86 protein-coding genes, 3 pseudogenes and 1 riboswitch are annotated in these 115,343 nt (G+C 70.2%); of the genes and pseudogenes, 55 read left to right on the top strand and 34 right to left on the bottom strand.

The window, feature by feature from the left end:
- Positions 1 to 231 carry a DUF7455 domain-containing protein gene (locus tag DCW30_RS27905; protein WP_062780115.1) on the bottom strand — a complete coding sequence of 77 codons (231 nt, stop codon included), beginning with the start codon at positions 229 to 231 and terminating at the stop codon, positions 1 to 3.
- 440 nt (positions 232 to 671) lie between these two features.
- On the opposite strand from DCW30_RS27905, the gene DCW30_RS27900 reads away from it, so the two are divergent.
- The 3 genes from DCW30_RS27900 to DCW30_RS27890 all read left to right on the top strand — a co-directional run bounded on the left by DCW30_RS27900 (position 672) and on the right by DCW30_RS27890 (position 5,196).
- A complete protein-coding gene (locus tag DCW30_RS27900) occupies positions 672 to 2,795 on the top strand; it encodes a DNA gyrase/topoisomerase IV subunit B (protein ID WP_076684178.1) in 2,124 nt (707 codons plus the stop codon).
- Between the two features lie 176 nt (positions 2,796 to 2,971).
- Positions 2,972 to 3,607, top strand: coding sequence for a DUF485 domain-containing protein (locus DCW30_RS27895; RefSeq protein WP_079249969.1), 636 nt, complete (start codon positions 2,972 to 2,974; stop codon positions 3,605 to 3,607).
- On the top strand, positions 3,604 to 5,196 hold the full coding sequence (locus DCW30_RS27890; RefSeq protein ID WP_076684177.1) for a solute symporter family protein: 1,593 nt from the start codon (positions 3,604 to 3,606) through the stop codon (positions 5,194 to 5,196). The genes DCW30_RS27895 and DCW30_RS27890 overlap by 4 nt, the downstream gene beginning before the upstream one ends.
- 22 nt (positions 5,197 to 5,218) lie before the next feature.
- Here the strand turns inward: DCW30_RS27890 and DCW30_RS27885 are convergent, their stop codons facing one another.
- The 4 genes from DCW30_RS27885 to DCW30_RS27870 all read right to left on the bottom strand — a co-directional run bounded on the left by DCW30_RS27885 (position 5,219) and on the right by DCW30_RS27870 (position 9,907).
- Positions 5,219 to 5,896 (bottom strand): response regulator, encoded by a 678-nt coding sequence (locus tag DCW30_RS27885; protein ID WP_076684176.1) that lies wholly within the window; start codon positions 5,894 to 5,896, stop codon positions 5,219 to 5,221.
- Entirely contained in the window at positions 5,893 to 7,533 is a 1,641-nt protein-coding gene (locus DCW30_RS27880) for an ATP-binding protein (RefSeq protein ID WP_076684175.1), read from the bottom strand. The genes DCW30_RS27885 and DCW30_RS27880 overlap by 4 nt, the downstream gene beginning before the upstream one ends.
- Positions 7,534 to 7,657: 124 nt before the next feature.
- A complete protein-coding gene (locus tag DCW30_RS27875) occupies positions 7,658 to 8,611 on the bottom strand; it encodes a sucrase ferredoxin (protein WP_076684174.1) in 954 nt (317 codons plus the stop codon).
- Positions 8,612 to 8,638: 27 nt separating this feature from the next.
- Positions 8,639 to 9,907, bottom strand: a complete 1,269-nt coding sequence (locus DCW30_RS27870) for a citrate synthase family protein (protein WP_076684173.1) — start codon at positions 9,905 to 9,907, stop codon at positions 8,639 to 8,641.
- 121 nt (positions 9,908 to 10,028) lie between these two features.
- Between DCW30_RS27870 and DCW30_RS27865 the strand changes: the two genes are divergently transcribed.
- Positions 10,029 to 11,210 carry a citrate synthase/methylcitrate synthase gene (locus DCW30_RS27865; RefSeq protein ID WP_076684172.1) on the top strand — a complete coding sequence of 394 codons (1,182 nt, stop codon included), beginning with the start codon at positions 10,029 to 10,031 and terminating at the stop codon, positions 11,208 to 11,210.
- A 43-nt stretch (positions 11,211 to 11,253) separates the two neighbouring features.
- Here the strand turns inward: DCW30_RS27865 and DCW30_RS27860 are convergent, their stop codons facing one another.
- Both DCW30_RS27860 and DCW30_RS27855 read right to left on the bottom strand, forming a co-directional pair.
- Positions 11,254 to 11,493, bottom strand: a complete 240-nt coding sequence (locus DCW30_RS27860) for a hypothetical protein (RefSeq protein WP_232626857.1) — start codon at positions 11,491 to 11,493, stop codon at positions 11,254 to 11,256.
- Positions 11,494 to 11,802: 309 nt separating this feature from the next.
- Positions 11,803 to 12,366 (bottom strand): DUF6082 family protein, encoded by a 564-nt coding sequence (locus tag DCW30_RS27855; RefSeq protein WP_076684171.1) that lies wholly within the window; start codon positions 12,364 to 12,366, stop codon positions 11,803 to 11,805.
- A gap of 365 nt (positions 12,367 to 12,731) precedes the next feature.
- Between DCW30_RS27855 and DCW30_RS27850 the strand changes: the two genes are divergently transcribed.
- Complete coding sequence (locus DCW30_RS27850; RefSeq protein ID WP_076684170.1) at positions 12,732 to 13,874, top strand: CobW family GTP-binding protein; 1,143 nt, start codon at positions 12,732 to 12,734, stop codon at positions 13,872 to 13,874.
- A 34-nt stretch (positions 13,875 to 13,908) separates the two neighbouring features.
- On the opposite strand, the gene DCW30_RS27845 is transcribed toward DCW30_RS27850, so the two are convergent.
- The gene (locus DCW30_RS27845) at positions 13,909 to 16,362 is read right to left on the bottom strand and encodes a DNA gyrase/topoisomerase IV subunit A (RefSeq protein WP_076684169.1); all 2,454 of its coding nucleotides are present in this window, start codon (positions 16,360 to 16,362) and stop codon (positions 13,909 to 13,911) included.
- Positions 16,363 to 16,581: 219 nt separating this feature from the next.
- On the opposite strand from DCW30_RS27845, the gene DCW30_RS27840 reads away from it, so the two are divergent.
- The 3 genes from DCW30_RS27840 to DCW30_RS27830 all read left to right on the top strand — a co-directional run bounded on the left by DCW30_RS27840 (position 16,582) and on the right by DCW30_RS27830 (position 20,520).
- A complete protein-coding gene (locus tag DCW30_RS27840) occupies positions 16,582 to 17,964 on the top strand; it encodes a M16 family metallopeptidase (protein WP_076684168.1) in 1,383 nt (460 codons plus the stop codon).
- Positions 17,961 to 19,346, top strand: a complete 1,386-nt coding sequence (locus tag DCW30_RS27835; RefSeq protein ID WP_076684167.1) for a M16 family metallopeptidase — start codon at positions 17,961 to 17,963, stop codon at positions 19,344 to 19,346. Before DCW30_RS27840 ends, DCW30_RS27835 begins: the two co-directional genes overlap by 4 nt.
- A 195-nt stretch (positions 19,347 to 19,541) precedes the next feature.
- Positions 19,542 to 19,704, top strand: a riboswitch (cyclic di-AMP (ydaO/yuaA leader).
- 12 nt (positions 19,705 to 19,716) lie between these two features.
- Complete coding sequence (locus tag DCW30_RS27830) at positions 19,717 to 20,520, top strand: M23 family metallopeptidase (protein ID WP_076684166.1); 804 nt, start codon at positions 19,717 to 19,719, stop codon at positions 20,518 to 20,520.
- Between the two features lie 205 nt (positions 20,521 to 20,725).
- Here DCW30_RS27830 and DCW30_RS27825 read toward each other — a convergent pair whose 3' ends face one another.
- Positions 20,726 to 21,007: an HPr family phosphocarrier protein gene (locus tag DCW30_RS27825; protein WP_062780101.1), complete on the bottom strand. Its 282-nt coding sequence runs from the start codon at positions 21,005 to 21,007 to the stop codon at positions 20,726 to 20,728.
- Positions 21,008 to 21,173: 166 nt separating this feature from the next.
- Here DCW30_RS27825 and DCW30_RS27820 point away from each other — a divergent pair, with 166 nt between their 5' ends.
- The 4 genes from DCW30_RS27820 (at position 21,174) to DCW30_RS27805 (ending at position 26,583) form a co-directional block, all read left to right on the top strand.
- Positions 21,174 to 24,035, top strand: a complete 2,862-nt coding sequence (locus DCW30_RS27820) for a bifunctional acetate--CoA ligase family protein/GNAT family N-acetyltransferase (RefSeq protein ID WP_076684165.1) — start codon at positions 21,174 to 21,176, stop codon at positions 24,033 to 24,035.
- 70 nt (positions 24,036 to 24,105) lie between these two features.
- Positions 24,106 to 24,693: a DUF5998 family protein gene (locus tag DCW30_RS27815; RefSeq protein ID WP_076684164.1), complete on the top strand. Its 588-nt coding sequence runs from the start codon at positions 24,106 to 24,108 to the stop codon at positions 24,691 to 24,693.
- Positions 24,693 to 25,880: an alkaline phosphatase family protein gene (locus DCW30_RS27810; RefSeq protein ID WP_076684163.1), complete on the top strand. Its 1,188-nt coding sequence runs from the start codon at positions 24,693 to 24,695 to the stop codon at positions 25,878 to 25,880. The genes DCW30_RS27815 and DCW30_RS27810 overlap by 1 nt, the downstream gene beginning before the upstream one ends.
- 40 nt (positions 25,881 to 25,920) lie before the next feature.
- A complete protein-coding gene (locus tag DCW30_RS27805; protein WP_076684162.1) occupies positions 25,921 to 26,583 on the top strand; it encodes a thymidine kinase in 663 nt (220 codons plus the stop codon).
- 28 nt (positions 26,584 to 26,611) lie between these two features.
- On the opposite strand, the gene DCW30_RS27800 is transcribed toward DCW30_RS27805, so the two are convergent.
- Positions 26,612 to 27,424, bottom strand: a complete 813-nt coding sequence (locus DCW30_RS27800) for a VOC family protein (protein ID WP_198505173.1) — start codon at positions 27,422 to 27,424, stop codon at positions 26,612 to 26,614.
- Between the two features lie 345 nt (positions 27,425 to 27,769).
- On the opposite strand from DCW30_RS27800, the gene DCW30_RS27795 reads away from it, so the two are divergent.
- Positions 27,770 to 28,597, top strand: coding sequence for a sulfurtransferase (locus tag DCW30_RS27795; protein ID WP_062780096.1), 828 nt, complete (start codon positions 27,770 to 27,772; stop codon positions 28,595 to 28,597).
- A 64-nt stretch (positions 28,598 to 28,661) separates the two neighbouring features.
- Here the strand turns inward: DCW30_RS27795 and sepH are convergent, their stop codons facing one another.
- Positions 28,662 to 29,762 (bottom strand): septation protein SepH, encoded by a 1,101-nt coding sequence (gene sepH / locus DCW30_RS27790; RefSeq protein WP_076684161.1) that lies wholly within the window; start codon positions 29,760 to 29,762, stop codon positions 28,662 to 28,664.
- A 472-nt stretch (positions 29,763 to 30,234) separates the two neighbouring features.
- Between sepH and DCW30_RS27785 the strand changes: the two genes are divergently transcribed.
- Positions 30,235 to 31,581, top strand: coding sequence for an ICP22 family protein (locus DCW30_RS27785; RefSeq protein ID WP_076684160.1), 1,347 nt, complete (start codon positions 30,235 to 30,237; stop codon positions 31,579 to 31,581).
- Between the two features lie 5 nt (positions 31,582 to 31,586).
- Here DCW30_RS27785 and DCW30_RS27780 read toward each other — a convergent pair whose 3' ends face one another.
- Both DCW30_RS27780 and DCW30_RS27775 read right to left on the bottom strand, forming a co-directional pair.
- Positions 31,587 to 32,912 (bottom strand): D-arabinono-1,4-lactone oxidase, encoded by a 1,326-nt coding sequence (locus DCW30_RS27780; RefSeq protein ID WP_076684159.1) that lies wholly within the window; start codon positions 32,910 to 32,912, stop codon positions 31,587 to 31,589.
- Complete coding sequence (locus DCW30_RS27775) at positions 32,866 to 34,110, bottom strand: MFS transporter (RefSeq protein ID WP_076684158.1); 1,245 nt, start codon at positions 34,108 to 34,110, stop codon at positions 32,866 to 32,868. The genes DCW30_RS27780 and DCW30_RS27775 overlap by 47 nt, the downstream gene beginning before the upstream one ends.
- A gap of 330 nt (positions 34,111 to 34,440) precedes the next feature.
- Between DCW30_RS27775 and DCW30_RS27770 the strand changes: the two genes are divergently transcribed.
- Positions 34,441 to 35,568 carry a ferrochelatase gene (locus tag DCW30_RS27770; RefSeq protein ID WP_076684157.1) on the top strand — a complete coding sequence of 376 codons (1,128 nt, stop codon included), beginning with the start codon at positions 34,441 to 34,443 and terminating at the stop codon, positions 35,566 to 35,568.
- Positions 35,569 to 35,597: 29 nt separating this feature from the next.
- A complete protein-coding gene (locus DCW30_RS27765; protein WP_076684156.1) occupies positions 35,598 to 36,407 on the top strand; it encodes an inositol monophosphatase family protein in 810 nt (269 codons plus the stop codon).
- A gap of 103 nt (positions 36,408 to 36,510) precedes the next feature.
- Here DCW30_RS27765 and DCW30_RS36900 read toward each other — a convergent pair whose 3' ends face one another.
- Positions 36,511 to 36,684 carry a hypothetical protein gene (locus DCW30_RS36900; RefSeq protein ID WP_164492989.1) on the bottom strand — a complete coding sequence of 58 codons (174 nt, stop codon included), beginning with the start codon at positions 36,682 to 36,684 and terminating at the stop codon, positions 36,511 to 36,513.
- Between the two features lie 302 nt (positions 36,685 to 36,986).
- Between DCW30_RS36900 and DCW30_RS27760 the strand changes: the two genes are divergently transcribed.
- From DCW30_RS27760 to DCW30_RS27745, 4 genes are all read left to right on the top strand, one after another.
- Positions 36,987 to 37,640 carry a response regulator transcription factor gene (locus tag DCW30_RS27760; protein WP_062780089.1) on the top strand — a complete coding sequence of 218 codons (654 nt, stop codon included), beginning with the start codon at positions 36,987 to 36,989 and terminating at the stop codon, positions 37,638 to 37,640.
- A gap of 6 nt (positions 37,641 to 37,646) precedes the next feature.
- Positions 37,647 to 38,888 carry a sensor histidine kinase gene (locus DCW30_RS27755; protein WP_062780088.1) on the top strand — a complete coding sequence of 414 codons (1,242 nt, stop codon included), beginning with the start codon at positions 37,647 to 37,649 and terminating at the stop codon, positions 38,886 to 38,888.
- A 393-nt stretch (positions 38,889 to 39,281) separates the two neighbouring features.
- Positions 39,282 to 39,578 carry a DUF4193 domain-containing protein gene (locus DCW30_RS27750; protein ID WP_055544889.1) on the top strand — a complete coding sequence of 99 codons (297 nt, stop codon included), beginning with the start codon at positions 39,282 to 39,284 and terminating at the stop codon, positions 39,576 to 39,578.
- A 14-nt stretch (positions 39,579 to 39,592) separates the two neighbouring features.
- Positions 39,593 to 40,522 (top strand): hypothetical protein, encoded by a 930-nt coding sequence (locus DCW30_RS27745; protein WP_076684155.1) that lies wholly within the window; start codon positions 39,593 to 39,595, stop codon positions 40,520 to 40,522.
- Between the two features lie 41 nt (positions 40,523 to 40,563).
- On the opposite strand, the gene DCW30_RS27740 is transcribed toward DCW30_RS27745, so the two are convergent.
- On the bottom strand, positions 40,564 to 41,016 hold the full coding sequence (locus DCW30_RS27740) for a DUF3093 domain-containing protein (RefSeq protein ID WP_062780087.1): 453 nt from the start codon (positions 41,014 to 41,016) through the stop codon (positions 40,564 to 40,566).
- A 57-nt stretch (positions 41,017 to 41,073) separates the two neighbouring features.
- Here DCW30_RS27740 and DCW30_RS27735 point away from each other — a divergent pair, with 57 nt between their 5' ends.
- The 11 genes from DCW30_RS27735 (at position 41,074) to DCW30_RS27685 (ending at position 55,605) form a co-directional block, all read left to right on the top strand.
- Complete coding sequence (locus tag DCW30_RS27735) at positions 41,074 to 41,658, top strand: PaaI family thioesterase (protein WP_062780086.1); 585 nt, start codon at positions 41,074 to 41,076, stop codon at positions 41,656 to 41,658.
- Positions 41,655 to 42,239 (top strand): dUTP diphosphatase, encoded by a 585-nt coding sequence (dut, locus tag DCW30_RS27730; protein ID WP_237283378.1) that lies wholly within the window; start codon positions 41,655 to 41,657, stop codon positions 42,237 to 42,239. The genes DCW30_RS27735 and dut overlap by 4 nt, the downstream gene beginning before the upstream one ends.
- Before the next feature lies 1 nt (position 42,240).
- Complete coding sequence (locus DCW30_RS27725) at positions 42,241 to 43,002, top strand: DUF3710 domain-containing protein (RefSeq protein WP_062780085.1); 762 nt, start codon at positions 42,241 to 42,243, stop codon at positions 43,000 to 43,002.
- Between the two features lie 146 nt (positions 43,003 to 43,148).
- Positions 43,149 to 46,430: an ABC transporter permease gene (locus DCW30_RS27720; RefSeq protein ID WP_123985594.1), complete on the top strand. Its 3,282-nt coding sequence runs from the start codon at positions 43,149 to 43,151 to the stop codon at positions 46,428 to 46,430.
- A 102-nt stretch (positions 46,431 to 46,532) separates the two neighbouring features.
- The gene (locus DCW30_RS36895) at positions 46,533 to 49,253 is read left to right on the top strand and encodes a hypothetical protein (RefSeq protein WP_079249968.1); all 2,721 of its coding nucleotides are present in this window, start codon (positions 46,533 to 46,535) and stop codon (positions 49,251 to 49,253) included.
- Positions 49,246 to 50,211, top strand: coding sequence for an ABC transporter ATP-binding protein (locus DCW30_RS27710; protein ID WP_076684153.1), 966 nt, complete (start codon positions 49,246 to 49,248; stop codon positions 50,209 to 50,211). Before DCW30_RS36895 ends, DCW30_RS27710 begins: the two co-directional genes overlap by 8 nt.
- Before the next feature lie 91 nt (positions 50,212 to 50,302).
- A complete protein-coding gene (locus tag DCW30_RS27705; protein ID WP_076684152.1) occupies positions 50,303 to 50,983 on the top strand; it encodes an ABC transporter ATP-binding protein in 681 nt (226 codons plus the stop codon).
- Positions 50,984 to 51,138: 155 nt separating this feature from the next.
- Positions 51,139 to 53,685: a sensor histidine kinase gene (locus tag DCW30_RS27700; RefSeq protein WP_076684151.1), complete on the top strand. Its 2,547-nt coding sequence runs from the start codon at positions 51,139 to 51,141 to the stop codon at positions 53,683 to 53,685.
- Between the two features lie 32 nt (positions 53,686 to 53,717).
- Complete coding sequence (locus tag DCW30_RS27695) at positions 53,718 to 54,401, top strand: response regulator (RefSeq protein ID WP_062770924.1); 684 nt, start codon at positions 53,718 to 53,720, stop codon at positions 54,399 to 54,401.
- 70 nt (positions 54,402 to 54,471) lie between these two features.
- Complete coding sequence (locus tag DCW30_RS27690) at positions 54,472 to 54,870, top strand: OB-fold nucleic acid binding domain-containing protein (protein ID WP_076684150.1); 399 nt, start codon at positions 54,472 to 54,474, stop codon at positions 54,868 to 54,870.
- A gap of 3 nt (positions 54,871 to 54,873) precedes the next feature.
- On the top strand, positions 54,874 to 55,605 hold the full coding sequence (locus DCW30_RS27685) for a DUF3159 domain-containing protein (protein ID WP_062770901.1): 732 nt from the start codon (positions 54,874 to 54,876) through the stop codon (positions 55,603 to 55,605).
- Positions 55,606 to 55,701: 96 nt separating this feature from the next.
- Here the strand turns inward: DCW30_RS27685 and DCW30_RS27680 are convergent, their stop codons facing one another.
- The 4 genes from DCW30_RS27680 to DCW30_RS27665 all read right to left on the bottom strand — a co-directional run bounded on the left by DCW30_RS27680 (position 55,702) and on the right by DCW30_RS27665 (position 57,783).
- Entirely contained in the window at positions 55,702 to 56,379 is a 678-nt protein-coding gene (locus DCW30_RS27680) for a potassium channel family protein (protein ID WP_062770899.1), read from the bottom strand.
- The gene (locus DCW30_RS27675; RefSeq protein ID WP_062770897.1) at positions 56,379 to 57,047 is read right to left on the bottom strand and encodes a potassium channel family protein; all 669 of its coding nucleotides are present in this window, start codon (positions 57,045 to 57,047) and stop codon (positions 56,379 to 56,381) included. Before DCW30_RS27675 ends, DCW30_RS27680 begins: the two co-directional genes overlap by 1 nt.
- 134 nt (positions 57,048 to 57,181) lie before the next feature.
- A complete protein-coding gene (locus tag DCW30_RS27670; RefSeq protein ID WP_076684149.1) occupies positions 57,182 to 57,421 on the bottom strand; it encodes a hypothetical protein in 240 nt (79 codons plus the stop codon).
- Positions 57,421 to 57,783, bottom strand: coding sequence for an ArsR/SmtB family transcription factor (locus DCW30_RS27665; protein WP_373569000.1), 363 nt, complete (start codon positions 57,781 to 57,783; stop codon positions 57,421 to 57,423). The genes DCW30_RS27670 and DCW30_RS27665 overlap by 1 nt, the downstream gene beginning before the upstream one ends.
- A 168-nt stretch (positions 57,784 to 57,951) precedes the next feature.
- On the opposite strand from DCW30_RS27665, the gene DCW30_RS27660 reads away from it, so the two are divergent.
- The 3 genes from DCW30_RS27660 (at position 57,952) to DCW30_RS27650 (ending at position 63,931) form a co-directional block, all read left to right on the top strand.
- A complete protein-coding gene (locus tag DCW30_RS27660) occupies positions 57,952 to 60,270 on the top strand; it encodes an MMPL family transporter (RefSeq protein WP_079249967.1) in 2,319 nt (772 codons plus the stop codon).
- A gap of 87 nt (positions 60,271 to 60,357) precedes the next feature.
- On the top strand, positions 60,358 to 62,415 hold the full coding sequence (locus DCW30_RS27655; RefSeq protein ID WP_076684148.1) for an APC family permease: 2,058 nt from the start codon (positions 60,358 to 60,360) through the stop codon (positions 62,413 to 62,415).
- A gap of 145 nt (positions 62,416 to 62,560) precedes the next feature.
- Positions 62,561 to 63,931 carry a class I SAM-dependent RNA methyltransferase gene (locus DCW30_RS27650; RefSeq protein WP_076684147.1) on the top strand — a complete coding sequence of 457 codons (1,371 nt, stop codon included), beginning with the start codon at positions 62,561 to 62,563 and terminating at the stop codon, positions 63,929 to 63,931.
- 443 nt (positions 63,932 to 64,374) lie between these two features.
- Here DCW30_RS27650 and DCW30_RS27645 read toward each other — a convergent pair whose 3' ends face one another.
- Positions 64,375 to 69,792 carry a sacsin N-terminal ATP-binding-like domain-containing protein gene (locus DCW30_RS27645; protein WP_076684146.1) on the bottom strand — a complete coding sequence of 1,806 codons (5,418 nt, stop codon included), beginning with the start codon at positions 69,790 to 69,792 and terminating at the stop codon, positions 64,375 to 64,377.
- 556 nt (positions 69,793 to 70,348) lie between these two features.
- Here DCW30_RS27645 and DCW30_RS27635 point away from each other — a divergent pair.
- From DCW30_RS27635 to DCW30_RS27625, 3 genes are all read left to right on the top strand, one after another.
- Positions 70,349 to 71,806 carry a restriction endonuclease gene (locus tag DCW30_RS27635; protein ID WP_162933558.1) on the top strand — a complete coding sequence of 486 codons (1,458 nt, stop codon included), beginning with the start codon at positions 70,349 to 70,351 and terminating at the stop codon, positions 71,804 to 71,806.
- Positions 71,807 to 71,912: 106 nt separating this feature from the next.
- On the top strand, positions 71,913 to 73,355 hold the full coding sequence (locus DCW30_RS27630) for a DNA phosphorothioation-associated putative methyltransferase (RefSeq protein ID WP_076684143.1): 1,443 nt from the start codon (positions 71,913 to 71,915) through the stop codon (positions 73,353 to 73,355).
- Positions 73,356 to 73,513: 158 nt separating this feature from the next.
- Positions 73,514 to 74,260: a hypothetical protein gene (locus DCW30_RS27625; RefSeq protein ID WP_237283377.1), complete on the top strand. Its 747-nt coding sequence runs from the start codon at positions 73,514 to 73,516 to the stop codon at positions 74,258 to 74,260.
- A gap of 113 nt (positions 74,261 to 74,373) precedes the next feature.
- Here DCW30_RS27625 and DCW30_RS27620 read toward each other — a convergent pair whose 3' ends face one another.
- The 5 genes from DCW30_RS27620 to DCW30_RS27600 all read right to left on the bottom strand — a co-directional run bounded on the left by DCW30_RS27620 (position 74,374) and on the right by DCW30_RS27600 (position 80,605).
- Positions 74,374 to 75,171, bottom strand: a complete 798-nt coding sequence (locus tag DCW30_RS27620; RefSeq protein ID WP_076684141.1) for an adenine nucleotide alpha hydrolase family protein — start codon at positions 75,169 to 75,171, stop codon at positions 74,374 to 74,376.
- 211 nt (positions 75,172 to 75,382) lie between these two features.
- The gene (locus DCW30_RS27615; protein ID WP_076688810.1) at positions 75,383 to 76,030 is read right to left on the bottom strand and encodes a hypothetical protein; all 648 of its coding nucleotides are present in this window, start codon (positions 76,028 to 76,030) and stop codon (positions 75,383 to 75,385) included.
- Between the two features lie 200 nt (positions 76,031 to 76,230).
- Entirely contained in the window at positions 76,231 to 77,133 is a 903-nt protein-coding gene (locus DCW30_RS27610) for a phospholipase D family protein (RefSeq protein WP_079249965.1), read from the bottom strand.
- Positions 77,130 to 79,013: an ATP-binding protein gene (locus DCW30_RS27605; protein WP_076684140.1), complete on the bottom strand. Its 1,884-nt coding sequence runs from the start codon at positions 79,011 to 79,013 to the stop codon at positions 77,130 to 77,132. The genes DCW30_RS27610 and DCW30_RS27605 overlap by 4 nt, the downstream gene beginning before the upstream one ends.
- The gene (locus DCW30_RS27600) at positions 78,998 to 80,605 is read right to left on the bottom strand and encodes a DEAD/DEAH box helicase (RefSeq protein WP_076684139.1); all 1,608 of its coding nucleotides are present in this window, start codon (positions 80,603 to 80,605) and stop codon (positions 78,998 to 79,000) included. The genes DCW30_RS27605 and DCW30_RS27600 overlap by 16 nt, the downstream gene beginning before the upstream one ends.
- 385 nt (positions 80,606 to 80,990) lie before the next feature.
- Here DCW30_RS27600 and DCW30_RS27595 point away from each other — a divergent pair, with 385 nt between their 5' ends.
- From DCW30_RS27595 to DCW30_RS27575, 5 genes are all read left to right on the top strand, one after another.
- Complete coding sequence (locus DCW30_RS27595) at positions 80,991 to 82,253, top strand: cysteine desulfurase family protein (protein WP_237283375.1); 1,263 nt, start codon at positions 80,991 to 80,993, stop codon at positions 82,251 to 82,253.
- A 58-nt stretch (positions 82,254 to 82,311) separates the two neighbouring features.
- The gene (locus tag DCW30_RS27590) at positions 82,312 to 83,424 is read left to right on the top strand and encodes a DUF4007 family protein (protein ID WP_076684138.1); all 1,113 of its coding nucleotides are present in this window, start codon (positions 82,312 to 82,314) and stop codon (positions 83,422 to 83,424) included.
- On the top strand, positions 83,421 to 86,999 hold the full coding sequence (locus DCW30_RS27585) for a hypothetical protein (protein ID WP_076684137.1): 3,579 nt from the start codon (positions 83,421 to 83,423) through the stop codon (positions 86,997 to 86,999). Before DCW30_RS27590 ends, DCW30_RS27585 begins: the two co-directional genes overlap by 4 nt.
- Positions 86,996 to 87,829 carry a phosphoadenosine phosphosulfate reductase family protein gene (locus tag DCW30_RS27580; protein ID WP_076684136.1) on the top strand — a complete coding sequence of 278 codons (834 nt, stop codon included), beginning with the start codon at positions 86,996 to 86,998 and terminating at the stop codon, positions 87,827 to 87,829. The genes DCW30_RS27585 and DCW30_RS27580 overlap by 4 nt, the downstream gene beginning before the upstream one ends.
- 625 nt (positions 87,830 to 88,454) lie before the next feature.
- On the top strand, positions 88,455 to 90,917 hold the full coding sequence (locus tag DCW30_RS27575) for a DUF262 domain-containing protein (RefSeq protein WP_076684135.1): 2,463 nt from the start codon (positions 88,455 to 88,457) through the stop codon (positions 90,915 to 90,917).
- 37 nt (positions 90,918 to 90,954) lie between these two features.
- On the opposite strand, the pseudogene DCW30_RS37670 reads toward DCW30_RS27575, so the two are convergent.
- Positions 90,955 to 91,138, bottom strand: a pseudogene (locus DCW30_RS37670) (IS5/IS1182 family transposase); the annotation flags it as partial.
- Positions 91,139 to 92,088: 950 nt separating this feature from the next.
- On the opposite strand from DCW30_RS37670, the gene DCW30_RS27570 reads away from it, so the two are divergent.
- The 3 genes from DCW30_RS27570 (at position 92,089) to DCW30_RS27560 (ending at position 94,308) form a co-directional block, all read left to right on the top strand.
- Entirely contained in the window at positions 92,089 to 92,718 is a 630-nt protein-coding gene (locus DCW30_RS27570; RefSeq protein ID WP_076684134.1) for a site-specific integrase, read from the top strand.
- Between the two features lie 238 nt (positions 92,719 to 92,956).
- A complete protein-coding gene (locus DCW30_RS27565) occupies positions 92,957 to 93,163 on the top strand; it encodes a helix-turn-helix domain-containing protein (protein ID WP_076684133.1) in 207 nt (68 codons plus the stop codon).
- 56 nt (positions 93,164 to 93,219) lie between these two features.
- Positions 93,220 to 94,308, top strand: a complete 1,089-nt coding sequence (locus tag DCW30_RS27560; RefSeq protein WP_076684132.1) for a tyrosine-type recombinase/integrase — start codon at positions 93,220 to 93,222, stop codon at positions 94,306 to 94,308.
- A 66-nt stretch (positions 94,309 to 94,374) separates the two neighbouring features.
- Here DCW30_RS27560 and DCW30_RS27555 read toward each other — a convergent pair whose 3' ends face one another.
- Positions 94,375 to 95,823, bottom strand: coding sequence for a hypothetical protein (locus tag DCW30_RS27555; RefSeq protein WP_237283373.1), 1,449 nt, complete (start codon positions 95,821 to 95,823; stop codon positions 94,375 to 94,377).
- Positions 95,824 to 96,177: 354 nt separating this feature from the next.
- Here DCW30_RS27555 and DCW30_RS27550 point away from each other — a divergent pair, with 354 nt between their 5' ends.
- Together DCW30_RS27550 and DCW30_RS27545 are read left to right on the top strand one after the other, a co-directional pair.
- Positions 96,178 to 96,894, top strand: coding sequence for a DUF4839 domain-containing protein (locus tag DCW30_RS27550; RefSeq protein ID WP_076684131.1), 717 nt, complete (start codon positions 96,178 to 96,180; stop codon positions 96,892 to 96,894).
- A 118-nt stretch (positions 96,895 to 97,012) separates the two neighbouring features.
- Entirely contained in the window at positions 97,013 to 97,621 is a 609-nt protein-coding gene (locus DCW30_RS27545) for an HhH-GDP family DNA glycosylase (protein WP_206269286.1), read from the top strand.
- Between the two features lie 351 nt (positions 97,622 to 97,972).
- On the opposite strand, the gene DCW30_RS27540 is transcribed toward DCW30_RS27545, so the two are convergent.
- Positions 97,973 to 98,956 (bottom strand): hypothetical protein, encoded by a 984-nt coding sequence (locus DCW30_RS27540; RefSeq protein WP_076684130.1) that lies wholly within the window; start codon positions 98,954 to 98,956, stop codon positions 97,973 to 97,975.
- A 238-nt stretch (positions 98,957 to 99,194) separates the two neighbouring features.
- Positions 99,195 to 99,720, bottom strand: a pseudogene (locus tag DCW30_RS27535) (transposase family protein); the annotation flags it as partial.
- Positions 99,721 to 99,848: 128 nt separating this feature from the next.
- Between DCW30_RS27535 and DCW30_RS27530 the strand changes: the two are divergent.
- Positions 99,849 to 100,787: a hypothetical protein gene (locus DCW30_RS27530; protein ID WP_076684129.1), complete on the top strand. Its 939-nt coding sequence runs from the start codon at positions 99,849 to 99,851 to the stop codon at positions 100,785 to 100,787.
- 46 nt (positions 100,788 to 100,833) lie between these two features.
- Here the strand turns inward: DCW30_RS27530 and DCW30_RS27525 are convergent, their stop codons facing one another.
- Together DCW30_RS27525 and DCW30_RS37665 are read right to left on the bottom strand one after the other, a co-directional pair.
- A complete protein-coding gene (locus DCW30_RS27525; RefSeq protein ID WP_237283372.1) occupies positions 100,834 to 101,535 on the bottom strand; it encodes a hypothetical protein in 702 nt (233 codons plus the stop codon).
- Between the two features lie 83 nt (positions 101,536 to 101,618).
- Positions 101,619 to 101,761: pseudogene (locus tag DCW30_RS37665) on the bottom strand (IS5/IS1182 family transposase); the annotation flags it as partial.
- A 326-nt stretch (positions 101,762 to 102,087) separates the two neighbouring features.
- Here DCW30_RS37665 and DCW30_RS27515 point away from each other — a divergent pair.
- The gene (locus tag DCW30_RS27515) at positions 102,088 to 102,645 is read left to right on the top strand and encodes a restriction endonuclease (protein ID WP_076684127.1); all 558 of its coding nucleotides are present in this window, start codon (positions 102,088 to 102,090) and stop codon (positions 102,643 to 102,645) included.
- A 925-nt stretch (positions 102,646 to 103,570) separates the two neighbouring features.
- On the opposite strand, the gene DCW30_RS27510 is transcribed toward DCW30_RS27515, so the two are convergent.
- The 3 genes from DCW30_RS27510 to DCW30_RS27505 all read right to left on the bottom strand — a co-directional run bounded on the left by DCW30_RS27510 (position 103,571) and on the right by DCW30_RS27505 (position 106,886).
- The gene (locus DCW30_RS27510; RefSeq protein WP_076684126.1) at positions 103,571 to 105,490 is read right to left on the bottom strand and encodes an acyl-CoA synthetase; all 1,920 of its coding nucleotides are present in this window, start codon (positions 105,488 to 105,490) and stop codon (positions 103,571 to 103,573) included.
- Positions 105,487 to 105,612, bottom strand: coding sequence for a hypothetical protein (locus DCW30_RS37965; protein ID WP_257788568.1), 126 nt, complete (start codon positions 105,610 to 105,612; stop codon positions 105,487 to 105,489). Before DCW30_RS37965 ends, DCW30_RS27510 begins: the two co-directional genes overlap by 4 nt.
- Positions 105,613 to 105,821: 209 nt before the next feature.
- The gene (locus tag DCW30_RS27505; RefSeq protein ID WP_076684125.1) at positions 105,822 to 106,886 is read right to left on the bottom strand and encodes an Lrp/AsnC family transcriptional regulator; all 1,065 of its coding nucleotides are present in this window, start codon (positions 106,884 to 106,886) and stop codon (positions 105,822 to 105,824) included.
- Between the two features lie 123 nt (positions 106,887 to 107,009).
- Here DCW30_RS27505 and DCW30_RS27500 point away from each other — a divergent pair, with 123 nt between their 5' ends.
- The 6 genes from DCW30_RS27500 to DCW30_RS27470 all read left to right on the top strand — a co-directional run bounded on the left by DCW30_RS27500 (position 107,010) and on the right by DCW30_RS27470 (position 115,218).
- Positions 107,010 to 108,578: an ABC transporter substrate-binding protein gene (locus DCW30_RS27500; RefSeq protein WP_076684124.1), complete on the top strand. Its 1,569-nt coding sequence runs from the start codon at positions 107,010 to 107,012 to the stop codon at positions 108,576 to 108,578.
- Positions 108,578 to 109,573 (top strand): ABC transporter permease, encoded by a 996-nt coding sequence (locus DCW30_RS27495; protein ID WP_076684123.1) that lies wholly within the window; start codon positions 108,578 to 108,580, stop codon positions 109,571 to 109,573. Before DCW30_RS27500 ends, DCW30_RS27495 begins: the two co-directional genes overlap by 1 nt.
- The gene (locus tag DCW30_RS27490; protein WP_076684122.1) at positions 109,573 to 111,408 is read left to right on the top strand and encodes a dipeptide/oligopeptide/nickel ABC transporter permease/ATP-binding protein; all 1,836 of its coding nucleotides are present in this window, start codon (positions 109,573 to 109,575) and stop codon (positions 111,406 to 111,408) included. Before DCW30_RS27495 ends, DCW30_RS27490 begins: the two co-directional genes overlap by 1 nt.
- Positions 111,405 to 112,196, top strand: a complete 792-nt coding sequence (locus DCW30_RS27485; RefSeq protein WP_076684121.1) for an ABC transporter ATP-binding protein — start codon at positions 111,405 to 111,407, stop codon at positions 112,194 to 112,196. Before DCW30_RS27490 ends, DCW30_RS27485 begins: the two co-directional genes overlap by 4 nt.
- Positions 112,193 to 113,434: an amidohydrolase gene (locus DCW30_RS27480; RefSeq protein ID WP_076684120.1), complete on the top strand. Its 1,242-nt coding sequence runs from the start codon at positions 112,193 to 112,195 to the stop codon at positions 113,432 to 113,434. Before DCW30_RS27485 ends, DCW30_RS27480 begins: the two co-directional genes overlap by 4 nt.
- Positions 113,435 to 113,982: 548 nt before the next feature.
- A complete protein-coding gene (locus DCW30_RS27470) occupies positions 113,983 to 115,218 on the top strand; it encodes a PP2C family protein-serine/threonine phosphatase (protein ID WP_076684118.1) in 1,236 nt (411 codons plus the stop codon).
- The last annotated feature ends 125 nt before the right edge of the window (positions 115,219 to 115,343 follow it).

The following is a 115,343-nucleotide window of genomic DNA, read 5'->3' as shown; positions in this document are numbered from 1 at the left end:
TCAGCGTTCCTCTTCGGATGTGGTCTCCGGAACGGCGGTCAGGCGCTCCGTCTCATCCTGTATCTCAGCGGCGATCTTCTTGAGTTCCGGCTCGAACTTGCGACCGTGGTGGGCGCAGAAGAGCAGTTCACCGCCGCTCAACAGGACAACGCGCAGGTATGCCTGGGCGCCGCAGCGGTCGCAGCGATCAGCGGCCGTCAGGGGGCTCGCGGGGGTCAGAACAGTAGTCACGTCGCCTCTTCTCTAGCTCGACGAGCTGTCGTACCAGGGTCAACATCCAACCAGGCCGAAAACGTTCCCGCTCGTGGCTTTTCCTCGAAAATTTCTTCCGAGAGGTTGTCCGTTGCCGGTTGGCGGCGAATGTGCCGTATTGCGTCTCTTACGAGTCTTACGGTTTCGCGCTGTCTGTCAGGTCGGGTCCTCCCGGCTGGCTTGCCGGTTGTTCATTGAGGACGTGCCCGGAGCCTAAATGGTTCATGCCTGGAAGGGAACGTGACGTGCGCTTCACTCCATCGAGCGATCGAACACGTATGCGAGGCTGGACTAGTCTGAGTCGAGCCGAGGGTGGCGTGACAACGGCTCTACCAGGCCTCGGTACCCTCTGACGGGCAACCGAAGCCGAGTCCTTACCCCAAAGGACCCCCTTTGAAATTCAGCGAGGAGCGAACCGCGTGACCGCCGAAACGTCCGTGCCGTCCACAGCGTTGCTGACCGGAGCAGACCGGGACGGTTCCAACTACACCGCGCGGCATCTCCTCGTCCTGGAGGGGCTCGAGGCCGTCCGCAAGCGCCCTGGCATGTACATCGGGTCCACGGACAGCCGTGGCCTGATGCACTGCCTGTGGGAGATCATCGACAACTCCGTCGACGAGGCCCTCGGCGGTTACTGCGACCACATCGAGGTCATCCTCCACGACGACGCCTCCGTGGAGGTGCGCGACAACGGCCGCGGCATCCCGGTGGATGTCGAGCCCAAAACCGGCCTCTCCGGCGTCGAGGTCGTCATGACCAAGCTGCACGCGGGCGGCAAGTTCGGCGGTGGCTCGTACGCGGCCTCCGGCGGCCTGCACGGCGTGGGCGCCTCCGTGGTGAACGCGCTCTCCGCGCGCCTCGACGTCGAGGTGGACCGCGCCGGGCACACGCACGCGATCAGCTTCCGGCGGGGCGTCCCCGGCGCCTTCGCGAAGTCGGGCCCCGAGGCCCCCTTCGACCCGTCGGCGAAGCTCACCAAGGTCAAGAAGATCCCCAAGGCGCGCACCGGCACGCGCGTGCGCTACTGGGCGGACCGGCAGATCTTCCTGAAGGACGCCAAGCTGTCGCTGGAGAACCTCCACCAGCGGGCCCGGCAGACCGCCTTCCTGGTGCCGGGGCTGACGATCGTCGTGCGCGACGAGTTCGGCCTGGGCGAGGGCGGCTCGAAGGGCGAGGAGTCCTTCCGCTTCGACGGCGGCATCAGCGAGTTCTGTGAGTACCTGGCCAAGGACAAGGCGGTCTGCGACGTCCTGCGGTTCTCCGGCCAGGGCGCCTTCAAGGAGACGGTGCCGGTCCTGGACGACCACGGCCAGATGACCCCCACCGAGGTCACCCGTGAACTGGGCGTGGACGTGGCGTTGCGCTGGGGCACCGGCTACGACTCGACGATCCGGTCGTTCGTGAACATCATCGCCACCCCCAAGGGCGGCACCCATGTGAGTGGCTTCGAGCGTTCACTGACCAAGACGCTGAACGAGGCGATGCGCAGCCAGAAGGTGCTGCGGGTGGCCGAGGACGACATCGTCAAGGACGATGCCCTGGAGGGCCTGACCGCCGTGGTCACGGTCCGCCTGGCCGAGCCGCAGTTCGAGGGGCAGACCAAGGAGGTCCTCGGCACCTCGGCCGCCAACCGCATCGTGGCGAACGTCATCGCCAAGGAGCTCAAGGCGTTCCTGACGTCCACCAAGCGGGACGCGAAGGCGCAGGCCAGGGCCGTGATGGACAAAGCCGTGGCCGCGGCGCGCACCCGTATCGCCGCCCGCCAGCACAAGGACGCCCAGCGCCGCAAGACGGCTCTGGAGTCCTCCTCGCTGCCGGCGAAGCTCGCGGACTGCCGCAGCGACGACGTGGAGCGCAGCGAGCTCTTCATCGTGGAGGGCGACTCCGCGCTCGGCACGGCCAAGCTGGCGCGGAACTCCGAGTTCCAGGCACTGCTGCCGATCCGCGGCAAGATCCTGAACGTGCAGAAGGCGTCCGTCACGGACATGCTCAAGAACGCCGAGTGCGGCGCGATCATCCAGGTCATAGGAGCAGGGTCGGGGCGTACCTTCGACATCGACGCGGCCCGCTACGGGAAGATCATCCTGCTGGTCGACGCCGACGTCGACGGCGCGCACATCCGGATCCTGCTGCTGACGCTCTTCCAGCGCTACATGCGGCCCATGGTAGAGGCGGGCCGTGTGTTCGCCGCGGTGCCGCCGCTGCACCGGATCGAGCTGAGCCAGCCCAAGAAGGGCCAGGACAAGTACGTGTACACGTACTCCGACCGGGAGCTGCGCGAGACGCTGCTGGAACTGCAGCGCAAGAACGTGCGCTACAAGGACTCCATCCAGCGCTACAAGGGCCTGGGCGAGATGGACGCCGACCAGCTCGCCGAGACCACGATGGACCCGCGCTTCCGCACCCTGCGCCGGATCAACATCTCCGACCTGGACTCCGCCGAGCAGGTCTTCGACCTGCTGATGGGCAACGACGTCGCGCCCCGCAAGGAGTTCATCACCAGCTCGGCGGCGACGCTGGACCGCTCGCGCATCGACGCCTAGCGGCATCTTTCCCGGCCGGAGCCGGGTGCCCCACCCACGGGTGGAGCACCCGGCTCCGGCCGCGTCCGGACACCAATCGGCGAACCTCCAGGTGATACGCACACAAGGTGACGTATCACCTGATGGGGTGAAGAGGTCGGAGAGAAGAGTCAGGGATCTTCCCGTTCTGTCCATTCTTGGGCACGCGGTCGAACCGGGCCGCGGGCAAGGAGAGTTCGGTGGAGAAGCACGACGTGCCCGACGCCGGGACGGGCCGGGGCAGTGGGGGCAGTGGCCGCGTCAGCGGCCCGAGAGACCCCTGGCATGACGCGCTCGCCTCCGGCTGGGCGGAACTGGAGGGCGCCGGCGCGGCGGCCGCCGGCGTCATGCCGCCGGGTTTCGCCCGGAAGCCGGGCACGGGCCCCGCGGACATCTACCTCGAAGTGCAGCGCAGTGCCGCCTTCCAGGAGGTGCGCAGGCGGTACCGCAGGTTCGTCATCCCAGGGGCCGCCGCCTTCTTCACCTGGTACGTGGCGTACGTCGTGACCGCGACGGCGGCTCCCGGGCTGATGGCACACCCCGTCGCCGGAGCCGTGAACGTGGCGATGCTGGCGGGACTCGGGCAGTTCCTCACCACGTTCCTGCTGACGTGGGCGTACGCCAGGCACGCGCGGCTGCGCAGGGACCGGGCCGCGCTCGACCTCCGGTGGACGGTGCTGGAGCAGAAGCGGGAGCGGGACAGGGGCCGGAGCAGGGATGGGGCCCCGGAGCGCGCCGCCGGCCGGGACGCGCCGAGCGGGTCGCGTAGCCGGGAACCGGAGGTCGAGCGATGACCGGTGACCACCAGACGCTCGCGCTGCTGCTGTTCGGCGCCTTCGTGGCCGTCACGCTCGCGATCACGACGTGGGTGAGCCGGGGCCGACGGGGTTCGGCCGAGGAGTTCTATGCGGGGGGACGCCTGTTCACCCCCATGGAGAACGGTTTCGCCATCGCCGGTGACTACATGTCGGCCGCGTCGTTCCTCGGCATCTCCGGTCTGATCGCCCTGTTCGGGTACGACGGAATGCTGTACTCCGTGGGATTTCTCGTCGCCTGGCTCGTCGTGCTGTTCCTGGTGGCCGAACTGGTCCGCAACTGCGGGCGGTTCACCCTGGCCGACGTCGTCGCCGCGCGGATGAGGGAGCGCCCGGTGCGGATCGCGGCGGGAACTTCCTCGGTGACCGTGTCCGTTCTCTATCTGGTGGCGCAGATGGTGGGAGCCGGTTCACTGGTGGCGCTGCTGCTCGGTGGGACGAGCGGGGCGGCCCAGGCCTGGACGGTGGTCGGCGTCGGCGCGCTCATGGTGATCTATGTGTCGTTCGGGGGGATGCGGGCCACCACCTGGATTCAGATCGTCAAGGCAGTACTGCTGATGGGCGGCGCCCTCGCGCTGACCGTGCTGGTGCTGATGCGCTTTCACGGGGACTTCGACCAACTGCTGCGGTCCGCCGCCGACCGCAGTGGGCAGGGGGAGCGGTTCCTCGCGCCCGGCCTGAAGTACGGCGGGGACTGGACGGCGCGGCTGGACTTCATCAGCCTCGGACTCGCGCTGGTGTTGGGCACGGCCGGGCTGCCGCACATCCTGTCCCGCTTCTTCACCGTGCCGACCGCGCGGGCCGCCCGCCGCTCGGTCGTCTGGTCCATCGGCCTCATCGGCAGCTTCTATCTGATGACGATCGTGCTCGGCCTCGGCGCGGCCGCGATCGTGGGCTCCGACACGGTCCGCGGGTCGAACGCCGCGGGCAACACGGCGGTTCCGCTGCTGGCGCTGGATCTGGGCGGCGGCGCGGATTCCACCGGGGGCACGGTGCTGTTCGCGATCGTCGCCGCCGTCGCCTTCGCCGCGATCCTCGCCGTGGTCGCCGGGGTCACCCTGGCCTCGTCGGCGTCGGTGGCCCATGACCTGTACGCGTCCTTGCGGCGGCGCGACCGCACGCCGCGCGGTGAGGTGGCGGTGGCGCGTACCGCCGCGGCCGGGATCGGCGTGGTCGCGATCGGGCTGGGGCTGCTGGCCCGCGATCTCAACGTCGCCTTCCTCGTCGGGCTGGCCTTCGCGGTGGCGGCCTCCGCCAACCTGCCCGCGCTGCTGTACGCGCTGTTCTGGCGTAACTTCACCACGCGGGGCGCGGTGTGGTCGGTGTACGGAGGGCTGCTGCCCGCGCTCGTGCTCGTCGTGCTCTCACCCGTGGTCTCCGGGGAGCCGGGATCGCTCTTCCCGGGCGTGGACTTCCAGTACTTCCCCTTGGAGAACCCCGGCCTGGTCTCCATCCCGCTGGGATTCCTCGCGGGCTGGTTCGGCACGGTGACCTCGCGCGAACCGGCGGACGAAGCCAAGCACGCGGAGACGGAGGTGCGCTCGCTGACGGGGGCCGGAGCGGCGTAACGATTCCCCCGTGAGCCGGGTGCTAGCCGCTCGCCGCCCACTCGTAGCGGTGCTCGGGGCGGCCCGTGTCACCGTACTTGAGACTCAGCCTGACCCGGCCCGTGCGCTCCAGGAGCTTCAGGTAGCGCTGTGCCGTCTGCCGGCTCAGCCGGGTGAGGTCCGCCAGCTCCGCGGCCGAGAGCGGGCCCTCAGCAGCCATCAGGGCCCGGCGCACGAGCTCCGCCGTGGTGGGGGAGTGGCCCTTGGGCAGCTCCGGCGCAGGCGTCGCCGACAGGGCGCCGAAGATCCTGTCGACCTCGGACTGCTCGGCCTCGCCCCCGCCGTCCAGCGTGCGGCGCAGCGTCGCGTACGCGTCGAGCTTGGCGCGCAGACCCGCGTAGGAGAACGGCTTGACCAGGTACTGGAGTGCGCCGTGCCGCATCGCCGCCTGGACCGTGGCCACGTCGCGCGCCGCCGTCACCATGATCACGTCGGTCTGGTGCCCGCGCTCACGCAGCCGTCGTACGACGGCCAGGCCCGTCTCGTCGGGCAGGTAGTGGTCGAGGAGCACCAGGTCCACGGGGACGTCCTCGATCAGGCGCAGCGCCTCGGCGGCGCTGTGGGCCTTCGCCGCGACGTGGAAACCGGGGATCTTCGCGACGTAGGCGGCGTTGACGTCCGCGACCCGGACGTCGTCGTCCACGACCAGGACCTCGATCATCGCGCCTCCTCGACGGCGGCGAACGCGGGCTCCGTGAGCGCTTCGGGCAGGACCACGGTGAACTCCGCACCGCCCTCGGGCCCCTCGCCGACCCGCGCGCTGCCGCCCTGCCGCTCCGCGAGCCTGCGCACCAGGGCGAGACCGATGCCGCGCTTGCCGTGCGCGGGCGGCTCCTTGGTGGTCCAGCCCTCGGTGAAGATCGTCTCGCGCCGCTCGGCGGGCACCCCGGGGCCGGTGTCACGCACTCTGAGGACGACGGCACGGTTCTCGGCGCGCAGAGCGACCTCCACGCGTGCGTGGCCGGCGCCCGCGGCGGCGTCGAGCGCGTTGTCGACGAGGTTGCCGACGATCGTGACGAGGCCGCCCGGGTCGACGAGCCGGTCCGGCAGCGCCGTGTCCGACGGTACGGACAGCGTGACGCCCCGCTCCGCCGCCACCGTGGCCTTGCCGACCAGGAGCGCCGCGAGCAGCGGATCGCGGATCTTCTCCGTAATCTGCTCGGCGGTCACCCGATGGGCGCCGGCCACCTCGCCCACGAACTCCGCGGCCTCCTCGTACATCTCCAGTTCGAGCAGCCCCAGCAGCGTGTGCATGCGGTTGGCGTGCTCGTGGTCCTGGGCGCGCAGGGCGTCGATGAGGCCTCGGGTGGAGTCGAGCTCACGGCCGAGCTGCTCCAGTTCCGTGCGGTCGCGCAGGGTGGCGACGGCGCCTCCGTCGTCGGTGGGCATCCGGTTGGCGACCAGGACGCGCTGGCCGCGGACGGTCAGCAGGTCGGTGCCGCTCACCCGGCCGGACAGCACGTCGGTGGTGCGCCCGGCGCCCAAGGCCTCGTCCAGCGGCCGCCCGATCGCCTCCGCCCCGAGGCCGAGGAGCCGCTGCGCCTCGTCGTTGAGCAGCCGGATACGGCCGCCGCGGTCCAGGGCCACGACCCCTTCGCGGATGCCGTGCAGCATGGCCTCGCGTTCCGCCAGCAGGGCGGAGATATCGGAGAAGGCCAGGTCGCGGGTCTGTCGCTGGACCCGTCGCGATATCAGGTACGCGGCGATGGCTCCGACGGCGAGGGCGCCGCCCGCGTAGGCGAGCAGTTCCGGGATGGAGTGGACCAGGATGGCCCGCACGCTGTCGTACTCGATGCCCACGGACACCGCGCCCACGATGTTCCCGGCGTCATCCCGCAGAGGTACCTTGCCGCGCGCCGAGCGGCCCAGGGTGCCGTCGTCGATCTCCATGACATCGCGGCCCGCCAGCGCGTCGCTGGGGTCCGTCGAGACGACCTTGCCGATCTGGCCGTGGTCGGTGTGCGACCAGCGCACGCCTTCCTTGTTCATGATGACGACGTACTCGGCGCCGCTGGCCGTGCGGATCCGGTCGGCCGCCGTCTGGACGGGACCGTCGGCAGAGGGGCGCGAGGACCGGAGGTCCTCGGCGATCCCCGGGTGCGCCGCTGTCGTCTGCGCGATGGCGAGCGCGCGGCGCATCGCCTGGTCGTCCAGCTGGTCGCCGAGCGGCGCGAGGAACAGCCCGGTGGCCAGCACCGCGACACCGGCGGCGATGGCCAGCTGCATCAGCAGCACCTGCGAGAACACGCGTCTCGGCAGACCGAGGCGGAGGCGTCGCGCGCGCGGGGTCGGGCTCATGTGTACGAACGGTACGGCCGTGAGCGGGCTCCTCCGAAGGGAGTGTGGCGGGGATCTCGTGTACGGGGCCGCGGCATCCGGCGGGGCGGTGGCCCGTGGTCCGTGGCCGCCGGTTCGGGAGGCGCTAGGGGCCCGCTGCCCCCGGGGGCCCGCCCGGCGCCTCGGAAACCCTGTCCGCGAGCGCTGTGACTGCCACCACGTCCATCCGCGCCGGTGTCTTGAGGGCTGCGCCGCAGCTTTCCGGGCGGGGCGGCTGTGAGGCGCCGCTCGCCACCGTGACCTGCCAGCGGCGGCCGTCGGTGTGCGCGACGGTCACCTCCCAGTGCCCGTCCGCCTCCTGGGTGCCGACGATGTCCAGGGCTCCGGCGGCGTCCTCACCCGTCGCCGCGCGCACCGCGAGCTCGGCCGCCTGTCCGGGCCGGTCCCAGGCGGAGCTGCCCCGGCAGCCCTGGAGGACCACGCGACCCGCGCGCGCCGCCGCGAGGATCTCCTTGACGGTGTGCGCCTCGGTCCTTCCGTAGGCGTAGCCGTAAGGGAGCACGAGCACCGTGGGCGCGAAGCGGTGGCCGCCCAGGTGAGTGGTCTCCCAGACACCCTCTTCACCCGCGGCGGCCAGCTGCCCGGCGAGCGGCCTGCCGAGCAGGGCGCAGCAGCGGTCCCGCTTGCCGTTGGTGCAGACGAGGGCCAGCGGGGAGCCCGTGTGCGGGGTGCCGAAGCCGCCGTGGTCGCCCGCGCCGAGGGCGGCGAAGTCGAGGTCGAGCAGCCGCCGCGGGTCGTTCGTCACGCAGGAGCGCAACCAGGTGCGGCCGGGGGCGGTGTGGGCCACGTACACCTGGTGCCGGGCCGCTGTCCGGGTGTCGGCGTGGTGGCCGGGGCGGCGGATGAGCGCGACGCGGACACCGGTGCCCTGCGCGGCCGTCTCCAGGGCCCGCCCGAGCCCGGGGTCGAGGTGGCTGCTCGTCAGCGCCTTGGCGCCCCAAGGGCCGGTCTGCTCGACCAGGAGCCATGTCCTGGCGGTGGCGGCGGTGCCCGCGAGAGGCTCGTCCAGTTCTCGGGAGGTGGTCGCGCAGGTACTCACGCGGGCGAGCCTAACGCGCGGGTCCCTTCAGACCTTTCGCGCCCCGTCCGAGGCGGGCATGGCCTGGGGCGGGCGCAGCCCCACGTACTGGCCGCTCGGGCGCATGCGCAGGGGGCGTTCGTCGTACTCCTCCATGGCGTGCGCGATCCAGCCCGCCGTACGGGCCACCGCGAAGATCGTCTCGCCCGCCTCGGCCGGCATCCCGGAGGAGGCGGTGAGGACGGCGAGGGCGAGGTCGATGTTGGCCCGCAGATCGGTGTGCCGGGCGGTGGTGGCCACGACGTCGTGTGCCGCGGCGAGCGCGGGCGCCGCCTCGGGCCTGTTCTCCAGGAGGGCGAACAACGCCTGCGCGCGCGGGTCCTCGCCGGTGTAGAGGCGGTGGCCGAGGCCGGGTACGCGGCGGCCCGCGCGGAGTTCGGCCGCCACGACGGGCGCCGCGCTGCCCCGGTCGAGCACGTCGAGGAGCATGCGGTGGACCATGCCGCTGGCCGCGCCGTGCAGGGGCCCCTCAAGGACGCCGAGCCCCGCCGACACGGCCGCGTACGGGTGGGCGCGTGCCGAGGCGGCGACGCGGACGGCGAGGGTCGACGCCGCGAGGTCGTGGTCGACGAGCAGGGCGAGGGCGGTGTCGAGGATGTGCAGCGAGACCTCGTCGGGCTTGATGCCGGTCAACCGTGCCCACAGGCGCCGGGCCAGCGGGCCGTCGTCGTGGTGGCTCGACGGGACCGGTGGGAGCGCGGCGACGAGGGTCGGGATCAATGTGCGTCCCGTGCCGATGACCGCCTCTTCGGCGAGGTCGAAGCGGAGCGGGTCGGCGGCTGCGGCGGAGATGGCCGCCACGCGCAGCCGGTCGGTCGGTCCGCTGTGCTCGGGCAGCGCGTCGACGGCCCTGCGCGCCGCCAAGACCGTCTCCGCGGGGGCGGTGAACCGGATGTCCGGGCGCAGGACGCCGGTCCACAGCCACTCGGCGACCTCTTCGTAGGAGTGGTCCAGCGCCAGCTGTACGGCGTCGACCCCGCGGTAGTAGTAGCGGTCGTCGTCGATGAGCGTGATGCGGGTGCGTACGGAGAGTTGGTCGCCCGTGGCCGGCGCCGCGGGCGACCGTCGGTTCCTGCGGGCCAGCGCCTCGACCTCTCCGGGGTCGAACGTGCTGCCTCGCGCTCCCGGGCCCCGGCGGCTGCTGAGCTGGCCCCGGCTCACGTACGCGTACACGGTCTCGGGCTTCACGCCGAGCAGCTCGGCGGCCTCTTTCGTACTGAGCCGCCGACCCTCGGGCGCGGTTCCTTGCTCCGTCATGGGCGTCACCGTATCCGTACCCACGATATATGGATTGACATATTGATTAAATCAATATTGACACGTATTGAGTCAAGCATGGACAGTCGAATCAAGTTCAGGGAGAGAGTCGAGGAAGAACATGCCGATCAATGGCTCCGCCGCTGTCCCCGCCGAGCCCGTCGAGGTCCCACGAGGGCTGGCGGGCGTCGTCGTCACCGAGACCGCACTCGGGGACGTGCGGGGATACGAGGGCTTCTACCACTACCGCCAGTACTCGGCCGTCGAACTCGCGCAGAAGCGCAGCTTCGAGGACGTGTGGCACCTGATGTTCCACGGCGAGCTGCCGGACGCCGAGCAGAGCGCGGCCTTCGCCGGGCGCACCGCGTCGCTGCGGCACCTCCCGGCCGAGGTGCGCGAGGCGTTGCCCGCCATCGCCCGCGCCGGCGTGCTCTCCGGACCGCTCTCCGGCTTGCGCACCGCCCTGTCGCTCTTCGGGGCGTCGAAGGGGCTCCGGCCGGTGTACGACATCGACGACGACCGCCGCCGCGCGGACGCCCTGGCCGCCGCGGCGGTCGTGCCGACCCTGCTCACCGCGCTGTACCGGCTCGGCCAGGGCCTTGAGCCCGTCGAACCGCACGAGGACCTGTCGTACGCGGCCAACTACCTCTACATGCTCACCGGTCGCGAGCCGGACGCGGCCCGTGCGCGGGCGATCGAGCAGTACTTGATCTCGACCATTGATCACGGCTTCAACGCGTCAACGTTCACGGCCCGCGTCATCACCTCTACCGGCGCGGACGTGGCGGCCTGCCTGGTGGGCGCGGTCGGCGCGCTGTCCGGGCCCTTGCACGGCGGTGCGCCGAGCCGTGCTCTCGACACCCTCGACGCGATCGGCACCGCCGACCGCATCGACGGCTGGATCCGCGAACGGGTCCTCGCGGGCGACCGCATCATGGGCTTCGGTCACCCCGTCTACCGCACGGAGGACCCGCGTTCGCGCATGCTGCGGGGGATCGCGCGACAGTTCGGCGGTGACCTGGTGGAGTTCGCCGTGGAGGTCGAGCGCCGGGTGGAGGCGATCCTCGCCGAACTGAAGCCCGGGCGGGAGTTGCACACGAACGTGGAGTTCTACGCGGGCGTGGTCATGGAGCTGTGCGGACTGCCCCGGGAGATGTTCACGCCGACGTTCGCTTGCGCGCGGGTGGTGGGATGGGGGGCCAACATCCTCGAGCAGGCGCGTGACCCGAAGATCATCCGCCCGGCGGCGCGGTACGCGGGGGTGGAGCCGCCGGTCGCGGTGCCGCCGGCGTCGGCGACCTAGGACTCATGTCGCCGCGCGCGTTCCGTTCCGTGGCGCCTCGGAGTCAGCTGTCGGGGATGTCGGCCTTGGCGCGCACGAGTGTCTCCCTCGTGACGATGACGATGCGCTCGTAGTTTCCCCGGGAGGCGTCCGGAGGGAGTTCGGCATCGAGTTTCGCGGTGGCGTCTGTTCCGATCACCGCGAAGCTTCCGTCGGACAGTTCGAAGATATCCGGGCAGTTCTGTCCGGACACGCTGCCTCGCGCGCGGGGAGAAGCGCCGATCCGACGGATGATGTGGCTCACTGTTTTCCCTCTGGTCTCAAGCTGACGCACTGACACTGAGACTGACCGGGCGTCCTTGTGGGCAAGCCTCGACCGGCGGCGTGGAGCGTCGGTTTGGGTGGGGCGATTTCCTGCGCGGTCCGCGCAGTCAGCGGCCCAAGTTGGCATTAAGTGAACGATCGATGCCACTCCTGGTTTCTCACCCGTCCGCGTGATGTCCCGGAAGGGTGTGACGAGGGCTGCGCGGAGAGGGAGGGGCGCCGGTGGCGGGACGGGGCGGGGGAGCGTGCCGCAGTCTCGCGGGACCACTGCGAACTGCGGCTTTCCCTCTCAGGTCTCTCTGCTCGGCGGCTCGCCGATGACCCACCACTCGTCGATGTCGGCCTCCTCCAGTTGCCTCAACAGGTCGTCCACCAGATGTCCGAGCTCGGCCTCGTCCGAACCGTTCGCGATGGTGGCCCGATGGTGCCTGCCCGCGTTCCAGTACTCCCGGACGATCGGGTTCTGGAAGATTCCGCGCACGAATCCGAAGAACTCATCGCGGTCGATATTGCCGACACGGTGGTAGAACAACAGATTCGTGTACAGGGCGTTGGCGAAGAGGTACTGGCGGTGTCGCTGCGGAGTGACGTCCTCTTCGTAGGTGTTCAGGACTTCGGCCAGGTCCTCGTCGTCCATGGCTTTGCTCAGGAGTTCCCAGTGGAGCCGCTGTTGCACGGCCAGGTTGGCGTCGTGCTGGTTGTGTGCGGCCTGTTCCAGTTGTTCGAGCCGAAGGCGCAGCGCGTCAATGATGTGGCGCTGCGCGGTCAGAGCGCCGATGGCTCCCGCCACGAGGCCGAACCCGGCCGCCACGGCGGGCCGGAGGCTTCCGGCGGCGATTCTTATAGTGAGCATGTCAACCCCCGATTTAGGCGACCGTCCGCCGGTCGTCGGGGTGCGGGTCGACAGGGAGCGGACCGGCGAGCGATGGGCGTGCGCTTGCCGCCTCCCAGGGTGCCGAGCGGCTCTGATCGACGGGGGAGGCGGAGAGGAGGCGCACGGAAGGAAGCGGTGGTCGCACATCCCGACGCCGTGCCCAATGTGTGCCCCGCGAGCGCCGCTAACAATCGTTCACTTCGAGGCATCTCCACGCGCACGTGACGCCGCTTTTCCACGCGCATCCATGTGACTCGCGCGCCGCGCATATCCTGGCTTCGTCTTATTCGTCGTACGGAATTCATTGACGTCCGTACGAGTGTCGGTGCGAGGGGCCCACGGTTGTGAACAAGCGGCAGATTCCCGTCGTCGTCCTCGCCGGGTTCCTCGGATCCGGCAAGACCACCCTGCTCAACCATCTGCTGCACCGCAGTGGCGGCACCCGTATCGGGGCGATCGTCAACGACTTCGGATCGATCGAGATCGACGCCATGTCGGTCGCCGGGCAGCTCGGTGACTCCACCGTCTCCCTCGGCAACGGGTGCTTGTGCTGTGCCGTGGACGCGAGCGAACTCGACGAGTATCTGGAGCGGCTGGCCGGGCCCGCCGCCGGGATCGACGTCATCGTCATCGAGGCCAGCGGGCTCGCCGAGCCGCAGGAGCTGGTCAAGATGGTGCTCGCCAGCGAGAACCCGCACATCGTCTACGGGGGGCTCGTCGAGGTCGTCGACGCCGCGGAGTTCGACGCGACGCGGGAGCGGCACCCCGAGGTGGACCGGCACCTGGGCATCGCCGATCTCGTCGTCGTCAACAAGACCGACCGGGTGCCGGGGGCCGAGCGCGAGCGCCTACTCGACGTCGTCCGTGGTCTCGCCGGGCGCGCGGCCGTCGTCGCCGCCTCGTACGGGCGCGTCGACGTGGAGCTGTTCTTCGACCGTGCGCCCGTGGGGGAGCGGGTCGGGCAGCTCTCCTTCGACGATCTGCGGGACGACGACGCGACCGCCGACCGGGCCGACGGCGCGAGCGTCGCCCAGGACGGCGACGCGGTCGTCCTCCCGGGCGAGCGCGCCGAAGGCGGGTGCTCCGGGCACGCCCCTCACCTGCACTCCGCCTACGAGAGCCTGTCCTTCGCCTCGGAGGCGCCTCTTGACCCGCGTCGCCTCATGGCCCTGCTCGACAGCAGGCCCGAGGGGCTCTACCGCATCAAGGGCCACGTGGACTTCGGCGCCTCCGACCCGCGGAACCGGTACGCCGTGCACGCCGTCGGGCGGTTCCTGCGGTTCTACCCGGAGCCCTGGGCCCCGGACGAGCCGCGGCTGACCCAGCTCGTGCTCATCGGGTCGGGAATCGACGTGGCAGGTCTGGAGAAGGGCCTCGACGCCTGTCGCGCGGACGCCCCGCACACCGCTGACGAGCAGGGCATGTGGGGCGTGCTGCGCTACGTGCAGGAGGACGAGGAGACGGCGGAGGCCGACCCGGAGGCGTAGCGCGGCCACACCGGTCGGCCACCGCCGCCACCGGCTATGCCGGCCCGGCGACCGCCGCCACCGGCTTCGCCAGCGAGACGCCCGAGCCGTCGCGGCGCGGGTCGATCTCCGGCAGCGTGGCCGGCGTGCCGTTGCGCTGTGCCGCCTGCGGGGGCGTCGGGCCCGCCCAGGCGAAGCTCAGGCAGTCCTCGCCCTTCAGGAACCGCTGGACGCGCACACCGCCCGTCGCGCGGCCCTTGCGCGGATACTGGTCGAACGGCGTCAGCTTGGCCGTGGTCTGGACGGAGTCGTCGAGCGTGCCGCGCGATCCCGCCACCGTGAAGACGACCGCGTCCACCGCCGGGTCGACCGCCGTGAAGGAGATGACCTTCGCCCCGGCGGCCAGCTTCACGCCCGTCATGCCGCCCGCGGGGCGGCCCTGGGGACGGACGTGGGAGGCCTGGTAGCGCAGGAGCTGGGCGTCGTCCGTGATGAAGACCAGGTCCTCCTCGCCCGTGCGCAGCTCGGCCGCGCCGACGATCCGGTCACCGTCCTTGAGGGTGATGACCTCGAGCTCCTCCTTGTTCGAGGGATAGTCGGGCACCACCCGCTTGACCACGCCCTGCTCGGTGCCGAGGGCCAGTCCCGGGGACGACTCGTCGAGGGTCATCAGGCAGATGAGCTTCTCGTCCTTCTCCAGGGGGAGCAGCTCGGAGACGGGCGCGCCGCCGGAGAGGTTGGGCGCGCTCATCGTCTCCGGGAGCTGCGGGAGGTCCACCACGGAGAGGCGCAGGAGACGTCCCGCGGACGTGACCGCGCCGACCTCGCCGCGCGCGGTGGCGGGCACCGCGGAGACGATCACGTCGTGCTTGACGCGCTTGGTGCCGTCCTCGCCGAAGGGGTCGCCGTTGGCCGTGCGGGCCAGCAGGCCCGTGGACGACAGGAGCACGCGGCAGGGGTCGTCGGCGACCTGGAGGGAGACCGTGGCGGCGGGGGAGCCCGCCGACTGCAGGAGCACCGTGCGCCGGTCGGTGCCGAACTTCTTGGCGACCGCAGCCAGTTCGGACGAGACCAGCTTGCGGAGCTCCGCGTCCGAGTCGAGGATTCCGGTCAGCTCGTCGATCTCGCCGTTCAGCTTGTCGCGCTCGGACTCCAGCTCGATGCGGTCGAACTTGGTCAGGCGGCGCAGCGGCGTGTCCAGGATGTACTGCGTCTGGATGTCGCTCAGCGAGAAGCGCTCGATCAGGCGCTCCTTGGCCTGCGCGGAGTTCTCGCTGGAGCGGATGAGACGGATGACCTCGTCGATGTCCAGGAGCGCGACGAGGAGGCCCTCGACCAGGTGCAGGCGGTCGCGCTTCTTGCCGCGGCGGAACTCGCTGCGCCGGCGCACCACGTTGAAGCGGTGGTCGAGATAGACCTCGAGGAGTTCCTTGAGGCCGAGGGTGAGGGGCTGGCCGTCGACCAGCGCCACGTTGTTGATGCCGAAGGACTCCTCCATCGGCGTCAGTTTGTACAGCTGCTCGAGGACGGCCTCCGGGACGAAGCCGTTCTTGATCTCGATGACCAGACGCAGGCCGTGCGAGCGGTCGGTGAGGTCCTTGACGTCGGCGATGCCCTGGAGCTTCTTCGAGCCGACCAGGTCCTTGATCTTGGAGATGACCTTCTCGGGCCCCACGCTGAAGGGCAGTTCGGTGACGACGAGGCCCTTGCGGCGCGCCGTCACGTTCTCCACGGTGGCCGTGGCGCGGATCTTGAAGCTGCCGCGGCCCTTCTCGTACGCGTCCCTGATGCCGGTCAGGCCGACGATCTTGCCGCCGGTGGGCAGGTCGGGGCCCGGCACGTACTTCATCAGGGTGTCGAGGTCGGCCCCCGGGTGCCTGATCAGGTGCCGTGCGGCGGCGATGACCTCGCCGAGGTTGTGCGGGGGCATGTTCGTCGCCATGCCGACCGCGATGCCCGAAGCGCCGTTGACCAGGAGGTTCGGATACGCCGCCGGGAGGGCGGACGGCTCCATCTCCTGACCGTCGTAGTTCGGCTCGAAGTCGACCGTGTCCTCGTCGATCGACTCCGTCATCAGGGACGTGGCGTCGGCCATCCGGCACTCGGTGTACCGCATGGCGGCCGGCGGGTCGTCGTTCCCCAGGGACCCGAAGTTGCCGTGGCCGTCCACCAAGGGCAGGCGCATCGAGAAGGGCTGGGCCATGCGCACCAGGGCGTCATAGATCGACGCGTCGCCATGGGGGTGCAATTTACCCATGACCTCGCCGACGACACGGGCACACTTCACATAGCCGCGGTCGGGGCGCAGGCCCATCTCGTTCATCTGATAGACGATCCTGCGGTGCACCGGCTTCATGCCGTCGCGGGCGTCCGGCAGGGCGCGGGAGTAGATGACCGAATACGCGTACTCGAGGAAGGAGCCCTGCATCTCGTCGACGACGTCGATGTCGAGGATCCGCTCCTCGAACGAGTCGTCGGGCGGCGGGGTCTTCGTGCTGCGGCGGGCCATCGCTGCTGCGGCTCCTTCACCAAGCAAGTGCGGGTTCTGACGCCGACCATTGTGGACCGTCCCACTGACAACGCCGACCACGACCCGTGCGCCGGTGGCGTCGAAAGGCGACTACGCCGTGAGCGGACCGGGAACTTCGTGAGGTGTCGGCACGCTGCATACAGTGGCGGGACTCGCAGCAATTCTGCAGATTCAGCGATCGAAGGGACGTACATGCCCATGGGTCACACGGCCACAGCCGAGCCCGGCTCCGGCGGCCTGACAGCGACCGAGCACCGGCTGGCCAACGGCCTGCGCGTGGTGCTCTCCGAGGACCACCTGACCCCGGTCGCCGCGGTGTGCCTCTGGTACGACGTCGGCTCGCGCCACGAGGTCAAGGGACGCACAGGCCTCGCTCACCTTTTTGAGCACCTCATGTTCCAGGGCTCGAAGCAGGTGTCGAACAACGGCCACTTCGAACTGGTCCAGGGCGCCGGCGGCTCGCTCAACGGCACGACGAGCTTCGAGCGCACGAACTACTTCGAGACGATGCCCGCCCACCAGCTGGAGCTGGCCCTGTGGCTCGAGGCCGACCGGATGGGCTCGCTGCTCTCCGCGCTCGACGAGGAGTCCATGGAGAACCAGCGGGACGTCGTCAAGAACGAGCGCCGCCAGCGCTACGACAACGTGCCCTACGGCACCGCCTTCGAGAAGCTGACCGCCCTCTCGTACCCGGAGGGCCACCCGTACCACCACACGCCGATCGGCTCCATGGCCGACCTGGACGCGGCCACCCTGGAGGACGCGCGCCAGTTCTTCCGCACGTACTACGCGCCGAACAACGCCGTGCTCTCGGTCGTCGGCGACATCGATCCGGAGCAGACGCTCGCCTGGGTCGAGAAGTACTTCGGCTCCATCCCCTCGCACGACGGCAAGCAGCCCCCGCGCGACGGCTCCCTTCCCGAGCGCATCGGCAAGGAGCTCCGCGAGGTCGTCGAGGAGGAGGTCCCCGCCCGCGCCCTGATGGCCGCCTACCGCCTCCCGGAGGACGGCACGCGCGCGTGCGACGCGGCCGACCTGGCGCTGACCGTCCTGGGCAGCGGCGAGTCGTCGCGGCTCTACAACCGGCTCGTGCGCCGTGACCGCACCGCCGTCGCCGCCGGGTTCGGCCTGCTGCGGCTCGCCGGCGCGCCCTCGCTCGGCTGGCTCGACGTGAAGACCTCCGGCGACGTCGAGGTCCCGGTGATCGAGGCCGCCGTCGACGAGGAGCTGGCCCGCTTCGCCGCGGAGGGCCCCACTCCGGAGGAGATGGAGCGCGCCCAGGCGCAGCTGGAGCGCGAGTGGCTCGACCGGCTCGGCACGGTCGCGGGACGCGCGGACGAACTGTGCAGGTACGCCGTCCTCTTCGGTGACCCGCAGCTCGCCCTCACCGCCGTCGGGCGCGTCCTCGACGTCACCGCCGAGGAGGTCCAGGAGGTCGCCAAGGCCCGCCTGCGGCCCGACAACCGCGCGGTGCTCGTGTACGAGCCCGTGGCCGCCGGAGGGGCCCGGGAGACGGCCGCCGACGGTACCGAAGAGACCGCCGCCGGCGAGACCGAACAGGACGAGGAGGCGGCGAAGTGACCGAGGCCGCGACCATGCAGTTCCACCCGCAGCCACAGCCCGGCACGGCCAAGCCGTGGGCCTTCCCCGCCCCCGAGCGCGGTGCCCTGCCCAACGGCCTCACCGTGCTGCGTTGCAACCGCCCCGGCCAGCAGGTCGTCGCGGTGGAGGTCCACCTGGAGGCTCCGCTTGAGGCCGAGCCGCAGGGCCTCGACGGCGTCGCCACGATCATGGCGAGGGCCTTCAACGAGGGCACGGACAAGCACTCCGCGGAGGAGTTCGCCGCCGAGCTCGACCGCTGCGGCGCCACCATGGACGCGCACGCCGACCACCCCGGTGTCCGCGTCTCCCTCGAAGTGCCCGTCTCGCGCCTGCCGAAGGCGCTCGGACTGCTCTCCGACGCCCTGCGCGCCCCCGCCTTCGCGGACAGCGAGATCGAGCGCCTCGTGCGCAACCGCCTCGACGAGATCCCGCACGAGGCGGCCAACCCGGCGCGCCGGGCCGCCAAGGAGCTCTCCAGGCAGCTCTTCCCGGCGAGCTCGCGCATGTCGCGCCCGCGCCAGGGCACCGAGGAGACGGTCACCGCCATCGACTCGGCGGCGGTGCGCGCCTTCTACGAGAAGCACGTCCGCCCGGCGACGGCCACCCTGGTGATCGTCGGCGACCTGCGGGGCGTCGATCTGGACGCGATGCTCGCGGACACCGTCGGCACCTGGACGGGCAGCACGGCGGAGCCGCGCCCCGTACCGGCCATCACCGCCGACGACACCGGCCGCGTGGTCATCGTCGACCGCCCCGGAGCCGTGCAGACGCAGCTCCTGATCGGCCGCATCGGCCCGGACCGGCACGACCGCGTCTGGCCGGCCCAGGTCCTCGGCACGTACTGCCTCGGCGGCACCCTCACCTCCCGTCTCGACCGCGTCCTGCGGGAGGAGAAGGGCTACACCTACGGAGTGCGCGCCTTCGGCCAGGTGCTGCGCTCCGCCCCGGACGGCTCGGGCGCCGCGATGCTCGCCATCAGCGGATCGGTCGACACGGAGTCCACGGGCCCCGCGCTCGAAGACCTCTGGAACGTGCTGCGCACGCTCGCCGCGGAAGGCCTGACCGACGCCGAGCGCGACGTGGCGGTGCAGAACCTGGTGGGCGTCGCCCCGCTCAAGTACGAGATGGCGGCCTCCGTGGCGGCCACGCTCGCCGACCAGGTCGAGCAGAACCTCCCGGACGACTACCAGGCCCGGCTCTACCGGCAGTTGGCCGCCACCGGCACCGTGGAGGCCACCGCGGCGGTCGTGAGCGCCTTCCCGGAGGACCACCTGGTGACGATCCTCGTGGGCGACGCCGCGCGCATCGAGGAGCCCGTCAGGGCCCTCGGCATCGGTGACGTGAGCGTCGTCTCCGGCTGAGCGGAGTCAGGACATATCAGGACCCCGGTGGCCGTTTCGGTCGCCGGGGTCCTCATATGTCCGAATTACTACGGAGGTTGCCTGTCTGCCGTGTGGCGTGCGCTACAAAAGAGGCGTTCTGTTTGTCGTTCGAAAGACGACACGTTTAGCGTCGGTCCGGCTGTCCGTCACGCAGTACGCCGCAGCCGCGGCACCGGGCAGTCATCGCCGAGTCCCCGTACGGCGCGAGCCAGGGGAGCCGGGGACCCACACGTCCCTTGGGGTGAATCGGGAACCTTGCCGCAGGGCGAGGGACTCGTAGGAGACCTTCCTGCTCCGAACCCGTCAGCTAACCCGGTAGGCGAGAGGGAAGGAAAGGATCAGCCGCTTCATGGCGTTCACCCGTGCCACCGGGAAGCACCGTCGTCCGAGCCGCCTCACGCGCACCACGGCGAATGCCGCGGGCGTCGCCGCGCTCACCACCACCGGTGTCATCGGAGGCCTGGCGGCCCCCGCGCTCGCCGCCGCTGACGACGCGCCCATCGAACACACCGGGCTCACCCAGGCCATCTCCGTCGGTGACTCGCTCGCCGCGAGCGTCGACGCGCAGGCCGCCGCCCAGCAGCAGGCCGCCGACGCCGCCGCCGCGGCCAAGAAGGCCGAAGAGGCCGCCAAGAAGAGGGCCGCCGAGGAGAAGCGCAAGGCCGAGGCCGAGGCCAAGGCGAAGGCCAAGAAGGAGCGCGAGCAGAAGGAGCGCGCCGCCCGCGAGGCCGAGCGCAAGCGCCTGAACACCTACGTCTCCCCGATCTCCGGCTCCTACGTCTCCACGGGCTACCAGACCGGCGGGGCCATGTGGTCCTCCGGCAGCCACACCGGCGTCGACTTCCACGCCGCTTCCGGCACCCCGGTCCACGCGGTCGGCTCCGGCACCGTCGTCGAGGCGGGCTGGGGCGGCGCCTACGGCAACAACGTCGTCATCAAGATGAACGACGGCACGTACACCCAGTACGGCCACCTGTCCTCCCTCGGCGTCACCGTCGGCCAGACGGTCACCCCGGGCCAGCAGATAGGCCTCGCAGGCTCCACGGGCAACTCCAGCGGCCCGCACCTGCACTTCGAGGCCCGCACGGGCGCGGAGTACGGCTCGGACATCGACCCCGTCGCCTACCTCCGCGCGCACGGCGTCAACGTCTGACCGACGCGACCCACGTCGTACCGAAAGCCCCGGCTCACGAAAGAGCCGGGGCTTTCGCCGTATGACCAACAGAGAGGGGCGTGGAGGGGCCGGAGAGGCAGGCGGTGCGCTGTGCGCGCGCCAAGGCGCCCCACGCGCCGCGTGAGCCCAACGCCGAAGGGCCCACCCCGTGTCAGGGTGGGCCCTCCGGTCGGTGCTGCTCGGGTCAGACCGTCTCCGGGAGCTCCTCAAGGCCCTCGGCGACGAGCTTGGCCAGACGGTCGAGGGCGGCGTCCGCGCCCTCGGCGTCGGAGGCGAGGGTGATCTCCTCGCCGCCCTGGGCGCCGAGGCCGAGCACCGCGAGCATCGAGCCGGCGTTGACCGGGTTGCCGTCGGCCTTGGCGATCGTCACGGGGACGCCGGCGGCCGTGGCCGCGCGGACGAAGATGGAGGCGGGTCGGGCGTGGAGGCCCTCGGCCCAGCCGACGTTGACGCGGCGCTCAGCCATGTGTTGCTGCCCTTCCAGGTGTTTCCAAGTTGTCTAGACCAGTGTCTCATGTCGACACGGGTGCTCTGCCGACCGTACGCCCTGGTCATCCGACGGGCTGTCCCGCGGTCGCCGGGCTCTCAGCCTGCCAAGGTCCGAGCGGCCCCGCGACCCGTACCCTGGCACCATGCAGACCCCGTCGGATCAGTCGGATCAGCAGGAGCGGCACGACTACCCCGCGCACTGGGAAGCCGATGTGGTGCTGCGCGACGGAGGCACCGCCCGGATCAGGCCCATCACGGCCGAGGACGCGGACCGCCTGGTCAGCTTCTACGAACAGGTCTCGGACGAGTCGAAGTACTACCGGTTCTTCGCGCCCTACCCCCGCCTCTCCGCCAAGGACGTGCACCGCTTCACCCACCACGACCAGGTCGACCGCGTGGGTCTGGCGGCGACGGTGGGCGGCGAGTTCATCGCCACCGTGCGGTACGACCGCATCGACGAGCGGGGCATGGCCGCCAGCGCCCCCGCCGACGAGGCCGAGGTCGCCTTCCTCGTGCAGGACGCCCACCAGGGCAGGGGTGTGGCCTCCACGCTCCTCGAACACATCGCGGCGGTCGCCAGGGAGCGCGGCATCCGGCGCTTCGCGGCCGAGGTCCTGCCCGCCAACACCAAGATGATCAAGGTCTTCACGGACGCGGGCTACCAGCAGAAGCGCAGCTTCGAGGACGGCGTCGTGCGCCTGGAGTTCGGCCTTGAGCCGACCGACCGCTCGCTCGCCGTGCAGCGCGCCCGCGAGCAGCGTGCCGAGGGCCGGTCCGTGCAGCGCCTGCTGACGCCGGGCTCGGTCGCGGTGATCGGCGTGGGGCGGACCCCCGGCGGCGTCGGACGCAGCGTCCTGAGCAACCTCCGCGACGCCGGGTTCGCCGGGCGCCTGTACGCGGTGAACAGCGCCTTCGACGAGGGCGCTCGCATCGAGGGCGTGCCCGCGCACCGCTCCGTGACCTCCGTGGCCGAGCCCGTCGACCTCGCCGTGGTCACCGTGCCCGCCGACCGTGTGCCGCAGGTCGTCGCCGACTGCGGCGAGCACGGGGTGCAGGGGCTCGTGGTGCTCTCCGCCGGGTACGCGGAGAGCGGCGCCGAGGGGCGCGAGCGGCAGCGCGAACTGGTGCGCCAGGCACGTTCGCACGGAATGCGCATCGTCGGCCCGAACGCCTTCGGCGTCATCAACACCTCCCCCCGGGCGCGGCTCAACGCCTCGCTCGCCCCGCAGTCGCCCGCGCGCGGTCGCATCGGTCTGTTCACCCAGTCGGGGGCGATCGGCATCGCGCTGCTCTCCGGACTGCACCGCAGGGGCGCGGGCCTGTCCACGTTCATCGGCTCCGGCAACCGGGCCGACGTCTCGGGGAACGACGTCCTCCAGTACTGGTACGAGGACCCGGACACCGACGTCGCGCTGATGTACCTGGAGACGATCGGCAACCCGCGCAAGTTCACCCGCCTCGCCCGCAGGGCCGCGACCGCCAAGCCGCTCGTCGTGGTCCAGGGCGCCCGGCACAGCGGAATCGCGCCCACCGGGCACGCGGTGCAGGCCACGCGGCTGCCGCACGCCACGGTGTCGGCCCTGCTCCGCCAGGCGGGCGTCATCCGCGTGGACACCGTCACGGAGATGGTCGACGCCGGGCTGCTGCTCGCCGGGCAGCCGCTGCCCTCGGGGCCGCGGGTGGGCATCCTCGGCAACTCCGAGTCGCTGGGGCTGCTCACGTACGACGCCTGCGTCGCCGACGGGCTGCGCCCGCTGCCGCCGCGCGACCTGACCACGGGGGCCACCCCCGCCGACTTCCGGGCCGCGCTCGCCGAGGCCCTGTCGGACGACGGGTGCGACGCGGTGATCGTCAACGCGATCCCCTGGGTGCGCGAGGACAAGGTCGCCGCCGACCCCGAGACGCTGGCCGGCGAGCTGCGTGCCGCCGCCGCGGGATGCCCGGCGAAGCCCGTGGCCGTGGTCCACGTGGAGCTCGGCGGCCTCGCCGAGGCCCTGGCCGCCGCGGCGAGGACCCGGCCCGACGCCCCTGCCGCGCCCGCCGCGGGCGGGACCGAGGACCCCGCGCCCGCCCCGGCGGCCGACGCCGCCCCGGACGCCGAGGGCGCCGAGGAGGCCGCAGACGAGGCGCGCTCCCACCGCATCCCCGCCTACCCCGCAGCCGAGCGCGCCGTCCGCGCCCTCGCCGAGGCCGTCAGGTACGCCCAGTGGCGCCGCGAGGCGGCCGAACCCGGCAAGGTGCACGAGTACGACGACATCGACGAGAGCGGGACCGCCGACCGCATCGCGGAGCTGCTGGCGCGCGGGGAGGACCGTCGCGGCCTGACCCTCGCCGCCGCCGACGCCCACGAACTGCTCGGGCGGTACGGCGTCCCCGTACGCGAGGCGCTGTCCGCTCCGGGCCCCGACGAGGCCGTGGAGGCCGCGCGCTGGCTCGGCTACCCCGTGGCCCTGAAGACCACCGCCCCGCATCTGCGCCACCGTGCCGACCTCGGCGGGGTGCGGCTCGACCTCGCCGACGAGGAGCAACTGCGACGGGCCTATCAAGAGTTGATCGACCTGTTCGGAAAGCCGGCCGAGCTGCGGCCCGTCGTCCAGAAGATGGTGCCGCGCGGCGTCGACACCGTCGTGCGCGCCGTCATCGATCCGGCGGCCGGAGCGGTGCTCTCCTTCGGCCTCGCGGGCGCCGCCTCCGAACTGCTCGGCGACACCGCGCACCGGCTGATCCCGGTCACCGACCGCGAGGCGGCCTCCTTGGTCAGGTCGATCAGGACCGCCCCGCTCCTCTTCGGCTGGCGCGGCTCGGCCCCCGTCGACACCCCCGCGCTGCAGGAACTGCTCCAGCGGGTCTCCCGCCTCGTCGACGACCACCCGGAAGTGGTCGGCGTCTCCCTGGAGCCCGTGGTCGTGGCCCCGCGCGGACTCTCCGTGCTCGGCGCGTCGGTCCGGCTCGCACCGCCGCCCGCCCGTGACGACCTGGGCCCGCGGACGCTCCCCGGCTACTGAGGGCGCTTCCCGGCGCCGGGCCGCCCCACGGGGGCTCATGGGCCCCTCGCCGGGCCGTAGGATGGACGGCATGGCAAAGACCGGTACGACGACCCAGGGGCTGCGCGCGGCGATCGAGCGCAGCGGCTACTACCCGGCCCTCGTGGCCGAGGCCGTGGAGGCCGCCATCGGCGGCGAGGCCATCGGGTCGTACCTGGTCCACCAGGAGACGACGTTCGACGCCAACGAAGTGCGCAGGCACGTCACGGTCCTCGTGCTGACCGGCACCCGCTTCATCGTGAGCCACACCGACGAGCAGGCGGCGGACGGCACGTCCCCGACGCCGTACGCGACGACCTCCACGGAGTCGGTCAAGATCGGCCGGATCTCCTCGGTCGTCCTCAGCCGCGTCGTCGCCAACCCCGAGAAGTACGTGCCCGGCACCCCGCCCCGCGAGGTCGTCCTGACCATCGGCTGGGGCGCGGTCTCCCGCATCGACCTGGAGCCCGCGGCCTGCGGCGACCCCAACTGCGAGGCCGACCACGGGTACACCGGCAGCTCCACCGCCGACGACCTCAGCCTGCGCGTCAGCGAGGCCGGTGACGGCCCCGACGCCGTGCGCCAGACGCTCGCCTTCGCCCAGGCCCTGTCCGAGGCCACCGCGGAGACCGCCCGCTGATGTCGCTGCCCGCCTGGGACGACGTGGAGCCGCTCGCCCTCGACACCGCCCCCGTGCCCGCGTACGGCTCGGGATCGCTCGCCGACCTGCTGCCCACGCTCGTCGCCCACCAGGGCGTGCCGGGCCACGCGCCGGCCATCGCCGAGATCGCCCCCGCCGACCGCAACTGCGTCTTCCTGATCGACGGCCTCGGCTGGGAGCAGCTCAAGGCGCACCCCGCGGAGGCCCCCTTCCTCAGCTCGCTGCTCGCCGGCTCGCGCGGCGGCACGGGACAGCCGATCACCGCCGGTTTCCCCGCCACCACGGCGACGTCGCTCGCCTCGGTCGGCACGGGGCTGCCGCCGGGCGTGCACGGCCTGCCCGGCTACACCGTCCGCGATCCCGCCACCGGCGAGCTGATGAACCAGCTCCGCTGGAACCCGTGGACCGACCCGCACGCGTGGCAGCCGTACCCCACCGTCTTCCAGCAGGCCCACGAGGCGGGGGTGCACACCGCCCAGGTCTCCGCCCCCGGCTTCGAGCACACCCCGCTCACGAAGATCGCCCTCAGCGGCGGCACCTTCCGCGGCAAGCTCTCCGGCGAGGACCGCATGGACCTCGCCGCCCAGCAGCTGGCGGCGGGGGACCGGTCCCTGGTCTACACGTACTACGCGGAGGTCGACGGCAAGGGCCACCGGTTCGGTGTGGACTCCGACGACTGGCGCGGCCAGCTCATGTACGTCGACCGGCTCGCCCAGCGCCTCGCGGAGCAGCTTCCGCCGCGCAGCGCCCTGTACGTCACCGCCGACCACGGCATGCTCGACATCCCCTTCGACGAGCGCTCCCGCATCGACTTCGACGAGGACTGGGAGCTGCGCGCGGGCGTCGCCCACCTCGGCGGCGAGGGCCGCGCCCGGCACGTCTACGCGGTGCCCGGGGCGCAGAACGACGTCCTGGCGGTGTGGCGCGAGGTCCTCGGCGAGCAGTTCTGGGTCGCCTCCCGTGACGAGGCGATCAACGCGGGCTGGTTTGGTCCACACATTGATCAACGTGTGTACGAGCGCATCGGTGACGTCGTCGCCGCCGCGTACGACGACGCCGCGATCATCGCCTCACGACGCGAGCCGAACGAGTCGGCACTGGTCGGCATGCACGGCTCCATGACCCCCGTCGAGCAGTTCGTCCCCCTCCTCGAAGTACGCTCCTGAAGCCCCCACTCCGCACACCTCGAAAGGTCCGCGACCTCCCATGCCCGAGCTGGTGTTCTTCTCCGGAACGATGGACTGCGGAAAGAGCACACTGGCTCTGCAGATCGAGCACAACCGCTCGGCCCGCGGACTCCAGGGAATGATCTTCACGCGGGACGACCGCGCGGGCGAGGGCAAGCTGTCCTCCCGGCTGGGCCTGGTCACCGACGCGATCGAGGCCGCGGACGACTTCGACTTCTACGCCCACCTCGTGGACCACCTCTCGCGCGGCGGACGCGCGGACTACGTGATCGCCGACGAGGCGCAGTTCCTCGCCCCGGACCAGATCGACCAGCTGGCCCGCGTCGTCGACGATCTCGGACTCGACGTCTTCGCCTTCGGCATCACCACGGACTTCCGCTCCAAGCTCTTCCCCGGCTCGCAGCGCCTGGTGGAGCTCGCCGACCGCGTCGAGGTGCTCCAGGTCGAGGCCCTGTGCTGGTGCGGAGCCCGCGCGACGCACAACGCCCGCACCATAGGCGGCGAAATGGTCGTCGAGGGCGCCCAGGTCGTCGTCGGCGACGTCAACCAGTCGCCCGACGAGGTCGGTTACGAGGTCCTGTGCCGCCGTCACCACCAGCGCAGGACGACGGCGGCGACCGCACGCGCGGGCGCCCTCTCGCCCGACGTCCTGCCGGTGGACACCGCCGCCCTCCGCATCTGAGAGAGCCTTTGCTCTCCGAGAGTCCGCGTCAGCCCTCGCGGTCGGAGCGTACGACGGTGAAGACCGCGCCCTCCGGGTCGGCCACCGTCACCATCCGCCCGTAGGCGTCGTCCCACGCGGGCCGGACCACGTGGCCGCCGAGCTCGACGACCCGGTCCGCCGCCTCGTCGGCGTCGGCGACCTCGAAGTACGTCATCCAGTGAGGGCCCGTGTCACGGGGCAGCGCGTCGCCCACGCCGTGCATGGACGCCACCGGACGGCCGTCGACGCACAGCCGCAGATAGTCGAAGTCGGCCGAGACGACGGCCTCCTCGGTGAAGCCGAAGACGTTGCGGTAGAACGGGAAGACGCCGGAGGTCTCCCGGGTCACCAGCTCGTACCAGGCGGGCGCCCCCGGTTCGCCGACCACCGCGGAGCCCAGGTGCCGGGCGGCCTGCCAGAGCCCGAACACCGCGCCCGTGGGATCGAGCGCCACGGCCATCCGCCCCGCCCTGCCCGCCGTGATGGGGCCGACGCCCACCGTGCCGCCGCAGTGGCGCACCGCCTCGGCCGTCGCGTCCGCGTCGTCCGTCGCCAGATACGGCGTCCAGGCGATGGGGAGCTGACGGCCGGGCGGAAGCTGGCCGATGCCGGCCACCTCGTGGCCGTCGAGCAGCGCCCGCACGTAGGGGCCGAGCTGTTCGGGCCCCGGCCGGAACTCCCAGCCGAAAAGCGCTCCGTAGAACTCCTGGGTCGCTTCCAGGCCGTGCGCCATCAGGCTCACCCAGCAGGGTGTGCCGGGTGTGCTCGGACCGGCTCCCGCGCCGTCACGCCGTCCGGCGGACGCCCGTGCCTCGGTCATCGTCACCTTCTCCTCGGCCTTCGTCATGGCCGCTTCGTCTTCGCTTCCGAGCGCGCGGGCCCTTCACACACGCCCGCGCACCGTGCAGATGCTCGCACCACCTGTAGCGCTTCGCGCTCCGGCCGCGCCGCGCCGACGGGTTCCCGCCCCGGCCCGCCGCTCCCGGCCTCCCGCCGAAGGATGCCGTTCCGCGGCCGTCGATCCGCTGCCGCGGCATGTCGGGTCAGTGTCCGCCTCCGGTACGGGGAGTACCAGGTTCCGTACGCCCCGTGTCCGGGCCGGGCCCGGCCGAGCAGGCTAGCCGGACCTTGGCCGCGCGGCCACCCCATGCGCAAGGATGGGCCCATGAACGTCATCATCTCCGCAACCGAACTCGCGAGCGACCTGGAAGGCGAGAATCCGCCGGTCCTCCTCGACGTCCGCTGGCAGCACCAGGGCTCGATGCGCTCCGCGTACGAGGAGGGGCACATCCCCTCGGCCGTCTTCGTCGACCTGGACGCCGACCTGGCGGGACCTCCCGGTCCGGGCGGCAGGCACCCGCTGCCGGACGTGGACCGTTTCGGCGCGGTGATGAGGGCGGCGGGGGTCTCCGCCGACCGGGACGTGGTGGTGTACGACGGTGGCCAGAACTGGGCGGCGGCACGTCTGTGGTGGATGCTGCGCTGGACGGGACACACCTCGGTCCGCGTCCTGGACGGCGGCATCGCCCTGTGGACAGGGCCCCTGGAGCAGGGCGCGGGCAAGGCGCCGGCCGAGGGCTCCTTCGAACCCGCCCCGAACAGCACGGACCACCTGGACGCGGATTCCGCGGCGGCCCTCGCCCGTTCGGGGCTGCTCCTCGACGCCCGCGCGGCCGAGCGCTACCGCGGCGAGGTCGAGCCGATCGACAAGGTGGCGGGCCACATCCCGGGCGCGGTCTCGGCGCCGACCACGGAGAACGTCGAGGCGGACGGCCGCTTCAAGCCGGCCGCCGAGCTGGCCGACCGCTTCAGGTCGCTCGGCGCGGACGGCGGCACGGAGGTCGGCGTCTACTGCGGCTCCGGCGTCTCCGGCGCCCACGAGGTGCTGGCCCTCGCGGTGGCCGGCATCCCGGCGGCCCTGTACGTCGGCTCGTGGTCGGAGTGGTCCGCGGACGGGTCGCGTCCCGTCGCCACGGGCGCGGACCCGCGGTAGCGGTTCGGGCGCACGCGCCGCTGCCCCGCGCCCTCACGGTGCGGGGCAGCCGGCGTACGACCTGCTACTCCTGCTTCTTGCGGCGCGTGCCGAAGACGATCTCGTCCCAGCTCGGCACCGCCGCGCGGCGACCGGGACGCACGCCGTCGGCCTCGGCCTGACGGTCCGTGGAGCCGACGAGACGGTCACGGTGGCTGGCCACCGCGCGCGGCATCAGCACGTCCGCGTAGGCCGCCCCGGCGCCGGCCGCCGCGGGGGGCTCCTCGGCGTCGGCCTCCTGCTCGGGCTCGTCCTGCACGGGTACGGGCGGCAGCTCCGCCGCGGAGGCGACCGAGGGGCGCTCGGGCACGACCATGTCACCGCGGAAGCTCGGCACCGCCTCCAGGAGGCTGGTCAGCGAGTCGCGCTCCTGCTCGGCCACCGCCGAGCCCGCGCCGAGGCCCTCCTCCGGCGGCTCGACGGGGGCCGGAGGCATGCCCGGGCGGTCGATCTGCCGGTCGAGGGCACGGTCGAGCGGCCTGTCGAGGGGACGGTCCCTGGGCAGCCGGGCGATACGCGGCACGAACGGGAAGCTGGGCTCGGGCGCCGCGATGTCGTCGGTCTCGCCGATCAGCGAGCGCGCCTCGTCGTCCACGGCCTGGACGAGCCGCCGGGGCGGGTCGTACGTCCAGCTCGCGGAGTGCGGTTCGGTCGCGACGCGGTAGACGAGCAGGACCTCCCAGGTGCCGTCGTCGCGGCGCCAGGAGTCCCACTGGACGGTGTCCTTGTCGGCGCCGCGCAGCAGCAGCCGCTCCTGGACGGCCTCGCCGAGCTGGGGTCCGGTGTTCTCGCCGGGGCGGCGGACGGGCGTCTTCCGGGCTCGCTCGGCCATGAAGGCGCGCTCCGCGAGGACGGGGCCCTCGAAGCGGCGGACGCGGTCGACGGGGATGCCGGCGAACTGGGCCACTTCCTCCGCGCTGGCGCCGGCACGTATACGCGCCTGGATGTCGCGGGGGCGGAGGTGGCTCTCCACCTCGATCTCGATCTGACCGAGTCGGGGCCGGTCACCGCGGACGGCCGCGCGCAACCGTTCGTCGATCGGAAGCGTGTACTCCGTGCTGTCCGCAGCTTTCAGCACCAGCCGTGTGCCGTCGTTGCTGACGGCCACGACACGCAGTTCGGGCATGGGAACCTCCCGGGTGGTGCCTGCCGACGTCACGTGCGTCGCTGCTTCCGCTAGTCGAGTGTGGCCTGCCCGGGTGCAGCCTGCCACAACCTTGCCGAGTTGCCCGGCGTGTCGGGCATGGGCCCTGGAGCGCCGTTATGTCACGGTTACCCTTTCGCAACGCTAAGTGACGACGTTCGTCACCCTGTGCAGCGAGTCCCCCACCCGGCGGTCCTTGGAGGCCCCGGGCACCCTGGCGGGAGACCGGACCCAGGGCTCGCAACAGTACTCCATTCGGGCCACGCGGGTGGACCGCCGCGCCGCCGAACTTCTCGCAGGGGAAGGGAGTTGAACGCCTTCCCCGTTCCCGCGTTCGTACACATGCGTGGCGCACTTCACGGAATCGCCCGAAACGGAACTAATCACTTCGCCCATACGTCCCTTTCTCGTGCAGTCGGTCGAGAAAAGCGAGGAAGGCAGGCAAGGGGCGGAGATGCGAGAAAAGCCGGATTCCGGCAAGGAGTCGAAGGACCAGGAGGAGCCGGAGGGCAAGCGGCGCCTCGATCTCAGCGTGCCGCAGGTGGCGGGCAGTGCCATAGCCGCGGTCGTGGCGGCGAAGCTCGCCTCGAACCTCGGTGTCTACGGGACGATCCTCGGCGCCGGCGTCGTGAGCGGCGTGGCGACCTGTGGCGGCACCATTTTCCAGCACTTCTTCAAGCGGACGGGTGAACAGATACGGGTCGTGGCCGTCCAGGCCAAGCCCAGGGCGCAGCAGGTTCCCGTGGCCCGGACCTCGTCGGTGCCCGACACTTTCAAGCCACCGGAGACGTCCAAGATCTCCGGTACGTCCGCGACAGCCGGTGCGGATGTGACGTCCGCTACTCCTGTGACGTTCCAGACAGCCGCGCGCCCCGCCGCCACCGGGCCCGTGACCACGACGTGGGGCAGGCCCCGGGACACCGAAGCCGGCACAGACGCCGGCACCGGCGCCGACGAGACCACGGCGCTGCCCGTCCCCGGGGCCGGCGCGACGACGGCCCTGCCCGTGCCCGGCGACGCGGACCCCACGACGGTCCTGCCGCTCCCCGGTGACGCGGACCCCACGACGGTCCTGCCCTCGATCGCCGCGGCGGACGCCGACGCCGAGCGGACCCGGCTCCTCGCCTCCGTCGACGCCACGCGCGCGTTGCCGGCGGACGACGCCACGCGCGTGCTGCGCGCCGGCGCGCAGCCGGGGGCCCCGGGGACGGCGGCTCCCGGGACGGCCGCCATGCCGCCGCTGCCGCCCGACGAGTTCACCGAGGGGACGACGCACCGCGCGCGGGTCCGCAGCTGGAAGCGGCCGCTGATCGCGGCGGCCGTGGTGTTCGGCGTCTCCATGGCCGGCATCACCACGTACGAGCTGGTCTCGGGCAAGGACTTCAGCGGCGGCGACGGCACCACCATCAGCAACCTCACGCGGAACAACCACACCTCTCCGAAGGAGCCGTCCGCGCCCGCCGACGAGCCGACGGGGCAGCCCTCGGACGGCGGCACCCCGGGGACGGGCGAGAGCTCCCCGCAGGAGGACGGCGCGACGCGGGACCCGGAGGAAGGCGGCGGCCAGACGCCCGCCACGGGCGACGGCGCCGACTCGGGCTCCGCCTCCAAGGACCCGGGCAAGGGCTCCGGCGACACCGGCGACTCCAGCGACTCCGGTGAGGACGAGGACACGGGCTCGGGCAGCGGCGACTCCGGTACGGACCCGACGCCGAGCACGGCCCCGACGCCCACCCCGTCCACCGGCACCGGCACGGGCGCCGGCGGCGACGCGCGGGAGGGCGCGACGCCGAGCCCGTAGACGGGTCAGTCGCCGAGGACCCGCCGCAGGTAGTCGTTGCCGAACATGCGGTCGGGGTCGAGGCGGTCGCGCAGGGCCGTGAACTCGCCGAAGCGGGGGTACACCCCGGCGAGGTACGCCGCGTCGCGGGTGTGCAGCTTGCCCCAGTGCGGCCGCCCCTCGTGGGCGGTGAGGATCCACTCGGCGGCCGTGAAGTAGGCCTGGTACGGCGTGCCCTTGTACATGTGGACGGCGATGTACGCGCTCTCCCGGCCCGCGGCCGTGGAGAGCGCGATGTCGTCCGCGGGCGCCGTGCGGACCTCCACGGGGAAGCTGATCCGCAGCCGTGAGCGGTCCACCATGGCCTTCAGCTCGCGCAGGGTCTCCACCAGGGCCTCGCGCGGCACGGCGTACTCCATCTCCGTGAAGCGCACCCGGCGCGGACTCGTGAACACCTTGTACGGGATGTCCGTGTACGTCCGCGCGGAGAGCGCCTTGCTGGAGACCTTGGCGATGCCGGGGATGGTCGCGGGCACGGCCCGGCCGATGGTGTTGACCACCTGGAAGAGGCCGTTGGAGAGGAGTTCGTCCTCCACGAAGGCGCTGATCCGGCCGGGCGGGGCGGCGGGGCCGGGGCCACGGTTGTTGCGCTTGGTGTTGCAGTTGCCGGTGTGCGGGAACCAGTAGAACTCGAAGTGCTCGTTCTCCGTGAAGAGCGCGTCGAAGTCGGCGGTGACCCGGTCGAAGGTCATCGGTTCCTCACGGGCGGTGAGGTAGAAGACGGGCTCCACGGCGAAGGTGATCGCGGTGATGACGCCGAGGGCGCCGAGCCCGACGCGGGCGGCGGCGAAGACGTCGGGGTTCTCCTCCGCGGAGCAGGTGAGGACCGTGCCGTCGGCGGTCACCAGTTCGAGGGCGGTGATCTGGGCGGCGATGGACGCCGAGTCCCGGCCCGTGCCGTGCGTGCCGGTGCTCACGGCCCCGGAGACCGTCTGCTCCATGATGTCGCCCATGTTGGTCAGGGACAGGCCCTCGCGCGCGAGGGCCGTGTTCAGCCGCTTCAGCGGGGTGCCCGCCTCCACGGTGACCGTGCCGCCCTCCCGGTCGATCCGGCGGATGCCGGTGAGCAGGTCCGGGCGTATGAGGAGGCCGTCGGTCGCGGCGACCGCGGTGAAGGAGTGCCCCGAGCCCACGGGCTTCGCCCGGAGACCGTCCTCCTTGGCCCTGCGCAGCGCGTCGGCCAGCTCGTCCACCGAGGCGGGCGTGGCCTCCCTGGCCGGCCGCGAGGTGACGGTGCCCGCCCAGTTACGCCACGTCGCTGTGCTCTTCGCGCTGCCCGTGCCCGTGCTCATGGGTCCCCCTCCGTTGCGGAACCGGCCGCTTCAGCCGGCGATACCCCAAGAACCCGACGACGACCGCGGCGGCTCCGGAGACGCCCGGGACCGCGTACCCGGCGTCCGGGCCCGCGGCGTCGATCACCCAGCCGGCCGCGGAGGAGCCGAGCGCGACGCCGACCGCGAGTCCGGTGCTCACCCAGGTCATGCCCTCGGTCAGTTTCGCGCGTGGTACGTGCTGCTCGACGAGGGCCATCGTCGTGATCATCGTCGGCGCGATGGAGAGGCCCGCCACGAACAGCGCCACGGCCAGGAACAGCAGGTTCCCGACCAGTTGAAGCGGGATCATACTCACGGCCATCGCGCAGACGCCCAGCAGCCACCTGGGGGCCGGGGCGCCCTTGAAGTGCAGCAGGCCGTAGACGGCGCCGGCGAGGCAGGAGCCGAGCGCGTAGACGGCGAGCACCAGGCTCGCCATGGACTTGTGCCCCTCGTCCTCCGCGAAGGCCACGGTGACCACGTCGATCGCCCCGAAGATCGCGCCGGTCGCGACGAACGTGGCCACGAGCACCTGGAGCCCGCCGGAGCGCAGCGCCGAGCCGCTGGTGTGGTGTTCGCGCGGGTGCGGGACGGGCTCGGTCTCCCGCTGGGCCGTCAGCCAGAAGACGCCCACGGCGAGGAAGGCCCCGGCGAGCAGCGGACCCGCCTCGGGGAACCACACCGTGGAGAGACCGATCGAGATGATCGGCCCGAAGATGAAGCAGACCTCGTCCACCACCGACTCGAAGGAGTACGCGGTGTGCAGCTGCGGGGTGTCGCGGTAGAGCACGGCCCAGCGCGCCCTGATCATCGAGCCGACGCTCGGCACGCAGCCGACCAGCGCGGCGAAGAGGAACAGCGTCCAGTCGGGGGCCTCGAACGTGGCGCAGAGCAGCAGCCCGCTGACCGCCGCCAGGGAGACCAGCGTCGCGGGGCGGAGCACCCGGCGCTGGCCGTGCCGGTCCACCAGGCGCGAGATCTGCGGGCCGATCGCGGCGGCGGACAGCGCGACGGTCGCCGAGAGCGCGCCCGCGAGGCCGTACCGCCCGGTCAGCTGCGACACCATGGTCACGATGCCGATGCCCATCATCGACAGCGGCATGCGGCCGAGGAACCCGGCGGTGGAGAAGGCCTTCGTGCCGGGGGCGGCGAAGATGGCGCGGTAGGGGCTGGGCACGTGGACTCCGCTGAGGCGCCGGAGCGGCTCCCCGCGGGGGAGGGGCTCCGGTAAGGCGTAAAGGTGGCCCATACAGCTTACGGCTCCCCGGGCGGGGGCCGCACCGGAATTCCCGGGCGGCCGGCGAGGCCGCCCGTGGTCGGAGCCGCACCGCGGCCCCGGGCGCGTGGCGGCGTCGCACCGGAATCCCCTCGCGTGGCGGCGTCGCACCGCAGCCCCGGGCGGTCGTGGCGGCGCCGCACCTGGAAATCCCGGGCGCGCGGCTCGGGTTCCGGCCGGTCGGCGAGCCCCTTTCCTCGGCTGTCAGTGGCGGGTGGCAGGATCGGCGGTATGTCCGATGCGCTTGACCCCACTCCCTACGACGCCCTGCTGCTGCTCTCGTTCGGCGGTCCAGAAGGCCCCGACGACGTGGTCCCGTTCCTGGAGAACGTGACGCGTGGTCGCGGCATCCCCAAGGAGCGGCTCAAGGAGGTGGGGCAGCACTACTTCCTGTTCGGCGGGGTCAGCCCGATCAACGAACAGAACCGCGCCCTGCTCGACGCCCTGCGCGAGGACTTCGCGGAGCACGGCCTCGACCTGCCGGTCTACTGGGGCAACCGCAACTGGGCGCCCTACCTCACCGACACCCTGCGCGAGATGATCCGGGACGGCCGCCGCCGCATCCTGGTCCTGGCCACCAGCGCGTACGCCTCGTACTCGGGCTGTCGCCAGTACCGCGAGAACCTCGCGGAGTCCCTGGCCGCCCTAAAGGCCGAGGGACTGGAGGCGCCGCGCGTCGACAAGCTGCGGCACTACTTCAACCACCCCGGCTTCGTGCGCCCCATGATCGACGGCGTCCTGAAGTCCCTCGCCGAGCTGCCCGATGACGTACGGGACGGCGCGCACCTGGCCTTCACGACGCACTCCATCCCCGACTCCGCGGCCGACACCTCCGGCCCGGTCGAGCAGCACGGGGACGGCGGGGCGTACGTCAAGGAGCACCTGGACGTGGCCCGGCTGATCGCCGACGCGGTCCGTGAGGAGACCGGCGTCGACCACCCCTGGCAGCTCGTCTACCAGTCGCGCAGCGGCGCCCCGCACATCCCGTGGCTGGAGCCCGACATCTGCGACCACCTGGAGGAGCGGCACCGCGCCGGGGCCCCCGCCGTCGTCATGGCCCCCATCGGCTTCGTCTCGGACCACATGGAGGTCCTGTACGACCTCGACACCGAGGCCGAGGCCAAGGCGGCGGAGCTCGGCCTCCCGGTGCGCCGCTCGGCGACGGTCGGCGCCGACCCGCGGTTCGCCGCGGCGGTCAGGGAGCTGGTCATGGAGCGCGCCGCGCGCGAGAGCGGCACGGCGGTCGCGCCCTGCGCCCTCGGGGCCCTCGGCGCGAGCCACGACGTGTGCCCGGTGGGCTGCTGCCCGGCCCGTGCCCCCAAGCCCGCGGCGGCCGGCGCCGACAGCCCGTACGCGTGAACCAGAGCCCGCAGAGCACGAGGAGCACCATGACGGACCCGCTGAAGGCGCTCAAGGCCGAACTGCTCGACGTCGCCCTGGAGGCCGCGCACCGGGCCGGGGCCTTCCTGCGCGACGGCCGCCCCGCCGACCTCGGAGTGGCCGCCACCAAGAGCAGCGCCGTCGACGTCGTCACCGAGATGGACCTCGCGTCCGAGAAGCTGATCACCGACTTCCTCGCCGAGCGCAGGCCCGACGACGGCGTGCTCGGCGAGGAGGGCGCCAGCTCCGAGGGCAGCAGCGGCGTGCAGTGGGTGATCGACCCGATCGACGGCACGGTCAACTACCTGTACGGCCGCCCCGATTGGTCGGTCTCCGTCGCCGCCCGCAAGGACGGCGAGACCCTCGTCGGCGTCGTGCACGCCCCGATGCGCGGGGAGACCGGCCGCGCGGTCCTCGGCGAGGGCGCCTTCCTCAACGACGAGCCCACGCGCGTGCGCCCCGCGCCGCCGTTCGAGCAGGCCCTGGTCGGCACCGGCTTCGGGTATGTGGCCGAGCGTCGTGCCCAGCAGGCCGAAGTGGCCCGGCAGCTCATCCCGCGGGTGCGGGACATCCGGCGCGGGGGTTCGGCCGCGATCGACCTGTGCGACGTCGCGGCGGGCCGCCTCGACGCGTACTACGAGCGGGGGCTCAACCCCTGGGACTTCGCCGCGGGCGACCTCATCGCCCGGGAAGCGGGCGCGCTGACCGGTGGCCGCCCCGGAGAGCGCCTCTCGGGCGAGCTGGCCGTCGCGGCCCCGCCGGGCCTCTTCCAGGCGCTCCAGGGCCTCTTGGAGGACCTCGGCGCCTGGCACGACTGACCCGGGCCCCATCGGCGGTCCCGGCCCCGCCGGTGGCCCGCGGGCGGGAACGCGAAAGCCCCGGCACCTCGTCCACAGGTGCCGGGGCCTCTCGCGCGGTGGGTCAGGCGTGCAGAGCGTTTACCTCGACGCCGTGCTCGGCGGCCAGGCGGTGGAGATCTTCCAGCTCCGCCTGCTCGACCTCGGCAAGGAAGTCGTCTCCCGTCTCACGGGCCATCGTGAGGTCGGACTCCGTGGCCTTTATGCGCTGCAGAAGACCTGCGGTGAATGCGTCCATGGTTGCGCCCCCTCGGCTGGGTCGTGGGTCGATGGCACGGGGGTGTGCCCTCAAGAAGGGGCGATCACGTCTCTCGCCGCCCTGGAGTAAGCGGTTGGTGGCACGCCACTGACAAAGCGTGATCGCGGGTGTAAGCCCGTCCTCCCCCCGCACGGCCCCGCAGAAACCTCGGCCGCCCGAGAAAATCCCGCCCCTACGGGGGCCCAGGCCGCCTTACAGCCGGTTTATGGCCGAAAGGGGCAGGATGGAGCCCTACCCCCCAGACAGACCTGCCCGCAGGGGCACAGAGGAAGGACAGCGACGTGCGCGTACTCGTCGTCGAGGACGAGCAACTGCTCGCCGATGCGGTGGCCACCGGACTGCGCCGGGAGGCCATGGCCGTCGACGTCGTGTACGACGGGGCGGCCGCCCTGGAGCGCATCGGCGTCAACGACTACGACGTCGTCGTGCTCGACCGGGACCTCCCGCTCGTGCACGGGGACGACGTCTGCCGCAAGATCGTCGAGCTCGGCATGCCGACCCGCGTCCTGATGCTCACCGCGTCGGGCGACGTCAGCGACCGCGTCGAGGGCCTGGAGATCGGCGCCGACGACTATCTGCCCAAGCCCTTCGCGTTCAGCGAGCTGACGGCACGCGTGCGTGCCCTCGGCCGGCGGACCAGCGTGCCGCTGCCGCCCGTCCTGGAGCGCGCCGGGATCAAGCTCGACCCCAACCGCCGCGAGGTGTTCCGCGAGGGCAGGGAGATCCAGCTCGCCCCGAAGGAGTTCGCCGTCCTTGAGGTGCTGCTGCGCAGCGAGGGGGCGGTCGTCTCCGCGGAACAGCTCCTGGAGAAGGCCTGGGACGAGAACACCGACCCGTTCACGAACGTCGTCCGGGTGACCGTCATGACCCTGCGCCGCAAGCTCGGTGAGCCCGCCGTCATCGTGACGGTCCCCGGCTCGGGTTACCGGATCTGACCCCCGGTGGCCTCGACCCCGGCGCCACCGACAGCGCCACCGAAGCCCACGTGGGACCCGAGGAAGGTCGAACCGCCCTTCCCGTGGTTGCGGCCCACGATCCGTATACGCCTCACATTGCTGTACGGCGGGATGTTCCTGATCGCGGGCATCCTGCTGCTCTCGATCATCTACCTGCTCGCCGCGCAGGCGCTGAACGTGGGCAGTGAGCTGCCGTTCAAGATCGTCGAGGGCCGGGTGGCCAGCACGGTCTGCAACCTGCCCCCGAACCCCAGCGCCGACGACCTCAACCGGGCCATGGGCGCGTGCGTGAACGAACAGCGCCAGCACGCGCTCGACAACCTCCTGAGCCGTTCGCTGCTCGCGCTCCTCGGCCTGGCCGTGATCGCCTTCGCGTTCGGGTACGCGATGGCGGGCCGCGTGCTCTCGCCGCTCGGCCGCATCACCCGTACCGCCCGCAGGGTGGCCGGCACGGACCTGTCGCGGCGCATCGAGCTCGACGGCCCGGACGACGAGCTGAAGGAGCTCTCGGACACCTTCGACGAGATGCTGGACCGCCTCGAGCGGGCCTTCACCGCCCAGCAGCGCTTCGTGGGCAACGCCTCGCACGAGTTGCGCACGCCCCTCGCGATCAACCGAACGCTGCTCGAGGTGCACCTCTCCGATCCCGGGGCGCCGCCCGAGCTCCACCAGCTCGGCAAGACGCTGCTCGCCACCAACGAGCGCAGCGAGCAGCTCGTGGAGGGCCTGCTGCTGCTCGCCCGCAGCGACAACCAGATCGTCGAGCGCAAGCCGGTGGACCTCGCCGAGGTCGCCGACCGCGCCGTCGACCAGGTGCTGGCCGAGGCGGACGCCAAGGGCGTGGAGATACGGGGTGAGCGCGGCGCGGCCGTGGTCCAGGGCAACGGCGTCCTCCTGGAGCGCATCGCCCTGAACCTCGTCCAGAACGCCGTCAGGTACAACGTGCCGGGCAACGAGGAGGGCGGCTGGGTCGAGGTCACCACGGAGGCCCAGCACGGCCAGGCGGTCCTGGTGGTCTCCAACACGGGACCCGTGGTGCCCGCGTACGAGATCGACAACCTCTTCGAGCCGTTCCGGCGGCTGCGGACCGAGCGCACGGGCAGCGACAAGGGCGTCGGGCTCGGCCTGTCGATCGCCCGGTCGGTCGCGCGGGCCCACGGGGGCCGTATCATCGCGGAGCCGCGCGAAGGGGGAGGGCTCGTGATGCGCGTCACCCTGCCCATCTGAGGAGGTGCCGCGGACGCGAGCGCTTGTTCGCTTTGCGCGGAATTTTCGGGACCCGTTCCCAGGGAATCCGTGTGTGATCGATCACAGGGACGATTTTTCCGTCATCTACTCTCCGTGATCACGAAAGTCCCCGGAAAGCCGGGAAAATCCGGGTTTTCGGGGGTCCTGATCACGGGAAGTACACGGGGTGGCACCCGTGAAGTGCGACATTCGGACCGTGTACGGTCCCCATCGCCATCCAACCCATCGCCCCTTCAGGGGTGCGGTTGGGTGTCGATTGAGTAACAGACCTTGATGTGAGGCAAAATCTCCGCCTCGGGTCGGGCACAAGTCCGGCTCCTCACGCGTTACGTGCGCTGAGACACCGCAGACACCCAGAGGGGGAGAGCGACAATGGCAACGGACTACGACACCCCACGCAAGACCGACGATGATGTCAACGAGGACAGCATCGAGGAACTGAAGGCGCGGCGGAACGACAAGTCGACCTCGGCCGTCGACGTCGACGAATTCGAGGCCGCCGAAGGCCTCGAACTGCCCGGCGCGGACCTTTCCAACGAGGAGCTCGCCGTGCGCGTGCTCCCGAAGCAGCAGGACGAGTTCACCTGCATGAGCTGCTTCCTGGTCCACCACCGCAGCCAGCTGGCCCGCGAGAAGAACGGCCAGCCGATCTGCCGCGACTGCGACTGAGGCGGGGTCGGCCAATGACTGGCTCGACCCCGTCCAGGAAGCGCCGCTTCCGCAGGCGTGGAGCGGACGAAGCCGGCGCCACGGGCGACGGCGTGCGTGACGACGGGCGAGGCTCTTCCCCCACAGGATCAGCCTCGCTCGAACCGGCGGACGCCCTCACCTCGGTGCCGGACCGGACGGCGGACGACAAGGGAACCGAGGTCGCCCGGAGAGCCGGGGCCAAGGGCCGTGTTGCCGCCGTCACGGGCGGGATGAGAGAAGGCGTGCGCAAGGGCGGTCGCGGCGCCAAGGCCGGCATCGGCTATCTCGCCGACCGCGTCATCGACATCGCCCCCCGGGTCCCGGTCCGCGACCTGGCGACCCTCCGCAAGCAGTTCCCGGGCCTCGGCCCCGAACAGCTCGCGGACAAACTGATCGCCGGTGCGGCCAACGCCTCGTCCACCGTGGGCGCGGGAGTCGGCGCGGCGGCGATGCTTCCCGTGCCGCCCGCGATGCCCGCCGAACTCGCGGCGGAGATCACCGGCGTCGCCGCCATCGAACTGAAGCTGATCGCCGAGCTGCACGAGGTCTACGGGCGACGCCCCGAGGGCACCCTCGCCCAGCGCAGCACGGCCTATCTGACCGCGTGGACGGAGGAGCGCGGTGTCGACGTGGGCAAGCCGTCGACGCTCAACGCGGCACTGGGCGGGCAGGTCAAGCGCGAGCTGCGCCAGCAGATCATGAAGCGGATGGTCCGGAACCTGCCGAACCTCATGCCCTTCATGGTGGGCGCCGCCGTCGGGGCGGTCATGAACCGCCGGGACACCAAGAAGCTGGCGGCGCGGGTCCGCGAGGACCTGCGGAAGACCCAGGTGCCATGGGACTCCCTGCGGGAGCTGCCCCCTCTCGAAGCCCCCGCGAACGCGTTGCCGCCCGGGGAGTTCCCCGGGCAACCCAGAGCCTGACGGCCGATCGCGTGGTTCCCCGCGCCCTCGCCGGGCGCTCCCTACGCGGCGTTGTTCCTCACCGAATCCAGCGCCTGTGCCAGGGCCTCCGGGTGCCTCGTGGAGATGTAGGCGTACGGCGTCGGGTCCTCCGGGTCGGTGATGTTCACGCGCAGGGCCGTCGGGATGTACGCGCGCAGCAGCATGAAGGCGCGCGGATCGGCCTTGTACGTGCGCCAGGCGCGTGTCTCCTCGCCCTTCAGCACCTCCGCGTCGCCCAGCGCCGACACCGGGATCTTCGCGTCCCCCGCGACCAGCGAGCCCGCCACCACGCGGACCCGCACCGAGCCGTACGCGCTGGTGACGACCGCTGCCACGGCCGTCCCGCCGACCAGGCCGCCGAGGAGCGGCAGCGTGCCGAACGGCAGCATGATCAGGGCCATCGCGACACCCACCAGGACCGAGGCGAGCCACCAGGAGCGGGGGGCGGTCAGGCGTTCTTCGTAAGGCTGCATGCGACCAAGCTTGGCACGGTGCGCCGACCGGCTGACGCGGAGGTAAGGTCTGCGCCTGTGAGTGGTACATCTGCAGCTCTGAAGCCCCCGGCCGAGGCCATAGCGCCCGTACGCCACCCTGACGCGCCCGCCCCCGGTGAGCTGATCGGGGCCCACTACGAACACTGTTTCGGCTGTGGGGGAGGGCAGGAGCACGGACTGCACCTGGCGGCGCGCGCCGGGGAGGGCGTGGCGATCACCGCCGAGTTCACCGTGCGCGAGGCGCACCAGGGCGCCCCGGGGCTCGCCCACGGCGGCATCCTCGCCACCGCGCTCGACGAGACGCTCGGCTCGCTGAACTGGCTGCTGCGGGTGATCGCCGTGACCGGCCGCCTGGAGACCGACTTCGTACGGCCCGTGCCGCTGGGCACCGTGCTGTTCCTGGAGGCCGAGGTCACCGCCGTCGCGGGCCGGAAGATCTACTCGACCGCCACCGGCCGGATCGGCGGCCCCGACGGGCCCGTGGCGGTCCGCGCCGACGCCCTCTTCATCGAGGTGAAGGTCGACCACTTCATCGACAACGGCCGCCAGGAGGAGATCCGGGCGGCCATGAACGACCCGGACCAGATCCGGCGCTCCCGTGCCTTCGAGGTGAACCCGTGACGTCCCCTGCCCCCCACGACGGCCCGAGCGAGCTGGACGTGCTCATCCGGCGCGTCGACCCCGAGGTCCCGCTGCCCGCGTACGCGCGGCCCGGTGACGCCGGCGCCGATCTGCGGACGACCGAGTCCTGCGAACTCGCGCCCGGCGAGCGGGCCGTCCTGCCCACCGGCGTGTCGATCGCGCTCCCGGAGGGGTACGCGGCCTTCGTGCACCCCCGTTCCGGGCTCGCCGCACGCTGTGGTGTCGCTCTGGTGAATGCCCCGGGGACGGTGGATGCCGGGTACCGTGGAGAGATCAAGGTGATCGTGGTGAATCTCGACCCGCGCGACAGCGTGCGGTTCGAGCGCTTCGACCGGATTGCCCAACTGGTGGTCCAGCGGGTCGAGAAGGTGCGCTTCCAGGAGGTGGCGGAGCTTCCCGTGTCGGCACGGGCCGAGGGGGGCTTCGGGTCCACCGGCGGCCATGCCGCCGTGGACGCCGGCCCGGGCGAGCGTACGGGCGTGGGTCCGCGCGGGAGCGCGGGCGAACCAACGGGTGGGAATCGATACGCATCGGTCGTATCCGACCGGGAAGGACAGTGACGTGTTCGGACGTCGCAAGAAGGACAGTGCCGCCGAGGACGCGGCGGGCGCGGACGAGCAGGTCGTCGACAGCGTGGCCGACGACTCGGCCGACGCCGCGCGCACGCGCGTGAGGCTCGAACCCGAGCCCCGCCCCGACGGTCCCTGGGACGTCTCCGAGGTCCGTGAGCCCGGCGAGGGCCGCGTGGACCTGGGCGGTCTCTTCGTGCCGGGGGTCGAGGGCATGGAGCTGCGGGTGGAGGTCGCGGGCGACGCGATCGTCGCGGCCACCGTCGTGCTCCAGGACAGCGCCATCCAGCTCCAGGGCTTCGCCGCCCCGAAGAAGGAGGGCATCTGGGGCGAGGTCCGCGAGGAGATCGCCACCGGCATCACGCAGCAGGGCGGTGTCATCGACGAGGTCGAGGGCCCCCTCGGCTGGGAGCTGCGCGCCCAGGTCCCGGTGCAGCTGCCGGACGGCACGGGCGGCGTGCAGGTCGTGCGCTTCATCGGTGTCGACGGCCCGCGCTGGTTCCTGCGCGGCGTGATCTCCGGGCAGGGCGCGGTGCAGCCGCAGGCCGCCGGGCTCCTCGAGCAGATCTTCCGGGACACCGTCGTCGTGCGCGGCGAGGGCCCGATGGCGCCGCGCGACCCGATCGTCCTGAAGCTGCCCGACGACGCGCAGATGGTCGCCGAGGGAGTCAAGGAGGAGCAGCAGGAGGGCTCCCGCTTCTCCGGCGGCATGGGCCAGCTCCAGCGCGGCCCCGAGATCACCGAGGTGCGCTGACCCCTCGCCTCGCGCTTCCGCCACGCGGAGGCCGAAGACCGGTCCACCTCCCTTGTGGCCCGTGACGATCCGGTGTGTCCGGACCGTTGCGGGCCGCACACGTATCCGCCCATACTGTGCCGGTCACCGGGGGGGAGACCGTGACGGTGAGGGGACGAGGGGCGCCCGCCGAAGTGCGGGGGAGCCGGCGTCACGGGCTTGTCCTGGGGGCCGCCGGGCTCGCGGTGCTGCTCGCGGCCACCGTGCTCGCCGCCCTCGCGGCCCTCGCCGAGAAGTCCGTCGAGGGCGCGGTGCAGCGGCGGCTCGCCGCCGACCGGGACGCCGTCGTGGAGATCGCGGGACCCTACCGCCGGGGCGCCGTCCGTGACCTCGACCGGGCCGCCCGCGCCGCCCTCGCCCGTACCTACGGCGACGTGCCCCAGCACACCTGGGCGGCCCTGCGCGCCCCCGCCGCCCGCAACGACGAACTCGCCGTCACCGAGGCCGCGGGCCGCCCGCGCCAGGACGCCACGCTCTCCGTCGTCGCCCCCGAAGGCGTACGGCGGCACGCCTCGCTCGTGGCGGGGCGGTGGCCGCGCCCGCGTGCGGGGGCCGTCGAGACCGCGCTGACCGAGATGGCCGCCGCCGAACTCGCCGTACGGCCGGGGGACGCGCTCACCGTGCGGGGAGCGGACGAGCGGCTCGTACGGCTGAGCGTCGTCGGTCTCTACGCGGCGAAGGAGCGGGCGCCCGCCGTGTGGTCCTCGCTGAGCAGCACGTTCGGCGTGCCCGGCACGATCGCCGTGGTGCCGCGCCGGGCGTTCGCCGGGCAGCCGGGCCTCGCCGGGGACGCGACGGCGCTGTGGCTCGGGGCGCCCGACGCGGACGGGCTGCGGCTCGGGGACATCGGGGCGCTGCGCGAGCGGGCCGGGCGGTTCGCGGGCAGCGACGCCGCGCTCTCGGTCCTCGCCGGACGCGACGCGGGCGGCGGGGCCGACCGCGTCGACGGCAAGGACCTCACCGTCTCCGCGGGGCTGCGCAGGGCACTCGACCGGCTCACCACGCCGATCGCCGTGGCCCGCGCCGGCCTCTACGTCCCCGCGACGCTCCTCGCCGCCCTCGCCGTGGCCGCGCTCGTCCTCACCGCGCGGCAGCTCGCCGAACACCGGCGCGCCGAACTGGCGTTGCTCGCCGCACGCGGGGCGGGCGTCCGGCGGCTCCTCCTCGCCACGGCGGCCCTGTGGGCCTGCGCCGCCGTGCCCGCCGCCGTGGCCGCGCCGTTCCTCGCGGGGCCGCTCCTGCGGGGGCTCGCGGCGGCCGGGCTCGTCGAGGGCGAGGTGCCGGGGACGGCGACCACCGGCCTCGGGTGGGCCGCGGCGACGGCCGCCCTCCTCGCGCACGGCGTCGCGGTGCTGCTGCCGACGGCCCGGACGGTGCGCGACCGGCGGGCGGTGGCGCGGCTGCGGCAGCGGGTCGCGCGGTTCGCGGGCGCGCAGCGGCTCGGGGCGGACCTGGCGCTCGCCGCGGTCGCCGTCCTCGGCTGGCTGCAACTGCGCCAGTACCGGTCGCCCGTGACCGGCGGCGACGGAGTCGACCCCGTCCTCGTGCTCACCCCCGTCGCGATGACCGTGGCGGCGGCGCTGCTCGCCCTGCGGTTCCTGCCGCTCCTCGCCCGTGTCGTCGACCCCCTCGCGCGGCGGAGCAGCGGCCTCGCCCTGCCGCTCGGCGGCTGGCAGATCGGACGGCGCGCGGCCCGGCACGCGGGTCCCGCGCTCGTCGTGACGCTCGCCCTCGCCGTCGCGGCGCTCAGCAGCACGGCGCTGACCATCCTCGACCGGGGCGACCGGGACCAAGCGGCCTTCCGGGCCGGCGCCGACCTGCGCGTCGAACCGGGCGAGGGGATACCGGCCGGGGAGCGGCGCGCGCGGTACGAGGCGCTGCCGGGGGCCGAGGCCGTCACGCCCGTGATCACCTCCGAGGGCTACGTCGGACAGGACGCGGTGGCCGTCACGGCCGTCAACACGCGGCGGGGTCCGGCGCCGTCGCTCCGCGGCGACCTCGCGGACGCGCCCGTGGCGGAGCTGATGCGGCGGCTGGGGCGGGGAGTTCCGGACCACGGGCTGCCGGTGCGGTTGCCGCAAGGCGGCGCCGAGCGGGAGGTGCCCCTGCGGGTGCGGATGTCCGCCACCGGCCGCGGGGACGTGGTGCCCGTACGGCTCACCGTCTTCTACGAGGACGCCGACGGGCTCGCGCGGTCGAGTTCCGTGCGGATCGAGGAGGGCGGGGCCAGGGTCGTGCCGCTGCGGGTCGCGGTGCGCGGGGCGTCGCTGCGGGTGCTCCAGGTCGAGCTGAGCATGGTCGGTGAGCGTGTCCGGCGCACCTACCGGGTCACCGTCGACCGGGTGCCGGGGCTGCGGACACCCGCGCGGTGGCGTGACCTGCGGGCCGACGCGCCCGACCGGGCCGTGGCCGGGTGCCCCGGGGTGGAGCGGCGGCCTGCGGGCAGGCGGGGCGCGGAAGGGGACGCGCCAGGACCCGTGCTCTGCCGGGACAGGGCCGCGGCCGGCACGCTCATCGACGCCGTGCTGCGGGGACCCGACGGGCGGCTCACCTACCCGACGTGGGGTGTGCGGCTCGGCACCGACCGCGCGAAGGGGCGGCCCGCCGCGCCCGTCCTCGCGGACGACCTGCTGCTGAGTTCGGGCGCCGTGCGGGTCGGTGACACGGTGACGGTGCGGCGCAGTACGGGCGGGAGCGCGCGGGTCCGCGTCGTCGGGCGGATCGCGGGGGTGCCGGGGGAGCCGCGCGACCGGCCGCGGTTGCTCGCGGACTCCCGGTGGATGGCGGCGCAGTGGGCGTTCGGCGGGGCGCTGCCCGGGGCCGACGGCGCCTGGTGGGTGGGGGTGCGGGGGGCCGACGCGCGCCCGGCGCTCGAAGCCGTGCGGGCGGAGCCGCGGCTCGGGCGGGCCGTCGACGTGCCGCGGGCGCGGGACGCCCTGGCCGCCGACCCGCTGCGGCGGGGGGCGCGGGGCGCGCTGACGCTGTGCCTCGTCCTCGCCCCGGCCTTCGCGGTCATCGCGTTCGCCCTGCACACGGTGGTCTCGGCGCGGGCCAGGGAGCGGGAGTTCGCCCTGCTGCGGGCGCTGGGGGTGCGGCGGCGGGAGCTGGCGGCCTGCCTGTGGGTGGAGCAGCTCGGGCTCGCCGGGGTCGCGGCGGCCCTGGGCACCCTGCTCGGAGCAGGCCTCGCGGCCCTGGTCATGCCGGTGGTGACGGTGGACGCCGGAGGGCGTCCGGTCTTTCCCTCGCTGGTGGTGGAGGTGCCGTGGGGCCGGGTGGGGATCACGGGGCTGATCACGGCGGGGGTGATCTGCGGGGTGGTGGCCGTGGCCGGACGGGTGCTGGCACGGGTGGACCTGGCGCGGGTGCTGCGGGCGGGGGAGGCGGGATGAGCCGCGTGGGCGGGCCCCCGGAATCCCGCACGGTGCGGGGCGCCGCGAGGCCGCGCGGCGTACGAGGTCCGGCGGACACGCACGGACGTCCGGGGCGTCGTCATGCGTGAGTGGGCGCGGGACGCGCCTCTCGCCGTGGGCCTCGCCCTGCTGGTCGCCGTGCTCGTGGCGATCGGCGCCGGCGGGGGCGGGGCTCTCGACCGGCTCGGGGGCGAGGCCCTGCGAGAGCGGTTCGAGCGGGTCCAGCGGGCCGCGCCGGGGATCGTGCACAGCGCGCGGTTCGATCCGGAGGACCCCCGGGCGGGAAGCGCGGACGAGGACTTCGGGGACGTCCTCGGACGGTATGGGACGGCCGTGGAGAACGCCTCCCCCAAGTCCCTGGACGGCGGGCTCGTGCACGACTCCACGCGGATCGTGCTGCCCACCGTGCGGGGCGGCATTGCCGCGGCGGGCACGGTCGATCTCTCCCTGGTGTACGCCTCCGACGCTCCGAGGCCCGCCGGATACGTCGCCGGGCGCGCGCCCCGGGGGCGGGGGAACGCGGTGGAGCTCGCGGTGTCCACCCGGACGCGTGACGCGCTCGGGCTGCGGGTCGGACAGCGGTTCCGGCTCGGGGACGGGGCCCTGAAGAACGTCGACGTGGAGGCGCGGGTCGTGGGGGTCTTCCGCGCCGACGGCGAGCGCCGGCTGTGGAAGGAACGGCCCCTGCTGGTGCGCCCCCTGCGCGCGAAGGACGCCGCGAACGCCGGGGCGTTGATCGCTCCCCGTGGTGTCGAGGTGCTGCAGCGGCAGGCGGGTGTCGAGCTGACCGTCGACTGGAACATGCGGCTGACGCCCGGCGGCGAGACCGCCGACCGGTTCGTGGGCGAGGAGGGGCGGCGGGAGTTCCAGCGGATCATGGCCCGCTACCCGCCGTCCGCGCGCCGGGCGTTCTGCGGCGCCGAGGGGGCGTACGGGGGCAAGGTGTGCGTTCTCGGGAACCATCCGGCCACCGAGCTGGAGACCGCCACCGCGCTGCCGGACACCATGGAGGAGTTCTCCCGGCGGTGGGACCAGGCCCGTGTCGTGATCTCGTTCGCCTGGGCCTCGCTGCTCGCGGTGGGGTTCACCGCCCTCGTCGTGACCTCCCTGTCGGTGGTGCGGCGGGCGCTCGCGGGGGACCGGCTGCGGCAGGCGCGCGGCGCGTCGGCCGGCGGCGTCGCCGCGCGGCGTGCCCTGTGGAGCGCGCCCGCCGTCCTGGCCGGGTTCGGCGGCGGCTGCGCCCTCGCCGGCGCGGTGACGGCGGTTCCCCCCTCGTACCAGGGCGGGCTCGCCGTCGCCCTGCTGTGTTCGGCGCCGCTGCCCCTGCTGACGTGGGCGGCCTTGCGGGACGGGGCCCTGCTGCGGGGGCGCGCGCGGAGCGCGGGGCGGCGGCTGGTCGGCGAGGCCGTGGTGCTGCTGCTCGCGGTGGGGGGCGTGTTCGCGTTGCGGGCGCGCGGGACCGAGGGGAGCGCGGGCCCCGATCCGCTGGTCGCCGCCGTCCCCGCGCTGCTCGGCGTCGCCACCGTGGTCCTGCTGGTGCGGTGTTATCCCTGGCCGGTGCGGGCCGCGGCGCGGTGGTCGGCCGCCGGGCGGGGCGTCGTGCCGCTCGTGGCGCTGTCCCGCGCGGCCAAGGAGGCTCCCGCGCGCGGGCTCGCGCTGCTCGTCCTCGTGGTGACGCTCGCCGGAGCCGTCTTCGGCGGGCTCGTGTCGGGGACCTTGCTGGAGGGGCGGCGGGCGGCCGCCGCCTGGCAGGTCGGCGCCGACGCGTCGTTCCTCGGGGCCGGGCGCGACCCCGCCATGGCCGAGCGGCTGGCACGCGCGCGTGGGGTGCGCGAGACGGTCGCGGTGCGGCAGCTGCGGGTCGACCCCCTGAGCGGGACCGACGGCGGGCGGTACGGCGTCTCCAGCCTGGTCGGGGTGGACGCGGGCGCGCTGCGGGACGCGGGCGCGGGTTCCGCCGCCGCCCGCGCGCTGGCCGACGCCGGACTCGACGGGGGCGGCGAGGGCGGCGACATCCGCGTGCTGGCCTCCGACGGGCGGGCCGGGGAGCTGCTGACCTTCACCCGGCACGGCAAGGAGCAGCGGATACGGATCGTGGGGGCGCTGCCCGACGACGTGGCCCGTGACCCCGCCCTCGGCCCCGTGCGCCGCGCCACCGGGGCCCGGCAGCATCTGCTGCTCGCCGACTCCGGTGACCTGGAGGGGTTCGCCGCCTCCGACTTCGAGGAGACCGCGCTGCTGCTCTTCGGGGACCGGCTCGACACCGCCGAGCTGCGGTCCCTCGTGCCGCGCGCGGCCCCGGGAGCGGCCACCGGGGAGCTGCGCGCCCTCGCCGAGGAGCGAGCCGAGGCGGCGGAGGACGGGCTCGTCGCCGCCGTGGCCGCCGCCCACACCGGCTGCACCGCCCTCGCCGTCGTCCTCGCGCTGCTCGCCCTGGTCATCGACCTGTCGCTGTCGGCTCCTTCGCGCGGCCGCGTCGCCTCGTACCTGCGGACGCTCGGGCTCGGCGGACGTGCCGCCTCCGCGCTGCATCTGCTGCAACTGCTGCCCCTGGTGTGCGCGGCCGTCGTGGGCGGTGTCGTGCTCGGGCTCGCCCTGCCCTCGCTGCTGGGGCCCGTGGTCGACCTGCGGGAGTTCACCGGCGGGCCCGTCGTGCCGGAGCGGCACGTCGATGTGTTCTTCGTCGCCGCCCTCGGTGCGGGGATCTGCGTCCTGGTCGCCGCGGCGGTCGCCGTGGAGAGCCGGATCGGGCGCCGGCGACGACTGGGCGCCGTCCTGCGGCTCGGGAGAAGTGATGACTGACGACGCCGTGAACGAGCTGGCCGGTCTGGAGGAGAGGGCGCGTGCCCGGAGCCGTCCCGCGGGTGAGGAGGGGCTCGTCGTCTGCGACAACCTCGTGCGGGTCTACCGGACCGACGGGGTCGAGGTGCAGGCGCTGCAAGGGCTCGACCTCGTGGTGGCGGAGGGTGAGTGCCTCGCCCTGGTCGGCGCCTCGGGGTCGGGGAAGTCCACGCTCCTGTCGATCCTCTCCGGGCTCGACCTGCCGACCGCCGGCCGTGCGAGGGTCGCCGGGCACGATCTGCTCGCCATGGGGCGCAGGGAGCGCCTGGCGTACCGGAGGCGGACCGTCGGCTTCGTGTGGCAGCAGACCGCGCGGAACCTGCTGCCCTATCTGACCGCCCTGGAGAACGTGGCGCTGCCCATGCGGTACGCGCGCGTGCCGCGTCGTGCCCGGCGCGAGAGGGCCGCCGAACTGCTCGGCGTGCTCGGCATCGCCCACTGCCGCGACCGGCGGCCCGGCGAGCTGTCCGGGGGCGAGCAGCAGCGCGTCGCCGTCGCGGTCGCCACCGCGAACTCCCCGCGCGTCCTGCTCGCCGACGAGCCGACCGGTGAACTCGACACCGCCGGCGGCGAGGAGGTCTTCGCGGCCCTCCGCCGCGCGAACGAGGAACTCGGCGCCACCGTCCTCGTCGTCACCCATGACCCCCTCGTCTCCGGGCAGGTGCGCCGCACGGTCCGTATGCGCGACGGGCGCACCTCCACGGAGACGCTGCGGGGAGAGGGCGGCGGGGGCGAGGAGTTCACCGTCCTCGACCGGGCGGGTCGCCTGCAGCTGCCGGGCGACTTCGTGGAGCGGTACGGGTTGCGGGGGCGCGTGCGGCTCACCGCGGAGACCGACCACGTGGGGATCTGGCCGGGCACGCTCCCACGGACGAGCGCCCGGCCGCCCACGCCGCCTCCCTCGCCCGGAAGCCCCTGACGCGCGCGGGCGACCCGGGCCGGACAGGGCCTTGCCGGCCGGGCCCGGGCCGGTGATACTGGCGCCCGGCCGACCGGGGGGTGAGCCGCGGATGGCAGAGGCCATGGTCGTCGTCGAGGACCTCCACCGGACCTACGGCAGCGGCGCCGCCGCCGTGCACGCGCTGCGCGGCGTCACCCTCACGGTGCCGCGCGGCGAACTCGTGGCCCTCAAGGGCCGCTCGGGGTCCGGCAAGACGACGCTGCTCAACCTGGTCGGCGGGCTCGACACCCCCGACCGCGGCAAGGTCGCCGTCGACGGCGTGGAGCTCGCCGGGCTGGGGGAGAGCGGCCTCCTGGAGCTGCGCAGGGACCGCGTCGGGTTCGTGTTCCAGTCCTTCGGCCTCATCCCCGTACTCACCGCGGCCGAGAACGTCGGCGTCCCCCTGCGGCTGCGCAGGACCGACCCACGCGCGCGTGAGGAACGCGTCGCCCTGCTGCTCGCCCTCGTCGGCCTCGCGGACCACGCCGCCCAGCGGCCCGGCGAACTCTCCGGAGGCCAGCAGCAGCGCGTGGCGATCGCACGGGCCCTCGCCAACGAGCCCGCCCTGCTGATCGCCGACGAACCCACCGGGCAGCTCGACGCCGAGACCGGCCACGCCGTGATGGAGCTGCTGCGCGCGGTGGTGCGCGCCCAGGGCGTCACGGCCCTGGTCGCCACGCATGACGCGGCCCTGCTCGACCTCGCCGACCGGGTCCTCGAACTGCGCGACGGCACGATCGTCCGGCCCTGAGCCGCCCCGTCCCGCGCCACCGCACGCGGCGGGCGCGGGGCGTATCAGGGTTGTGTCAAGGGTGGCCTTCCGGTGGCCCTTCGTCCGCATTGTCGGGATCGGTGGCCGTAGGGTCGGCCCTGCGCACACAGCGGTTCCAGGAAGACAATGAGGCCATGGCACGCGGCAAGCTTCGGATATACCTCGGCGCGGCACCGGGCGTCGGCAAGACGTACGCCATGCTCTCCGAGGCGCACCGCCGCGTGGAGCGGGGCACCGACTGCGTGGTCGGCGTCGTGGAGCACCACGACCGGCCGCGCACCGAGGTGATGCTGCACGGCCTGGAGGAGATCGCCCGCCGCCGCCTCGAACACCGCGGGACCGCCTTCACCGAGATGGACGTCGACGCCGTCCTGGAGCGCGCCCCCGCCGTCGCCCTGGTCGACGAGCTCGCCCACACCAACGTCCCCGGCTCGCGCAACGCCAAGCGCTGGCAGGACGTGGAGGAACTGCTCGCCGCCGGCATCGACGTCGTGTCCACCGTCAACATCCAGCACCTGGAGTCCCTCGGCGACGTCGTCGAGTCGATCACCGGTGTGCGCCAGCGCGAGACCGTGCCGGACGAGGTGGTGCGCCGCGCCGACCAGATCGAGCTGGTCGACATGTCGCCCCAGGCGCTGCGCCGCCGCATGGCGCACGGCAACATCTACAAGCCGGACCGGATCGACGCCTCCCTCTCGAACTACTTCAGGCCCGGCAACCTGACGGCCCTGCGCGAGCTGGCGCTGCTCTGGGTCGCCGACCGCGTCGACGAGTACCTCCAGCAGTACCGGGGCGAGCACAACATCCGCTCCACCTGGCAGGCCCGCGAGCGCATCGTCGTCGGGCTGACCGGCGGCCCCGAGGGCCGCACGCTGATCAGGCGCGCCTCCCGGATGGCCGCCAAGGGCTCGGGCAGCGAGATCCTCGCCGTCTACATAGCCCGCAGCGACGGCCTGACGGCGGCCTCGCCCAAGGAGCTCACCGTCCAGCGCACCCTGGTCGAGGACCTGGGCGGCACCTTCCACCACGTCATAGGCGACGACATACCGTCCGCGCTGCTCGACTTCGCGCGCGGCGTCAACGCCACCCAGATCGTCCTCGGCTCCTCGCGCCGCAAGACCTGGCAGTACGTCTTCGGGCCCGGCGTCGGCGCCACCGTCGCCCGCGACTCCGGGCCCGACCTCGACGTGCACATCGTCACGCACGGCGAGGTCGCCAAGGGCCGCGGTCTGCCCGTCGCCCGCGGCGGCCTCCTCGGCAGGGCCCGGATCATCTGGGGCTGGCTGGTGGGCGTCGCGGGGCCGGTGCTCCTGACGCTGCTGCTCACCCATGTCGACGCCGACCTGGGCCTCGCCAACGACATGCTGCTGTTCCTGACGCTGACGGTGGCCTCCGCACTGCTCGGCGGGCTCTTCCCGGCCCTCGCGTCGGCGGCGGCGGGATCGCTGCTCCTGAACTACTACTTCACCCAGCCGGTGCACCTGTGGACGGTCTCCGACAACAAGAACATCGTCGCCATCGCCGTCTTCGTGGGCGTCGCCGTGTCGGTCGCCTCCGTCGTCGACCTGGCCGCCCGGCGCACCCACCAGGCGGCCAGGCTGCGCGCCGAGTCGGAGATACTGTCCTTCCTCGCGGGCAGCGTCCTGCGCGGCGAGACCAGCCTGGACGCCCTCCTGGAGCGGGTCCGCGAGACGTTCGCCATGGACTCCGTGGCACTCCTGGAGCGGGCGGGCGACACCGACCCCTGGACCTGTGCGGGCAGCGCGGGCGACGGCCGCCCCTCGGCACGCCCGGAGGACGCCGACGTGGAGGTGCCGGTCGGCGACCACATGGCGCTCGCCCTGACCGGGCGGGTCCTGCCCGCCGCCGACCGCCGCGTCCTCGCCGCGTTCGCCGCGCAGGCGGCCGTCGTCCTCGACCGCCAGCGCCTGCAGTCCGAGGCCGACCGGGCCCGCGCCCTCGCCGAGGGCAACCGCATCCGCACCGCGCTGCTCGCCGCCGTCAGCCATGACCTGCGTACGCCTCTCGCGGGGATCAAGGCCGCCGTGTCCTCGCTCCGCTCCGACGACGTCGAGTGGTCCGACGAGGACGAGGCCGAGCTGCTCGCGGGCATCGAGGACGGCGCCGACCGGCTGGAGCACCTGGTGGGCAACCTGCTCGACATGTCCCGTCTGCAGACCGGCACCGTGACCCCGCTGATCAGGGAGATCGATCTCGACGAGGTCGTCCCCATGGCGCTCGGCGGCGTCCCGGACGGCAGCGCCGAGCTGGACGTCCCCGAGACGCTGCCGATGGTGGCCGTCGACAAGGGGCTCCTGGAGCGGGCGGTCGCCAACGTCGTCGAGAACGCCGTCAAGTACGCTCCCGCCGGGCAGCCGGTCAAGGTGTCCGCCAGCGCCCTCGGCGAGCGCGTGGAGGTCCGCGTGGTGGACCGGGGCCCCGGGGTCCCCGATACCGCGAAGGACCGCATCTTCGCCCCCTTCCAGCGTTACGGCGACGCCCCGCGCGGGTCCGGCGTGGGCCTCGGCCTGGCCGTCGCCCGCGGCTTCGCCGAGGCCATGGGCGGCACCCTCACCGCCGAGGACACCCCCGGCGGCGGCCTGACCATGGTCCTCACGCTGCGGGCGGCGGCCGGCCCGCCACCCGTCCGCCCCGATCTCTCCGCGCGGGTCACCTCGTGACCCCGAACCGTCAGTACGAAAGGCAGGCCGGCATGACCCGGGTGCTCGTGGTCGACGACGAGCCGCAGATCGTCCGCGCGCTCGTGATCAACCTGAAGGCGCGCAAGTACGAGGTGGACTCGGCCCCCGACGGGGCGACGGCGCTCCAGGTGGCCGCCGCCCGCCACCCCGACGTGGTCGTGCTCGACCTCGGTCTGCCCGACATGGACGGCGTCGAGGTCATCAGGGGCCTGCGCGGCTGGACCCGGGTGCCGATCCTGGTCCTCTCCGCGCGGCACAGCTCCGACGAGAAGGTCGAGGCGCTGGACGCGGGCGCCGACGACTACGTGACCAAGCCGTTCGGCATGGACGAGCTGCTGGCCCGCCTCCGCGCCGCCGTCCGCAGGGCCGAGCCCACCGGGCCCGGCGAGGACGACGTGCTCGTGGACACCGAGGACTTCTCCGTCGACCTGGCCGCCAAGAAGGTCAACAGGCACGGCCGTGACGTCCGCCTGACCCCCACGGAATGGCACCTCCTGGAGGTCCTGGTGCGCAACACCGGCCGCCTGGTCAGCCAGAAGCAGCTGCTCCAGGAGGTATGGGGCCCCTCGTACGGTACGGAGACCAACTACCTCCGCGTCTACATGGCACAGCTCCGGCGCAAGCTGGAGGCAGACCCGGCGCACCCGCGCCACTTCATCACCGAACCGGGGATGGGCTACCGGTTCGAGAAGTGACCGAGCGGGCATGAGCACAGATGAGCGCACCGCCGCACCCGGTGTCGGCGCCCCCCGGTACGCTTTCTGTATGAGTGCTGCCCCAGGTTCCGAAAAGCCGGCAGGCCGATTCCGGCGCATGCTCGACCGGCTGTCCTCCTCCCAGGAGGATCTGGAGTCGGAGGAGCTGCGGGAGGACGCCGAGACCGCGGGCTGTGTGCGCATCGGCGACTGTCACGACCGCCAGATCGTCACCGTTACTGGTACCTTGCGCACGGTCACCCTGCGGCCACGTGCCGGGGTCCCCGCGCTGGAGGCCGAGCTGTTCGACGGCTCGGCGGCGCTGGACGTGGTGTGGCTCGGCAGGCGCTCCATCGTGGGAATAGAGCCGGGGCGCAAGCTGATCGCATCGGGCCGGATCTCGATGAGCCGGGGCCGCCGGGTGCTGTTCAACCCCAAGTACGAACTCAGACCGCTCGGACGGGAGTAGCCGGTGACGTCCCTCGACGACAAGCCGAAGGACCAGGAGAACGACGACCGGGCCGCGGATTCCAGGACGGTGACCGAAGCAGCGCTCTTCGAGGCCTTCGGCGGCGTGCGGGGCATGGTGGAGACGGTCGTCCCCGGCCTGCTCTTCGTGACCATCTTCACGGTCAACAAGGACCTTCACATGTCGGCCATCGCGGCCCTCGCGGTGTCCGTGGTGCTCGTGGTGGCCCGTCTGGCCATGAAGGGCACCGTCAAGCACGCCTTCAGCGGCGTCTTCGGCGTCGCCTTCGGTGTGGTCTTCGCGATGATGACGGGCAACGCCAAGGACTTCTACCTGCCGGGCATGCTCTACACCCTGGGCCTCGCCCTGGCCTACATCATCACGACCATGGCCGGCGTGCCGCTGATCGGCCTCATCCTCGGCCCGGTCTTCAAGGAGAACCTCTCCTGGCGCACCCGCAACCCCGGCCGCAAGAAGGCGTACGCGAAGGCCAGCTATGCCTGGGGCCTGATCCTGCTCGCCAAGTGCGCGGTCCTCTTCCCGCTGTACTGGTGGGGCGACACGACGCAGTTCGGCTGGGTCCTGGTCGCCCTGAAGATCCCGCCGTTCCTGCTCGCGGTCTACCTCACCTGGGTCTTCCTGGCCAAGGCCCCGCCGCCGATCGACGTCTTCGCCGAGATGGAGGCCGCCGAGAAGGCGGAGGAGGAGCGCAAGGCGGAGCGCCGGGCCCCGTAAGGGCGCGGGCAGCCGCGCGACGCGCCCGCGGCAGACGTACGAGAGGGGGCGCCTGGTGACCACCGGGCGCCCCCATCCGCGTACCGGCCGGGGCGGCTAGCCCACGGCGTCCTCGCGGCGCACGGAGAGCAGGTCCTCGAGCTGCTCCTCGCGGGCCTGGGCCGCGACGAAGAGGAGCTCGTCGCCCGCCTCCAGGGAGTCGTCCGCGGTGGGCGCGAGGACGCGCGTACCGCGGATGATCGTGACGAGCGAGGTGTCCTCGGGCCACTGCACGTCGCCGACCTGCGTGCCCGCGAGGGCCGACTCCGGCGGCAGCGTCAGCTCGACGAGGTTCGCGTCGCCGTGGCTGAAGCGGAGCAGCCGGACGAGGTCGCCGACGCTGACGGCCTCCTCCACGAGCGCGGACATCAGGCGCGGCGTGGAGACCGCGACGTCGACGCCCCAGGACTCGTTGAAGAGCCACTCGTTCTTGGGGTTGTTCACGCGGGCCACGACCCGCGGGACGCCGTACTCGGTCTTGGCGAGCAGGGAGACGACGAGGTTGACCTTGTCGTCACCGGTCGCGGCGATCACCACGTTGCAGCGCTGGAGCGCGGCCTCGTCGAGGGAGGTGATCTCACAGGCGTCGGCGAGCAGCCACTCGGCCTGCGGGACGCGCTCGACGGAGATGGCCGTCGGCGCCTTGTCGATGAGAAGGACCTCGTGGCCGTTCTCCAGGAGCTCACCGGCGATGGAGCGGCCCACCGCGCCGGCTCCGGCAATGGCGACCCTCATCAGTGACCGCCCTCCTCGGGGCCTTCGGCGAACGCCGCTTCGACCTTGTCGACCTGGTCGGTACGCATCATCACGTGCACCAGGTCGCCCTCCTGCAGGACCGTCTGCGAGGTCGGCAGGACCGCCTCGCCCAGCCGGGTGAGGAAGGCCACGCGCACGCCGGTGTCCTCCTGGAGCCGGCTGATCTTCTGCCCGATCCAGGACGGGGACGTGTGCACCTCGGCGAGCTGCACACCGCCGGTGGGGTCGCGCCAGAGCGGCTCGGCCCCGGAGGGGAGCAGCCTGCGCAGCATCTGGTCGGCGGTCCAGCGGACCGTGGCGACCGTGGGGATGCCGAGGCGCTGGTAGACCTCGGCGCGGCGCGGGTCGTAGATGCGGGCCGCGACGTTCTCGATGCCGAACATCTCGCGGGCGACGCGCGCGGCGATGATGTTCGAGTTGTCGCCGCTGCTGACGGCGGCGAAGGCGCCCGCCTCCTCGATGCCGGCCTCGCGCAGGGTGTCCTGGTCGAAGCCGACGCCGGTGACGCGGCGTCCGCCGAAGCCGGAGCCCAGGCGGCGGAAGGCCGTGGGGTCCTGGTCGACCACGGCGACCGTATGCCCCTGTTGTTCCAGGGTCTGCGCGAGAGCGGAACCGACTCTCCCGCAGCCCATGATGACGATGTGCACGACCGTCCTTCCGGCTGTGTCAATACTCTGTGCTCTGGCTGAACGGTAAAAGCGTCTCAGACCGGAGCCCAAGCTACACACGCGCGGTCCGCGGACGGCACCCCCGTGCACCTGCCGGAGGGGGCGGACGGGGCTCAGTCCACGCTGCGCAGCAGCCCCTCGACGTTCTGCAGCCGGTGGCTGAGCTCGGCCAGCTGGAGACGGACCGCCTCCTGCTCCGACCTGGCACGTTCGACGGCCTCGCGGTACTCGTGCATGGCCTCGGCGTACTGCCGGTCGCGCTCGCGGTTGCGCTGCGACTGGAAGTAGGCGACGGCGACGATCGCGCCGGCGAGTATCAGGAAAAATGCGACGGGAATGATCACGTCGTCCACTAGGGCGTCCCCTTTGCTGAGTGCGGTTCGTCGTCGCCCGTCCCATCGGACGGGTCGGGCCGGACCTGCCGGACGGCGGCGCTGATCGTATCCACGTTCAACCGCACGTCGAACGGGGCGAGTTCGAAGTACTTGAGTGCCTTGCCGTCGTCGGAGAGCTCCAGGCGGCCGACGACGAGGCCGGCCTTCTCCATGCGCTCCAGGTGCATGTAGAGCAGGGGGCGGGACACCCCGAGGCGCCGGGCCAGCTCGCTGACGTACAGCTGGCCGGAGGCGAGCTCGCCGATGATCCTGATGCGCTGGGCGTGGCCGACCGCGGCGAGAAAGGCCAGTAGCTCCTCGCTGTCCATGGCGCTGTCCACGGCCCGCCCTCGTGCTGGTACCGAAACCTGTCAGCCAAGGCTTACGCATGACGGGATCGGCTGTCAAACCTCACACATGACAGTTGACGCCTCGAACCTTCACCTGTCAGTCTCCGCTTACACATGAAGGCCCTGAAGGTGGGGTCGGGTGAAGGGTGGGGGACAGGCATGGGCAAGAGATCGGTCACGGTGCGCGTGGCCCGTTGGAGCGCGCTGCACCCGTGGCGGGCGGTCATCGGCTGGCTGCTCTTCGTGGCGCTGTGCCTCGGCGGCGGGATCGCCGCGGGGATGAACAGCGCCACCACGGAGGACTACCGGGTCGGCGAGGCCGGCCGCGCCGAGGCCCTGGCGGCCGAGGGCGGCGTCCAGCTGCGGCCCACCGAGCAGGTGCTGATCCGCGCCCGTACGGCGTCGCAGCGGCCGGGAGGGGCGGCGGCCGACGCCGCGGTCGAGGACGTCACCGCGCGGATGCGGGCCCTGCCCGAGGTCGCTTCGGTGGCGCCGCCCGTGCGCTCCGCCGACGGGCGGGTCCTGCGCGTCCAGGTGGAGCTGCACGGCCCCGACCAGGACGCCAAGAAGAACGTCGTCCCGCTCCAGGACGTCACCGAGCGGATCCGAAAGGCCCACCCGGACCTCGTCATCGAGGAGACCGGATCGGGCTCCGTCAGCAAGGGCGTCAACGACCAGCGCGGCAAGGACCTCGCCTTCTCCGAGGCGATCACCCTGCCCGTCACGCTCATCACGCTCGCCGTGGTCTTCGGCTCGGTGGTCATGGTCGGCGTACCGCTGCTGCTCGCCGTCACCTCGATCATGGCGACCATGGGCCTGGCGATGCTGGCCTCGCACCTGCTGCCCGACACCGGGGTCGGGATGAACATGATCCTGCTCATCGGCATGGCCGTCGGCGTCGACTACACGCTCTTCTACCTCAAGCGCGAGCGCGAGGAGCGGGCCCGCGCGGGCGGCAGCCTGACCTCCGAGGCGCTCGTCGAGGCCGCGGCGTCGACGGCGGGCCGCGCCATCGTGGTCTCCGGGCTCGCGGTGATGGTCTCCACCGCCGCGCTCTACCTGGCCGGTGACGTCATCTTCGACTCACTCGCGACCGGCACCATCCTGGTCGTCGCCGTGGCCGTGGTCAGCTCCGTGACGGTGCTGCCCGCGCTGCTGGTCAAGCTCGGCGGGCGCGCCGAGCGCCGCGCCGCCAAGCGCCTGGCGCGGGGCAAGCCCGTCCGCCCGTACGCGCAGGACGAGCCGGGGCGGCTCTGGAAGGCGCTGCTCATGCCCGCGCGCAAGCGGCCCGCGCTCACGCTCGGCCTGTCGGTCCTCGTCCTGCTCGGCCTTGCGCTGCCCGCGCTGGACATGAAGCTCAAGGACCCCGCCCGCGACAGCTTCTCGCGCGACATCCCCGCGATGCGGGGGTACGACCGGCTGCTCGAAGCCTTCCCCGAGCAGCGCGTACGCCACCAGGTCGTGGTGCGCGCCGAGGCCTCGCGGGCCGGCGAGGTGAAGGAGGCCCTGCGCGCCCTCGACCGCAGGGCGCAGGCGGACCCGCTGTTCTCCGACCACGTCCCCGGCCGCCCGCTCCTCCGCTCCTCGGCGGACCGGAGGACCACGGCACTGGAGCTCGACGCGCCGCACCCGACGTACTCGGAGAAGGCCGTCACCTCCCTCGCCCACCTCCGCGACGCCCACCTGCCCGCGACCGTCGGCAAGCTGCCCGGTGACGTCGAGACCGCCGTCACCGGCGAGGTGCCGCGCGGCACCGACTACGTCGAGCACCAGAACCGGAAGCTGCCGCTGGTCCTCGGCTTCCTGCTCCTGATGACGTTCGCCATGACGGTGTACGCCTTCCGCTCGGTCGTCCTCGGACTGCTCGGCGTCGGGCTCAACCTGCTCTCCGCCGCCTCCGCGCTCGGACTGCTCGTCCTCGTCTTCCAGGGCGACTGGGCCGAGGAACTGCTCTCCTTCGTCTCCCTCGGCGGGATCTCCTCCCGCGTGCCGCTGTTCCTCTTCGTGATCCTCTTCGGGCTCTCGATGGACTACCAGGTCTTCGTGGTCAGCCGCATCCGCGAGGCCGCCCTGAACGGCGTGCCCACCCGGCAGGCGGTCCTCGACGGCATCGCGTCCTCCGCCAAGGTCGTCACGAGCGCCGCGATCGTCATGGTCACGGTCTTCGCGAGCTTCGTGATGCTGCACATCCTGGAGATGAAGCAGATGGGCTTCGTCCTCGCGGCGGCCGTCCTCCTCGACGCCTTCGTGATCCGCGTCATGATCCTGCCCTCCGCGCTGCTGCTCCTCGGCCGCGCCACATGGTGGCCGTCCCGAGCGGTCCGCCGCGCCGAGGAGCGCGTCGTGCGGGGGTACGCGGCGGCCGGGGACGCCGGGGACGCGGACGCGGGGGACGGGCACGGATCGGAGGGCGGCGGGTGCGCCGCCGGGCAGGCTTTCCCGGGGCATGCCGAGGAGCGTCCGCAGGCGCGGCTGTAGCGGCGCAGGATCGCATGGAGCGGACAACCCGAGCAGATGGGGGTGGTGGGTGGGCGGCCACCGGTGCGACCGCTTACGATCCTCTGCGTGTCCAAACTGACCGACGTGCCCAAACGGATCCTCATCGGGCGCGCACTGCGCAGTGACCGGCTCGGAGAAACGCTCCTGCCGAAGCGCATCGCACTCCCCGTCTTCGCATCCGACCCGCTCTCCTCCGTCGCCTACGCGCCGGGAGAGGTCCTTCTCGTCCTCTCCATCGCGGGTGTCTCGGCGTACCACTTCAGCCCGTGGATCGCCGTCGCGGTCGTCGTCCTGATGTTCACCGTCGTCGCGTCGTACAGACAGAACGTGCACGCCTACCCGAGCGGTGGTGGCGACTACGAGGTCGCCACCACCAACCTCGGCCCCAAGGCCGGACTCACCGTCGCCAGCGCCCTGCTCGTCGACTACGTCCTGACCGTCGCCGTCTCGATCTCCTCGGGCATCGAGAACCTCGGCTCGGCGATCCCCTTCGTGGTCGAGCACAAGGTGCTCTGCGCCGTCGCCGTGATCCTGCTCCTCACGGTGATGAACCTGCGCGGCGTGAAGGAGTCGGGCAAGCTCTTCGCCATCCCGACCTACGTCTTCGTGACCGGCGTCTTCCTCATGATCGCGTGGGGCGCCTTCCGGGGCCTCGTCCTCGACGACACCATGCGGGCCCCCACCGCCGACTACGAGATCAAGCCCGAGCACCAGGGCCTCGCGGGCTTCGCGCTGGTCTTCCTGCTCCTGCGCGCCTTCTCCTCCGGCTGCGCCGCGCTCACCGGCGTCGAGGCGATCAGCAACGGCGTCCCGGCCTTCCGCAAGCCGAAGAGCAGGAACGCGGCGAGCACCCTGACGCTGATGGGCGCCCTGGCCGTCACCATGTTCTGCGGCATCATCGCGCTCGCCATGGTGACCAAGGTCCGCATGGCCGAGTACCCGGGCAAGGACCTCTTCCACGACGGCGTGCCGGTCGGCGCCGACTACGTCCAGGACCCGGTGATCTCCCAGGTCGCCGAGGCGGTCTTCGGCCACGGCAGCCTTCTGTTCATGATCCTCGCCGCCGCCACCGCGCTGGTCCTCTTCCTCGCGGCCAACACCGCGTACAACGGCTTCCCGCTGCTCGGCTCGATCCTCGCGCAGGACCGCTACCTGCCCCGCCAGCTCCACACCCGCGGCGACCGCCTCGCCTTCTCCAACGGCATCGTGCTCCTGGCAGGCGCCGCGGCCCTGCTGGTCGTCATCTACGGCGCGGACTCGACCCGTCTCATCCAGCTCTACATCGTCGGCGTCTTCGTCTCCTTCACCCTCAGCCAGATCGGCATGGTCCGGCACTGGAACCGCCACCTGGCGAGCGAGAAGGACCCGAACAAGCGCCGCCACATGATCCGCTCCCGCGCGATCAACACCTTCGGCGCGTTCTTCACGGGCCTCGTCCTGGTCGTCGTACTCGTCACCAAGTTCACGCACGGCGCCTGGGTGGCGCTGCTCGGCATGTGCATCTTCTACGTGACGATGACCGCGATCCGCCGCCACTACGACCGCGTGGCCGAGGAGATCGCCGCCCCGGAGACCCCGGACGACGACAGCATGCGCCCCTCCCGGGTCCACTCGATCGTCCTCGTCTCCAAGATCCACCGCCCGACGCTGCGGGCCCTCGCGTACGCGAAGCTGATGCGCTCGAACACCCTTGAGGCGCTGAGCATCAACGTCGACCCGGCGGAGACCAAGGCCCTCAAGGAGGAGTGGGAGCGGCGCGGCATCACGGTCCCGCTGAAGGTCCTCGACTCGCCGTACCGCGAGATCACCCGGCCGATCATCGAGTACGTCAAGAACCTGCGCCGCGAGAGCCCGCGCGACGTGGTCAGCGTGGTGATCCCCGAGTACGTGGTGGGCCACTGGTACGAGCACCTGCTGCACAACCAGAGCGCGCTGCGCCTGAAGGGCCGCCTCCTGTTCACCCCCGGCGTCATGGTGACGTCCGTCCCCTACCAGCTCGACTCCTCCGAGGCCGCGAAGAAGCGGGCCCGCAGGCGTTCGGAGTGGAACGCGCCGGGCGCGGTGCGGCGGGGCCCGGTGGAGAAGCCGAGGCGGACGAAGGAGCCGAGCAGCAAGAAGGGCTGAGGCCCGGGGTGTGCCCTGGGCACGGCTCCGGCACGGTGTGGTCGTCGCTTAGGCAGGGCTTATGGCGAGCGGCCGGGCGGCGCCCACGTAGACTGGTGGGCTGTTGTCCGGCCGTACCCCTTTTGACGTTGTGGAGCCACCCGCCATGCAGGCAGAACCGAAGAAATCGCAGGCGGGGAACGCGGAGGACGCGCGGCCTCCGGCCGAGTCGCTGATCGGCCGGGAGTACGAGGTGGAGGTCGGCCCCGTCGCGCACGGCGGCCACTGCATCGCCCGTACCGAGGAGGGCCAGGTCCTCTTCGTACGGCACACGCTGCCGGGGGAGCGGGTCATCGCCCGCGTCACGGAGGGCGAGGAGGGGGCCCGTTTCCTCCGCGCGGACGCCGTGACCGTGCTGGAGCCCTCGAAGGACCGGGTCGAGGCCCCCTGCCCCTACGCCGGCCCCGGCCGCTGCGGCGGCTGCGACTGGCAGCACGCGAAGCCGGGCGCGCAGCGCCGCCTCAAGGGCGAGGTCATCGCGGAGCAGTTGCAGCGCCTCGCGGGCCTGACCCCCGAGGAGGCCGGCTGGGACGGCACGGTCATGCCGGCGGAGGGCGACAAGCTGCCGCCCGGCGAGGTCCCGTCCTGGCGTACGCGGGTGCAGTACGCGGTGGACGAGGACGGCAACGCCGGCCTGCGCCGCCACCGCTCGCACGAGGTCGAGCCGATCGAGCACTGCATGATCGCGGCCGAGGGCGTCTCGGAGCTCGGCATCGAGCAGCGGGACTGGTCGGGCATGGCGTCGATCGAGGCGATCGCGGCGACGGGCTCCCAGGACCGCCAGGTGATCCTGGCCCCGAAGCCGGGCGCGCGCCTGCCGATCGTGGAGCTGGACAAGCCGGTGTCGGTGATGAGGATCGGCGAGAAGGACGGCGGAACGCACCGCGTCCACGGCCGTCCCTTCGTCCGCGAACGCGCCGACGGCCGCACGTACCGCGTGGGCAGCGGCGGCTTCTGGCAGGTCCACCCGAAGGCGGCGGAGACGCTGATGCTCGCCGTGATGCAGGGCCTCACGCCCCGCAAGGGCGACACGGCCCTGGACCTCTACTGCGGCGTCGGCCTCTTCGCGGGCGCGCTGGCCGACCGTGTCGGCGACAAGGGCGCGGTCCTCGGCATCGAGTCCGGCAAGCGAGCGGTGGAGGACGCCCGCCACAACCTGGCCGCGTTCGACCGGGTCCGCATCGAGCAGGGCAAGGTCGAATCGGTCCTCCCGCGCACGGGCATCACCGAAGCGGACCTGATCGTCCTGGACCCCCCGCGCGCGGGCGCGGGCAAGCAGACGGTGCGACACCTGTCGGGCCTGGGCGCCCGCCGCATCGCCTACGTGGCCTGCGACCCGGCGGCCCTGGCCCGTGACCTGGGGTACTTCCGGGAGGGCGGGTACCGGGTGCGGACGTTGCGGGCGTTCGACCTGTTTCCGATGACGCACCATGTGGAGTGCGTCGCCATCCTCGAACCGGCCGCGAAGGGCTCCTGACCTGCGGTTTTGTGTGTGCGTATTATGTGCGGTGTGGGCGTTACGGGCGAAACCTTGACGCTGAAATGACGCTCGTGACGCTCATTTGACGCTCGTACTGATGGGGTGTCAGGTGCCTTGTCGGGCAGGTCAGACCCTGTCGAGGTGGCGAGCATCGATGGGGCGTCGAGGGCAGGCGACGCTGAGCGCAGACCTACTGAGTCGTGCTGATCAGATGTCCCGGAAGAGACCAGCCAACGGCATGACCTGCGATGCCTGGGCGTCGCAGGTCGTTGACCTGCATGAATGGCCTTTCCGTTGTTTCCCGCTCGTACTGGCTGATCCGACCGGGAGTGGCAGGAAAGTCCTAGACAGGTCCCGCGGGCAGGAGCCACCCTTTCCGTCAACCATGCACGGGCTCGTTGAACTTGACGTTCAACTCGGGTTGGAGTTGAACGTCAAGGTCACAGCAGGTACGAGAACCGCAGTGCCCCGCCCTCCTCGCGGTAGCGGCCGCGGCCTCGCTTTCCGTAGGGGTTGGGGAGCATCTGGATGGCCATCTTGTGCGGGGTGAGGGCGTGGGTGACCACCAGGAGGCGCCAGCGGTCGTTGCCGGCGTGCTGGCGGGCCGCGCGGACCTCGCTTTCTCCCAGCTCGAAGCGGCCGCCTTCGCCCCCGGTCGCCTTCACCTCGTACAGGTAGGGCCGGCTGCCGGAGCCGACCTGGAAGTCGAAGCCGAGGCCGTCGTCGCCGGACGGGCCGGGGAAGGCTTTGCGGCGGTTGCCCGACACCCAGCAGGTTTCGTCCATGCTGTCCGGGTAACGAGCGCACAGCCACTGGTACGCGTACCACTCGCCCACGTACCCGATGGCCTCCCGCTGGGCCGTGGTCAGCCCACTGTCCGTGCCGCCCCCGTACCGCCACCCGCGGGTGCGACCGGTGGCCTGGGTGCGCCCAGTTTGGGGGCGGGGGTCGGTGAAGCGGAGCGGTCCGGCGGCGGTGATAGCTGGCGCCGAGCCGTCCTGCAGGACCCGGTCGAGTTCGCGGGTGAGGGCGGTGAAGTCGCCTGAGAGCACGTCGAAGACGCGGCCGCCGACGGAGATCGACCGCCGTTTGCGCTCCCGTTCGCGGCGCTCGTGTTCCGCTGCGTTGCGCACCCGGTCCAGGTCGGCCCCGGACAGCCCGTGCTGTACGGGATCCGTCGACACCGCCATCCCGTCGGGCCACTGGCCGAGGGCCGCTAGCCAGCCGACGACGTCGGTGGGGGACAGGGGTCGGAAGTCCAGCGCGCCCACGGCCTCAAGCCGCGCGGTGACCTCCTCGGCGGGCTCGGCTGCGGTCAGGGCCGCCGGCAACGGGTGTCCGGCCGCCCTGACCAGGACAGCGAGTTCGGTGGCCAGGCCGATGATCGTGCGAAGGTTCGCTCCGCGTACCTGGTCGGGGGCGGGCAGGCGTTCGCCCGACTGGGGCAACGGCGCCGGGCGGCCCAGGCGCAGCGCCAGCTGCTCCTCCACGTGTGCCTCCAGCATCCCCGTATCGGCCGTGTCCACGGTGTACGCCCATGTCTCCGGTGCAGTGATCCAGTCCAGGGCCCGGACCGAGGGCCAGTCGGGCATCGGGCGACGGGCGTCGAAATTCTTAAGCAACGCCCAGCGCAGCCGGTTGACGAGCTTCCTCCTGCGCAGGTCGAGGTAGGTGCGGAGCGCTTCCTCATGCTCATTGGCGTGGCTGACCGCATCCAGGCTCATCGCGCGCAGGGTGCCGTTCAGCTCGGCGAATCCGATGCCCAGGTCGCGCCGCAGCTCGTCCGTGCCGCGGGCCGCGCGGGCTCTTGCGATGAAGTCGGGCACGGGGACCGGGAGCTCGGCGGCGTACTCCTCGAGGTGGGCCTGGAACTCCCGGGTGTCACCGGGCGGCGGCAGGATCAGCGAGTTCGCCGTCTCCGTGCCGAGCAGGTGGACGAGAAAGGGCCAGCAGCGTTCCAGGACCGCGCCGATGGCGCCGTCGATCCGGCGGCTCGTCTCCTTGACCTGGCGGACCGTGACTTCCAGGGCGTCGGCGAGGTCCTCGTGGCCCAGGTCGAGCAGGTCGGCGTGGCGGGAGGCGAGCTGGTGGGCGGCGAGACGCAGCCGGTCGCCGAACTCCCGCCGTCCCAGCAGCTCGGTGACGGCCACCACGAGGCGGGCGGTCTCCGGCCAGCCCGGCTCGCCTGCCGGGGCGAGTACCAGCGGATGCTTCGGGTCGGGTAGTGGTAGCACTCCGCCGAGGCGGCCCGGCAACGTCACGGGCCGGCCGTCGAGCTCGATGTCCCAATAGCGGTATCGGTGCAGCCGTATGCCCCGGACCAGGGACGTCAGTTCGCTCAGTTCGGCCTCGCTCGCCCGGGGGCCGCGCGCCAGGTGGTCGCAGAGAACGCCCACGGCCAGTGTGAGCCAGGGCAACTGCTGGACCAGTGGCTCTCCCATGGCAGCGGCATTCACCTGTGCGCCGTCCACGGTCACCGTGAACTTCAGGTCGTCGGTGTGCCGGACGCCGGCGGGGTGTCCGGCCGCCAGCAGCGCGGCGGCCTCCGTCGCGGCACCGGGAAGGATGAGGAGGGGGCGCGCCATCTCCCGTACCAGCAGGGCCGTCAGACTGTCACGTTCACCGCTGACGTAGAGCACGGTCCGGGCATCACCGTCGTCATCCCTCTCCCCGCCGTCCAGGGCGGACAGCGGTACGCTGATCAGCCGGTCCCCGGACTCAGCCAGCAGACTGGCGCCCTTGGGCAGTTCGGGACGGGGACGCCGTACGAGGTGCCTCCAGGCGCGTTCGTTGGCGCGCTGCGCGGCGGGCCGGTCCTCGGCCCCCAGCGCGCCCTCCGCCGCAAGCCGTCCCAGCGCGGCGATGAGGCGGGCGCTGTCCCGGGGGTCGTCCCAGGCCGGCAGCCGCATTTCCCGTAGGCGGTCGCCCGCCTTCCCGCGTTCCAGAAGGGGGCGCAGCCGATGGTCGACGGTCGGCGCGTACGAGGGCTCCTCCTCCAGTCCGGGCGGGCAGTGCCAGGCATCGGCCGGCCGGACGAACCGGACGGCCCGGTCGCCGCCCCGCACTGGGAGCCACGGTTGCTCCCGGACGAAGGCGCCGAGCGGGGTCGGGACCCGTTCCCTGTCCGGGGAACTCTGGCTGCCGGCACTGGTCCAGAGACTGGCGAACCTCGCGTCCTCCCAGCTGGCCAGGCCATGCAGGACAAGCCGTGCGTACGCTAGCCGGGCCTCTTGCCCGAGGCGTCCGACGACGTCCTGGCCGGGGAGCCGCCAGGCGGGGGTTCCCCGGTACGGCGTCCGAGGGTAGTAGACACCGGGCCAGTGGACGTACGGCTCCCATTGCTCCTGCACCTTGGCAGACACCTTCGCCATGCGGACCAGCCGCCGAGCGCTGAGCTCCTGGCCTTGCTCTACCCAGCCCAAGGCGTCGGGGGACCTGACCGGGACCAGTCCGTCGGCCACCCCGGCCTCCAGCAGGAACGCCCGCCACTCCTCGGTCTCGCTCCGCTTGGCGAACTCCTCGGGCGCGGCGAGGAGGCGCCCGGCGATCGCCTTGAGGCTCCTCGACACGTCCTGCCCGGCGGCGACCACCGCCGCCAGATCATCACCGGCGGACGCGCGGCCCCAGCCCCGGCCGAAGACGGCGTCGCTCGCCTTGATCAGCTGGCCGTCCGCCGACGGTACGTACAGTCCGAGCGAGGAGATCTCCATCCCGCCCAGCGAACGACGCGGCTGCCACAGCCGGAAGACGAACCGCAGGGTCTGGAGCCGCAGCCGTAGATCGGTGCTTGCGCCGAGTGCCTGCCGTACGTGGTCCAGCAAGCCCTTTGTGTCGTACGGCAGGACGAGCCCTTCCTCCACGAGGAAGGCACGGGCGCTGCGCCCGCGCATGTGCTCGCCGCGGTCCTTCCAGACCAGCCCCGGGTGCAGGTAGAACAACCGCTTGCGGAGCGGGGCGGGAACCGAGGGGGCTTCGGTCTGGTCCGTCTCCGTTCGCACCGGCTGGAAGAACGCCTCGCGGCGGGCTCCCTGACCGCCCGGCTTGTCCCGTGCCCGTGTGCTCGTGCCCGTACCTGTCTTGCCGGGGGGACGGTTGGTGTGCTGCCGTGTGCAGTCCTCCGCGAGCAGCAACTGCCTGCCGTGCAGGACGTGCCCGTTGTCCGCGAAGAGGGCGGCCAGGTCCTCGTACAGCGCGCTCCACTGATCGGGGGATTCACCGGGCCCGGGAAGGGGAAGGCCCCGGGCGATCCGTTCCACGTACTCGGCGAGGATCTCCGGGCCCGGCTCCCAAGGGCACCCGAGGGCTTTGCACAGGGTGGCCAGCCGTTTCAGCCGGTCGCCGCCGGTCTCGGGGTCCGCCACCACGATCCCGGCCTTGTGCGCGTGGTGTGCCGTGAGGACGGTCAGGTCGAGGTCCGGCCACAGGGCCACGTCCCGGGGTGGAGCCCAAGCCGCCTCGGGCGGGGCGCCGTCCACGGCGAGGACGGGCACGAGCGGCACGTCGGCGAGTTCGCTCGCGTGCACGCGCAGGGCCGCCGCGCGGAGCCGCCCCGGCGAGCCCTTCTCGCTTTCCCAGCTCACCAGGTCTACGGCTAGCTGCCGCATGGACGGATCGGGCACGTTACGCAGTACCGCGGCGGTCGCCAGACAGGTTTCGGCGACCGCGTCGAGCAGTAGCACGTTGAGGGGGTTGTCGAAGGGGAGCCCGGTGCGGTCGAAGTCGGTGAAGAATGGGGCGTTCATGTGCCCCGGGAACGGCGCGGTCTGGTCCTCGTCCATCGGCAGGAAGGTGTAGATCTGCCCGCGTCGCGGTCGCCGTGGGGCGGGCAGCGGGAGCGCGACCTCAACGACAGCGGACCGCTTCCACTCCTGCCACGTGTCGTCGAGCAGCCTGGCATTGACGGCCTCGGCGAGCGTGTTGTTCAGCCGTTCCTTCTCGACGGTGCCCCGGGCCAGGAGAAAGGTGTCGGACGGGCCCAGCCGCACGGTCACAAAGGAGACTGGAATCTCGTGCCCAGCGCCGTCCCGCGCCACCGCGAAGGGCTCCTCGGAGCGGGAAAGCTCGTGCCGCTCGTGCGCCTCGTGGTCGCCGTCCGGATCGTCCGCCTCGCCACCGGTGGCCCGCCGTTCCAGCGTCAGGCCGGCGAGCCGGTCGAGGAACAGCATTACGGGTACCTTCGCCCCCGCGAGCTCGCGCATCCGCAGCCGGACCTCGGCCCGGGCGGCCTCGCTCAGCAGGGGCAGCCGGACGACGGTCACATACCCCTGGGCGGCGAACTGCCGGCATGTTGCGGGCACATCGATCAGCGGCAGGGGTGCCTGGAGCGGCGGATACGTGGCGGCCACTTCGTGGGCGCTGTCCTCACCGGCGAGGAACTCCTCCACGTCGGCCCTCTGCGCGAAGCGGAAGCAATACCCGTCCAGTTCCGGGCCGAGCGGGCTGTCGGGGTCCGCGCTGTAGATTTCGGGCGCGTCGCTGATCAACAGGATGCTGCGAAACCCGACGCCCTTGTTGCCGATGCCCTCGCCGACCTCCTTCGAGCTCTGCGCGATCTCGCAGATCCGTTCGACGTTCCGCCAGGTGAAGGGTGTGCCGCCGTTGGCGACGTACAACGTTCCCCAATCGCCCTCCGCCTCGTCCAGCAGGACGTGGACCCGTCCGTCACGGCGGTCCCTTGGATGCGCGTCGTAGCCGTTCTGCAGCAACTCGAAGAGCGAGCGGCCCGCGTACCCCCGCGCGCTCGTGTACGACACGGCGTTCACTTGCCGTGCCATGCGCAGGACTTGCTCCGACCGGGCTCCCTCCAGCACGGACCGGCCGTACTCGCGCAGCTGCTCGGCCCGGCCGCTCCTCGCCATGGTTCTCCCCTCACCTCAGCGTGATGAGGACGGTATCCCGCCGCACTGACATCGGGGGCGCGAGGACCACCGTGTGGAGCACGGCTCGGAGCTGATCTTGACGTTCTTGGTCCACCGTCGAAGGGATCGAATTTGTTCAGGGTTTCCCCTGTTCACGGAGTGTCTGTGAGGCCGGGGCCTGATCCTGCGAGGAGAGGTCGGCGCGCCGCGTGGAGGCCAGATCGTGGACGGGTTGAGCATAGGGTTCAACGGGACGCGTTCGCAGCGGAGACGGCATTCTGGGCCGAGTTGTACTCCTGCTGGCTTTCGCGCGGCGATGCCCTGTTCGAGCTGTGCGACCCGTTGCTGTGCACAGACGGTCCGGTCCGCACGCTCGTGGACCTGACCCTCGCCCCCGCGTGTCTTAGCACGTCTTCCGACGAGTCCGGTGCAGCCCGCAGGGAAGGTCGTCAATTGCGGCGGCCCTCCTCACTTTGGAGCGAAAGCACTGAAAGAGCTCATAGACTCACCTCCTATCGGATGCGAAGTGCATCCATGGGGAAGGGAGACGCACGCGGTGCTCGAGAGAATCAAGGAGTCCTTGCTGGGGGCGGACGAAATTGGGTTCGAGGTCCAGGAACGTCCCGGTTGGTTGCAGGTAGGTCTGCTTTGTTCTCCTCTGTCGCTGATCTTTGAGCAGACACCCGGCGGAGACGTCTTCACATCCCTGCACTGCAGCGCCTCCCGAATCTTCAGCGGAGATCGGACTGACCTGCACGACGTTTACTCGTTGCTGGCGGCTTCTGTTTTTCGGCACACGGGCGCCTTTTCTGCGATGTTGATCGACATTGAGCATCCAGCCACGATGATTCCGGGTGAGCTCTCCGGCCGTTACCTTGTTCCGGAGCAAGGGGCAGGCTACCTGTTGCCTCCGGATGATGCGGGGCTTGGTTCTGCGGAAGATCTGTTCGGGCATCTAGCCTTGTTTGAACGTCTAGCCCATAGGGCAACCGCTCTTTGGCATCCTCAGCAATCCTCGCCTATGGATGACGGTTATGACCCGAATCGCAAAACTGACCACATCTGGGCCAGGGGTGTGGCTGAACAGTTGCAGGCGGAGGCTTCGGAAGAGGATATATTTTTTCAGAGGGATAGCACTGGCTGGCTCTACTACCGGACTCACGACGGGGCGGTCGCAGTGGTCGAGTCTGCGGAAGTTGCCCATTTCCTAAATGCGGTGCGCGTCGATCCGAGCGAAGAGATTGAAGGGATCAACGGATTCCTGTATGCCGGCAAGCATTTCCATCATTATGTTTCTCGGGAAAATCTCCAAATTGCAGATCGTATTCTTGGGCTGGATGGGATATTGATTGGAAGCAAAAATCCAGCCGTCAGTGCGACTATTATTCCCCTGGAGGGTAGTGTTGTCCTATCCAGCGGAAATCGGGCTGTGTCGCTTCGCTGTGAGAGTGGAGTTTCCGGATTTGCTCGAGAGCGCTCTCTGGTTCTCGAGAGGAATCGCATCGAACAGGAGAGACTTGCCCCACCCAGCGAGTTCACCTGGTCCGAGGAGATAGACGGCGGAAGGTTCGAGCGACTGATCTACGACTTGCTCGAGTGTGAACCGGGTGTACGTGAGGTCCGGGCGATCGGCGCTTCGCGTGAACGCGATGGTGGCCGAGATATCGTTGCGACTTGGGTCACGCCACGCACAGCCGGTGCGGCAGTCGTGGAAGGCGAGGCGGCGGCTAGAGAACGTCGCGTTATCATCCAGTGCAAGGCCCGCAAGCGCAGCGTTGGCCGATCTGATCTGGGTGGCGGCATCTTGGACACGCTATTCATGTACCGAGCCGAGGGATATTTCCTTGCCGCCTCAAGTCAGCCAGCAGTAGCAACCATCGATCTGCTGGACGAAATAGCGCAGCGTGGAGACTACTTCACTGGTTGGTGGGGAAGAGCAGAGATCGAGCAGCGCCTGCGACGCAATCCGCAAGTTTTGCGGCGATATGTAGATATCGTCCAGCCGGTTCCGTAGGGATCTTGGTAGGTGCGGCTCTGCGCAAGTCGGGTCACCGGATCGGGCGTCACGTTAGGTTCCATGCTGTCGCATGCTGGCCTGTCCGTGGAATGAGGGAGCGCCGATGACACAGCAGCTGTGGAGCAGCCATAGGCATCAGACTGCGATCGGCCGAGTCGGCCTTTCGCTGCCGGCTCGTCGCGCCGTCGGCGACCTCCAGCTGGAGGTCGCCGCGGGAGTACTGGACTACGGGTGCGGACGTGGCGGCGATGTACGGGCACTGCAGCACCTCGGCCTCGATGCTGCGGGGTGGGACCCGGTCCACTTTCCGGACGGGCGGCGTGAGCCAGCCGAGGTGGTCCTTCTCACCTATGTCCTGAACGTCATTGAGAATCCCGCCGAACGGCGCGAGACGCTCCTACGAGCCTGGGGCCTTGCTAAATCGGTGCTGGTCGTGTCCGCGCGGTTGAGGTGGGAGCGCAATCAGATCAAAGGCGTGGAGTACGGTGACGGAATTCTCACGCAGCGCCGCACCTTCCAGCGCCTGTACGCCGCTGGCGAGCTGCGCGACTACGTCGAGGAGGCCACCGGCGTCCGCTGCGTGTCGGCGGCGCCCGGCATTGTTTACGCGTTCAAGGACGATGCGGCGCGCTTGAGTTATCTCGCCCGACAGGTCGCTCCTGACGGGGGGTGGCTGGCGTCCGAGGACACCGCCTCGGCGATCAGCTCAGTCGTCGCTCATTTCGAACAGCGCGGCAGGATGCCTCAGTTGGAGGAAATGCCGCAGCCCATCATCAGCCTCCTTGTCCACCTGCGCCCCACTGAACTCAAACGCCTTGCCGAGCAGGAAGCCGACCCCGTGAAGGTCGAACGAAGTGCCGAGCGTGGAGCCCTCGACACGCTGCAGTTCCTCGCGCTAGAGCTGTTTCACGGCCGAGGTCCGGTAAGTAGCCTGCCACTGCCGGTTCAACTGGACATCCGTGCCTTCTTTCCGTCGTACACCGAGGCGTGCCAGCGAGCGGATCGGCTGCTGTTCAAGCTGCGCGACGATGCATACATCCGACGGGCGATGAACGGATCAATCGCCGGCAAGTTCACTGCGACCGCCCTGTACGTTCACCGCCGCGCGCTCCACAGGATCCCGGCTGTGCTGCGCCTGTACGAGCAGTGCGCGAGCATCGCTGCCGGCCGGCCTGGCGAGTGGTCCGTCGTTAAGCTCCGCCACCAGGGCCGTGGCGTCAGCTGGCTCGACTACCCCAAGTTCGACACAGACCCCCACCCGCGTATCGCGGCCTCGTACGCCGTCGACCTGAAGACCCTCAAGTCCTCCTACACCTCGTACGCAGACTCCACCAACCGTCCCCTCCTTCACCGTAAGCACGAATTCCTTGCCGAGGACGATCCCGACGCACCCAAGTACCGGAGGCTCACGGCCGCCGAGGTGCGCGCCGGCCTCTACGAGAGCCCGCACCTGATCGGCACGGAAGAGGGCTGGGAACGCGAACTTCTTCGCTGCGAGCGGGAGTTGCGAGGCCACCGGCTCGTGCGGCGTACCACCGGCACTTGAGCTTCTCCCCGGCTCTCGGTGCCAGGGTGATTGTCAGTGTCGTGTGTCGCGCTCCCCCATGACCCCGGGTGGAGGGCCCCTGCCTGCCCTCATACCGAACGCTGTCCAACCTCGCGCTGTCCGACCCCGAGGACCATGTCCGTGTACTCACCGACTGGGTGGAACACGCCTCCGCCGTCACGGGAGTGCCCGGGGCGCAGAATGGCTGGGACACGGCCTACAAGTGGCTGCGCCTCACCCAGGGCCTGCGCGTGGTGACGTTCGATATGTCGTACGACGACGGCGGCATGTGCTCGGCGGGCCTCGACTTCGACGCCGTCTGGACGGAGATGATGGAGGAGTGGCAGCAGCACCGGGTTCGCCTCGGCTACCTGCGCGCAGCACTCGAAGGATTCGTCCGGCTGCTGTACCCGGACGCCGCGGAGCCTGATCTGGCGGTGGAGGCCGCTGAGCATCAGTTGCAACACCACGCCGACGCATGGCCGGTGCATGCGCATGCGGTCGCCGACCGTTTGAGGACGCATTTCTCGGACGGCTTGCCGGGCGCTGGCGCCTCGGTGGCGGCAGCGGTGGCCCAGGCGACTGTCCTGCACGAGATGACCGTCCGGGGCCGCGCCGCCATCCCCGAGCCTGGAAGTGACGATGACGGAAGGGTCTTTCCCACCGGACACGCCGAGGTCTGTGCGGCCAAGGAAGCCTCGACGGTGCTGCTGCTGGGGATGCAGCTGCTGATGGCGGCAGCGGTGAAGGAGGACCGAGTCGCCGTCTTCGACGACAAGTACCTTCTCGATGGCATGTGGATTCCCGACTCCGCAGGCGGCAGCCGATGGGTGGACGAAGAAATGCCCTACAGCGAGTACCTCGCCGTTCTCCACCTCAAGCCCGGCGAGCCACCCGAGCTCTGATTCCACCACCTGCAGGACCCCTGTGTGTCCACATCGGCAGCCTAGAGGCAGACGACGGGTGGGCCCGACGCCAATGGCTTCTGGCCCACCCGTCGTGGCTTGCTCGATAGGTATCAGGTCATGCACCAGCCGGAGTCGCATGCCCCGTCACCCTCGGCTTCGTCTTCCCACGGGCTCCCGTCGGGAATGGCTTGAGCGAGTGGGATCCCGTACCTCGTGAGATAGACGTCATCCCGGCCGAGCGCCGCCCGTCGGCGGTTGATCGTCTCCTCCAGCCGGACCGACTGAGCGAACAATTCGGGCTCGTGGCGACGCTGGTGGCGCCAGGCGTTGACGGTGCGGAAGGGGCGGAAGAAGCAGGAGCTCTTGGGTGGTACCAGCAGGCCGGCCTCGGCGATGATGCGCTCGCAGTCGTCCCTGCGGAGCCCGAGGTCGAGAAGCGGGTACTCGATGAGCTCGTGGGACTCACTTCGTCGGCGGTTGGCGCGATGGATTTCATCGAGGGATATGCCGATGCCAACCGCCGCTGGATGATCCGCAGTGGCGCCGTGCTCCCGGAGCCACCGCCCGACCACCTTGATCTTGAAGTCCGCCGTGCAGTTGCGTCGGCCCGGAGCGCCGTTGGCCATGCGGACCGGGATGGGGATCGACCGCGTGTCTGGCCGGTTCAGCCGCTGCATCAGCGTTTCGGTGGTTCCGTCCCGACGGCGGCGCTTGAGCTCATGTACCTCAATCCCGGCGCGGGCGGCGTACGGGATGGCGATCTCGCGAACGTAGGCCAGCGTCGCAGGATGCTCGCTGTCGTCGCCGACGTTGGCGAAGAGGAAGGTGCGGAAGTCGATCTCTTTGCGAGCGGCCAGTACGAGCAGGGCCGTGCTCTGGACGCCGCCGCCGTAGGAGATGACCTTCATGGGGTGCCGGTTGAGCCCGCTGGAACTGGCTCGCGGAGTGGGGTCGGTTGGCTCGGCGTGATGGGCTCCTGGGGTCTGCTGCAAGATCGACATGTGAGAGACAGTATGGATGTGATCTGCGCAAATCAAGTGTTCCTCTCACAGCTGTCGGCGAACAGGGTGTGCTGGCGTGGGGCGCTTGCGCGCCGGAGGTTGTGCCCGGAGAGGTGAACTAGCGCTGAGGCGTGATGGTGACGGAGTAGCCGCCGGCCAGGACCGATGTGAGGAACTCGGCTGCGGCGGCCTGGTCGGCAGCAGTGAATGTCTGTGCGCCGGGCAGAGGCTTCTGCGGCGGGGATACGGCAGGGGGTCTGGTTCTGCGCCCGCGAGGTTTCTGGGAGCCGCGCTGCCCTGCACGGAGCTTGGCGACCTCGGCCTGGTCGATGGTCCGCTGCCGTTGTGGTGCGTCGGCCAGGATGGTCTCCAGGAGCCAGAGCGGGGAACCGGAGAGGACTAGGTCGGCCTCGGCGATCCTCCGCCGGTTACGCCAACGGGAGACTGCCTGTGCGTCCTGACCGAGGACGCGGCCTGCTTCCTGGATGCCGAGGATGACGGGCAGTTGCTCCTTGTCCTGCACGTCATAGCCGTGAGGGATGCTGGCCCTGTAATCCGTCAGTTGTTGCTGATCGACCTGACGGTCGCCGTCACCGTGGATGTGAAGCACCGTCGCCAGCAGCCAGTACGGGTTGCCGGACGCGAGCAGGTCGGGCGCTGGGAGCGTGCCTTCCGTACGCCATTTCTGTGACGTCTGGCGCTCGACGCTGAAGAGGGAGGCGATCTCGGCGTGCCCGAGCAGGTACGGGACCCGCGCTTGAGACATGCATACCTTCCCCACACCGACGTTCCTGCCGAGTGACCGCCAGATGGGTGCTCCTCACCAGGCTGTCCGCAGAGATCCTATGCGTGCCGGCAGGCACCCCAGTGCATCAGGCCGGAGGCCGTGGACGGCGCCGCCCCGCAAGCACGTTGCCCGGGCGGGAGGCCGGCCTCGGTTCAAGGCCGGCGCGATCGCCACGGGGGTTAGGACAACTCCTGTCCGTGGCGAATTTCCCATGTCCCGACGTCGGTGTAGAAGCGGCCGAAGTACCGAAGCCACGCCGCGATGGTCTCGGTGGTCCTTCTGGCCTGTTCGTCCGTCATGCCTGTCTGCTCCTGCAGCGCATGCTGCAACTCCACGTTGCTCAGGCGGTCTCCAGCCACGAGCGCCTGAAGAGCAGGGATTTTCCGCAGGCGGCCTTCGATCACGTCCGAGAACTCCGTCTCGGACAAGCCTGCGGGCATGCCGAGAAGCGCGAGGTCCCGGAGGATGGCCGTTTCGACAGACCGCCCGAACTGTGCTCTCCCGCAGTAGTACGGGTAGATAGCCTCCGGGCGCCGTGTCACCGGGTACCAGCCCTGCAGGGCTTCCTCTCGGGGCTGGTCGGAGGCGGTCGGACGGTGTTCCTTCAGTAGGTCGGCCTGCCTTCTCACCAGGTCGGCCATGTGGGGCGTCACTTCGACCGCGCGGGCCTCGATCTCGGTGAGCACCCGGACGACTTCCGGATGGGCCGCGGGTGCCTCCACCAGGATCTCGATGTTGGCGTTGGGGACGCGCCCGGTGGCTTTCCCTGTCAGGTTGGCGGACCCGATCAGGCAGCGCTCGCCGGTGAGGTAGAGCTTGGCGTGCAAGCTCGGGCACAGTGCGATGCGCAGCCGCTTGTCCTCCTCGGCGAGCTCGATGATCTCGGGATCGGACACCCCTGCCGCCACCTCCTCAGGGACCCAGCGTGTGATGCACTCGATGTCCTCAACGGTGGCTGGGAGGGCGGACAAGGTGGCCGCCAGAACCTCTCGCTTGATGAAGGGCGCCACGAGGGTCACCTGCCCGTGGGCGCCCGCCATCAGTTCTTCGATCTGCCGCCAGATGTGGCCGGGCTCGGTCACGCGCCGCCGGCCTTTCCGTCCACGAAGTCGCGGGCGTACCGGCCCCATTCGCGGCGCGCGTCCGCGATCCGCTCGCGGAGGTTGTCGGGGTAGGTCTCGTCCTCCATCCGGGCCCAGGAGAAGAGCAGCAGCTTGAAGGTCTCCGCGGCACGGTTGAGTCGGTCGCGCAGGTCGTTCGCGTCGGCGTCCTCGGGGATGTCTTCGAGGACTGCGATGAGCTGGGCGTGCAACGGGTGTTTCTCGTTGAAGATCACCTGCAGCATGCCGGCCATGAGGTCGATGCTGAAGAAGGCGGAGGTGTCCTGGAAGCTAGAGATCCACCGCGCACGCAGATCCTTCTCCAGGGCCTCATCGACCATGGACTGGGCGGTGTCCTCGTCGAGGTGATGCCGCTGGGTGAGGGCCGCTACCTGTTCCTGCCGCTTGGCCTCGGTGGTCGTCCCCTCTTCCAGCTCGTCGGTCTTGCCGGTGTAGCCCTCCTCGCTGCGTCGCTTGACGGCATCCGTGGCCTTGGATGCAGCGTCCTCATCGTGCCGCTTTTTGCTCTTGCGGGTCCCGATCGTCTGCTGCTTCAGCTGGCGCCGCATAGCCGGGAGGAGCTTTTCTTCCAGGTACAGCACCAGGTCGATGAGGGGAAGGCGCGGATCGCCGAGCTCGGCAAGGCGCTCCTTGAACCCCTTGAAGGACTCGCCGGCCTCCGCGTGGGCCTTCCAGTCGAAGTGGGACAGAGACGAGAAGACCGTGGCGCTCTGCTTGTTGTTCGTCACGCCGAAGATGGCATCGAGGTCCGGCGGGAACTCGACCTCGATGCCCCACCATCGTTCGGCCGTCTCTTGATTGGCCCATGATGCGTCGAGGTCCAGCTCCCTGCCCTGGCGCACCAGCGAGATGCCGACGTTGCGCCGAGCATGCTTGCCCCACGGAAGGATGCCGGAGTCCGTCGTACGGCTGATTCCATCCGGCCACGGATGGCCTTCGACGTCGGCACGGCGGGCCTCCGGTCGGGCGATAGAGGCCCGGACGGTGATGTAGTGCCTCTTGCCCTCATGGACCACGGGAAATTGCGTCACGCCGGGCTCTGACTCACTGCCCATGGAGAAGGGCATGAACATCGGCTTGTCCGAGAACGGCTTGTCGGTGGAAGTCGGCGCCATCAGGTACAGAGGGTCGTTGGGCACGGCGTGGTACTCGCCGTCAACGACCTTGCCCTCCCGGACGGGGGCCATCCGGATGTCGACGCGTCCGTCCTGGAGGTAGTGCCGGTAGACCCGGCCGATCAGGCCGGCGGTGTTCTTCAGCGTGGCTGCGGCTCCGTACCAGTTGACCTTGTCCAGGTTGGTCCAGACGACGAGTGTGCCGGTGTCCCCGAGGCCCTCGCTCAGGTCTCGCCAGTAGTCCGGCAGCGGGGAGTGTTCAGGCTCGGGGACGTCGTCGATTTCCCCCTTCTCGATCTCTTCGAGGCTGAGGTAGGTCCACATGGCGTTGCCCGCACCGTTGGTCCAGGACCAGACGTCGAGCCGGGTGCACTGGGACATGCTCGAGTTGGGCAGGCCCATGCCGAAACGGCCGATGCGGCCCGGGTCCGCCCCGTCCCCGTCGCCGTACTTCAGAGCGCGCCGCAGCTGCGGCGATTCCATGCCGTGGCCGTTATCGAGGACCGCGATGGTCTCCACGCGGTGGCTGGTCCGGGAGCCGACCTGCACGGGGTTCTCGCAGGCGAAGACCTCCACGAGGGTGGCCTTGGCATCGATGCTGTTGTCGATCAGTTCGGCGAGGGCATAGGCGGTGTTCTTGTAGCCGCTGTCCCGCATGGCCTTGACGGTCAGCTTAGGACTGACGATCCGGTAGTTGCTGCCGTCGTTGGTCACGCTGTCTCCCATACGTCTTCCCAGTTGGTGAATGCTTCTGCCACGTCTCCGAACCCGGGAAGCTCTGGGTTCACGACCGTGACGATTTCGCAGGTGTCAGTGCCGCCAGCCTTCGGGCCGCGGATGACACGGCCGACCATCTGGCTGTACAGCACGAGGGACTTGGTCGGACGGGCGATCACTGCCGCGCTGGCCGCCGGTGCGTCGAAGCCTGTCGTCAGGACGCCGAAGTTGCACAGCACCATGGGGCGCCGGCCGGACCCCTTGAACCGCGAGATGACCTGGCTGCGATGCCGAGGGGAGGACTCGCCCGTCACGAACTCGGCATCGAAGCCGGCAGCGGACAGCACGGCCGCGATGAGCCTGCAGTGGTCCACGGAAGCGGCGAACACCAGGATGCGCCGGTGCTGCTGCTGAAGCAGCTCCGTGATCGTCTGAACGATCTTGAGGTTCCACTGCTCGTCGCCCGCGAGCTCGGCCATCATGCTGGCCGGGATGTCGAACGACCGCGCAAGGAGCTGCTGGTCCTGGGCAGACAGTTGCATGCCCGCCTCGGAGGCCACCGTCCGCATCAGCGGCTTGGCCAGGTAGCCCTGCTCGATCAGGGCCGTCACCGGGTTGGTGTAGCCCTCGACCTCCAGCATGACCTTCTGCCGGGAGAAGTAATCGGAAAGTTCCTCGTCCTTGGAGATGTCCGCCCACGTGCGTCCCGGAGTGGCGGTCAGCCCGAGCAGGCTCGCATCGTGACGGATCGTCAGCTCGTCGACGACCCTCTGGAAGGTGGGGGCGATGATCTGGTGAGCCTCGTCGAAGACCGTCAGCGTGCTGCGTGCCGCGAGGGTGGCCAGAAACTGCGGGTCCGACTTGGCTGCCGAGACGGCCTTTTCCAGCCCGAGAACGACCAGCCCGTCGGTCATCTCCGCAAGGTTTGCGGGAGTGTTGCCCCATACCCGCAGCACGGGGAGCGGGCGGTCGCCGACCTTCGTCCAGGCGCGCTCGAACTCGGCGGCGGCCTGCTCCAGCAGCTCCTGCCCGTGGGCCAGCCACACCACCACGGTGGGCTCGTGCTGCCGCAGGTGATCGCAGATCAGGCTCATGCCCGTGCGGGTCTTGCCCACGCCTGTCGGAAGATGCAGCACCGTCCGCCGCGGCCCGTCATACAGCAGTTCCTTGACCCGGGCCGCCGCGTGACGCTGATGCGGGAACAAGCCGTACTCGGGAGCCGACTCCTGCTTGAACGCCGGAGGAAGGGACGGTACCCGGTCGATCGTGAAACCGAAAAATTCCAGCAGTTCTCGCCGCTCGTCCGCCGTCCACTTCAGGCTCTGCAAGTAGTCCAGCGGCGGCTGCTCGTCGCCCACGGAGCCCAGGCGCTGCGCCAGCTCCGCCCGCTTGGGCCCCGGAACCAGGGCGATCAGAGCGGAGCGCTCAGCCTCGTCGGCGACCAGACGCGCGGCGTCGATGGTGATCGGGGCAACGGCCCGAAGACGGTCGTCTCCCGCTGCACCTCCCTCGATCAGATCGAGCAGAGCGCACAGCCGCTCGCCGACATGCCCCCGGATGTACGCCATCGGCGCATCCGCGAGGAGCGCCTTGAAAGACATCCCCGGTGACCACGTCGTCACTGCCTCACCTGCCCCGCAGGCTCCAGCCCGCACGCGTCCGTGGCCGGAACAGCTGTCGTCATCAACTTCCACCCCCAGTTCGAGCACCCCAAGCACCGCCCCAACGTGCGTCGTTACAACGCTGCAGCGTGCGGACCACCCTAAACGGGGCCACTAACAACAGGTGCACCATCAGACGAAAAGCCCAGCCAGGAAGGGCATTTGACCCCCGCTAGCCGACTCGTCGGGCCAGAATGAGGATCTTGATGTGCACGACTTGCGCGCACAGCACCCTGAATAGAACATTCGTTCGGTAGGCGGTCCACGACACCGCGCGTTCGAGTGATTCGAGGAGTGGATCTCGGCTCGCGGCTAGGATCACGGCGTGCTCCTGGTGGAACCCCGGATGCAGGGGATGGTTTCCACCAGCAGTACATTGGTGTGTGACACGAGCGAGGCGGGGTGGCTGATGATGAACGGGCTGAATGGGCCGGATATGTCCTACCTTGATTACAATGCCACCGCTCCGATCCGGCCTGAGGCTCTTGCAGCCGTCCTTGAGGCCATGAAGTCGGTTGGAAACGCCTCAAGCATGCATCAACCGGGGCGGCAGGCGGCTCATCGGGTCGATGTCGCCCGTCGGCAGCTAGCCGACCTCCTTGGCTGCTCGCCCGGCGAGATCATCTTCACATCCGGGGCGACCGAGGCGAACAATCTGGCCCTCCGCGCCGCGTTCACCGCCGGAAATCCCCTGGTCACCAGCCCTGTTGAGCACCCGGCTGTCCTAGAGACAGCCCGCGCGGTCACCGCCGAGAGCCCCGAGGATCTTGTGCTGCTCCCGGTCGGCGCCGACGGCCTGGTGGATCTCGGCGCCCTGGATCAGGTTTTCCCGGCACGCCGTGGGGGTGTGGTCTCCCTGATGGCGGCGAACAACGAGACCGGGGTCCTCACCGATCTCCGCGTCGCGGCCAAGGCGGCCCATGAAGCCGGTGCACTCGTCCATACGGACGCCACGCAGATCATCGGCCGCCTCCCCGTGGGCGTTGCTGAACTCGACGTCGACCTCTTGTCGCTGTCAGCCCACAAGTTCGGCGGCCCGCAGGGAGCCGGCGCCCTGTATGTACGGCGCGGGTCTCCACTCCCGCACCGACCACTCCTCGTGGGCGGCGGACAGGAGCGGGGCTGGCGGGCAGGCACGTTGAACGTGGCAGGGATTATCGGCATGGGGGCAGCGGCCGACGCCGCGCGCCGCGGTGTCGGTGAGGAGGCCGAGCGGATCGCGGCCCTGCGCGACCGCCTCGAAAGCCTCGTGACCGGTGCCCTGCCGGGCTGCCGTATCAACGGCCGACGCGATCAGCGCCTGCCGGGCGTGACGAGCATCACCTTCCCGGGCCTGCCGGCGGATGCGGTCCTGGCGGCCATGCCCGAGGTCGCTGCCTCGGAGGGCAGCGCGTGCGCCTCCGGTGCTCCGACGCCGAGCCACGTGCTCCTGGCGATGGGCCTATCCCGGGACGACGCCGACAGCACGATCCGCTTCTCGCTGGGCTACGCCACCACGAATGCCGAGATCGAGAACGCCGCACACGCCGTCAAACGCGCCGCGACGCAGGTTCGTGCCGCGCTGGCCGAAGCCCACGGTCCTAGCTGACCGTTATCCCGTTTACCACTTCGTTAGAGCCATCGCATTGGACACAGAGAGGTCCCGAATGTCAGACAGCCGGCTTGGGGAAGCCGCCCATTTTGCCTTCGCGCGACACGAAACGTTCGCGCCCCGCTTCGGCTGGCTGCACAAGGCGTACATGCAGGTCAAACGCGACCAGGGTGCGTTTCTCGCGGACGACGCGCCGGTGTTGTTCGGCGTGGGCAAGAACATGGTCAACGCCATGCGCTACTGGTCGCGTGCGTTCAAGCTGACCCGCGAGCACTCGCCCGCGCAGCGCACACAGGCCAAGTTCTCCTATCCCACCTGGGAGGCCCGCTGGCTCCTCGACGAGGACGGAGCGGACCCGTATCTGGAGGAGAACGGCAGCCTGTGGCTGCTGCACTGGTGGCTGGTCTCTTCCCGCCCCGGGGCCAAGAGCCACGCGCCGGCCTGGTACACGGCCTTCCACCTGGCGCCGTTCTCCCGGTTTACGACCGCGGACATGACGCAGGTGGTCACCCGGCATGTGAACTTCTCCTACGACAAGAGCCCGGAAGAGGCGTCGATCGTCCGGGACATCGACTGCATCACCAAGATGTATGCGCGCAGCGCCCCGGAGAAGGCCGGCTCGCCGGGCAGCTACGAGGACCTGCTCGCCTGCCCCTTCCGTGACCTTGACCTGCTCACCTTCGTCGGGACGCGCGGCAAGCCCGAGTGGCAGTTCACCAGCGGGCACCGCACCTCGCTGCCCGCCCGGGTCCTGGCCTACGCCTGCCTGGACTACGCTGCCAAGTTCTCCCGCCAGGCCAACTCGATCTCCGTGGCCCGCCTCGCCAACGAGCCGGGCTCCCCTGGGCGCGCTTTCCGTGTTCGGGAGAACGAGATCGTCGTGGCGCTGCAGAAGATCGCCGCGGACCACCCGCAGCTCAACCTGACCGAGGCCGTGGGACAGCGCAGCCTCGCCTTCACGGCCGACCCCTTCGAGCTGGCCTGGGAAGTGCTGGACGAGCAGTACGACTTCGTCACCCGCCGTCCAGGCTTCCCCACCCGCGGGGAGTGGGCTGCCAAGTTTCCCGAGCTCGCCAAGGCCGAGCAGAAGGAACTCGCCACGAAGGCCACGGACGCCACCGAGGCGGCCGACACCACCGAGATGCTCTTTGCTGAGGAGACCGCGTGACCACCGCAACCCCCACGCGGACCCCGAGCAGCCCGGCGAGCTCCGCCCCGCAGTTCCCCGCCGGCATCGAACTTGTCGGCTCCCAGATGCGCTCGACCAACCTCGAGCGCGATGTCGAGGACGCCCTGCACGACCCCTACGTCGGCGCCCGGGCCGTCGATGTTCTGGAGCGCATCGCGAGCGCCCTCGCCGACCAACGCCGTACCCGCGCGTGGTCGTTCACCGGCCCCTACGGCTCCGGCAAGTCCACTCTGTCCAACATCATCGACGCTCTGCTGGGGCGGGATGCCAAGCGGCGCAGCGAGGCCGAGCACATCCTCGAAGAGGCCAGCCCCGCTCTCGCCCAACGCCTTGCCGCCGCACGCGACGCCATCGCCCCCGAGGGATTTCTCGGCGGCGTGGCCACCGCGCGCCGCGAACCCGTCGTCGCCACGCTCTCCCGCGCCCTGCACACCGCGGCGGCGCGACGCTGGGGTAAGCGTGTCCCGAAGGCCATCGCCGCCGCCCTGCAGGTGTGCGCCGACCCGGACCGCGCCGGGGCCAAGGAGATTCTCGGCGCCGTCACGGCTCTGACCGCAGACGGTCAGCAGCCTCTGCTCCTCGTCATCGACGAGTTCGGCAAGACGCTGGAACACCTCGCCGGTCACAACGAGTTCGCTGACGCCCAGCACGACCTGTTCCTGCTGCAGGAACTCGCCGAGAAGGCGGCTGGCCCCAACGGGCTGCCCGTCTACCTGATGACCTTGCAGCACCTGTCGTTCATGGACTACGCCTCACGGTCCAGCGAACTCAAGACCCGCGAATGGGCCAAGATCCAGGGGCGTTTCGAAGACATCACCTTCGTCCCCCACCACGGCGACTCCCTGCACCTGCTGCGCCGCCGCCTCGACCGCTCGGCTGTCAACTCGGCGGGGCAGGCCCTGATCGCCGCGTCGGCCGAGGCGTCCGCGGACATCTGGACACAGCACGGGCTCGGTGTTCTGGCCGAACTCGGCCCCGCCCACTTCGCGGACCTCTACCCGCTGCACCCGATCACGGCCCTGGCCGCGCCGATCCTTGCCGCTCAGATCGGCCAGCACGACCGCAGCCTGTCGGGCTTCCTCAACAGCGGCGAGCCCAACACCGTCCACCACTCGCTGGCACGGCACAGCAACCGGGAGGCGGAGCACGCCAGCACGGTGCGACTGCCGCAGCTGTGGGATTACTTCCTCAACTCCGGGCGCACCACCCTGCTCGCCTCCGCCAACGCGAGCCGGTGGATCGAGGTCGACTCGCGTATCCGGGACGCCAACGGCCTCGCGGATGCCGACCAGGACGTGCTGAAGACTATCGGCGTCCTCAACCTGATCGACTCCGACGGGGCGCTCAGCGCCACCGCGCCGATGATTCACTTCGCGCTTCACGACCCCACCGACGTGGCCGACCCCGCCGCTTTCACGGCGCTCGAAGAGCGGCTCGCCGACCTCGTCAGCCGGGGCTTTGTGGTCCACCGCGAGTTCAGCGGTGAATACCGGGTCTGGCAGGGCACGGACGTCGACATCGACGGCCGGCTCAAGGAAATTATCAGCCGTTTCGATGATGCCTCGGTCATCAACCGGCTCGGCAGCCTCGTCCCGCAGGCATTCGTGGCCGGCCGCCACAGCCAGGTCACCGGCATGATGCGTGTGTTCTACACCGCGGTCAGCGGCCCGGAGACCAAGTCCGTCGCCGCCCCGGACGAGCTGAAGGAGCCTGCCGACGGCCTCGTCGTCTTCCACCTCGGCACCGACGCTGACCGGCCCACTGTCCACTCGCCCCTGCCGGTACTCGTCGGCACCACCCCCAACCCCGACGTGGTACTCAGCACGGCCACCTACCTCGTCGCGCTGAAGGAACTCAGCACCGAGCAGGACATCGACCACGTCGCCCGGCGGGAAGTCATCGAGCGGCTCGTGCAGGCCGAGGCCGAGCTGCTGGAGCTCCTGCAGGACGCCTTCTACCCACCGTCCTCCGAAGCGTCCTGGAGCCTGTGGCACACCGGAATCGCCCCCGGCGAAGAACCCGCTGCATCCGGCCTGACGGCCCGCAGCCTGAGCGGCTTGGTGTCCCTCGCCTGCGAGTCGGTGTACCCGCACACCCCGCACATCCGCAACGAGATGCTCGGCCGCCACGTCCTGACCAGCCAGGCCGCCCAGGCCCGCGGCGTACTGCTGACGGCCATGCTCTCCGCCTCGGGCGAGGAGAACCTCGGCCTCATCGGGTACAAGGCCGAACGGGCCATCTACAGCGGTGTCCTGGCCTACCTCGGCCTGCACCGCGAAAACGGGGTAGCCCAGGCCGAGAGCCAGCAAGAGAGCCTGCTCCCGTACGGCTTCTCCCCGCCCGGCGAGGGACACGAGCACGCCCAGCCCGCCTGGAACGCCCTCAACGAAGTACTGACCAGTGCCACCGAGCGGGTCAGCATCGAAGAGATCATCCGTGTCCTGATGAGCCCACCGTTCGGACTCAAGGCCGGCGTGATCCCGGTCTTCCTGATCCCCGCCCTGGTCATCCGCCGCCACGACATCGCCCTGTTCGAAGAAGGCACCTACCTTCCCCGGCTGACCATCGACGTGGTCGAGCGACTCGTCAAGGGCCCGGCACGCTTCTCGGTGAAGTACACGCCAGCCGGAGACGGCCAGCGCGGCAGCATCATCAAGAAGCTGATGGTCTCGCTCGGCGTGGAGGCCCCGCGCTCCAAGGCCCTGCGCAACCCCGACCTCCTCTCCGTAGCCAGCGCCCTGATCGTGCGTGTGGCCGACCTGCACAAGTACGCCCGCACCACCAAGAACATCTCCGCCGACGCCCGCACCGTGCGCACCACGATCGCCAGTGCCCTGGATCCCGACGATCTGATCTTCCATGCGCTGCCGAAGGCGCTCGGCCTGCCCGAGATCCCGGCCCGCACCCGCGCCAACGCGGAAGCGGCGAACACCTACGTCGAACGACTCACCGCGGCGGCCGACGAACTCGTGGCCATCGACAGCAAGCTGCGGGCCGAAGTAGTCAGTGTCCTCGCCCAGGAGTTCCGCCTGCCGGCCGAACTGCCGGGGCTGCGCGCACAACTCGCTGCCCGGCTTCGCGGCTTCGCCGGCGCGGTACTGACTCCGGAACTGCGCGGCTTTGTCGACTTCGTCCTCAGCGACAGCCTTGAGGACGACGACTGGCTCGAGCCCATCGTCGTACGCCTGACCAACTCGGCCCTCGGTGACTGGGACGACCACGAGGCCAAGGTCTTCCCGCAGAAGGCCCGGTCGATGGCTGCGGCCCTCGACCGAGTCGGGCACCTGCACCACGCCGGGAACGACGCCCGAGGGCGGGAAGAGAAACTCGACGCGCAGTTGTTGACCTTGACTGACAGCGCCGGCGTGGAACAACGCACCCTGATCTACGTGCCGGAACAGGCCCGCACCGAGGCCAACAGCCTCGCGGCCGACGTCCTGAAGCAGGCCGAAAAGGCTCTCGGACCGGACGGAGCGAGGATCCTGCTCGCGGCCCTCGCCCAGCGCGTGACCGATGCCGCGACAGCGGCGAGTGAAAGGAAGGCACAGGGATGACCGACGGAGCCGACACCCAGAAGGTCCGGCACGTTCTCGGAATCTCCGGCGGCAAGGACTCCTCAGCGCTCGCCGTCTACATGCGCAACCGAGTCCCGGAGATGGAGTACTTCTTCTGCGACACCGGCGCCGAACTCCCGGAAACCTACGAGTACCTCAACCGGCTTGAGGCCGCCCTCGGCAAGTCCATCGTGCGACTGAACGCCGACCGCGACTTCGACCACTGGATGGAGGTCTACCAGGGCACCCTGCCCAGCCCCCAGATGCGCTGGTGCACCAAGAACCTCAAGATCAAGCCCCTGGAAGACTGGGTCGGCGACGACAAGGTCATCTCCTACGTCGCCATCCGGGCCGACGAGAACCGCATCGGCTACGTCAGCACCAAGCCGAACATCGATGCCGTCTTCCCCTTCCGAGAGGAAGGCATCGACAAGGAAGGCGTCATGCGCATCCTCGACGAGGCAGGCATCGGCCTGCCCGGCTACTACGAGTGGCGCACTCGCTCGGGATGTTACTTCTGCTTCTTCCAGCGCAAGCACGAGTGGGTCGGCCTCAAGGAACGCCACCCCGACCTGTACGCCAAGGCCGTGGAGTACGAGGACAAGGTCCGATACCGGCACACCGCCATGAAGGGCCGCAACTACACCTGGTCACAGGGCGAGTCTCTTCCGGAGCTCATAGAGCGCAAGGACGAGATCGAGGCCAAGCACCAGGCGGCCCTTGAGCGCGCGGCCAAGCGCATCAAGCCCAACCGCCCCTTGCTGGAAGTTCTCTCCGACGCTCTCGACTCCGACGATGACGAGGCCGGCTGCTCCGTCTGCCACCTCTGACGCGAAACCACACACACAGCGGCCCCAGCAGCACGATCTGGGGCCGCTGTTGCTTTCCCGACTTCCGATCGAGCTCGTCTCGTTTGCGGTTGTGGCCTTGCCCAGACTCTGTCTCAGACCTCGTGAAGGAGCGCAGCGCACTCGCCCACGACAAGTCGAGGTACTTCGCGATGGCGTGACGCAACGTCACATGTGGGGCATGATGGGCGCATGCCGCTCCTGCTACCTCTGTCGACCACTCATATGCCACCATGAGGGACGGCTCACCCACAGGCGTGGAACCGTGACGGAGAGAAACCGAGCGTATGGAAACTCGCGGATCTTTGATGCGGCACGGATGTCAGCTTCTCGGTTCCTCAGTTAGTCCAGTCAGGGGGCTCCATATTTCTTTGTATCAGTGCGCAGGCAGCTGGAGCTGCCCGAGATCAGGTGACTTCTCAGTTGCGTCGCGCACGTCCTTGATCAGCGTGCCGAGTTCGAGGGCTCAATCTGTTTTCTCTGTACTGTCATCCCGCTTCGCGAATCAATTACATGATCGTTGAGTCGAAATGCAGGTTGGCAGGTACCTCCCCAGGTGATGCCGCATCTGATCTGAACGAACCTGCTGAACAAAGAGGGGCAACGCATGCCAACGCAGGCCAAGGAAATATTCGAGGCGCAGAGCAAGAGTGTTCGCGAGCTGCTTTCTGACAACGGCCTGGGCCTTTACCTGCCGCCCTACCAGCGTCCGTACGGCTGGGGCAAGGACAAGGTCGAGAAATTGCTCGACGACACACTGCATGGCCTCAAGAATCTCAGTAAGGCGCCGGACAGCTTCACCTTCTTGGGGACCGTCATCACCATCCATGATGTCAACCATGTCACGGTGAAGCCCATCGTCAAGTCCGAGGTCCCGGCCAAAGTTCTTACCGTGATCGATGGGCAACAGCGTTTGTCGAGCCTTCTAATCCTGCTGGTCGGCCTGCACAACCTCATTCGTCAGCGTGCATGGAAGGTCTTCAAGGGCAAGACGCCGGATCCGACCGACAGTGCTCGGACTCACCTTTACTCGGAAACGAGCGACATGCTGCAGATGCTCGCGGCAGCGTTCTACGAGCGAAAAAACTACGGAATCAAGCCGCCGATCTACCCGCGCCTCATCCGAGCCTTCGTGGATCAGTGGGCCAGGGACGAGAAGCTCAAGAAGTATGAGTCGCCGATCGCCAACCTTATCTACCAGTACTCATTGCTAGCCGATAGTGAGCCGGCAACTTCTAGGCCGACCGACTTCAGGCCGACGGCGCGACAGAACGCGGGTGAAGGCGAAGGCGATCTCATCAAGAGGTACAACGAGATCCGTATGGGGTTGACCAAGCTGTCGCAGCGAAAGTCCATCGAGGAGCTGGAGGATCTGCCGCCTCTAGCAACCCTTGCTACCAACATCGAGTTCCAGCGTGCGCTCTTCAACCACGAACTCGACCCCGAGCTCTGCGCCTGGTTGGGGGAGTTGCAAGACGAGCCCGAAGCTGAGCTGATGCGACTCGTCATGTTTGCCGCCTATGGCTTGAACCGTATTGCTCTGACGGTCGTGCAAGGCAAGGACGAGGACTACGCCTTCACGATCTTCGAGTCGTTGAATACCACGGGCGAGCCTCTGACTGCCTTCGAGACCTTCCTCCCTCGGGTGGTGATGGCAGAGAAGATTCAGGACTACCAGGACTCGGACGCACACGCGTACATGAAGGCGGTTCAGGGCTACCTGGACCGCTTCGACGTCGGAGACAAGCTTCAGAACGCAACTCGAGACCTGCTGGTCACTTTCGCGTTGGCAGAGACTGGCGAGAAGCTCTCCAAGCGCCTCCCGGATCAGCGGGTCTACATGCGCGATACCTTTGAGCGCCACAAGGACTCGGCCGGTGATCGAAGCGCGTACTTGCGCCACCTATGCGACACTGCGGCCTTTGTCGGGAATGCCTGGGAGCCCGCGAACAACTCTTCTCGCGCGCTACCCGGGCTAGAAGCGACCGCCATGACGGACACCGTAAAGTTGTGTCTGTCCTTTCTCAATTCACTCAACCACACCATTGCCATCGCGCCGCTCGTGCGCTTTTACTCCGAGGCTGTCCACGCGGACGAAGGGGAAGCGAGGGAAAAGCGCATCGCCGAGTTCGAGAAGGCGATCAAGGCAATCACTGCCTTCACGGTCTTCTGGCGAGCAACCCGCCGCGGCACGGGCAACATCGACAGCCAGTACCGTGCGGTCATGGCCGGGGTGGACTCGCTCACGGGCATGGGACCGCTCGCTCGCCAGTGGGCAGTGCCCGGTGCATCGAAGGCTGATCCGATCGTCGACGCCGAGGCGCTGAAGAAGGAACTTGCGGCGCGCTTGTCGCACTCTAAGCACGGCGCCATCCCAAACTTGCCCTCGTTCCTGGCAGATGCTTCCGCGCTGCCGCTCTACAAAATTGCCCGTCCGCTGACGCGTTTCCTTCTACTGGCTGCGTATCACGACACAATTGAAGATCCGGAGAATCCGGGTCTGATCATCCAAGGCAAGGCGGGGGTCGCGTCATGCTTCACCGCAGACGGTTGGGATGACGAGAAGCACCTCACGATCGAACACATCGCACCACAGCAGGCCACGAGTGGGTGGGATGAGGAGTTCTACAGCGAGAAGGAGACCGTCCACAAGCTGGGCAATCTGGTCCTGGCACCGGGCGCTGCCAACACGTCCCTCAGCTCGCGGCCTTGGACCGAGAAGAAGGTCCTGTATGCGGCACTCGGTGCCTCGACGGCCGACGATGCCAAGACCATCCTCAACAGTTCTGGCTTCACGTTCGCGCAGACGACTGAAGATCTAGCGTCCCTGTCGCGCTACCTCCCGCACCTGCGGGCACTGGGTCAGCGTGAGGACGAGTGGAATCCGATGTTCATGGATCAGCGTGCTGACGTTCTCCTGCGTCTGGCCTACACGCGACTCAAGGGCTGGCTCGGTCTGGAGCTGTCTGACTCCAGCAGTGATCAGGTGGTCCAGGTCGAGGATGTGGAGATCGAGAGCGATGAGCTCGACGAGAGTGAGGATGCCGCGGGAGCGGTTGGAACGGCGTAACGCCACGGGCCGGTTGGAACGGCGTTGCGGCCCGGATGCGCTCGAGCACCCACCGGTAGATATCCAGGCCAGCACCGTGCAGGGGTCTGCGTCGAGCGATGGCTGGAACGATGCCTCGGGCAGGAACCTGGTCGCGGTAGACGTCGTGGTTGTAGCCGCTGTCGGCGAATAGCGATTCGTCTGCGACGGGGACGTCCAATCTGTCCGTGGGCCGGCGGGACGCCTTGACGCCGTAGCTCGGGTTCGAGCAGTAGAGGTCTCCGCCGCGTATAGAGCTGCGGCATAAGCCATGGTCCGCAGTTCAGCGTGTGTTTGAGCTGCGGACCAGAGTCGTCATACCGTCTACCCAAGTTGCTTGCTGGCGTCAGCTCGCCTCAGCCTTCCACCTGCGGGGTGTGCCATCCGTTGACGTACCACTTGTCGGCGGCAAGGCCCCGATACAGAGCGCTTCCCATGGTGTTGGAATCGCCCGCCCTCTGTTTTGTTGTAGAGCCAGTGGGATACGTCCCTAATGGGAGTGGTCTTGAGGTCGTGGTTCGTGGCCGCGATGTGTGTGGCGTCCAACTGGCGGTAGCGGTAGTCGAGATCGAAAACCCTCAAATGGGTGCGCAGCCGTCCGGTGAGAGTCGCGCTCTAGCCGGGGTGAGGTTCGACGAAGAACTCCACGGACATCGGCTGTCTTCCTTGGGTTCTCGGACTCTGGCGCGCAGCCAAGGGGGAGCTGTCGGAGGCGCGCGCTGGACCTCAGCTCGGAGCCTGGCATGCCGATTCCCTCGACGGTGAGGCGTTTGCCTGCTGAGGCAGGGCGAGGTCCCGCTCAGAGTGATAGAGCAGGCGCTTAGAAGGCGCCTGCTCTGTCCCTGGCTCCTCACTGCCCGGCGCTGGTGCAGTACCCCAACGCGGTGCTTGATTGTGCTGATTCGCCGACGGCAGACACGTTGAGGGCGCAATTGACTGGAATGACGCGCCGAAGCAAGCAAACCTAGAACAGTCCGCAGCAGCGCGGCTACGCGCTGCTTTCACGTGTGTGCGCCAGGGCGTCGGGAGTACCGAGTCGGGCGCAACATAGCCGACGATCGCCGGTTAGCCAAACCGGCGTTTCTCCAGACCATTGAACTACCCGCTGATCTGGCGGGTGTGTTCCGTCGTTCCCGTAAGGAGTTCAAAAAGTATGTCGGTCGAAGTCATGGAAGAAGAGTGGCTGTATTCCGAGGAGCAGGTTCGAGCGCTGCTTGAGTGGGTGCGTGGAAGGGAGGGTGTTGAACGTTCGGTGTACCCCTTCATGCGTGTGGTGGCCGAACAGGCTCTGCGCCCGGGCGAAGCCCGTGAGCTGCGAGCGAGCGACGTGGTGCTCCCGGAGCGTAGTCTGGGTAAGCTGACCGTCCGCTACAGCGGGAAAGCGAGGGAGGTCCCCCTCCGCTCGCAGTCCGTCGAGTTTCTGCGCGCATGGATAAGCGAGGCCAACCTGCGGGAGAACGATCTCCTGTTTCCCGACCTGCGCGGACGTACAGCCTCGACTCCTGTGTACCAGCAGGTATGGGAGCAGGCCCAAGAGGCCGTTCTGTCACGGGACGAGCGGTACTCGTGGCGCCTGGGGGAGCCCATCTCCATTCTCCGGGAGTCCTGCCTGGTGAAGTGGCTCGGGATGGGCATCTCACCCTTCGAGGTTGCTGAGTTGGCCGGTGTGACTCCGAGTTGGCTGGCCCTGCGTTACCCCCACTGCTTTCGTGTGGAAGACGCCGAGATCGACTGGGACCGCTTGGTGGACGTCACGGGTCTTCCAGAATCACCGAAGTCGTGAATTTCGCCCCGCGCTCTGGCCGAGGTCCAGAGCGCGGGGCGCGTGGGGCACAACCGCCCTCTTGGTATGAACTCCTGAGCGCGATGAAGCCGCCGTGTGATCGACCTCCGTTCGGCCGAGGCTCTCCCACGCGTTTCACCCCCCGACAGGGTTACTTGGCCGCCCCTTACACCGGCCGACGCGCTGATGGCCGTCTCGTCGGGCGCCCAGTCCTTCCCCAGTATTTCGAGGCCCCGCTATGTCCGCACGCCTGCTGTCCATACCCAGCGTCGCCGCCGCCCTGGACGTCGACCGTCGAACCGTCTATCGCTTCATCGCAGCCGGCGACCTGTCTGTCGTCGACCTCCGCACCGGGCCAGGCCGCTCCCGTGTGCGGGTCCCCGCAGCCAGCCTTGACGAGTTCCTCAGCCGTCGCGCCGTTGTCATGCCGACAACGCGCCGCTGAGCCCGATCATGGCGGCCCCGTCGTCGAACGAGGAGTAGAACCTGTACCTGCGCAAGTTGAAGTCCGGCAACTGGCAGGCGACCGTACGCAACCGGGCAGGAGACCGGTACAGCGAGTCGTTCCCCCTCAAGGCGCAGGCCCGCGCCTGGGGCATCGAGATGGAGACACAGTCCGCCCGCGGAGGCATGCGCGACCCGCGGGCCGGCGAGATCACGTTCCGTGAGTGGCACGACAGGTGGTGGGACGCCCGCATCGTTGAGCCCCACACTTTGCGCGGCGACGCCTCCACCATCAAAAACCACGTCATGCCCCACTGGGCGGACTGGGAGATGCGGGCCGTTACTCGCATGGACGTCCAGAGCTGGATCCGCTCCCTGGTGGAGAAGGGCGTGGGCGCTGCCGCGATCAAGCGGGCGTACAACCTGACCTCGTCCATCATGCGCGCGGCCGTGGATGACGATGTGATCGCGTTGAGCCCGTGCCGCCGCATCGACCTGCCCCAGATCGCCGTCAAACCGCCGCAGTGGTTCACGACCGACCAGGCGCAGAGCATCCTCGACGAGCTTCCCGCCCCCTGGAAGACGATGTGCCTGCTGGGCGTCTACACCGGACTGCGTTGGGGCGAACTCTCCGGCCTTCACCGTCACCGCATCGACCAGCGCCGCTCGCGCCTCTTCGTGGTCGAGGTCAACACCAAGAGGGGCATCAAGGAGTATCCCAAGAGCTCCAGGAGCCGCCGGGAGGTCCCGCTCCCGGCCCATGTCCTGGAAGCAGTCGAACGTCACATCTACCGGCTCGACCGGGACGCCGTGGTCTTCACCACCGTCACCAAGGGCAGGGCCGGACGGCTCCTCGATGACGGTAACTGGCGCCGACAGACCTGGTGGCCAGCCATCGAAAACGCTCACTACTTCGATGACGACGGGGAGCAGCAGCTCGTCCCGCACTATCCGCCCCACTCTATGCGCCACACCTGCGCCTCATGGCTGGTGCAGAAAGGGGTCTCCCTCTACGAGGTCCAGCACCTCCTCGGCCACGAGAGCTTCCAGACCACCCAGCGCTATGCCCACCTGCAGCCGGACGCGCACAAGGCCGTCCTCGGGGCCTGGGAGCGGATGGAAACCCCGCTCACGATCGCCGCATAAACGTTCCTTCGCCCCTGTCCTGCTTGGACAGGGGCGAAGCCGGTTGCGAGCAGAACGCGGTCACGATCACGAGTTCGAGTCGGCCGGCTGTTCCTGGGGGAGCACCCAGCGGCCATCAGCGTCGAACGGCCACGGATAGGCGTAGACATCGGCCTTTGTGAGCTCGCGCAGAACCTCCCGCCTGGCCGGGGGATCCGGCGGAGCAACAAGCGCGCGGGGCAGCGGGTCGAGCCGTGCGGCATACGCCTCCGCCCACTGCAGCCATTCCGCCTCGCCGGCCGGAATCGGAGCATTGCTAGCTCGAGCACGGGCTGCCTGGCAGAAGGCGCGGATCTCGACAGCCTGATTCCAAGCACTCATCTGTTCGGCGAGCACCTTCGCACGCTGCTGATCGATCTGCTGCTCACGCGCCTGTGCGATAGCCGCGTACCACCGGCGCCGCCGCTCGGCTTCGAGGAGTTCCTGCTCCCGGTCCCGGCGTTCGCCTTCAGCAGCGAGATGTTCGAGGTCCTGCAGGAAGAGACCCAGGCGCGACTCCAGCGTCCAGCGCGCCCCGTCGCTGTGCGCATACGAGTGCTGGTACCGGCTCTTGGCGGGTGCACCGAGGGCGAGGCGTCCGTTGAACTCCTCGTCGTACTTGGGGAGCCGGATCCAGGGATTGCGCTCCTTTTGGCGTACCTCCTTCGGAGTCGGTTCGTGAGGGACTTTGGTCGTCCGTTCCGTGAGGAGGACGGGAAAGGCTCGGCCCCGGATCACGATCGCCAGTGTGTGCAGGGCTTCGCCACGTTGGAGGTCGGTTTGAGGCTCAGCTGTGTAGCCGCGGTTCTCGGCTTCGGTCAGCAGCGCGTGCATGATCCGTAGGGCGCGGTCGGCAAGCGGACGCGACACATGCAAGGGGATGGCCTCCGCTCTGCCGCGGGTGTCGACCGTGCCCTGGGAGCGGCCCATGGCTTTACGCGTCGCACGGACGAGAGGGTGAGGTCGATCCAGAACTTCCGGTACGTCGATGCTCGGCACCGGAGGAGGCTGTGCAGCCTTCTCGGCCTCTTCGTTGACCAGGGTGAAGAGACAGTCGCCACGTTGGCGACCGTTCCACCGCACCTTGTGACCTTCCGGGACGTGTCCGTGGTGGAGTGCGTCGTAATAGGCGGCCCGCCACCGCCCCCGGGTCCGAGGCGCAGGATCAGCAACCGTGATCGTCCCTGATGCCGATTGCAGACGGGAGACCAGTTCAGCCCCGCCGGCTGGGGCGAGCGCAGCTTGAGCACTGTCACCCGCCAGCCGCTCCTTCTCCGCCTGGACCTGCCGGGGATGCTTGCCGTGCTTGAGGTAGTAGCGGCCGTCCGCAGTCACCACGGCGACGTGACCACTGCCGCGCCAGGTCCTCTTGATCAGCCCCCGTTGCTCCAGCGCCCAGGCGACCTGTGTACGGCCGGGTGGAACGTGCACTGCATCGGAGACTGCCGCGAGCTCGCGCAGCAAGTCGGCCTGCGGTGCAGACACTGCGTACTTCACCACTCCGGCTCCACTCGAGGGTGCAGATGGGATTGTCAAGGTAAAGGGGGAGGGCGGCGACCGAGGTGCGTTGGCTCCTCAAACGAGTGGTGCCAAGGTCGAACCTGACCACGGCCGACGACGTCTGGTGTAAAGCCCCGCTGATCCTCCACAGGACAGGTCTGCCCGGAATTGCTGTTCGACATCGTCTTGATGTCCTGCATCCGCAACCGAGACGCGCTGCCCTGGGGCGGCAGCGAACGACCCGGTCGAGCAGGAGAACAAGGGCCGAAGGCGACGTTCGTCTCTCGCGGAGTCATCTATGCTCGCGCCCAGTTGGTATGACCAGTTCGCTTCAGGGGGGCGGAGAGCCGCATGGCCGATGAGATCAGGTACGAGTACAAGGTCGTGCAGACGGTTCGGGGCACCGACGGTTTGGTGATCTCGAAGATGCGTAAGGACGGATGGGAGCTCGTGGAGCAGCTCCCAGGAAGACTTCGCACCACCCTCAACTTCCGTCGGCCGAAGAGGCCACTGCCTTGGCGTCTGATCGGGGCGGGGGCTGCCGCCCTCGTGGTCTTGGCCGCCATCATCGGCACGGGCGTTGCGCTCGGCGACGACGACGAGGAGAAGGGCGCGTCAGCCAAGTCGCCGGCCGCCAGCGAGGAGCCTTCCGCTACGCCGCCCGCAAACGAGCCGACCACCGCTGAGGTGATCACGGCGCAGAACAGTCCCGAGTTCGCAACGTTGTTGAAGGCGGATCCGTGTGGCGAAGCGAACGTGAACTTCGCAACCAAGCACGAGGGGCAGACGGTCGCCTTCGACGGGTCAATCAGGCACATGGCGGCCCACGCGGATGACCAGACCCGCTACGACTTCCTTCTCGGCCCGGGCGACAAGGGGCGGCAGACGACGGACGGCCCGAACTTCAAGTACGAGGACGTCAACACCGGCAACCTCCACCTGACCGGCAAGGAGGTCCCTGCCACCGTTGCCGTTGGCGACAAGTTCCGCTTTATCGCCGAGGTGATCGAGTTCAACACGGCCCAGTGCCTATTCCGACTCGCCCCGGTCTCGACGGAGACCCGGTAGCCGAGATGGCCAGCCTTCCCATCATCGAGGGAGCTGCCCAAGGGAACGGCTGCTCCATACATTCGAGAGTTTTGGACTTTCCCACCAGCTTGCCAAACGGCAGCGCCATCCTTGACCCATGCTCGCATCCAGCCCTGCCCAACGGCTCGCCGACCACGTTCGACATTCCCTTGGCAGCGGACCGTTTCTCCAGCCCGGCGGATGGTCCCACATGGGTGCTGTCATCTGCGACGTCAGCTTCCAGCCACGGTGCAACTACGAGAGGACTCTCCGACCGCGGCTCCTCCATTTGCAACTGAGCTGGGCTGATGCAAGAACAGTCCGCGGATTCCAGCGCCGGCTCGTCACGGAAGACCTCGCCGTGGCCATGAAGTTCAACCACGCACAGAAGGTCGCGACGGCTCACGCCATCACCGACCTCCTCGCTACCGACGGGGTCGATACCCGCGAGGACCTTCACGCCTGGCTCGATCATCAGGCCAATCGCGCCGCTCTGCGCACGGTGAAGGGAGTGGGGCCGAAGAGCATCGACTACATAGGCAATCTCGTTGGCCGTTCGCACGTCGCCGTTGACGTACATCTGCGTGCCTTCGCCGTGGATGCGGGTGTTCCGGACCTCCCATACGACCAGTTGCGCGCCGTGTATGAGGAAGCCGCAGCGCTTCTCGGGCACGACAAAGGCGGGCTGGAGCATGCCGTTTGGCGGCATAGGTCGAAGGCCACGTAGCCACCCAGCGGGCCTGGCCGTTGTAGGTGCGGGTTACAGGAGGCTGATCGCTCGTGGACGATGCGCGGCCGAGTTCGCGGACCATGTCTCCGGCCCTCTCCTCCCATCAGCTAGCGAAGATCCTGCGGCGGCACCATCGAGGCCAGATGGAACCGTCTTGCGGCCTGGGCAAGTACCGTGATCCCGCGCGTTGGGTCACCTGTTCGATTCGCTATGTGGCTGGAGTCGCGAGACCTGCCCGATCCCGGCGGCCAAGGGCACCACGGAGCAGGCGAGCCGGACCCCGTGGACGGGCGTTCAGTCGAGCGGACTGGACGCCCGTCCCGGCCATGGCTCGGGTCCGGGCGAACGTCAGCAGCGGAACCCGTGGGTCGTGCCCCGGGGCTCGACGTCGGTGTAAGGCTTGAACCACTCGTCCCACAGGTCGTCTTCGGCCACGTCTGCTTCCAGGACGTCGCGCGCCCTGTCGCTGACGTTGAGCAGCCCGCTCTCATTAGCGAGGAACTCCCAGTCATAGTCGAACCGAGAGGCCGGAAGAGTTTGGTAGACCTCGTCCGCGCAGACGGATTCGATACTGAACCCGCCGATGCTGTTCACGGCATGGCCGAACAGCACGCTCTCGGCAAGGCAGCGTGGTTCCGGGATGCCACCGGCGAGCAGATCGGCCGCGAGGTCGTCGTAGGCGCGAGCGCAGTGAAGCAAAAACCAGTTCGACTGGGCCCCAGCGCTGACCGGAACGCTGTACTCCCAAAAGTCGGGGTCATAAGCGGCGAGGTACGTCTTGTCCGCAAGGTCTTTCAGCTGCCGATGGAGAACGAATGCGGTCCTGGGCGTTACACCAACGCCACTGCAGTCCTCGCAGCCGCGCCCCCGGGGGGACGAGTCGCAGACAGCGCACTTTGCGCAGTCCTCGTCCACAGTGCAGCCGCAGTTCGGGCAGCTCCCGCAGTCGGTAGCGCTGAAAAGCGAGAACGCGGCCGCGTTGCGCTGTCCCAGACTCTCCATAACGGCCCGCGCGGTTCTGCGCGCAGCCTCGGCCCGTGGGGCGTCACCATTTGCGTCCTTGATCTCCCTCGCGATGTCAGTGATTGCCCTCCTGAGGGGGCCAGGCAGGGAAGCCGAACACCGGTGAACCTCCGCGAGGGCGCCTGTTCCTCCCTGGAGAGCCGCATTGAGCGTGAGGGTGAGCAGCTGGGATTCGTCGCGATCCTCGAACGTCCCGATCTTCGAGAGCTCCGGTCCGCGGGGTGTCCCCCGCATGCTGAACAGGATGGCGCCGTTGCCCTTGGGCTGGATCAGGAAGAAGAGATGCGACGGTGCGGAACGTGCCGGCATGGCTGAGCCTCCGAGTGGTGCGCGCGGGCATCGAGCGCGAGCACGGCAGGGAACACCGCCGCAGGCTCGTGCCTACTACGTGAAAGATGAGGTGAGAGACAAGCCGGTGGTCCGGGTGCGTCCGCAGACTCCTTGGCTGAAGCGCAGCTGGTGATCTGGCTACGAGCGAGACCCCGTTGCTGGCACGCGGAAGCCTGCCACAGAAGTGCTTGGGAATGCCAGTGAGCCTTTCCTAACCTCACGTTGAGGCATAGTGAAGGACGAGGGCGGCCTTCACGAAGTCGGTGCTCCGGTTGGTGCCGCAGCGGAGCTTCCGCAGGAGGCGCCAGCCCTTCAAGACGGCCGTGGCCTGCTCGCCGACGCCCCGGATCTTGGCGTGGCTGCTGTTGCGCCGTCGCTCCCAGCGCTTGAGCCGACGGCCCCGGAAGGGGACTCGGATGTGCCGTCCGGCGCCTTGGTACGCCTTGTCCGCCCAGCACTTCACTCCCGCGGCGGCGGGTGCGTCGACGATCCCGCGCTAGCGGGCAGCGGTCAGGTCTTGGGGGAGCCGGGTAGGGCCGGGGAGACCCACAGCAGTCCGCCTAATGTGAGGACCTGAACGTTCATGCCGTGCCGTTTGTGTTTGCCTGAGTAGTAGGGGTGTCGACGGTGATCTTGTCGATGGGCAGCAGTGTGCCGTTCAGGGTGACGCATGCCTTGGCTGTGGCGGTCTTCGTGGCCTCGGCCAGGGTCGGGGTGCGGGCGGCCAGGACCTCGATGGCCTCGCGCCGGGCCGCGCCCGCGACCTGACCGGTCGCTTCGGGTTGCCCAACTGCCCAGTGCTGTCGAAGCGGTGGCGCGCCGACAGAAGCGGAATGTAACCTCCTCTCCAATCCAGAGAAGAGGAGTCGCCATGGCGACGCGGGTTGACTTTAATTTCGGTGACGACGGAAGCCAGGAGAGCGTCGTCATCTCCTCCGACCAGCTCGCCCGAGTGGTGCGCGCCGCACTGCAAGACAAGGTGCTGCTGTCGGAGCAGGCCGCGCCTCATGACCTGTGGCGGGACATCGAAGCCGTGACCAGGTTGCTGGAGGGCCTGGAGGATTGGCGGGAGAGGGCCATCGTGGCGGTCGACGAAAGTGGCACCGTGGACCGGAGCGCGCTCGGCATCGCCGCGAGCATGGGCGCGGCGAAGCTGTACGACCTGCTGGAACGGCACGGCCGGCCACGCACTCAGACACGGCTGACCCAGGTGGAGGTGCTGGAGAGCCGGGTGACCAGCGAGGAGGGAGAGTGGGACACGGCCCGCGTCGTCGCCACCATGAACAGCTACGGCTGGGAGACCGATGACAAGCGGGCCCGCGCATTGCTGCGGGCGCTGGCCGAGCAGGAGGTGCTGGAAAAGATTCCGAACCGAGGCGGACGCGCTGTCTACCAGGTCGTCGGCCCTCGGGACTGGCTGTACTGCCTGGTCCCGGAGCGCGACACGATCGAGAACGGCCCCTCCACCCCAGCGCGGGTCGCGAGGCTGGCGCGCGAAGACTCCGGTCCGACCGAGTGGTGGCTCGGGAAGCCGCTGAAGCAGATGAGGGACGGCGACCGGCTGTGGATCTACTTCGGCGGGGTCGAAGGAAAGATCGCGGCGATGGCGCATGTGAAGTCGTCACCGCGACCGGCGCCGATCGGTTCGCAAAAGCCCTACGAGTTCGACGCCGAACTGGACCTGAAGGCGACCACGGCTCTGTCCAAGTCGCCGGTACGGCTTGAGGAGATGGATCAGAAGCACCCGCAGGCATGCGGGGAGATGCGTGCGGCGGACGTGAAGCTGGCCGAAGCGCGTGCCAACCTTTGACCGCCCCTCCCCCTGAGCGCGCACCGCACCGCACCGCGGTGCGCGCTCAGCTCTTGAGGGCTCGCTCGATCCGCTCGAAGTTCTCAGGGCTGAAGTTGCCCCGGCTGATCCGCACGCTCCGGTTTTGTTTCGGCGTCACCACATTCGGATACGACGCCAGCTCCGGCACGGCGATCTTCCAGGTGGCCGCGATGCGCCCGAGGACGATCACCGCGTCACGGGACATGGCGCGGCGCACCAGGTAGAAGGCGAAGGACTGGGAGGGCAGTGTGTACGGGATCGGCCGCCACGATTGCGAATGGTAGCCGTGGAACTGCACGGCAAGGATCTGCCGGGCGAGTTCGTCGTGACTGTGCCCCTGCTTCGTCAGGCCGTTCAGGGTCCGGGACCACCACTGGAGTCCTGGATGGTCCTTGTCCGGGTGCGTCAGGAAGTGGTTGGGGGTTCCGCCGGCGTTTGCGATGTGTTGCAGGGTTCGCTCGGTCACGCCGGGCCGGGCGTAGGCGGCCGGGTCTGCGTCGCTCACACCTGGGTTGGCCAGCAGCATGACCAAGGGCGCGTCGTGGAGGCCGATGAACGGTTCCGGCGGGAGTGTCAGGTTGAGCCGGTACGGCGCGTGCGAGGGGTGGACTTGGGTGTCGGCGAGGGCTTGCAAGTGCGGCAGGTCTTCGGGGACCGCGTACGGTGCGTTCCTGGTCGTGAGGGTCCACGGATTGAGCACCTGATCCCCCGCTATCCGCGTCGTCATGGCATACAAGCCTACGAGCATCCTGCGAGCGGACCGTAACCGTGCCGACCAGCCATCGCCGCAAGGAGCCCTTCCCATCCTGATCAGGTGGCGAGTTCGCGGGCAACGAGGGCACGGACAGCGGCTGTGATCCGGGTGGTGCTGCAGCGGACTTTCTTCAGGAGCCGCCGAGACTTGAGGATGCCATGGCGCGTTCGCCGAGGCTACGGATCTTGGCTTGATCGCGAATGTGGCAGGTCTGTGAGGTCGTCGAACGCCTTGTCGTGGCAGGCCAGTGGCGACCGGGTGATGCGCAGGCCGGTCCCGGTGCCGTGGGTCGCCCGTCGGCGTGGGCGGGCTGCCCGTTGCAGTTCAGTAGTTGCCGCCCCTGCTCGAATCGCCGAGCAGCCGCAGAGCCACGAGGCGATACTCCGAGGCCCTGCTCGGACTGAACACCTTGGTCGCGGCGTCGAGCGCCGCGCGGTCCGTTGCGAGGGTGCAGGGGCAGCCTCAAAATGGCCTGAGTAGGGCAACTCCTCAGAAGGGTGGCGAAGATCGGGCTAACATGCGGCGGTGATTCGACAGGGAGCGGGGAGCCAGAGCGGTCAGGTTCGAGGGAAGAAGCAGGAGCCGTGGCAGCACTTCGAGCAAGAAGTCGCCGAGCTCGTCGAGAGCCTCGATTCAGGCGCCACTGTCGAACCGGACGCCCACGTGGCCGGCTTGGTCAGCGGAGCCACGCGACAACTCGACGCCTTGGTGAGCGGGCAGGTTGTCGGCCAAGACATCACGATTGCCATCGAAGCCAAGCGATACAAGCGGCCGGTAAGCATCGGGACCATTGACGAGTTCGTTGGCAAACTGCTCGACGTCGGCTGTGACCGCGGAGTGCTCTACGCCGCGGGTGGTTTCTCCGAAGCTGCTCTGTCCCGGGCAAGCAATGCGCGGAATCCCGGGATCGGGTGCGTGCACCTTGCTCCGCGCGCAGACGGACCCCTGATGCGCTCCTATACGGGGCTGGGCTCGGTCGAGCTGGCGTTCGAGGAGCATCTGGATCGGATCGTTGGAGTCCACCGGACTCAGGAATACGATGTATGGCTGCGCAGCGGAGTAGCCAATCTGTACCGCCACTAGGCTGCGCCGCGCATCGGCCCTGATCCAACCCGCCTGCTTGACGCTCGCCCACTACGTATCCGCGAACCCTTGCGGATCGCAGCTGCGTATCGCCTCTCATGCAGCAGTTGGTTGGCGGGCGTGCACTGCGGACTCGCGCATTCCCTAGCGCCCCCCGTACTGGTTGTCCCGGCGGCAGGCGGTGCCCGCTGTCCCCAGGGCAAGACCTACCGGTCGCCGGCCGCGCCGTTTTGCGGGACCCCTGGATGCGGTGGGCCGTGTCCATCTTCGTGAGCGGGCGGCCGTCGCTCTTCGCGTCCCGCAAGGCTTCCAACGTCGCCTCCGCCTGGATCCCGTAGGGGGTGACGATGCCGGTGTCCTTGCCCTCGCGAGGTGGTAGTCCACCAGTGCCCTGGCGATCAATGATCCGAGGGCTCGTGCTGGGGGGGGGGCGCTACTCGTGGCAACCTGTTCCGTCCCGAGGAGGAGGAATGGACTGTTGGTCATGACGCTCGTTTGACGCTCTGGGCGCCAGCACGCGGTACCGCGAGCCATAAAAGGGGCTCTGAACTGGGCTTTTCCGAGACTCTCCCAGGCCGACATCTTTCCCATGACCCACCATGTGGAGTGCGTGGCGATTCTGGAGCCTGCGGAAAAGGGAGCCTGACCTGGGGTTCCGTGGTCCGGGTGGATGGCTTGACCTGTTTCTCCCCGTGGAGCGGGTCGAGAGACTGGGTCAAGCCCTATAGGTTGTCCGACCTGCGGATTCTTGAGATACGGCGGCTTCGACGGCGCGCTTTTCCGGGAATCCTGACGCTGCTGTGACGCTCGTCCGGAGCATCTCGGGTCGCCAGGGGGCTCCGGAGCCGAGGCCGCCGAGGGCTGACGAGCGTATCTCCGCAGTGACGGCGTGGCCTCCCGGGTGGGGAGGTGACGGCAGGAGGTCTCACGAGCTGCCGAGGTCGGTGAACGCCCACTTCACGTCGTACGGGGCGAGTCGGGTGGTGATTCGGCGGCGTTGGCCGGGGTCGGCGACGGGAGGCAGGGAAACCATGGGGCTGCCATCCGCCAGTTCACATCGGATCTGCTCATCGGCGACGCCGAGGCCGGCCAGGGCCGTGGAGATCGCGCGCCGCGTGGAGTCGAGGCGCAGAGGGACCTTGGAAGGTTTGCCGATGTCGGTCAGAGGCAGCGCCGGCAGAACGATGACGTCCTTGGGGGCCGCGGCTCGCTCGGGCACGTGCCGTGCGGCGAAGGCGATCAACTCGTCGGGCCCGATGCCGGTCGTGCCGGGCCTGATGGTGACGTAGGCGACGGGGACCTCGCCGGAGTGGGGGTCGGGGCGTCCGACGGCGCTTGCGCCGGTGACGGCCGGGTGGGCGAGGAGGGCGTCCTCGACGACGGCGGGGTCTATGTTGTGGCCGCCGCGGATGATCAGATCCTTCGCGCGGCCGAGCAGGTGGATGAATCCGTCGGCATCCACGCGCGCGAGGTCGCCGGTGTTGAGCCAGCCGTCGCGCACACTGCCGAGGGTGTCCAGGCGCGGTCCGGTGTCGTCGTGGCCCACGACGTAGCCGGGGAAGACGGTGGGGCCACTGATGGCGAGAACGCCCGGTTCCCCCTGCGGGAGGTCGTGCCAGTCGCCGTCGCTGTCGATCCGTACCGTCTTCACCTGCTGGTAGGGCATGCGCTGGCCCGCGGCCTCCGGGCGCTGATGTTCGTGCAGGAAGCTGCGAGCGCTGCCGCAGGTTGCCTCGGTGAGTCCGTACCCCTGACAGAGAGGGACGCCGGTGTGGAGCTCGAACGCCGCACGTACCGCCGGCGGCAGAGGGGACGCGCCGACGATCGCGAAGCGCAGCGAGGTGATGTCCGCGTCGAGCGGCACCCGGGCGAGGCCCGCGTAGACGGTCGGGACCGCGGACATGGTGGCGATCCGGAAATGCTCGACGATCTTCCAGAAGACCGCGAACAGCGCCGGTTCACGGTAGCCGAGTGGCCCCGTCCACACACTGTGCTGACCGCGGAACAGCGGTGCCAGCAGGGTGACGACCAAGGCATTGACGTGGAACAGCGGCAGCCCGGAGAAGAGCACGGAATCGGAGTCCAACACGCTGTTGGCCGCGATCATCCAGGCGTCGGTCACCTCGTTGGCGTGGGTGTGCGCGGCCAGCTTGGGGGCGCCGGTGGTGCCGCCGGTGTGGAAGTACGCGGCCAGGTCACCGGCTTGGGGAGGCGCCACGCCAGGATCGAGCTCTGCCGGTTGGGCAGCCGCCTCGACGTGCAGATAGGCGACGTGGACCCCCTCGACCCGTTCCAGTTCGGGCGCGGGATCGGGTGCGCCGACGGGGCGCAGGGCGAACAGCGCTGTGCAGCGGAGCGATGCCGCCGCGGTGCGGGCCGTCCGCCATGCGTCGGCGTCGAGTTCGGGTCCGGCCGCGACCAGGACCCTTGCCCCGCCCAGACGGAGCAGCCGTTCGGCCTGCTCGGCGGCGAGCGCCGGATTGACCGGCGCCGCGCAACCCGCGAGCTGGGCGGCCAGGAGGGTGGCGGGCAGCAGGCCGGCGTTGGGGGTGAGCAGGCCCACGGCGGTGGTACGGCGGACGCCGTGTCGGTGGAAGAGGTTGGCGATGCGGTGTACTTGATCGCGCAGTTGCTCGAAGGACACGGTCTCACCGCGCGTCCACCGCTCCGCGCTGGGCAGCATGGTGAGAGCCGGCCGGTCGGGCCACAACGCGGCGGCGCGCGCCAGTACGTCGTACGTGGAACCGGGCAGGTCGCGGTCCTCGAGCGCGATGGACTCGATCGTCGTCAGGGTGCCCGGCTGGTCGTATGCCGGCCAGAGCAGATCGGGTGCGGGGGCGTTCACAGGAGCTGCCTCTCGACGGTGGGCTGGTTAGGGGTGGGTGGGGCCGACCGCGTGTCGGTGAAGGCGTTGACCAGCGCTTCGACCTTGACGAGGTCATCGTCGCCGGGCGTGTCGCTGGGCATGGCGTGGCCTCCTTCCCGCGCGGAGGCTGAGTCGGGTCGGCTGTCGTCCGGCGGTGGCATCAGCCTCGGGGACCGGTCCCGTACGGCCTGCGGATTGCATGAATCCGCCTGCACCGGGGGCCGTGTGCCGGAAAGCGCCGCCGCGGGCCCGGGAAGGAGCGATTCGGGCGGTACCCCCGGGAAGGGGGCGGTTGCGGCGGGCCGGTGACTCAGGCGATCGGGTGCCACGGGTCGACCGGGACACAGCCGGTGCTACGGCCGTCGTCACCGAGCAGGCGACCCATGCGCTTGACCCAGCGCAGGTTCACGGCCCGGTTGAGCACGCGTACGGAGGTGATCCTGGCGGCGGCCTGGACCTCGTAGCGCGCGAGGTCGTCCAGGGCGTGCAGCCATACGACGCTCAGCAGGTTGGCCTCGGCGGACACCGACGCCGCCATACGAGTGCTCCGCAGGCGGCTCAACTCGTCGCCCGCGGCCAGGAGCTGGGCGGGCGGCACGGCCATCCAGAGCGTCGCCGAGCTGCGCCAACCCGCGTACAGGTGGGCGGCGTCGCAGCGCAGCACCGCTCTGCCGCCTTGGAGCAGAGAGTGCAGCGACCGTCGCACCGTCGACTCCGGACGGCCCAGTTCGGCGGCGATCGAGGTGACGGAGCGGCGGCCGTCCTCGGTGAGGGCGAGCAGCAGGACGCGGTCCTCGGGCGTGAGCGTGGCCACGGCGGTACGAGCGCCGCCGTCCTCGGTCTCCGCCAGGTCTCGTCGCTGATCCCGGGAGAGGGAGTCCATCCGCCACTCGCTGGCGTCCCTGTGCACGCGCTGCACCAAGTGGGTTCGTGTGGCGATCACCGTCTCGATACGGCCGAGGGCGAGAACGTACCCGCTCATCAACGACATGGTCGCCGCGGCCACTGTCAGGAGCAGGTCGCACGATCCCGCCACCAGTTCCACGCTCATCGCCTGCGGATGTCGGGCGAGCTGCTCGGCAAGGGCTTCCCTGGCCTGCGGTACGCACGACACCTCTACCAGAGCGAGGGCGCCGTAAGTGACTTGGGAAGGCGCCGCGTAGCAGGTGACCCATGCCTCGCCGGAGTCCCGTAGCCGGGACCAGCGCCGGGAGAGCGTCGCGGCGTCCACGCCGAGCGGGCGGGCCAGCTGCGCCCAGGGGGCGCGAGGCGCCATCTGCAGGGCGTTGACGAGGGCGAGATCGAGTTCATCGAGTGTTCCGCGGGGCGGGGTGGCGCCCGCCTTCAGGCCGAGAGGGCCTGCGAATCCATGCATGCGATCACCTTTCCGTTGTGGATTCTTGCAATTGCGGGGCCGGTCGGGAAGTGGCCTGTTCTGTATGCCGCAACACACCGCAGCACCACCCCGCTCTCAGTCCTCAGCCCTGGGGAGACCTCCATGCCTCGTCCGCGGTTCCTCTCCGGCGCCGTCACGGTCGCCGCCACATCCCTCCTGGCCTCCGCCTGCACCACCGGCCCGGCCGGAGGCCCCTCATCGAGCGGAGACGAGAGCGGGGGCACCGTCAAGATCGGTTTCACCTCCGACGTCACGTCGTTCGACCCGGCGAAGGGCGCGAGCGCGACGGACTACGTCATCACGTCGCTGCTGTACCAGCCGCTGATCGGACAGGACGACGGCGGTACCTTCGTCCCCGGTCTCGCCGACACCTGGACGTCCACGCCGACGAAGACCACTCTGACCCTGAAGAAGGGGCTGACCTGCTCCGACGGATCGGCACTCACCGCCTCGCAGGTCGTCGCGTCCCTGAAGCGCTACCGTGCGACCTCGGCCGGTGCCCTGCTCACCTTCGGCGCGGCGAACGCGGGAGACAGGACCACGATCACCGGCGACGACGAAACCGGCACCGTCACCGTCACCACCGCTTCCCCGTGGGGTGAGGTCCTCGCCGGCCTGTCCGGCACCGGCGCAGGGATCGTCTGCGAGGCCGGCCTCGACGCGGGCGCCGCCGCGCTCGCTCAGGGCGCCGTCAAGGGCGCGGCCACCGGACCCTACGAGATGGCGACGGCGCAGCGCGGGGCCTCGTACGAGCTGCGGCTGCGCAAGGGCTTCGAGGCGTATCCGCGGTTCGCCTCGATGCCCGCGGGGAAGCCGGCCGACCGCCTGCGCTTCCAGATCTCGAAGAACGAGTCGACCCTCGCCAACCAGCTCCAGACCGGCGCACTCGACCTGGCCCCCCTCACGGGCACGGACGCCACGCGGTTCACGGGCAACGACACGTTCACGGTCAGGTCCACGCCGCTCATCCGCAACCACATCGGATTCAACCAGCGTCCTGGGCGCCCGGGCGCCGACCCGAAGGTCCGCAAGGCGATCGCGCAGGCGGTCGACGTGGACGCGTACAACAACGTCTTCGGCGGCACCGGACGGCCCCTCATCTCGTACGTCGATGACAAGGCGGCCTGCGTCTCCACCGACGACTCCCTGGTGACCAGGACGGACACGGCTGCGGCGAAGCAGGTCCTGAAGGGCGTCCCGATCAGACTGGAGGGCTCCAACGCGGTCGCCGGCGGCGCCGGCAACTCCTACGTCGCCGAGGCCCTGCGCGCCGCCGGCGCCGAGGTGAAGCTGACCAACGCCGACAACGCCACCTGGGCCACCGACGTCACCGCCAACCGGGGCGACTGGGACGTCACCGTCTTCCCGCTGATCACCGGCACCCTCGCGCGCGGCGGCACCTATTTCCTTGGTCCGGAACCGGCCGAGGGCGGTCTCAACTACGGCGCGGTGAAGAACGCGGCGTACGCGGAGAACTATGTCGCCGCCACCTCCACCACGGACCGCAATGCCAAGTGCGCCGCCTGGCAGAAGGCCCAGGAGGCGCTGCTCGAAGCCAACGACGTGATCCCGCTGGCCACGGTCGACGTGCACTACGTCACCCGCAAGGCCATCTCCTTCGCGACACCCAGCGGCTCCCTGACCCTCTCCACGCTCCGGATCACCGGCTGATGGCGGCGACAACGGCCCGGCGGACGACCGCGGAGACCGGGTGGTCGACACCGCTCGGCCCCTGGGGCACCCTTCTCGTCCGGCGTCTTGCCGGGCTCATCGCCGTCGCGATCACGCTCGTCGCCGGCACGTTCCTGATGGTGCAGCTCATCCCCGGCGACCCGGCGCGCGTGGTCGCCGGCGCCGAAGCGACGCCCGTCGACGTGGAGCGGGCCCGTCACGACCTCGGCCTCGACCAGCCGCTGCTGACACGCTTCGGCACGTACACGGGTGGTCTCCTCCGGGGCCACATGGGTACTTCCTTCCAGACGCAGGAGCCCGTCGCCGAGATCATCGGCGACCGCCTGCCTTTCACCACCGAGATCGCACTCCTCTCCGTCCTGGTGGTACTGGTGCTCGCCGTGCCGATCGGACTCGCCGTCGCGGCACGCGGCAGCCGCCGCACCGACGGTTCGTTCACCTTCGTCACCGGAACGGTCGGTGCCACACCCGAGTACATCATCGGCACCCTCCTCGTCCTCGGCTTCGCCATCGAGCTGGGCTGGCTCCCGGCGGCGGGTGCCGAGACCGTCTCGTCGATGGTGCTCCCGGTCGCCGCCCTGGTGCTGCCGGCCACCTGCGTCATGGCCCGCATCGTGCGCAGGGAGGCCGAACACGTCCTCGCCCAGGACTACATGCGCACCGCGCGAGGCCGCCGCCTGCCTCCCCTGCGCCTGTACGCACGTCACGCCCTGCCCAATCTGCTGACCGCCACGCTCACCCTCGGCGGGCTGATCCTCGCCGGGCTGCTCGGCGGCACGGTCGTCGTCGAGTCCGTCTTCGCCTGGCCGGGCATCGGCCAACGCGTCGTCGAGGCGCTCCTCGTCCGCGACTATCCCGTCATCCAGGGCTGCGTCCTGATCCTGGGGCTGCTCGCCGCCCTGCTCAACCTGCTCGTCGACGTCGTACTCGCGCTGCTCGACCCCCGCACCCTGGCCGGAAAGGGAGGTCACTGATGCGACGCATACGGTGGAACACGCCCCTGGTCACAGCCCTCACCGGCCTCGGACTGATCACCCTCCTCGGCATCGTCGCGCCGTTTCTCGCGGAGGAGGAGGCGACCGCGCTGAGCGGCGCCGCTCGCGCGCACGCGAGTTCCGAGCACTGGCTGGGCACCGACGCGCTCGGCCGCGACGTGCTGGCCCGGACCCTGGTCGCCACCCGCCTCACCTTGGAGATGACCCTCGCCGCGACCGCGATCGCCGCGGTCACCGGCATCCTGCTCGGCGCCGGCGTCTGGGTGTCCGGCAGGCGTGTCCGCGAGCTGGGCCTGCGCCTGATCGACGTGATGATCTCCTATCCGGCGCTCATTCTGGCGCTGGTGATCGCCACCGTCCTCGGCACCGGTCCCACCGCCTCCGTCCTGGCGATAGGCCTGGGCGGTGCCCCCGCCTTCGCCCGGCTCACGGCGAACATGGCGGCCTCCGTGGCACAGCGCGACTTCGTGACGCAGGCGCGACTGATGGGCGTACCGCCGTACCGCGTGCTCGTCCGGCACCTCCTGCCGAACGTCGCGGGGCCGCTGCTGGTACTCCTGTCGGTGGCCTTCGCGAACGTGCTCGTCGCACTGTCCGGCCTCTCCTTCCTGGGGGTCGGCGTGCAGACGCCGGACTACGACTGGGGCTCGCTCCTCAACTCCGGCCTGGCGTCCCTCCACACCAACCCCGCCGAGGCGATCGGCCCGGCGGTGGCCATCACCGTCACCGGAGTCCTCGCGGGCTTCGTCGGCGATGGTCTCGCCGCAGCGCTCGACCCCCGGGCGGGGAGGGCGAAGGTCGCAGCGGCTCGTCCCGTCGTCACCGCGCCCTCGCACCGGGCCCCCGGGGAAGCCCTGGTGACGGTGGACGGCCTGGCCGTCGTCCTGCCGGACGGTACCCGTCTCGTCGACGACGTCTCCTTCCACGTCATGCCCGGCGAAATCGTCGGCCTCGTGGGCGAGTCCGGCTCCGGCAAGTCGTTGACGGCGATGAGCGTGGCCCGGCTCCTGCCGGAGGGGCTGGCCGCCCACGCGGCGGAACTGACCCTGGACGACCTCGATCTGGCCGCCCCCGGAACCGACCCCAAGCGTCTGGCGACCGAGATCGGCGTCGTCTTCCAGGACCCGTCGTCCTCCTTCAATCCCGCGCTGCGGATGAGCGGTCAGCTCTCCGAAACACTCCGCGTGCACCAAGGCGTGCGCGGGGCCGAGGCGGACCGGCGGGCGATCGAGGCGCTGGAGCGGGTACGGATCAAGGAACCCGCCCGGGTCATGAAGCAGTATCCGCACGAGCTGTCCGGCGGCATGCGGCAGCGCGCGATGATCGCCTCCGCCCTCCTGCCCGGGCCGCGGCTGATCGTCGCCGACGAACCGACCACCGCCCTCGACGTGACCGTCCAGGCCGAGGTCCTCGACGTCCTGAAGGACATCAACCGTCGGCGCGGTACGAGCGTGCTCCTCATCTCCCACGACATCGGTGTCGTGGGCACGGTGTGCCACCGGATCGTGGTGATGTACGCGGGACGGGTCGTCGAGGAGCTCTCCGCGGCCGACCTGCGGGCGGGCCGCGTCCGGCATCCGTACACGCGGGCCCTGCTGGCTGCGAGCCCGCGGCTGCGGGACACCGGCACGGGGGACCGCGCACCGCTCGCCACGATCCCGGGCCGTCCGCCGGCGCCCGCCGCCAGGCCGTCCGGCTGCGCCTTCGCCGCCAGGTGTCCCGTGGTGCTCGACACGATCTGCGCGACCGAACGACCGCGTCTGATCGACGACGTGGCCTGCCATGCCGTACGCCAGGAGGTACAGGCCGAATGATCTCATCCCCTCATAAGCTGGCCGTCGAGGAACTGACCGTCGCCTTCGGCCACGGCAGGCGCGCGAGAACGGTGCTGCGCGGCGTGTCCACCGGGGTCCGGGCCGGGCAGACCCTCGGCCTGGTCGGCGAGTCCGGCTCCGGGAAGTCGACGATCGCCAAGGCGATCGTCGGCGTCCACCCGGCCCGGGCGGGCCGGATCCTCCTCGACGGCGAGGACCTCACCGGTCTCAGGCGGAGGGAGCTCGGCGCGGTGCGCCGTCGTGTGCAGCTCGTCTCCCAGGACCCGTACGCCTCACTCAACCCGTGCATGACGGCCGGTGAGGCCATCGCCGAGGCCGTCGACCCCGTGCGGGCCGACGCCAGGAAGCACGCGGTGACGGTTGAACGGTGGCTGGAGACCGTTGCGCTGGACGGCTCCGCGGCCGGGAGGTACCCGCACGAGTTCTCCGGTGGCCAGCGCCAGCGCATCGCGGTGGCCCGCGCTCTCGCCGTGGGGCCGGAGGTCCTGGTCGCCGACGAGATCACCTCGGCGCTGGACGCCTCCGTACAGGCCGAGGTGCTCAACCTCCTGGAGGAACTGCGGCGTTCCCTGACCCTCACGATGGTCTTCATATCCCATGATCTGGCCGTCGTCCGCCACGTCAGTGACGAGGTCGCTGTCCTGTGTCAGGGCGAACTGGTGGAGCAGGGCCCGGTGCGGGACGTCTACCGGTCCCCGCGACACCCCTATACGCGCCGTCTCCTGGCGAGCGTGCCGACATTCGACAAGAAGGAGGAAGCGGCATGAGCGAACCGACCGCCGTCGCCCGCCTCACACAGGAGATCACCGCCGACCTGCGGCCCGCCCCCTTGGAGGACTTCTACCAGGATCTCCACCGCCACCCGGAGCTCGCCTTCCAGGAGCATCGCACAGCCGCGAAACTCGCCTCGAGGCTGCGCGCGGCCGGCTACGCCGTGACGGAAGGCGTCGGCGGCACCGGAGTGGTCGGCGTCCTCGCCCATGGTGACGGCCCGACCGTGTGGCTGCGCGGAGACATGGACGCACTGCCGGTGCGGGAGGCCACCGGCCTCGAGTACGCCTCCACCGTCGACGGCGTGATGCATGCCTGCGGCCACGATCTGCACGTCACGTGGCTCGCGGGAGCCGCGGACACGCTGGCCGCGGCCCGCGGTGCATGGTCGGGCACACTCGTCGTCGTCGGGCAGCCCGCCGAGGAGTCCGGCGGCGGGGCGGTGGCCATGGTCGCCGACGGGCTGCACACCCGCTTCCCTCCTCCCGACGTGGTGCTGGGCCAGCACGTCGCGCCCGGCCTCGCCGGTTTCTATCCGCACACGCCGGGTCTCACCATGTCGGCCTCCGACGACATCGACGTCGTCGTGCACGGCGTCGGCGGTCACGGTTCTCGTCCCGAGTCGACGACCGACCCGGTGGTGACGGCCGCCTACATCGTCACGCGCCTGCAGACCGTGGTGTCCCGCGAGGTGGCGGCGGCACACTCGGTGGTCCTGACGGTGGGACAGTTCCATGCCGGTACGAAGCACAACATCATCCCCGCCGAGGCCCGGCTCTCCCTGAACCTGCGTACTCAGGACGCCCATGTGCGGGACCGCGTCATCGGAGCCGTCCGCCGCATCGTCACGGGCGAGTGCCGGACCGCCGGCTGCCCGGCCCCACCGGAGGTCACGGTCCGGTCCGGGTACCCGAACACCGTCAACGACGCCGTCCTCGACGGCGAGATCGCCGGCGTGCACCGCGAGCTGTTCGGGGCGGACACGGTGTTCGACTTCGGCCCGGCGATGGGCAGCGAGGACTTCTCCCTCCTCGCGCCCGAGGGCGTGCCCTACGACTACTGGTACGTGACGTCGACCCCACCCACGGTGTGGGGGGCGGCCCCCGGAACGGACCGGGCCGAGAAGTTCGGCAATGTACCGGGAAACCACAGCCCCCTGTTCGCCCCCGACCCGTCGGTCCTCGTCCCCGGCGTCCGAACGCTGGTGTCGGCGGCCCTGAGCCGGCTGGCGTGAGCGGCCTGGCGACGACCGAGGCCGACCTCGACAGCATCGACGAGACCGGCCCGGCCGACGCGGTCACCGGAACTCGTCGTGCCGCGGCCCTCACGGCGTTGCGGGACCGATAGCACGGCCCGACGCCGTCTGCACGCACGTGCCGGACGTGGGTCTCGGGCGGATCAGGCGGCCAAGAGATCGGCCGCTGGAGGCTGTCCACGTGAACACCAGCACCGACGAGCCCACCATGGTCACGCTTGGGGCCGGACTGCCCGCTCGCCGCCGTCTGGTCTTCGTCCCCCCGCACGGCGAGTTCTCGGGGCCGGGCCACGTCCCGGGCTCATGCCCGTGTACTCATCGACCCGCCTGTTGGAACGCTCTCCCGCGGGCACTGTGGCGGCCGTGGTGGAATAAGGGAGTCGGCACCCCACCCGGAACGGGCCTTGCAGCTCTCTGGTCGGGCCTCGGCGGCCATCTTGCATCAGGGAGTCGGCGTGAGCGGAATCGAACCGGGCAGCGACGGCAGGCCGACGAGCCTTTCCGCGGGGGCTGCCGATGGCAGGGCGGTGAGCCTGGCAGGGGTGCTGGCGGCGGCGGAGGCCGCCGCACCAGTGGAGTCTCTTGACGTGGTCGCGCGGATGCTCAGTGAGCACCTCGGGGCTGTGTCGGTGTCGTTCCTGATCACCGATTTCACCGGTGGTTCGGTCGTTCGGCTGGGGGCCGCGGGAAGCGTCGAGACCGACGAGCCCGCCCGGCGCATCACGCTGCGGGGCACCCTGTACGACGACGTGATCCGCACCCAGCAGCCGCGCGTGGAAGATACGGGTGAGAACGGGCGGGTGCGCGTGGTCGCCCCGGTGACCAACCGCGGCGATGCCATGGGACTTCTCGAATTGTTCCTGCCCGCGGCACCAAGCGTCGAGGTGATGCGGGAGATCGGCGAAAGCGCGCACGCCCTGGCCTACATCGTCATCGCGAACCGGTCCTTCACCGACGTCTATCAGTGGGGTCGCCGCACCACTCCGCTGAGCCTGGCGGCGGAGATTCAGCATCGGCTGCTGCCGGCGTCGCTGGCGTGCGAGGCGGCGCAATTCGCGGTTGCCGGGGCACTGGAACCGGCCGACCACGTCGGAGGGGACACCTTCGACTACACGATCGACCGGGACGCGGTCCAGCTCTCCGTCACCGACGCCATGGGCCACGACGTCGGCGCAGCGCTCCTGGCCACCCTCGTCGTGGGTGCTCTGCGCCGGGCCCGGCGAGCGGGCGCCGACCTTGCCGAGCAGGCCCGCCAGGCCGACCGGGCCATGCGTGAACACAGCCAGAGCTACGTCACCGGACAAATGCTGCGCATCAGCCTGGTCGATGGCGGGACGGAGTTCATCAACGCCGGGCACCCCTGGCCGTTGGTGGTACGCGATGGCAAGGTACGGGAGATCACTCCGCAGATCGATCTGCCGTTCGGCTTCCAGGTGCCCCATACCTACCGGGTGCAGGCGCTGAATCTGCGGCCGGGCGACCGGCTGGTGATGCTGACGGACGGCATGCTGGAACGCAGAGCCGGCAGCGTCGATCTGCGGGCACTGATCGTCCGTACCCGTGCCCTGCATCCTCGCGAAGCCACCCGCACCCTCGTCGCGGCAGTCGTCGACGCCAACCAGGGGCACCTGGAGGACGACGCGACTGTCATGTGCCTGGACTGGCAAGGCGTGGACAAAACCGGGCGGGACGCCGACACGGGCGCCGACCTCACCGATGCCTCTTCCCCGTCATGGGCACGACGGACTGCTCCCGGGGGATGAACCTGAGTGTCGTCCGCAGTCGGTGTGCGGGCGACACGGACCGCTGCGTCGACGGCTACGGGCACACAGCCGTGCGCGGGGCCCTCGGGCGGACGACCGCGATGCCGGTCGATGCTGATCAGCGT

Origin of the sequence: Streptomyces alfalfae, from assembly GCF_004127445.1 — a bacterium.
Taxonomy (GTDB): Bacteria; Actinomycetota; Actinomycetes; order Streptomycetales; family Streptomycetaceae; genus Streptomyces; species Streptomyces alfalfae.
Note: the sequence above shows the minus strand (reverse complement) of the source record. Positions and strands in the feature narration are given on the sequence as shown.

Excerpts from the sequence above, each read along its gene's own strand:
- DCW30_RS27765 (WP_076684156.1), top strand. The coding sequence starts at position 35,598 with ATGACGGACCCGCTGAAGGCGCTCAAGGCCGAACTGCTCGACGTCGCC.
- DCW30_RS27575 (WP_076684135.1), top strand. The coding sequence starts at position 88,455 with ATGCCAACGCAGGCCAAGGAAATATTCGAGGCGCAGAGCAAGAGTGTT.
- DCW30_RS27710 (WP_076684153.1), top strand. The coding sequence starts at position 49,246 with ATGACTGACGACGCCGTGAACGAGCTGGCCGGTCTGGAGGAGAGGGCG.
- DCW30_RS27800 (WP_198505173.1), bottom strand. The coding sequence starts at position 27,424 with ATGACCGAGGCACGGGCGTCCGCCGGACGGCGTGACGGCGCGGGAGCC.
- DCW30_RS27870 (WP_076684173.1), bottom strand. The coding sequence starts at position 9,907 with ATGACGGAGCAAGGAACCGCGCCCGAGGGTCGGCGGCTCAGTACGAAA.
- DCW30_RS27840 (WP_076684168.1), top strand. The coding sequence starts at position 16,582 with ATGGGTCACACGGCCACAGCCGAGCCCGGCTCCGGCGGCCTGACAGCG.
- DCW30_RS27695 (WP_062770924.1), top strand. The coding sequence starts at position 53,718 with ATGACCCGGGTGCTCGTGGTCGACGACGAGCCGCAGATCGTCCGCGCG.
- DCW30_RS27480 (WP_076684120.1), top strand. The coding sequence starts at position 112,193 with ATGAGCGAACCGACCGCCGTCGCCCGCCTCACACAGGAGATCACCGCC.
- DCW30_RS27855 (WP_076684171.1), bottom strand. The coding sequence starts at position 12,366 with ATGCTCACTATAAGAATCGCCGCCGGAAGCCTCCGGCCCGCCGTGGCG.
- DCW30_RS36900 (WP_164492989.1), bottom strand. The coding sequence starts at position 36,684 with ATGGACGCATTCACCGCAGGTCTTCTGCAGCGCATAAAGGCCACGGAG.
- DCW30_RS37965 (WP_257788568.1), bottom strand. The coding sequence starts at position 105,612 with ATGCCCAGCGACACGCCCGGCGACGATGACCTCGTCAAGGTCGAAGCG.
- DCW30_RS27785 (WP_076684160.1), top strand. The coding sequence starts at position 30,235 with ATGCGAGAAAAGCCGGATTCCGGCAAGGAGTCGAAGGACCAGGAGGAG.
- DCW30_RS27795 (WP_062780096.1), top strand. The coding sequence starts at position 27,770 with ATGAACGTCATCATCTCCGCAACCGAACTCGCGAGCGACCTGGAAGGC.
- DCW30_RS27890 (WP_076684177.1), top strand. The coding sequence starts at position 3,604 with ATGACCGGTGACCACCAGACGCTCGCGCTGCTGCTGTTCGGCGCCTTC.
- DCW30_RS36895 (WP_079249968.1), top strand. The coding sequence starts at position 46,533 with ATGCGTGAGTGGGCGCGGGACGCGCCTCTCGCCGTGGGCCTCGCCCTG.
- DCW30_RS27650 (WP_076684147.1), top strand. The coding sequence starts at position 62,561 with ATGCAGGCAGAACCGAAGAAATCGCAGGCGGGGAACGCGGAGGACGCG.
- DCW30_RS27545 (WP_206269286.1), top strand. The coding sequence starts at position 97,013 with ATGCTCGCATCCAGCCCTGCCCAACGGCTCGCCGACCACGTTCGACAT.
- DCW30_RS27600 (WP_076684139.1), bottom strand. The coding sequence starts at position 80,605 with ATGTCTTTCAAGGCGCTCCTCGCGGATGCGCCGATGGCGTACATCCGG.
- DCW30_RS27580 (WP_076684136.1), top strand. The coding sequence starts at position 86,996 with ATGACCGACGGAGCCGACACCCAGAAGGTCCGGCACGTTCTCGGAATC.
- DCW30_RS27845 (WP_076684169.1), bottom strand. The coding sequence starts at position 16,362 with ATGGCCCGCCGCAGCACGAAGACCCCGCCGCCCGACGACTCGTTCGAG.
- DCW30_RS27830 (WP_076684166.1), top strand. The coding sequence starts at position 19,717 with ATGGCGTTCACCCGTGCCACCGGGAAGCACCGTCGTCCGAGCCGCCTC.
- DCW30_RS27825 (WP_062780101.1), bottom strand. The coding sequence starts at position 21,007 with ATGGCTGAGCGCCGCGTCAACGTCGGCTGGGCCGAGGGCCTCCACGCC.
- DCW30_RS27700 (WP_076684151.1), top strand. The coding sequence starts at position 51,139 with ATGGCACGCGGCAAGCTTCGGATATACCTCGGCGCGGCACCGGGCGTC.
- DCW30_RS27590 (WP_076684138.1), top strand. The coding sequence starts at position 82,312 with ATGTCAGACAGCCGGCTTGGGGAAGCCGCCCATTTTGCCTTCGCGCGA.
- DCW30_RS27615 (WP_076688810.1), bottom strand. The coding sequence starts at position 76,030 with ATGTCTCAAGCGCGGGTCCCGTACCTGCTCGGGCACGCCGAGATCGCC.
- DCW30_RS27530 (WP_076684129.1), top strand. The coding sequence starts at position 99,849 with ATGGCGACGCGGGTTGACTTTAATTTCGGTGACGACGGAAGCCAGGAG.
- DCW30_RS27570 (WP_076684134.1), top strand. The coding sequence starts at position 92,089 with ATGTCGGTCGAAGTCATGGAAGAAGAGTGGCTGTATTCCGAGGAGCAG.
- DCW30_RS27485 (WP_076684121.1), top strand. The coding sequence starts at position 111,405 with ATGATCTCATCCCCTCATAAGCTGGCCGTCGAGGAACTGACCGTCGCC.
- DCW30_RS27505 (WP_076684125.1), bottom strand. The coding sequence starts at position 106,886 with ATGCATGGATTCGCAGGCCCTCTCGGCCTGAAGGCGGGCGCCACCCCG.
- DCW30_RS27500 (WP_076684124.1), top strand. The coding sequence starts at position 107,010 with ATGCCTCGTCCGCGGTTCCTCTCCGGCGCCGTCACGGTCGCCGCCACA.
- DCW30_RS27620 (WP_076684141.1), bottom strand. The coding sequence starts at position 75,171 with ATGAAGGTCATCTCCTACGGCGGCGGCGTCCAGAGCACGGCCCTGCTC.
- DCW30_RS27750 (WP_055544889.1), top strand. The coding sequence starts at position 39,282 with ATGGCAACGGACTACGACACCCCACGCAAGACCGACGATGATGTCAAC.
- DCW30_RS27690 (WP_076684150.1), top strand. The coding sequence starts at position 54,472 with ATGAGTGCTGCCCCAGGTTCCGAAAAGCCGGCAGGCCGATTCCGGCGC.
- DCW30_RS27810 (WP_076684163.1), top strand. The coding sequence starts at position 24,693 with ATGTCGCTGCCCGCCTGGGACGACGTGGAGCCGCTCGCCCTCGACACC.
- DCW30_RS27770 (WP_076684157.1), top strand. The coding sequence starts at position 34,441 with ATGTCCGATGCGCTTGACCCCACTCCCTACGACGCCCTGCTGCTGCTC.
- DCW30_RS27805 (WP_076684162.1), top strand. The coding sequence starts at position 25,921 with ATGCCCGAGCTGGTGTTCTTCTCCGGAACGATGGACTGCGGAAAGAGC.
- DCW30_RS27565 (WP_076684133.1), top strand. The coding sequence starts at position 92,957 with ATGTCCGCACGCCTGCTGTCCATACCCAGCGTCGCCGCCGCCCTGGAC.
- DCW30_RS27820 (WP_076684165.1), top strand. The coding sequence starts at position 21,174 with ATGCAGACCCCGTCGGATCAGTCGGATCAGCAGGAGCGGCACGACTAC.
- DCW30_RS27525 (WP_237283372.1), bottom strand. The coding sequence starts at position 101,535 with ATGACGACGCGGATAGCGGGGGATCAGGTGCTCAATCCGTGGACCCTC.
- DCW30_RS27740 (WP_062780087.1), bottom strand. The coding sequence starts at position 41,016 with ATGCAGCCTTACGAAGAACGCCTGACCGCCCCCCGCTCCTGGTGGCTC.
- DCW30_RS27705 (WP_076684152.1), top strand. The coding sequence starts at position 50,303 with ATGGCAGAGGCCATGGTCGTCGTCGAGGACCTCCACCGGACCTACGGC.
- DCW30_RS27680 (WP_062770899.1), bottom strand. The coding sequence starts at position 56,379 with ATGAGGGTCGCCATTGCCGGAGCCGGCGCGGTGGGCCGCTCCATCGCC.
- DCW30_RS27490 (WP_076684122.1), top strand. The coding sequence starts at position 109,573 with ATGCGACGCATACGGTGGAACACGCCCCTGGTCACAGCCCTCACCGGC.
- DCW30_RS27815 (WP_076684164.1), top strand. The coding sequence starts at position 24,106 with ATGGCAAAGACCGGTACGACGACCCAGGGGCTGCGCGCGGCGATCGAG.
- sepH (WP_076684161.1), bottom strand. The coding sequence starts at position 29,762 with ATGCCCGAACTGCGTGTCGTGGCCGTCAGCAACGACGGCACACGGCTG.
- DCW30_RS27495 (WP_076684123.1), top strand. The coding sequence starts at position 108,578 with ATGGCGGCGACAACGGCCCGGCGGACGACCGCGGAGACCGGGTGGTCG.
- DCW30_RS27645 (WP_076684146.1), bottom strand. The coding sequence starts at position 69,792 with ATGGCGAGGAGCGGCCGGGCCGAGCAGCTGCGCGAGTACGGCCGGTCC.
- DCW30_RS27550 (WP_076684131.1), top strand. The coding sequence starts at position 96,178 with ATGGCCGATGAGATCAGGTACGAGTACAAGGTCGTGCAGACGGTTCGG.
- DCW30_RS27630 (WP_076684143.1), top strand. The coding sequence starts at position 71,913 with ATGACACAGCAGCTGTGGAGCAGCCATAGGCATCAGACTGCGATCGGC.
- DCW30_RS27540 (WP_076684130.1), bottom strand. The coding sequence starts at position 98,956 with ATGCCGGCACGTTCCGCACCGTCGCATCTCTTCTTCCTGATCCAGCCC.
- DCW30_RS27885 (WP_076684176.1), bottom strand. The coding sequence starts at position 5,896 with ATGATCGAGGTCCTGGTCGTGGACGACGACGTCCGGGTCGCGGACGTC.
- DCW30_RS27780 (WP_076684159.1), bottom strand. The coding sequence starts at position 32,912 with ATGAGCACGGGCACGGGCAGCGCGAAGAGCACAGCGACGTGGCGTAAC.
- DCW30_RS27660 (WP_079249967.1), top strand. The coding sequence starts at position 57,952 with ATGGGCAAGAGATCGGTCACGGTGCGCGTGGCCCGTTGGAGCGCGCTG.
- DCW30_RS27745 (WP_076684155.1), top strand. The coding sequence starts at position 39,593 with ATGACTGGCTCGACCCCGTCCAGGAAGCGCCGCTTCCGCAGGCGTGGA.
- DCW30_RS27605 (WP_076684140.1), bottom strand. The coding sequence starts at position 79,013 with ATGGGAGACAGCGTGACCAACGACGGCAGCAACTACCGGATCGTCAGT.
- DCW30_RS27865 (WP_076684172.1), top strand. The coding sequence starts at position 10,029 with ATGCCGATCAATGGCTCCGCCGCTGTCCCCGCCGAGCCCGTCGAGGTC.
- DCW30_RS27880 (WP_076684175.1), bottom strand. The coding sequence starts at position 7,533 with ATGAGCCCGACCCCGCGCGCGCGACGCCTCCGCCTCGGTCTGCCGAGA.